The 115,343-nt window shown below is 63.3% G+C and carries 102 protein-coding genes and 1 riboswitch; of the genes, 42 read left to right on the forward strand and 60 right to left on the reverse strand.

The window, feature by feature from the left end; all coding sequences use genetic code 11:
• On the forward strand, nt 1-577 hold a 577-nt coding region (locus QQK95_RS01355), incomplete at its 5' end, for a hypothetical protein (RefSeq protein ID WP_284268063.1).
• A 544-nt stretch (nt 578-1,121) separates the two neighbouring features.
• Nucleotides 1,122-1,736, forward strand: coding sequence for a 3'-5' exonuclease (locus tag QQK95_RS01365; protein WP_284268065.1), 615 nt, complete (start codon nt 1,122-1,124; stop codon nt 1,734-1,736).
• A 25-nt stretch (nt 1,737-1,761) separates the two neighbouring features.
• On the opposite strand, the gene QQK95_RS01370 is transcribed toward QQK95_RS01365, so the two are convergent.
• The 4 genes from QQK95_RS01370 to QQK95_RS01385 are packed head-to-tail and all read right to left on the reverse strand — an operon-like array spanning nt 1,762 to nt 5,839.
• Entirely contained in the window at nt 1,762-2,412 is a 651-nt protein-coding gene (locus QQK95_RS01370; protein WP_202354234.1) for an ABC-type transport auxiliary lipoprotein family protein, read from the reverse strand.
• 37 nt (nt 2,413-2,449) lie between these two features.
• Nucleotides 2,450-3,823 carry an MlaD family protein gene (locus QQK95_RS01375; RefSeq protein WP_284268070.1) on the reverse strand — a complete coding sequence of 458 codons (1,374 nt, stop codon included), beginning with the start codon at nt 3,821-3,823 and terminating at the stop codon, nt 2,450-2,452.
• Between the two features lie 14 nt (nt 3,824-3,837).
• Entirely contained in the window at nt 3,838-4,647 is an 810-nt protein-coding gene (locus tag QQK95_RS01380; RefSeq protein ID WP_284268071.1) for an ABC transporter ATP-binding protein, read from the reverse strand.
• Between the two features lie 4 nt (nt 4,648-4,651).
• Nucleotides 4,652-5,839 carry an ABC transporter permease gene (locus tag QQK95_RS01385; protein WP_284268072.1) on the reverse strand — a complete coding sequence of 396 codons (1,188 nt, stop codon included), beginning with the start codon at nt 5,837-5,839 and terminating at the stop codon, nt 4,652-4,654.
• A 77-nt stretch (nt 5,840-5,916) separates the two neighbouring features.
• Here QQK95_RS01385 and dgcA point away from each other — a divergent pair, with 77 nt between their 5' ends.
• Complete coding sequence (gene dgcA / locus QQK95_RS01390) at nt 5,917-6,900, forward strand: N-acetyl-D-Glu racemase DgcA (RefSeq protein ID WP_284268073.1); 984 nt, start codon at nt 5,917-5,919, stop codon at nt 6,898-6,900.
• On the opposite strand, the gene QQK95_RS01395 is transcribed toward dgcA, so the two are convergent.
• Complete coding sequence (locus tag QQK95_RS01395; protein ID WP_284268074.1) at nt 6,820-8,085, reverse strand: MFS transporter; 1,266 nt, start codon at nt 8,083-8,085, stop codon at nt 6,820-6,822. The genes dgcA and QQK95_RS01395 overlap by 81 nt on opposite strands.
• A gap of 124 nt (nt 8,086-8,209) precedes the next feature.
• Nucleotides 8,210-9,025 (reverse strand): UDP-2,3-diacylglucosamine diphosphatase, encoded by an 816-nt coding sequence (locus QQK95_RS01400; RefSeq protein WP_284268075.1) that lies wholly within the window; start codon nt 9,023-9,025, stop codon nt 8,210-8,212.
• Nucleotides 9,026-9,145: 120 nt separating this feature from the next.
• Here QQK95_RS01400 and QQK95_RS01405 point away from each other — a divergent pair, with 120 nt between their 5' ends.
• The 4 genes from QQK95_RS01405 to QQK95_RS01420 all read left to right on the forward strand — a co-directional run bounded on the left by QQK95_RS01405 (nt 9,146) and on the right by QQK95_RS01420 (nt 14,655).
• Complete coding sequence (locus QQK95_RS01405; protein WP_284268077.1) at nt 9,146-9,925, forward strand: SDR family oxidoreductase; 780 nt, start codon at nt 9,146-9,148, stop codon at nt 9,923-9,925.
• A 176-nt stretch (nt 9,926-10,101) separates the two neighbouring features.
• Nucleotides 10,102-12,426, forward strand: a complete 2,325-nt coding sequence (locus tag QQK95_RS01410) for an NADP-dependent malic enzyme (RefSeq protein WP_284268079.1) — start codon at nt 10,102-10,104, stop codon at nt 12,424-12,426.
• A gap of 209 nt (nt 12,427-12,635) precedes the next feature.
• On the forward strand, nt 12,636-13,289 hold the full coding sequence (locus QQK95_RS01415; protein WP_284268081.1) for an outer membrane protein: 654 nt from the start codon (nt 12,636-12,638) through the stop codon (nt 13,287-13,289).
• 163 nt (nt 13,290-13,452) lie between these two features.
• Entirely contained in the window at nt 13,453-14,655 is a 1,203-nt protein-coding gene (locus QQK95_RS01420) for a DUF2865 domain-containing protein (protein ID WP_284268083.1), read from the forward strand.
• Here the strand turns inward: QQK95_RS01420 and gltX are convergent.
• From gltX to QQK95_RS01450, 6 genes are all read right to left on the reverse strand, one after another.
• Nucleotides 14,573-15,946, reverse strand: coding sequence for a glutamate--tRNA ligase (gene gltX, locus QQK95_RS01425; RefSeq protein WP_284268085.1), 1,374 nt, complete (start codon nt 15,944-15,946; stop codon nt 14,573-14,575). The two genes, QQK95_RS01420 and gltX, sit on opposite strands and share 83 nt — an antisense overlap.
• A gap of 148 nt (nt 15,947-16,094) precedes the next feature.
• Nucleotides 16,095-17,276: a hypothetical protein gene (locus QQK95_RS01430; protein ID WP_284268087.1), complete on the reverse strand. Its 1,182-nt coding sequence runs from the start codon at nt 17,274-17,276 to the stop codon at nt 16,095-16,097.
• A gap of 223 nt (nt 17,277-17,499) precedes the next feature.
• Nucleotides 17,500-19,305 (reverse strand): ABC transporter ATP-binding protein, encoded by a 1,806-nt coding sequence (locus QQK95_RS01435; RefSeq protein WP_284268089.1) that lies wholly within the window; start codon nt 19,303-19,305, stop codon nt 17,500-17,502.
• 391 nt (nt 19,306-19,696) lie between these two features.
• Nucleotides 19,697-20,107, reverse strand: coding sequence for a GNAT family N-acetyltransferase (locus QQK95_RS01440; RefSeq protein ID WP_284268091.1), 411 nt, complete (start codon nt 20,105-20,107; stop codon nt 19,697-19,699).
• 53 nt (nt 20,108-20,160) lie between these two features.
• Complete coding sequence (locus tag QQK95_RS01445) at nt 20,161-21,837, reverse strand: NAD+ synthase (protein ID WP_284268093.1); 1,677 nt, start codon at nt 21,835-21,837, stop codon at nt 20,161-20,163.
• 93 nt (nt 21,838-21,930) lie between these two features.
• Nucleotides 21,931-22,647, reverse strand: a complete 717-nt coding sequence (locus QQK95_RS01450; RefSeq protein WP_284268096.1) for a DNA-3-methyladenine glycosylase I — start codon at nt 22,645-22,647, stop codon at nt 21,931-21,933.
• A gap of 86 nt (nt 22,648-22,733) precedes the next feature.
• On the opposite strand from QQK95_RS01450, the gene QQK95_RS01455 reads away from it, so the two are divergent.
• Both QQK95_RS01455 and QQK95_RS01460 read left to right on the forward strand, forming a co-directional pair.
• Nucleotides 22,734-23,297, forward strand: coding sequence for a DUF1003 domain-containing protein (locus QQK95_RS01455; protein ID WP_284268098.1), 564 nt, complete (start codon nt 22,734-22,736; stop codon nt 23,295-23,297).
• On the forward strand, nt 23,294-23,881 hold the full coding sequence (locus tag QQK95_RS01460; RefSeq protein ID WP_284268100.1) for a DedA family protein: 588 nt from the start codon (nt 23,294-23,296) through the stop codon (nt 23,879-23,881). The genes QQK95_RS01455 and QQK95_RS01460 overlap by 4 nt, the downstream gene beginning before the upstream one ends.
• A 23-nt stretch (nt 23,882-23,904) precedes the next feature.
• Here the strand turns inward: QQK95_RS01460 and QQK95_RS01465 are convergent, their stop codons facing one another.
• The gene (locus tag QQK95_RS01465; RefSeq protein WP_010909685.1) at nt 23,905-24,264 is read right to left on the reverse strand and encodes a diacylglycerol kinase; all 360 of its coding nucleotides are present in this window, start codon (nt 24,262-24,264) and stop codon (nt 23,905-23,907) included.
• 78 nt (nt 24,265-24,342) lie between these two features.
• Nucleotides 24,343-24,759 (reverse strand): GFA family protein, encoded by a 417-nt coding sequence (locus QQK95_RS01470; protein WP_284268105.1) that lies wholly within the window; start codon nt 24,757-24,759, stop codon nt 24,343-24,345.
• 415 nt (nt 24,760-25,174) lie between these two features.
• Between QQK95_RS01470 and QQK95_RS01475 the strand changes: the two genes are divergently transcribed.
• Nucleotides 25,175-26,245 carry a diguanylate cyclase gene (locus QQK95_RS01475; RefSeq protein WP_284268107.1) on the forward strand — a complete coding sequence of 357 codons (1,071 nt, stop codon included), beginning with the start codon at nt 25,175-25,177 and terminating at the stop codon, nt 26,243-26,245.
• 88 nt (nt 26,246-26,333) lie between these two features.
• Here QQK95_RS01475 and QQK95_RS01480 read toward each other — a convergent pair whose 3' ends face one another.
• From QQK95_RS01480 to QQK95_RS01505, 6 genes are all read right to left on the reverse strand, one after another.
• On the reverse strand, nt 26,334-26,903 hold the full coding sequence (locus QQK95_RS01480) for a DUF4337 domain-containing protein (protein ID WP_284268109.1): 570 nt from the start codon (nt 26,901-26,903) through the stop codon (nt 26,334-26,336).
• 194 nt (nt 26,904-27,097) lie between these two features.
• Nucleotides 27,098-28,471: a class II 3-deoxy-7-phosphoheptulonate synthase gene (locus tag QQK95_RS01485; protein ID WP_284268112.1), complete on the reverse strand. Its 1,374-nt coding sequence runs from the start codon at nt 28,469-28,471 to the stop codon at nt 27,098-27,100.
• A gap of 108 nt (nt 28,472-28,579) precedes the next feature.
• Nucleotides 28,580-29,041 (reverse strand): DUF3995 domain-containing protein, encoded by a 462-nt coding sequence (locus tag QQK95_RS01490; RefSeq protein ID WP_284268114.1) that lies wholly within the window; start codon nt 29,039-29,041, stop codon nt 28,580-28,582.
• A 2-nt stretch (nt 29,042-29,043) separates the two neighbouring features.
• Entirely contained in the window at nt 29,044-29,376 is a 333-nt protein-coding gene (locus tag QQK95_RS01495) for an Mpo1-like protein (protein WP_284268116.1), read from the reverse strand.
• A 117-nt stretch (nt 29,377-29,493) separates the two neighbouring features.
• The gene (gene mfd, locus QQK95_RS01500) at nt 29,494-32,991 is read right to left on the reverse strand and encodes a transcription-repair coupling factor (RefSeq protein WP_284268118.1); all 3,498 of its coding nucleotides are present in this window, start codon (nt 32,989-32,991) and stop codon (nt 29,494-29,496) included.
• Between the two features lie 71 nt (nt 32,992-33,062).
• Nucleotides 33,063-33,350, reverse strand: coding sequence for a succinate dehydrogenase assembly factor 2 (locus QQK95_RS01505; RefSeq protein ID WP_202354211.1), 288 nt, complete (start codon nt 33,348-33,350; stop codon nt 33,063-33,065).
• Nucleotides 33,351-33,442: 92 nt separating this feature from the next.
• Between QQK95_RS01505 and recG the strand changes: the two genes are divergently transcribed.
• The gene (recG, locus tag QQK95_RS01510; RefSeq protein ID WP_284268121.1) at nt 33,443-35,551 is read left to right on the forward strand and encodes an ATP-dependent DNA helicase RecG; all 2,109 of its coding nucleotides are present in this window, start codon (nt 33,443-33,445) and stop codon (nt 35,549-35,551) included.
• Here recG and QQK95_RS01515 read toward each other — a convergent pair.
• From QQK95_RS01515 to QQK95_RS01535, 5 genes are all read right to left on the reverse strand, one after another.
• Nucleotides 35,503-36,255 carry a DUF502 domain-containing protein gene (locus QQK95_RS01515; protein ID WP_284268123.1) on the reverse strand — a complete coding sequence of 251 codons (753 nt, stop codon included), beginning with the start codon at nt 36,253-36,255 and terminating at the stop codon, nt 35,503-35,505. The two genes, recG and QQK95_RS01515, sit on opposite strands and share 49 nt — an antisense overlap.
• A 90-nt stretch (nt 36,256-36,345) precedes the next feature.
• Nucleotides 36,346-38,169 carry a glutamine--fructose-6-phosphate transaminase (isomerizing) gene (glmS, locus tag QQK95_RS01520; protein ID WP_284268125.1) on the reverse strand — a complete coding sequence of 608 codons (1,824 nt, stop codon included), beginning with the start codon at nt 38,167-38,169 and terminating at the stop codon, nt 36,346-36,348.
• 189 nt (nt 38,170-38,358) lie between these two features.
• Entirely contained in the window at nt 38,359-39,735 is a 1,377-nt protein-coding gene (glmU, locus tag QQK95_RS01525) for a bifunctional UDP-N-acetylglucosamine diphosphorylase/glucosamine-1-phosphate N-acetyltransferase GlmU (RefSeq protein ID WP_284268127.1), read from the reverse strand.
• Nucleotides 39,736-39,860: 125 nt separating this feature from the next.
• Nucleotides 39,861-40,325, reverse strand: a complete 465-nt coding sequence (locus QQK95_RS01530; RefSeq protein WP_284268129.1) for a nuclear transport factor 2 family protein — start codon at nt 40,323-40,325, stop codon at nt 39,861-39,863.
• 52 nt (nt 40,326-40,377) lie between these two features.
• Nucleotides 40,378-41,124 carry a cytochrome c biogenesis CcdA family protein gene (locus QQK95_RS01535; protein WP_284268131.1) on the reverse strand — a complete coding sequence of 249 codons (747 nt, stop codon included), beginning with the start codon at nt 41,122-41,124 and terminating at the stop codon, nt 40,378-40,380.
• Between the two features lie 178 nt (nt 41,125-41,302).
• Between QQK95_RS01535 and QQK95_RS01540 the strand changes: the two genes are divergently transcribed.
• The 8 genes from QQK95_RS01540 (at nt 41,303) to rpmG (ending at nt 50,387) form a co-directional block, all read left to right on the forward strand.
• Nucleotides 41,303-41,680, forward strand: a complete 378-nt coding sequence (locus QQK95_RS01540) for a COG4315 family predicted lipoprotein (protein ID WP_284268134.1) — start codon at nt 41,303-41,305, stop codon at nt 41,678-41,680.
• Nucleotides 41,681-42,037: 357 nt separating this feature from the next.
• Nucleotides 42,038-44,659 (forward strand): type I DNA topoisomerase, encoded by a 2,622-nt coding sequence (topA, locus tag QQK95_RS01545; RefSeq protein ID WP_284268136.1) that lies wholly within the window; start codon nt 42,038-42,040, stop codon nt 44,657-44,659.
• 6 nt (nt 44,660-44,665) lie between these two features.
• Nucleotides 44,666-46,969, forward strand: coding sequence for a ribonuclease R (gene rnr, locus QQK95_RS01550; RefSeq protein ID WP_284268138.1), 2,304 nt, complete (start codon nt 44,666-44,668; stop codon nt 46,967-46,969).
• 2 nt (nt 46,970-46,971) lie between these two features.
• Complete coding sequence (locus QQK95_RS01555) at nt 46,972-47,424, forward strand: DUF983 domain-containing protein (protein ID WP_284268140.1); 453 nt, start codon at nt 46,972-46,974, stop codon at nt 47,422-47,424.
• A 73-nt stretch (nt 47,425-47,497) separates the two neighbouring features.
• Nucleotides 47,498-48,238: an NUDIX hydrolase gene (locus tag QQK95_RS01560; RefSeq protein ID WP_284268142.1), complete on the forward strand. Its 741-nt coding sequence runs from the start codon at nt 47,498-47,500 to the stop codon at nt 48,236-48,238.
• Nucleotides 48,239-48,317: 79 nt separating this feature from the next.
• Nucleotides 48,318-49,496, forward strand: a complete 1,179-nt coding sequence (locus QQK95_RS01565) for an MFS transporter (protein WP_010909702.1) — start codon at nt 48,318-48,320, stop codon at nt 49,494-49,496.
• Nucleotides 49,497-49,607: 111 nt separating this feature from the next.
• Nucleotides 49,608-50,066: a YqfO family protein gene (locus QQK95_RS01570; protein WP_284268145.1), complete on the forward strand. Its 459-nt coding sequence runs from the start codon at nt 49,608-49,610 to the stop codon at nt 50,064-50,066.
• A gap of 153 nt (nt 50,067-50,219) precedes the next feature.
• Entirely contained in the window at nt 50,220-50,387 is a 168-nt protein-coding gene (gene rpmG, locus QQK95_RS01575) for a 50S ribosomal protein L33 (protein ID WP_006201775.1), read from the forward strand.
• A 99-nt stretch (nt 50,388-50,486) separates the two neighbouring features.
• On the opposite strand, the gene QQK95_RS01580 is transcribed toward rpmG, so the two are convergent.
• The 7 genes from QQK95_RS01580 to QQK95_RS01610 all read right to left on the reverse strand — a co-directional run bounded on the left by QQK95_RS01580 (nt 50,487) and on the right by QQK95_RS01610 (nt 57,572).
• Nucleotides 50,487-51,554, reverse strand: coding sequence for an ABC transporter ATP-binding protein (locus tag QQK95_RS01580; RefSeq protein ID WP_284268147.1), 1,068 nt, complete (start codon nt 51,552-51,554; stop codon nt 50,487-50,489).
• Between the two features lie 4 nt (nt 51,555-51,558).
• Entirely contained in the window at nt 51,559-52,407 is an 849-nt protein-coding gene (locus tag QQK95_RS01585) for a carbohydrate ABC transporter permease (protein WP_284268149.1), read from the reverse strand.
• The gene (locus QQK95_RS01590; protein WP_284268151.1) at nt 52,407-53,330 is read right to left on the reverse strand and encodes a carbohydrate ABC transporter permease; all 924 of its coding nucleotides are present in this window, start codon (nt 53,328-53,330) and stop codon (nt 52,407-52,409) included. Before QQK95_RS01590 ends, QQK95_RS01585 begins: the two co-directional genes overlap by 1 nt.
• A 187-nt stretch (nt 53,331-53,517) precedes the next feature.
• Nucleotides 53,518-54,795: an ABC transporter substrate-binding protein gene (locus QQK95_RS01595; protein ID WP_284268153.1), complete on the reverse strand. Its 1,278-nt coding sequence runs from the start codon at nt 54,793-54,795 to the stop codon at nt 53,518-53,520.
• Nucleotides 54,796-54,824: 29 nt separating this feature from the next.
• Nucleotides 54,825-56,012 carry a PLP-dependent transferase gene (locus tag QQK95_RS01600; protein ID WP_284268155.1) on the reverse strand — a complete coding sequence of 396 codons (1,188 nt, stop codon included), beginning with the start codon at nt 56,010-56,012 and terminating at the stop codon, nt 54,825-54,827.
• Nucleotides 56,009-56,743 (reverse strand): FadR/GntR family transcriptional regulator, encoded by a 735-nt coding sequence (locus tag QQK95_RS01605; RefSeq protein WP_199643474.1) that lies wholly within the window; start codon nt 56,741-56,743, stop codon nt 56,009-56,011. The genes QQK95_RS01600 and QQK95_RS01605 overlap by 4 nt, the downstream gene beginning before the upstream one ends.
• A gap of 133 nt (nt 56,744-56,876) precedes the next feature.
• Nucleotides 56,877-57,572 (reverse strand): DJ-1/PfpI family protein, encoded by a 696-nt coding sequence (locus QQK95_RS01610; RefSeq protein WP_284268160.1) that lies wholly within the window; start codon nt 57,570-57,572, stop codon nt 56,877-56,879.
• A gap of 88 nt (nt 57,573-57,660) precedes the next feature.
• On the opposite strand from QQK95_RS01610, the gene QQK95_RS01615 reads away from it, so the two are divergent.
• Nucleotides 57,661-58,608 (forward strand): GlxA family transcriptional regulator, encoded by a 948-nt coding sequence (locus tag QQK95_RS01615; protein ID WP_284268161.1) that lies wholly within the window; start codon nt 57,661-57,663, stop codon nt 58,606-58,608.
• A gap of 9 nt (nt 58,609-58,617) precedes the next feature.
• Here the strand turns inward: QQK95_RS01615 and QQK95_RS01620 are convergent, their stop codons facing one another.
• The 3 genes from QQK95_RS01620 to QQK95_RS01630 all read right to left on the reverse strand — a co-directional run bounded on the left by QQK95_RS01620 (nt 58,618) and on the right by QQK95_RS01630 (nt 62,377).
• Nucleotides 58,618-60,087, reverse strand: coding sequence for an FAD-dependent monooxygenase (locus QQK95_RS01620; RefSeq protein ID WP_284268162.1), 1,470 nt, complete (start codon nt 60,085-60,087; stop codon nt 58,618-58,620).
• A gap of 511 nt (nt 60,088-60,598) precedes the next feature.
• Entirely contained in the window at nt 60,599-61,972 is a 1,374-nt protein-coding gene (locus QQK95_RS01625) for a PleD family two-component system response regulator (RefSeq protein ID WP_284268163.1), read from the reverse strand.
• A 33-nt stretch (nt 61,973-62,005) separates the two neighbouring features.
• On the reverse strand, nt 62,006-62,377 hold the full coding sequence (locus tag QQK95_RS01630) for a response regulator (protein ID WP_006334976.1): 372 nt from the start codon (nt 62,375-62,377) through the stop codon (nt 62,006-62,008).
• A gap of 246 nt (nt 62,378-62,623) precedes the next feature.
• Between QQK95_RS01630 and QQK95_RS01635 the strand changes: the two genes are divergently transcribed.
• Together QQK95_RS01635 and QQK95_RS01640 are read left to right on the forward strand one after the other, a co-directional pair.
• Entirely contained in the window at nt 62,624-62,923 is a 300-nt protein-coding gene (locus QQK95_RS01635; RefSeq protein ID WP_027052046.1) for a DUF3572 domain-containing protein, read from the forward strand.
• A complete protein-coding gene (locus QQK95_RS01640; protein WP_284268179.1) occupies nt 62,920-63,573 on the forward strand; it encodes a hypothetical protein in 654 nt (217 codons plus the stop codon). The genes QQK95_RS01635 and QQK95_RS01640 overlap by 4 nt, the downstream gene beginning before the upstream one ends.
• Before the next feature lie 68 nt (nt 63,574-63,641).
• Here QQK95_RS01640 and QQK95_RS01645 read toward each other — a convergent pair whose 3' ends face one another.
• Both QQK95_RS01645 and QQK95_RS01650 read right to left on the reverse strand, forming a co-directional pair.
• On the reverse strand, nt 63,642-65,228 hold the full coding sequence (locus tag QQK95_RS01645) for a hypothetical protein (protein WP_284268321.1): 1,587 nt from the start codon (nt 65,226-65,228) through the stop codon (nt 63,642-63,644).
• Between the two features lie 92 nt (nt 65,229-65,320).
• On the reverse strand, nt 65,321-65,908 hold the full coding sequence (locus tag QQK95_RS01650; protein WP_284268181.1) for a GNAT family N-acetyltransferase: 588 nt from the start codon (nt 65,906-65,908) through the stop codon (nt 65,321-65,323).
• Nucleotides 65,909-65,974: 66 nt separating this feature from the next.
• On the opposite strand from QQK95_RS01650, the gene QQK95_RS01655 reads away from it, so the two are divergent.
• On the forward strand, nt 65,975-67,303 hold the full coding sequence (locus QQK95_RS01655; protein WP_284268183.1) for a DNA polymerase IV: 1,329 nt from the start codon (nt 65,975-65,977) through the stop codon (nt 67,301-67,303).
• Between the two features lie 59 nt (nt 67,304-67,362).
• On the opposite strand, the gene QQK95_RS01660 is transcribed toward QQK95_RS01655, so the two are convergent.
• On the reverse strand, nt 67,363-67,869 hold the full coding sequence (locus QQK95_RS01660) for a hypothetical protein (protein ID WP_284268185.1): 507 nt from the start codon (nt 67,867-67,869) through the stop codon (nt 67,363-67,365).
• Nucleotides 67,870-68,066: 197 nt separating this feature from the next.
• Between QQK95_RS01660 and QQK95_RS01665 the strand changes: the two genes are divergently transcribed.
• Complete coding sequence (locus tag QQK95_RS01665) at nt 68,067-68,948, forward strand: DMT family transporter (RefSeq protein WP_284268187.1); 882 nt, start codon at nt 68,067-68,069, stop codon at nt 68,946-68,948.
• A gap of 11 nt (nt 68,949-68,959) precedes the next feature.
• On the opposite strand, the gene QQK95_RS01670 is transcribed toward QQK95_RS01665, so the two are convergent.
• The 3 genes from QQK95_RS01670 to QQK95_RS01680 form a co-directional block, all read right to left on the reverse strand.
• On the reverse strand, nt 68,960-69,763 hold the full coding sequence (locus QQK95_RS01670) for an ion channel (protein ID WP_284268189.1): 804 nt from the start codon (nt 69,761-69,763) through the stop codon (nt 68,960-68,962).
• 52 nt (nt 69,764-69,815) lie between these two features.
• Entirely contained in the window at nt 69,816-73,343 is a 3,528-nt protein-coding gene (gene dnaE, locus QQK95_RS01675; protein WP_284268191.1) for a DNA polymerase III subunit alpha, read from the reverse strand.
• A 289-nt stretch (nt 73,344-73,632) separates the two neighbouring features.
• Entirely contained in the window at nt 73,633-75,645 is a 2,013-nt protein-coding gene (locus QQK95_RS01680) for an acetyl-CoA carboxylase biotin carboxylase subunit (RefSeq protein WP_284268193.1), read from the reverse strand.
• A gap of 199 nt (nt 75,646-75,844) precedes the next feature.
• Between QQK95_RS01680 and QQK95_RS01685 the strand changes: the two genes are divergently transcribed.
• The 8 genes from QQK95_RS01685 to QQK95_RS01720 all read left to right on the forward strand — a co-directional run bounded on the left by QQK95_RS01685 (nt 75,845) and on the right by QQK95_RS01720 (nt 81,346).
• Entirely contained in the window at nt 75,845-76,972 is a 1,128-nt protein-coding gene (locus QQK95_RS01685) for an S-(hydroxymethyl)glutathione dehydrogenase/class III alcohol dehydrogenase (protein WP_010909722.1), read from the forward strand.
• Between the two features lie 67 nt (nt 76,973-77,039).
• On the forward strand, nt 77,040-77,609 hold the full coding sequence (gene gfa / locus QQK95_RS01690; protein ID WP_284268196.1) for an S-(hydroxymethyl)glutathione synthase: 570 nt from the start codon (nt 77,040-77,042) through the stop codon (nt 77,607-77,609).
• A gap of 61 nt (nt 77,610-77,670) precedes the next feature.
• Nucleotides 77,671-77,943, forward strand: coding sequence for a hypothetical protein (locus QQK95_RS01695; RefSeq protein WP_284268198.1), 273 nt, complete (start codon nt 77,671-77,673; stop codon nt 77,941-77,943).
• Nucleotides 77,940-78,410, forward strand: a complete 471-nt coding sequence (locus QQK95_RS01700) for a YaiI/YqxD family protein (protein WP_284268200.1) — start codon at nt 77,940-77,942, stop codon at nt 78,408-78,410. The genes QQK95_RS01695 and QQK95_RS01700 overlap by 4 nt, the downstream gene beginning before the upstream one ends.
• A 31-nt stretch (nt 78,411-78,441) precedes the next feature.
• The gene (locus QQK95_RS01705) at nt 78,442-79,119 is read left to right on the forward strand and encodes a DUF1345 domain-containing protein (protein WP_284268202.1); all 678 of its coding nucleotides are present in this window, start codon (nt 78,442-78,444) and stop codon (nt 79,117-79,119) included.
• A 97-nt stretch (nt 79,120-79,216) separates the two neighbouring features.
• Nucleotides 79,217-80,098 carry a cytochrome b/b6 domain-containing protein gene (locus QQK95_RS01710; protein WP_284268204.1) on the forward strand — a complete coding sequence of 294 codons (882 nt, stop codon included), beginning with the start codon at nt 79,217-79,219 and terminating at the stop codon, nt 80,096-80,098.
• A gap of 1 nt (nt 80,099) precedes the next feature.
• The gene (locus QQK95_RS01715; protein ID WP_284268206.1) at nt 80,100-80,909 is read left to right on the forward strand and encodes a molybdopterin-binding protein; all 810 of its coding nucleotides are present in this window, start codon (nt 80,100-80,102) and stop codon (nt 80,907-80,909) included.
• Nucleotides 80,909-81,346 (forward strand): GNAT family N-acetyltransferase, encoded by a 438-nt coding sequence (locus QQK95_RS01720; RefSeq protein WP_284268208.1) that lies wholly within the window; start codon nt 80,909-80,911, stop codon nt 81,344-81,346. Before QQK95_RS01715 ends, QQK95_RS01720 begins: the two co-directional genes overlap by 1 nt.
• Here QQK95_RS01720 and QQK95_RS01725 read toward each other — a convergent pair.
• Complete coding sequence (locus QQK95_RS01725; RefSeq protein ID WP_284268210.1) at nt 81,343-82,344, reverse strand: hypothetical protein; 1,002 nt, start codon at nt 82,342-82,344, stop codon at nt 81,343-81,345. The two genes, QQK95_RS01720 and QQK95_RS01725, sit on opposite strands and share 4 nt — an antisense overlap.
• A gap of 230 nt (nt 82,345-82,574) precedes the next feature.
• Nucleotides 82,575-82,661: riboswitch (glycine riboswitch) on the forward strand.
• A gap of 149 nt (nt 82,662-82,810) precedes the next feature.
• Here QQK95_RS01725 and gcvT point away from each other — a divergent pair.
• The 3 genes from gcvT to gcvP are packed head-to-tail and all read left to right on the forward strand — an operon-like array spanning nt 82,811 to nt 87,113.
• Entirely contained in the window at nt 82,811-83,911 is a 1,101-nt protein-coding gene (gene gcvT / locus QQK95_RS01730; RefSeq protein ID WP_284268212.1) for a glycine cleavage system aminomethyltransferase GcvT, read from the forward strand.
• Nucleotides 83,912-83,916: 5 nt separating this feature from the next.
• The gene (gene gcvH, locus QQK95_RS01735) at nt 83,917-84,285 is read left to right on the forward strand and encodes a glycine cleavage system protein GcvH (RefSeq protein WP_284268213.1); all 369 of its coding nucleotides are present in this window, start codon (nt 83,917-83,919) and stop codon (nt 84,283-84,285) included.
• Nucleotides 84,286-84,299: 14 nt separating this feature from the next.
• On the forward strand, nt 84,300-87,113 hold the full coding sequence (gcvP, locus tag QQK95_RS01740) for an aminomethyl-transferring glycine dehydrogenase (protein ID WP_284268215.1): 2,814 nt from the start codon (nt 84,300-84,302) through the stop codon (nt 87,111-87,113).
• Between the two features lie 12 nt (nt 87,114-87,125).
• On the opposite strand, the gene QQK95_RS01745 is transcribed toward gcvP, so the two are convergent.
• The 10 genes from QQK95_RS01745 to cpaB form a co-directional block, all read right to left on the reverse strand.
• Nucleotides 87,126-88,301 carry a GGDEF domain-containing protein gene (locus QQK95_RS01745; protein WP_284268217.1) on the reverse strand — a complete coding sequence of 392 codons (1,176 nt, stop codon included), beginning with the start codon at nt 88,299-88,301 and terminating at the stop codon, nt 87,126-87,128.
• Nucleotides 88,302-88,474: 173 nt separating this feature from the next.
• The gene (locus QQK95_RS01750) at nt 88,475-88,948 is read right to left on the reverse strand and encodes a hypothetical protein (RefSeq protein ID WP_284268219.1); all 474 of its coding nucleotides are present in this window, start codon (nt 88,946-88,948) and stop codon (nt 88,475-88,477) included.
• A 157-nt stretch (nt 88,949-89,105) separates the two neighbouring features.
• Nucleotides 89,106-89,933 (reverse strand): PA3715 family protein, encoded by an 828-nt coding sequence (locus tag QQK95_RS01755; protein WP_284268220.1) that lies wholly within the window; start codon nt 89,931-89,933, stop codon nt 89,106-89,108.
• Between the two features lie 114 nt (nt 89,934-90,047).
• Nucleotides 90,048-91,013: a type II secretion system F family protein gene (locus tag QQK95_RS01760; RefSeq protein ID WP_284268223.1), complete on the reverse strand. Its 966-nt coding sequence runs from the start codon at nt 91,011-91,013 to the stop codon at nt 90,048-90,050.
• 1 nt (nt 91,014) lies between these two features.
• Nucleotides 91,015-91,980, reverse strand: coding sequence for a type II secretion system F family protein (locus QQK95_RS01765; protein WP_284268225.1), 966 nt, complete (start codon nt 91,978-91,980; stop codon nt 91,015-91,017).
• Between the two features lie 4 nt (nt 91,981-91,984).
• Complete coding sequence (locus tag QQK95_RS01770) at nt 91,985-93,406, reverse strand: CpaF family protein (RefSeq protein WP_284268227.1); 1,422 nt, start codon at nt 93,404-93,406, stop codon at nt 91,985-91,987.
• Nucleotides 93,403-94,617, reverse strand: a complete 1,215-nt coding sequence (locus tag QQK95_RS01775; RefSeq protein ID WP_284268229.1) for an AAA family ATPase — start codon at nt 94,615-94,617, stop codon at nt 93,403-93,405. Before QQK95_RS01775 ends, QQK95_RS01770 begins: the two co-directional genes overlap by 4 nt.
• Nucleotides 94,618-94,652: 35 nt before the next feature.
• Complete coding sequence (locus QQK95_RS01780) at nt 94,653-94,922, reverse strand: hypothetical protein (protein WP_284268231.1); 270 nt, start codon at nt 94,920-94,922, stop codon at nt 94,653-94,655.
• A 4-nt stretch (nt 94,923-94,926) separates the two neighbouring features.
• Entirely contained in the window at nt 94,927-96,372 is a 1,446-nt protein-coding gene (locus QQK95_RS01785) for a type II and III secretion system protein family protein (protein WP_409371644.1), read from the reverse strand.
• A 30-nt stretch (nt 96,373-96,402) separates the two neighbouring features.
• Nucleotides 96,403-97,329, reverse strand: a complete 927-nt coding sequence (gene cpaB, locus QQK95_RS01790; protein ID WP_284268232.1) for a Flp pilus assembly protein CpaB — start codon at nt 97,327-97,329, stop codon at nt 96,403-96,405.
• A 238-nt stretch (nt 97,330-97,567) separates the two neighbouring features.
• Here cpaB and parE point away from each other — a divergent pair, with 238 nt between their 5' ends.
• Complete coding sequence (gene parE, locus QQK95_RS01795; protein ID WP_284268234.1) at nt 97,568-99,625, forward strand: DNA topoisomerase IV subunit B; 2,058 nt, start codon at nt 97,568-97,570, stop codon at nt 99,623-99,625.
• Between the two features lie 44 nt (nt 99,626-99,669).
• Complete coding sequence (locus QQK95_RS01800) at nt 99,670-101,736, forward strand: FUSC family protein (RefSeq protein WP_284268236.1); 2,067 nt, start codon at nt 99,670-99,672, stop codon at nt 101,734-101,736.
• Here the strand turns inward: QQK95_RS01800 and QQK95_RS01805 are convergent.
• Nucleotides 101,733-102,857 carry a DUF2336 domain-containing protein gene (locus tag QQK95_RS01805; RefSeq protein WP_284268238.1) on the reverse strand — a complete coding sequence of 375 codons (1,125 nt, stop codon included), beginning with the start codon at nt 102,855-102,857 and terminating at the stop codon, nt 101,733-101,735. The genes QQK95_RS01800 and QQK95_RS01805 overlap by 4 nt on opposite strands.
• Nucleotides 102,858-103,011: 154 nt before the next feature.
• Here QQK95_RS01805 and QQK95_RS01810 point away from each other — a divergent pair, with 154 nt between their 5' ends.
• Nucleotides 103,012-103,464: a MaoC family dehydratase gene (locus QQK95_RS01810; RefSeq protein ID WP_183460092.1), complete on the forward strand. Its 453-nt coding sequence runs from the start codon at nt 103,012-103,014 to the stop codon at nt 103,462-103,464.
• Complete coding sequence (locus tag QQK95_RS01815; RefSeq protein ID WP_284268241.1) at nt 103,464-104,345, forward strand: HpcH/HpaI aldolase/citrate lyase family protein; 882 nt, start codon at nt 103,464-103,466, stop codon at nt 104,343-104,345. The genes QQK95_RS01810 and QQK95_RS01815 overlap by 1 nt, the downstream gene beginning before the upstream one ends.
• Nucleotides 104,346-104,465: 120 nt before the next feature.
• On the opposite strand, the gene QQK95_RS01820 is transcribed toward QQK95_RS01815, so the two are convergent.
• Together QQK95_RS01820 and QQK95_RS01825 are read right to left on the reverse strand one after the other, a co-directional pair.
• On the reverse strand, nt 104,466-106,367 hold the full coding sequence (locus QQK95_RS01820; RefSeq protein WP_284268243.1) for a CASTOR/POLLUX-related putative ion channel: 1,902 nt from the start codon (nt 106,365-106,367) through the stop codon (nt 104,466-104,468).
• Nucleotides 106,368-106,533: 166 nt separating this feature from the next.
• Entirely contained in the window at nt 106,534-107,208 is a 675-nt protein-coding gene (locus tag QQK95_RS01825; protein ID WP_284268245.1) for a methyltransferase family protein, read from the reverse strand.
• 142 nt (nt 107,209-107,350) lie between these two features.
• Between QQK95_RS01825 and QQK95_RS01830 the strand changes: the two genes are divergently transcribed.
• The gene (locus tag QQK95_RS01830; protein ID WP_284268247.1) at nt 107,351-108,061 is read left to right on the forward strand and encodes a TetR/AcrR family transcriptional regulator; all 711 of its coding nucleotides are present in this window, start codon (nt 107,351-107,353) and stop codon (nt 108,059-108,061) included.
• 17 nt (nt 108,062-108,078) lie between these two features.
• Here the strand turns inward: QQK95_RS01830 and QQK95_RS01835 are convergent, their stop codons facing one another.
• Together QQK95_RS01835 and QQK95_RS01840 are read right to left on the reverse strand one after the other, a co-directional pair.
• Nucleotides 108,079-108,687, reverse strand: a complete 609-nt coding sequence (locus QQK95_RS01835; protein WP_284268249.1) for a flavin reductase family protein — start codon at nt 108,685-108,687, stop codon at nt 108,079-108,081.
• Nucleotides 108,688-109,272, reverse strand: coding sequence for a nitroreductase family protein (locus tag QQK95_RS01840; RefSeq protein WP_284268251.1), 585 nt, complete (start codon nt 109,270-109,272; stop codon nt 108,688-108,690).
• A gap of 155 nt (nt 109,273-109,427) precedes the next feature.
• On the opposite strand from QQK95_RS01840, the gene QQK95_RS01845 reads away from it, so the two are divergent.
• A complete protein-coding gene (locus QQK95_RS01845; protein WP_284268253.1) occupies nt 109,428-110,390 on the forward strand; it encodes a hypothetical protein in 963 nt (320 codons plus the stop codon).
• A 24-nt stretch (nt 110,391-110,414) separates the two neighbouring features.
• Here the strand turns inward: QQK95_RS01845 and QQK95_RS01850 are convergent, their stop codons facing one another.
• Together QQK95_RS01850 and thrS are read right to left on the reverse strand one after the other, a co-directional pair.
• The gene (locus QQK95_RS01850) at nt 110,415-111,353 is read right to left on the reverse strand and encodes a lysophospholipid acyltransferase family protein (protein WP_284268255.1); all 939 of its coding nucleotides are present in this window, start codon (nt 111,351-111,353) and stop codon (nt 110,415-110,417) included.
• Between the two features lie 83 nt (nt 111,354-111,436).
• Nucleotides 111,437-113,413: a threonine--tRNA ligase gene (thrS, locus tag QQK95_RS01855; protein ID WP_284268257.1), complete on the reverse strand. Its 1,977-nt coding sequence runs from the start codon at nt 113,411-113,413 to the stop codon at nt 111,437-111,439.
• A 192-nt stretch (nt 113,414-113,605) separates the two neighbouring features.
• Here thrS and QQK95_RS01860 point away from each other — a divergent pair, with 192 nt between their 5' ends.
• Nucleotides 113,606-114,442 carry an SAM-dependent methyltransferase gene (locus QQK95_RS01860; RefSeq protein ID WP_284268259.1) on the forward strand — a complete coding sequence of 279 codons (837 nt, stop codon included), beginning with the start codon at nt 113,606-113,608 and terminating at the stop codon, nt 114,440-114,442.
• A gap of 6 nt (nt 114,443-114,448) precedes the next feature.
• Here QQK95_RS01860 and blaOXA read toward each other — a convergent pair whose 3' ends face one another.
• On the reverse strand, nt 114,449-115,276 hold the full coding sequence (blaOXA, locus tag QQK95_RS01865; protein ID WP_284268261.1) for a class D beta-lactamase: 828 nt from the start codon (nt 115,274-115,276) through the stop codon (nt 114,449-114,451).
• Between the last annotated feature and the right edge of the window lie 67 nt (nt 115,277-115,343).

A 115,343-nucleotide genomic window follows, 5' to 3' on the forward strand; every position in this document is an offset into this window, starting at 1 on the left:
TCGCACGCCTCAGGCGCCATTGGGCGGCACGGCGCTGCGCGGGACGCTCGATCTCGAGCGTCCGGCCGAGGCACCGCGCCAGCGTCCCGAAGCCGGCGCCCGCACGCCGCAGGGCGGCTGGGTGCGCGACCTCCTGACCGCGGCATCGAACGAAGCCGATCTCAGGCCGGCGGCAGCACCTTCGGCCCCTGCGGAAGCGCCGCGCGCGGCCCCTGCCCAGCGCTCGCCACTGCACGTCGTGGAATCGCTGAACTCGCTCTCCGTCGACATCGCGCGGGCCATCGACCACGATGCTTCGATCGAGCTGTGGAACCGCTATCGGCGCGGCGAACGGGACGTGTTCACCCGCCGGCTCTACACGCTGAAGGGCCAGCAGACATTCGATGAAATCCGCCGCAAATATCAAGGCGAGGCCGAATTCCGCGCCGCCGTCGACCGTTACTGCGACGACTTCGAGAAGCTGCTCAAGGATGTCTCGCGCAACGACCGCGACAACATCATGGCGCAGACCTACCTGACCTCGGACACCGGCAAGGTCTACACCATGCTGGCCCACGCCAGCGGGCGCCTGCACTAGGCAGCCGCCGAGACTCGCTTGCGGAGACCTCGGTGTTTCCGCAAGCGAGCCGCCAAAACGCCCGGTTCCCTGCCGGCCCCGACCTTCTTCAGACTGATCGATCCACAGGAAGTAACGGCGGGCCTACGGTGTGAAAGTCACATTCAAAGGGATCACTCAGCCATACGAAACCTTCGAAGAGTTCGGCCCAGTCCTTGGTCACTTCGACCTAGAGCAGCAGTTTGAACTATGGATTTCGGCCCCGGGTGGCCAATCCATCTCCATGCTGAGGAATGGCGACAACGCTTGGCTAATGTATTTGCGCTTCGATGGAGACACCGGCTCAGTGACACAGGGCGCCCAACCCACAGATGGGACCTGTGTTTACACGCTCGCAAACGGTCAGATGGACGAATATCCCCTGTCGTGGTGCATCCCGATCGAGCAATGCTACGAGGCGATAACATACTTCTTCCTCAACAACGGTGGCCAATACGAGTCGGTGGCATGGCAGGACATGTGAGCAACGCGGCCCAGCGAACCGCGGGATGAAAGGGTACCGATCGTGAAGACGGCAATCATATTCGACTGCGAGTTTCTCTGCCTGGAGGGGTCGCAACGTCGGTTTTGGTGCGCGGCCCACGATCCCGATCCGGTCATCGCGCAGATCGGTGCGGTCAGGCTTGGTCTCGATGGCGACTTTCCGCTGCTCGGCACGCACAAGGCCTATATCAGACCGATCGACCGGTTTGGCCGGAGATACGAACTCGACCCGTTCTTCACCAGGCTGACCGGCATCACCGAGGAAAACATCGAGACGGAGGGGGTCGCGCTGGGAGACGCGCTTGCCGGGGTCGATCGCTTTTCCGATGGAGCGCGGTTCTGGTCCTGGGGCAAGGACGAACTGAACATGATGGCCGTCAGCTGCTATGTCGCGGGCATTCAGCCTTCTATCCCCGCCACCCGGTTCGACAACGCCGTCAAGCTGCTGATCGCGGCCGGGATGCCGATCGAGGATCTGGCGCGGACGCCGAGCAACAAGCTCGCGGACTATTACGGCGTCGAACACCCGCCATTGCGGGGACATGACGCGCTCGACGACGCGCTGTCCGTCACCTACACCCTGCAGCACCTGATGAAGACCGGGAAGCTGCGGCCGGAAGCCTTCGACCGCCTGTAGCTCGAAGCGTCTGGCCGGATTGCGCTCAGATCACCGAATCCGTCCAGCGGACGATCTGCTTGGCGGCATCGCCGAAGGCATTGTCGAGCGCTTTGACGTAGGCAGGATTGCCGCTGCCCGAGACGGGAGCGGACGCGGTGAAGCTCTTGGAAGCACGCACCTCGCCGTTGCGATCGTTGAGCAGGCGCACGAACAGGTCGACTTCGGCATGTTCGCCGCCGTCGACGCTCACTTCGAAGGAACGGATCTCGACGATCACCTGGTAGTCGATTGCCAGGCCCTCGCCCGGCTTGCCGACGCCGGCAAAGCTGCCGGAGCGCTGGAAGGTCTCCGCCAGCCGCGCCTGCACGATCAGCGGCAGGCGGTCGGCCCATTGCGCGCCCTTCAGATACTGGATCGAGCGGTCGGAGGGTTTGATGACGATGTTCTGGCTGTCCAGCGCCTTCAGCGCGGACGGCTGCGCGATCAGGATTTGCTTGCGGCTGTGGCCTTGGGCGTCAACCGACGGCGCCGAAAGCTCGAATGTGTCGAGCGGCGCAGGCTTGCCGCCCAGTACCGCACAGCCGGCAAGCGACAGCGCAAGCAACGCCGCAGCCGGTGTCAATCCACCCGTTCTCACCCACACCGACTTCACGCGCGATCCCCGTTGTCCCCGGATCGTAAGATCAACCCGCATCCGCAGCTCATGTTCTTGGGGCGAGCAGACGCCGAAGTCAACGCCGCGCCCTGCCGTCGAATTGCCGAACCTCGCCCTCGCCGCCCGAAAGAATGCGCTGCGGATTGCGGCTGAGATCCGTGACCGCCTCCTCGATGCGGGTGATCGAGCGGCGGCTGTCCTGCACCAATGCCTCGACATTCGACAGGCCCTGGCCCGAGAAGCGCGCCAGATTGTCGGTGATGACGCCAAGCCGCGCATTCAGCGTATCGGCAACCTGCTTGAACGATTTCAGCGTATCCCTGGCGTCGGCCATCAGGCCGTCGGCCTGCCCCGAGCCGAGCAAGGTGTCGACTCTGGCGAGGATGCCGTCGACCCGCACCGAGGCATCGTTGAGCCGCTGCGCCAATTGCTTGGCATCCTTGATCGTCTGGTCGATATCGTCGGCGCGGTTGGCGAACTTGTCTGTCACCATTGCGATATCGGCGGCGGCCTTGTTGGCGTTTTCGCTGGCCTTCTGGATGTTGGCCAAAGCCTCACGCACCTGCGCCGGATCGACTCCGTCGAGCACGCCGTCGACCTTGGCCAGCGTGCCTTGCGTCTGCTTGGCGAAATCATTGACGGACCCGACCGCCGTGTCGACATTCTTGATCACTCCGTCGAGCTGCTGCGATGTCTGCTTGAGGTTCGCGGTCACCGTATCGACATTGGCGACGATGCTCTTGATCTTGTCCCTGTCGACGGCATTGAGCAGGCCCTCCGCCGCCTTTAGCGTCCCGTCGAGCTTGCCGGACACGCCCTTCAGTTCTTCGGACAGCGCGCTGACGCTGGACAGGAATTTGTCGATGCCGTCGGAATTCTTGGCCAGCGCATCGGAGAATGTCTGCACGTTCTGGACAGTCTGCGTCAGCGGCCCGCGAACATCCCTGGTGAAACCCTCGAGTTCGGACAGCACCTTGTCGGCACGGGTGAAGATGGTCTGCGCCGTCTGCAAAAGGTTGGTGACCGCCGACGGGTTGGCGACGATCTCCGCAACCTTGCCTTCCTTCTCGGCCTGGTCGAGGAGTTTTACTTCCTTGGGGTCGGCGCCCTTGAGTTCGATGTTGGCCTGGCCAGTGAGGCCGGCGAGGCCGATATCGGCCTGCGTTGACTTGGTGATCGGCGTTTGCCGGTCAACCTGGGTGTCGGCGATCGCGATGGTCGGATTGTCGACGTCGATATAGACGCGCTTGACCTCTCCGACCTTGACGCCGTTGAACAGCACGAAGCTGCCGCGGCCAAGGCCGGAAGCCGAACCCGGGATACGCACGCGCAGCAGCGTGGTCTCGCCCTTGTCGCCAATCGCCGCCGTCCAGTAGACGAAGCCGAACGCCGCCAGGATCGCAACCAGCGTAAAGATGCCGACAATGACGTAGTTGGCTCTGGTTTCCATTGCTTCACTTATGGCTATGCACGTGCGGCAAGATCAAGTTGGCGGGCGCGTTTTCCGCGGAAATAGGATTTTACCCACGGTTCCTCGCTCTTCAGCATGTCGTCGATGGTGCCTTCGACCAATACTTTCTTCTTGCCCAGCACCGCCACGTGATCGCAAGCGGTAAACAGCGTGTCGAGGTCGTGCGTGACCATATAGACGGTCAGATCCATGGTGTCTCGCAGCTTGACGACGAGTTCGTCGAACTCGGCAGCGCTGATCGGATCGAGGCCGGACGTCGGCTCGTCGAGAAAGACGATGTCCGGGTCGAGCGCCAGGGCGCGCGCCAGTGCTGCACGCTTGATCATGCCGCCGGAGAGTTCGGAAGGGAATTTCTGCGCCGCGTCCGGCGGCAACCCGACCAGTTCGATCTTGAGCAGCGCCAGCTCGTCCATCAGCTTCCTTGGCAGGTCGAGATATTCGCGCATCGGCACCTGCACGTTCTCCTGCACGGTCAGCGCCGAAAACAGCGCGCCATGCTGGAACAGCACGCCAAGGCGCATGTCGATGCGCAGGCGCTCGATATCGCTTGCCTTGTCGACGTCGACACCGAACAGCTTGATCGTTCCCGACTGCTTGGGCATCAGGCCCAGAATGGTGCGCAACAGAACGGACTTGCCGGCGCCCGAAGCGCCGACGAAACCCAGGATCTCGCCGCGCTTGATGTCGAGCGTTAGCTTGTCGAGGATCAGCTTGTCCTGGATGGCAACGGTGACGTCGCGCACCGAAAGGACGATCTCGTTCTCGTCCTTTTCCTCCATCTTGATGCCATTGCCCTTCGCCATTGTGTCAGAACTCGATCGCTGCATAGAACATGGCGAAAAGCCCATCGAGGATGATGACGACGAAGATCGACTTCACCACGGAGGCGGTCACGTGCTGGCCGAGCGATTCGGCGCTGCCGCCAACCTTCATGCCTTCGACCGAGGCGATCGTGCCGATGATCATGGCCATGAACGGCGCCTTGATCAGCCCGGCGAAAATCGTGCTGAGATCGATGGCGACACGCAAGCGGTCGATGAATGCGGCCGGTGGGATATCGGAGTAGAGCCAGGCCGCGACGATGCCGCCGCCGAGTGCCGCGAAATTGGCGATGATGGTCAGGCACGGCAAGGCGATCACCAGCGCGACCAGGCGCGGAAAAACCAGGACGCCGATCGGATTGAGTCCGATGACCTTCAGCGCGTCGACCTCCTCGCGCATCTTCATCGAGCCGATCTCGGCGGTGATCGCGCTGCCGGAACGGCCGGCGATCATGATTGCCGTCATCAGCACGCCGAGTTCGCGCAGGATCAGCACGCCGACGAGGTCGACGACGAAGATATCGGCGCCGAAATAGCTGAGCTGGTAGGCGCCTTGCTGGGCGACGATGGCGCCGACGATCGCCGACATCAGCACCACCACGGGAATGGCGCCGACGCCCATGCGGTCGATCTGGTTGAAGATCGCCGCCGGGTTGACGGCATGGCCACGGCCGAGCTTCATCTGCGCGCCGCGGATGGTGGCACCCAGAATATTCATCGAGGCGAAGAAATCGTCACGCATCTCGTAGACGCGCCGGCCAACCGCCTCCAGCGCCCGAATGACGATGTTGGGCGGCCGCGCCGGGCCGGATTCGGGTTCGCGCCGGACAGCCTCGCCGACCGCGTCGAGCAGGATGGCGGCGATCTCGCTTTGGCCTTGCAGCCGGACCTCGACATTCTTCTTCTCGAAGGCGCTGACCAGCCGGTCGATCAACCAGGCGCCAGCGGTATCGATCTTCTCAATCTTCGAAAGATCGAGCGCCAAAGTCTTGAAACCGCTTCGTTTCTCGATCTTGCGCATGTCGGCGTCGATCAGCGCCACGGTTCGTGTCGTCCAGATTCCGGAGAACGCGCAGCCGAGCACGCCACCCTCCTCGCCCACCGCCACGCGTGGTTGGTGGTCAGCCTCCGAGGCGGTGGTGCCGCTTGCGTCGCGCTTGCCGATGGTCAACATGGCGTCCTGTTTAGCCTGATGGGTCCGACCTTGTCGATTTGCCGACAACCCTTCTGGCACAGCCGGAGCAGAAAAATATGGCGCGTGTCATTTCGGTTGAGGCCGAGCGTTTTCCGATCGCCGGAACCTTCACCATTTCGCGCGGCTCCAAGACCGAGGCCGAGGTCATCACCTGCACGATCAGCCAGGATGGCCATAGCGGGCGCGGCGAGTGCGTTCCCTACAAGCGCTATGGCGAGACCATGGACGGTGTGCACGCTGCAATCGAGGCCATGCGCGGACGGATTGCCGGTGGCATCGACCGGACCGCTTTGCTCGACGCCATGCCGGCGGGAGCCGCCCGCAACGCCGTCGACTGCGCCCTGTGGGACCTTGAAGCCAAGATCAGCGGCAAGCCCGTGGCAAACGCAATCTGGCCGGCGCCGCCGCGCCCCCTGGAAACCGCCTACACGCTGTCGCTCGGCGAACCCGAAGCGATGGCGGCACAGGCCCGCGACAATGCCGGCCGGCCGCTGCTCAAGGTCAAGATCGGCGGCGACAACGACACGGCGAGGATTCGCGCTGTGACGGAAGCTGCGCCTCGGAGCAGAATCATCCTCGATGCCAATGAGGGCTGGACCGACGACAACATCGTCGCAAACCTCGCTTTTGCCGCGGAGCAAGGCATTGCGCTGGTCGAACAGCCCCTGCCCGCTGGCCGGGACGAGATCCTGCGCCATATCGCCCATCCTGTACCGATCTGCGCCGACGAAAGCGTGCATGAGGCGAAGAACCTGGAAACGCTGGTCGGCCTCTACGACGCCGTCAACATCAAGCTCGACAAGTCCGGTGGACTGACGGCGGCGCTCATGCTGCGCGACCGCGCCCGCGAGCTGGGTTTCGGCATCATGGTCGGCTGCATGGTCGGCACGTCGCTTGCCATGGCGCCGGCGGTGCTGCTCGCCCAGGACGCCGATTTCGTCGACCTTGACGGTCCGCTGCTACTTGCCCGCGACCGTGTGCCGGGCCTCGTCTACCAGGGATCGCTCGTCTCCCCCCCGGACCGGGCGCTTTGGGGCTGAGCGCGCGGCGAGCCCGATCAGCACCAGGCCGACGATCGCGATGGGGATCATCACCAGGAAGCCATCGACGCCAAGACGGTCATAGAGCGGACCGGAAGCCAGCGTAACGGCGGCCATGAAGAAGCCGTTGAAGAAATAGGCTATGCCTTGCGCCGCACCCGTGCGTTCTTCGGAGACGGTCTCGGCGATCATTCTCTGCAGGCCGATGAGCACCATGGCGACAGACACCGAATGCAGCGACTGCACGGCGAAGAAGCCGGCGATGCCCAGGCCGAGCGGCCATACCAGTGGAAAGATGATCCAGCGCACGATCGAGCCGATGCCGGCGATCACCATCACCTTGACGACCGACACGGAAGCGAAAATGCGATTGAAAAACAAAAACATGCAGACTTCGGACACCACGCCCCAGGCCCACAGCAGGCCGACGACGGAATCGCTGATGCCGATCGATTTCCAGTAGATGGAAACAAAGCCGTAGAGGAAGGCGTGGCTGGCGGTGATGATGCCGACCCCAAAGGTGAAGTAGAGGAAATAGGCGTTGAACAGGCTCGGCGCCGCGTGCTGGATTTCCGCGGCCGACAGCGGCGAGGCCTTGCGCGGTCGCCCCATGCGCGGCGCCAGCAGCCCGGCGACGAGCGCCGCGCCAAGGGCAAGGACTATGATCACCGGAACGGCCTGGGGTCCGGTGGCCGCCAGGATGAAGCCGCCCGCGACATTGGCGCAGAGATAACAGATCGATCCCCATTTGCGCATGCTTGCATAGTTGGAGCCGAAGCGGCGCACGCCCGAAAGCGCCAGCGAATCGGCGATCGGTGAATGCGGCGTCCAGACAATGGTCAGCGCCAGCGACACAGCCAGCACCATCGCGTAGGTCGGCGTGAGGAAATAACCCATCGAGAGCAACAGCGAGGCCGCCACCAGCGCGATATAGACATTGGCGCGGTCCCTCGCCCGGTCGGCGAGTGTCGTCAGCAGCGGCGTGGTCACCACGCGCAGGAACATGGGCGCTGCAAGGATGACGGCGATCTGCTCGGCGTGAAACCCCTTGGCCTGCAGCCAGAGCGGGAAATAGGGCAGATGCGTACCGAGCGATATGAACAGCGTTCCGAAGATCAGGCTCATGCGCAGTTCGAAATGGCGCGGCTTGACGAGCTGTTCTGGCGAAAGCGGCGGCAGGGACATGAATCGATCCAATTACGCCCGCTCGATCGGCTGGCGACGTGGATCGATCCCTTAACATGGGGGAAAACCGGGCGAAACCGGCTGGACCAATCGATTGACGCTTAAAGTCGTCGCGGCCCTCGTGTCAGGCCGCCTGCCCGACGCGATCCTCGATGAGCATCGGGATGAAAGGTTCGTCGAACGACTCCGGCAGCACCTGCGCCCAGGTCAGGATTTCCATCCGGCCATCGAAATGCTCGACCACGGCCGTGCAGCTTTCCACCCAGTCGCCCGTGTTGATGTAGCGCACGTCATCGAAATTCTCGATCGCGGCATGGTGAATATGGCCGCAGATCACCCCGTCGACATGCGAGCGGCGGGCTTCCTCGGTCAGCACGGTCTGGAACGAGCCGATGAAGTTGACGGCTTTCTTGACCTTGACCTTGGCCCAGGACGAGAACGACCAGTAAGGCAGGCCGAGCCATTGGCGCAGCCGCGTCACCACCCGGTTGACGATCATCGCCGCGTCATAGGCGTGATCGCCGAGATAGGCGAGCCAGCGCTGATTGTGGACGACGGTGTCGAACTGGTCGCCGTGGATGACGAGCAGGCGCTTGCCGTCGGCGGTCTCATGGATGGCACGGTCGGCGACGACGATGCCGCCGAAATGCACACCCTGGAACTGGCGGGCGAATTCGTCGTGATTGCCGGCGATATAGGTTATGTTGGCGCCCTTGCGCGCCTTGCGCAGCAATTTCTGCACCACGTCATTGTGGCTTTGCGGCCAGTGCCAGCTGCGCCGCAGCCGCCAGCCATCGACGATGTCACCGACCAGATAGATGATGTCGGCATCATGGTAGCGCAGGAAATCGATCAGGAACTCGGCCTTCGCCGCCTTCGAGCCCAGATGGACGTCGGAAATGAACATGCTGCGGAAAGTGCGGGGCTCTTGGCCTGACATCGCGATTTCACCCTTGCTTTCGCGCAGCCTATGCCCCGATTCATGCAACAACCGTATGACGGTTGCGATTGGTCCAGCCTAAGGACTAGCTTGCCGGCCAAATCACAGGGAGAAATCGTCATGGATCTTGGTATCCGCGGAAAGAAGGCCATCGTCTGCGCTTCGAGCAAGGGACTTGGAAAAGGCTGCGCCATGGCGTTGGCCGAGGCCGGTTGCGACATCGTCGTTAATGGCCGCAATGCCGAACTCGTGGCCAAGACCGCCGCGGAGCTGCGCGAGCGTTTTGGCGTGAGGGTGACGGAAGTCGTCGGCGACGTTTCGAAACCGGATGTGCAGAAGGCGCTGCTCGCCGCCTGCCCGGAACCCGACATCCTCGTCAACAACAATGGCGGCCCGCCGCTGCGCGATTTCCGCGAACTCGATCGCGCGAAAATCCTCGAAGGCGTCACCCAGAACATGGTGACGCCGATCGAACTGGTGCAGGCCGTTCTCGACGGCATGGCGAAGCGCGGCTTCGGCCGCATCGTCAACATCACCTCGCTGTCGGTCTATGTCCCCATTCCCGGCCTTGACCTGTCGTCGGGCGCGCGCGCCGGCCTGACCTCGTTCCTTGCAGGCGTGGCGCGGACGGTGATCGACCGCAACGTCACCATCAACAGCCTACTGCCGGGCAAGCTCGACACCGACCGCCTGCGCGGCCCGCACGAGGCCGGCACCGTCGAGGACCCCGCCGCGGCCGCCGCGCGCAAGACCCGCATCAGCGCCGATGTGCCGGCCAAGCGGCTCGGCACACCGGAGGAATTCGGCCAGATCTGCGCCTTCCTCTGCTCGGTCCATGCCGGCTATCTCACGGGCCAGAACATACCGGTCGACGGAGGTCTCTACGTCAGCGCTTTCTGATCGAGAAGTCAGCGAGGCGGCAGGACTCATCCGGTATGAAACAGCCGTAAGCATCTGACATCTCGTGATTTTCGACGCGCCGCCGCTTAAAGCTGCCGGCGCGTCAATTAGCGTCGCGAAAAATCTGGACCGCGTGCTAAAAGGACTCCCGACACAGGTTTCGAGGGAGCGGCCGCATGGAAGGCGAGAACAAGAAAACGGCACGTTCGGACCTCGACGAAGCCGCTCTCTACTTCCACAAGCACCCGACGCCGGGAAAGCTCGAGATCCAGGCAACCAAGCCGCTCGGCAACCAGCGCGACCTGGCGCTCGCCTATTCACCCGGCGTGGCGGCGCCCTGCCTGGAGATCCGCGACAATCCGGCAACCGCCGCCGATTACACGGCGCGCGCCAACCTCGTCGGCGTCGTCTCCAATGGCTCGGCCGTGCTCGGCCTCGGCAATATCGGCCCGCTGGCCTCCAAGCCGGTCATGGAAGGCAAGGCGGTTCTGTTCAAGAAGTTCGCCGGCATCGACGTCTTCGACATCGAGATCGACGCCCCCGAGATCGAGCGCATGGTGGAGACCGTCGCCGCTCTCGAACCCACTTTCGGCGGCATCAACCTCGAGGACATCAAGGCGCCGGAGTGTTTTGAAGTCGAGGAGCGGCTGAAAGCCCGCATGAGCATACCGGTATTCCACGACGACCAGCATGGCACCGCCATCATCGTCGCCGCCGCCGTGCTCAACGGACTGGAGTTCGCCGGCAAGACCATCTCGGACATCAAGGTCGTCACCTCCGGTGCGGGTGCCGCCGCCCTTGCCTGTCTGAATCTTCTGGTCTCGCTCGGCGTGCGCATCGAAAACATCTGGGTCACCGACCGTTTCGGCGTTGCCTACAAGGGCCGCACCGACGAGATGGACCGCTGGAAAGACCCCTATGTGAAGGACACCGAGGCGCGCACGCTGGCCGATGTCATCCCGGGCGCCGACGTTTTCCTGGGCCTTTCGGCCGCCGGCGTGCTGAAGCCGGAGCTGCTGCAGCACATGGCGCCAAAGCCTTTGATCCTGGCGCTCGCCAATCCCAACCCCGAGATCATGCCGGAAGAAGCACGCGCCGCCCGCCCTGATGCCATGATCTGCACCGGCCGATCCGATTTTCCCAATCAGGTCAACAATGTCCTGTGCTTCCCCTACATCTTCCGCGGCGCGCTCGACTGCGGCGCCAGCGCCATCAACGAGGAAATGAAGATGGCCGCGGTGCGGGCCATCGCCGCCCTTGCCCGCGAAGAACCTTCGGACGTCGCCGCACGCGCCTATTCGGGCGAGACGCCGATCTTCGGGCCCGATTTCCTGATCCCCTCGCCCTTCGATCCCAGGCTCATCCTGCGCATCGCGCCGGCCGTCGCCAAGGCGGCCTGCGACACCGGTGTGGCGACGCGGCCGATCACCGACTTCGCCGCCTATATCGACAAGCTCAACCGTTTCGTCTTCCGCTCCGGCCTGGTGATGAAGCCGGTGTTTTCGTCCGCCAAGGCATCGAGCGCCAAGCGCGTCATCTATGCCGACGGCGAGGACGAGCGCGTGCTGCGCGCTGCCCAGGTGGTGCTGGAGGAAGGCATCGCCGAGCCGATCCTGATCGGCCGCCCGCACGTCATCGAAGTCAGGCTCAAGCGCTACGGCTTGCGCATCAAGCCCGGCGTCGACTTCGGTCTGATCAACCCCGAAGACGATCCGCGCTATCGCCACTATGTCGATCTGTTGATCGAACTCGCCGGCCGGCGCGGCGTCACGACGGAGGCCGCGCGAACCATGGTGCGCACCGACAACACGGTGATCGCGGCATTGGCGCTGAAGCGCGGCGACGCCGATGCCATGGTCTGCGGCCTCGAAGGCCGCTTCGAGCGACACTTGCGCAACGTGACGCTCATCATTGGCCCTCGCGCGGGCATCAAGGACTACGACCTGTCGACGCTTTCGATGCTGATTTCGCAGCGCGGCATCATCTTCCTTACCGATACCCACGTCTCCGTCGACCCGACGGCCGAGGAGATCGCCGAGATGACCGTACTGGCGGCCGAGGAAATCCAGCGCTTCGGCATCGAGCCGAAAGCGGCCCTTCTGTCGCATTCGGATTTCGGCTCGCGCGATTCACCAAGCGCGATCAAGATGCGCCAGGCGGCGGCGATCCTTGCGCGCATAGCGCCGGAACTACAGTGCGACGGCGAAATGCATGCCGATTCCGCGCTGTCCGAGCATTTGCGCCAGCGCGTCTATCCGCATTCGCGGCTGAAGGGCGAAGCCAATCTGCTGGTGTTCCCGAACCTCGATTCGGCCAACATCACGCTGACGGCGCTGCGCGCCATGATGGATGCGCTGCATGTCGGCCCGATCCTGCTCGGCACCGACAAGCCGGCGCACATACTGACCCCCTCGGTCACGTCGCGCGGTGTGGTCAACATGACGGCCCTGGCCGTGGTCGAGGCCGCGCACAAGGCACAGGCCATCGCCAATCTGGATTAGGCCGGTTCCTGTGGGTTCGGTCTGGCCCACAGCACAGCCTGCGCCATGCCGGCTCGCTCCAAAACCGGAGTGTTGCGAACCGGCAACTTGCGATTGCAGAAATTCGCCGCTGGCCGGAAGCGGATTTCGCGGGGGAAGCCGACCTGATATGGTTGCGCATCTGATTTGACGGCGAGGACGTCATGAAGGGCCTGTTGCTCGCATCCGCATTGCTGTCGCTGATCGGCGGACAAGCTCTTGCCGCGGACGCCATCAGTGCCGAGCCCGCAACTGTCCATGACTGGTCCGGCGTCTATGTCGGCGGGCAGATTGGCTATGGTTTCGGCAGGACCGACGCAACCTACAATTTGCCGAACACCCCGACAATCCGGGGTTCGCAGGATTACGATACCGATGGTTTCCTGGGTGGCGTGCAGATCGGCTACAACTATCAGGTCAATTCCGCTGTTCTTGGGGTCGAGGCCGATGTTTCCGGAGCCGACATCAAGGGGCACTCCGACGAAATCACCTCCGGCCTGGGCGATGTTTACGACACCAAGGTCGACTGGCTTGGAACGCTGCGCGCCAGGGCTGGCTATGCATTCGATCGCACGCTGGTCTACGGAACCGGTGGCCTGGCGTTTGGAAGTGTCGAAAACCGGTATGTTGACGGTCCGCTTGACACCTTTTCCGAGAAGAACACCAAGGTTGGCTGGACCATCGGCGCCGGACTGGAGCAAGCGATCACGGACCACTGGTCGGCGAAGTTCGAATATCAATATGTGGATCTGCGGGACCAGACCATCGACTATGCCCCGAACTCCAACACCACGTTCGACAACACGTTCAACGCCGTCAAGATCGGTATGAATTACAAGTTCTGACGGTCGGTGGAGCGATCTGCCGTGCCCCGTCGCTTTCCGGCTGATTGAACCCGCCCGCTGCCGCGATCCGAGGCTTTCGGCCGACTACCGGACCGCATCCGAAATAGACGATTAACCGGCAACGGGGTAGCTTGGCGGGCACAGGCCAGCGGGATTGAGGCGGATGACAAGCGGAGGGTTGAAGCGGGCGCATGCTGCCATGCTGCTTGGCCTCCTGTTGTCTGGCGCCACCATCTCCGAGCCACAGGCCGCTTCGCGGGTCTGCCGTCAATTGGAAGCCGATCTTGCCGCGGCTTCGCGTAGCGGCGGCGGTGGTCCGGCGATGATCCGCAAATACGATGCCGCGATCGACCGGCAGCGCGAACAGATCTCCAAGGCACGTGACCAGGCGGACAATGCCGGTTGCGGGTTTTCGCTGTTTTCCCGCAACATCAATCGATGCGCCGGGCTCAACGCCACCATCGACCGCATGAACGCCAATCTCGACAGTCTCCAGGCCAAACGTGCCCAACTCGCCGGTGGCGGCGGCTCGCGTCGCGACCGTGGCCGCATCCTGGCCGCGCTCGACGCCAATGGCTGCCGCGACGACACGGTTGCGCCGCGCCGCGCGCCGCTGCAGGAAGCGGGCCGCGAGGAGGACGGCAACGCCAACCTGTTCGACCAACTTTTCGGCGACAATCAGCCCAGCGCCACGCTTGACCAGCCGGACGATCCCGGCGAGGAACGCAATGTCCGCCGCGTCCTGAACCTGCCCGACATTCCGGACTTTCCGGGCACCGGCGGCGAGTTCCACACCACCTGCGTGCGCACCTGCGACGGCTATTTCTTCCCGATGTCGAATGCCGCCTCGGTCGGCGATTTCGAGCGCGACCAGAAGAATTGCGAATCCAGCTGCCCCGGCACCGAAATGCAGGTCTTCTACTCGCGCGGCATGGATGACGATTCGGCCTCGATGACGTCCTCGGTCACCGGCAGGCCGTACAGCGAGCTGCCGACAGCCTATCTCTACAAGCAGCCCAATATGTCGCGGCCGCCGGCCTGCGGCTGCAATGCCGCGCAGAATTTCCAGATCATTGGCGGCAACCCGCCGCCTCCGCAACAGTCACAGCCTGAAACCGATGCCGCACCGTTGGTTCCCGTGCCGGCCTCCAAGCCCGATCCGGCCGCCGACCCCGAAACCCTGGCCAACAGGGAGGGCGGGCTCGATCGCGAAGCCATCAAGCGGCTTTCCGCCAAGCCGGTGACATCGCCCGTATCCGCACTGCCGCCGGAGCAGCGCAAGGTCAGGGTCGTCGGGCCAACGTTCCTTCCCGACCCATCAGCGGCAATAAATCTGCAAGCTCCGGCCCCGAAGGCAGTCCAGTAAGGGCAAGCCTCAGCGGCATGAACAGCCCCTTGCCCTTGCGTCCCGTCGCTTCCCTGATCTTGCCGGTCCAGTCCTTCCAGACCGTTCCATTCCAGGGCTCTTCGGGCAGGACCTCGAAGGCCTTTCCGAGGAAATCTCGATCATCGTCGGAGAACTCCGGTCTGTCCTGCGGCCCCTCGCGCAGGATGCGCCACCAGCCCACCGCATCGGCGAGCCGGTCGAGATTGCCGCGCACCGCCAGCCAGAACGGCTCGGCCTGTTCGCCGGAGATGCCCAGCACCATCAGCCTGTCGCGCGCCTCGTCGAACGACATGTGGTGCATCAGCACGCGGTTGAGCACGAACAGTTCGTCCGGATCGAACTTGGCCGATGATTTCGAGGTCGCGGCCGGGTCGAAATGGCCGGCGAGTTCGGTGAGGTCATGCGCGGCCGCGACATTCTCCGAGGTGCCGACCAGCACGGCGAGCGACGCGACGGCCATCGGCTCGATGCCATCCTCGCGCAGGCTTTCGATGGAGAGTGCGCCGGTACGCTTCGAAAGCCCCTCGCCCGAGACGGTGGTCAAGAGATTGTGGTGGCCGAAGACAGGCGGCTCGGCGCCCAGCGCCTTGAACAGGGCAATCTGCACGCCGGTGTTGGTGACATGGTCGTCACCCCTGATGACGTGGCTGACGCCCATCTCGATGTCGTCGACGACGGATGGCAGCGTATAGAGATAGGTGCCGTCCTCGCGCACCAGCACCGGATCCGAGAGCGAAGCGAGATCGACCGTTTCCTCGCCACGCACCAGATCATTCCAATGAACCTCGGTGCGTTCGGGCTGCAGCGGATCGCCAGTGAAATTGGGCAGCAGGAAGCGCCAGTGCGGCCGGCGCCCATCGGCCTGGTATTCGGCCACCTGCTCATGTGTCAGCGCCAGGGCCTCGCGGCCATAGACCGGCGGCAGGCCCCGCGTGCGGCGCACCTTGCGCCTGAGATCGAGTTCTTCCGGCGTTTCGTAGCAGGCGTAGAGAACGCCCGCCGCCTTCAGCCGTTCGACCGCCGCGTCATAGATCTCGAAGCGCCGTGACTGATATTCGGTGGCATCGGGAAAAATGCCCAGCCAATGCAGGTCGTAGAGGATGGCGTCGGCGAATTCCTGCTTCGAGCGGGCAATGTCGGTGTCGTCGAAGCGCTGGATGAAGCGACCCTTGTTGTTGAGCGCAAACAGCCAGTTGAACAGAGCGGTGCGCGCATTGCCGATATGGATGCGGCCGGTCGGTGACGGGGCGAAACGAACGGTAACTGTCATGAGCGGGGCGTACCGGATGCCTTTGTGATTGACAAGATGCGCCCCCGCACTGGTCGGCACACATAGAACATGATGCGCGCGATGAAAAGACCGAGGGCCATGCGAGGCGCATGGCCCTTATCCGATCAGAACAGCTGATTGAAAGCGATCAGCGGCCGAAATCATCGGAACTGAGGCGGGTCCAGCGGTCGCCCATCAACCCGCCTATGAAGATGTCGCCGGAGCGGACCGCTTGCGCGACCTCGGGGATGCGCGAGCGCACCATCGTTCCCCCGGCATAGCGAAAGAAGACATTCTTGTAGCTGAAGAGTTGCGGCATGAACCTGCTCTGCGTCTGCCCGATGATGCCTGCGCAGCCCATACTCCACGCTTCCTCCATAAGGCCATCCAGCGTCGCGCCCCAGTAAGGTCCAGAGGACTGGAGTTGCAACAGGTTCGCGATGCCGCCAGCCTGACCGTAGAAAGCGTAGCAACCGAGCATTTTGCCGGCTTCGTCGTAGGTCCCGCCGAAATGAAGGGGGCCGTCGGCCTGCTTCTCGGCCGCCAGCGCGAGCAGCCGTGGAAGCTCGCCATCCTGCCAGCGCGGCCGCAGCGCGTAATCGGAGACAAGGGTCGGCAGCCGCTGCGCAAATTGCGCGGCATCCATCGGCTCGCGATGGACCCGGTGTGACGAGGAATGCTGGATAGGCGGCTCGAACCTTTTTCTCGTAAAAGCGTCGAATGCTCGGGCGCAAGGATCGAGCACGAAGCGAGACAGGCTCGGCCATCTGCCGCGAACCATGGCGGAGGCCACCGCGGCCGGGCGGAAAATGCGGGTCCATCCCAGGCAATGCGTCGGCAGGAGCTGGTATTTCATCGGGCGCGCAAAGGCCAGGGATACCCGGTTGGCCGAGTCGGTCAGGTGTAGATCGAATTCGCCCTGATGCACGGCACGCAGCAATTGCGGTCCGGCCGAACCGTGATCGGTGCCGGTGTCGGCCATGAGCGGACCGATGATAGCGGCATTCAATGTCGCGCCGTTGAGCTCGTAGCGGGCTTTCAGGACACCGAGGAAGCCACCCAGATCGCCCTGCGGGTTGATCTGGACAAGAGCGTTGCCCGCGCCGGGCTGACCGGCAGGATCGAGATAGATCTTTCTCATATACTCGGCCGTCCCGGCGATGGCGCGATCGAGGAGATGACGTCGCCGGCGGCGAAACTTCGTCAGGAAGAGTGCGGCGACGCGCTCGAGATCTTCGGCGGCGAGTGGCCGAACCGTGCCGTGCTGAGTTGCCAGCACCGACGGCGCAGCTACCTTTTCCACACCGGTATCTTCGGAAGCAAGTTGCATCGTGAAACAGAAAACCAATCTGATCCCAGGGTACAGGCTTACGCTCCCTAGGTTGCTTTTGCGTAAATATACAACAACCAGTGGTAGAGAAGACGTGTCATGCCCCGGCATCGTAAAAAACGTCTAAACCGCGGGAATGCCGCAAGAGTATGCCGCGCAGGTTACTCCAGCGGACAACGCCTGATGGAGATGGCCTCCGGCCGATGCCGGAGGCCACCTCAGGTCAGATGACCAGTCCCTTGGTCAGTTCGAGCGCCTGACGCTCGAACAGGCGGCGGTAGATGCCGCCCTTCAACCGGATCAGCTCGTCATGCGAGCCTTCTTCGACAATGTTGCCGCGATCGAAGACCAGCAGCCTGTCGAGCGCTCGCACCGTCGACAGCCGGTGCGCGATGACCAGCGTGGTGCGGCCGACCATCAGCCGCTCCATCGCCTGCTGGATCAGCACTTCCGATTCCGAATCGAGGCTTGATGTCGCCTCGTCCAGGATCAGGATGCGCGCGTCGGCCAGGAAAGCGCGCGCGATCGCCACGCGCTGCCGCTCGCCACCCGACAGTTTCACGCCGCGCTCGCCGACCAGCGTGCCATAGCCCTTCGGCAGGCTGGTGATGAAGTCATGCGCGCTCGCCAACTTCGCGGCATGCTCGATCTCCTCCTGCGTCGCGTTCGGCCTGGCATAGGCGATGTTTTCTGCCAGCGAGCGATGGAACAGGATCGGTTCCTGCTGGACGATCGCGATCTGCCCGCGCAGCGACGCCTGCGCCACCTGCGAGATGTCCTGGCCGTCGATCAGGATCCTGCCCGCATTGACGTCATAGAGCCGCTGGATCAGCTTGACGAAGGTCGTCTTGCCGGAACCGGAGTGACCGACGAGCCCGACGCGTTCACCCGGCGCGATATCGACCGAAAAGTCGCGATAGAGCGGCGACCGGTGATTGCCGTAGTGAAAAGTGACCTCGTCGAAGCTTATCGACCCTCGCGTGATCCGGATCGGCCTGGCGCCGGGCCGGTCCTCGATGCCGAGCGGTTCAGACTGGAAATCGACCAGTTCCTCCATGTCGTTGATCGAACGCTGCAGATTGCGGATATGCGTGCCGATGTCCCTGAGATAGCCCTGCAGCACGAAGAACGAGGTCAGCACGAAGGCGACGTCGCCGGCGCTCGCCTGCCCCCACGACCACAAGAGCAGCGACAGGCCGATCACCGCGGCGCGCATGACCAGCAGCAGCGCCCCTTGCGCGGTGCCGTTGATGGTGCCGCGCACCCAGGTACGCCGCGTGCGCGCCCGCCATTTGGCGACAACCCTGGCGAGGCGGCGCTCTTCGCGCTCCTCGGCGCCAAAGCCCTTGACCACGGCGTTGCAGCTCACCGCGTCGGCGAGCGAACCGCCAAGGCGCGTGTCCCAGGTGTTGGCGAGCCTTGCAGCCGGCGCGACATAACCAAGCGACAGCAGCGCCGTCACCATGATGAACAGCACCGAGCCTGCGGCAACGACCACACCCATCAGCGGCCAGAACCAGCCGAGCAGCAGCGTCGAGCCGACGAGCATGACGACCGACGGCAAGAGCGCGATCAGGATCGTGTCGTTGAGCAGGTCGAGCGCCCACATGCCGCGCGTCACCTTGCGCACGGTCGAGCCGGCAAACGAGTTGGCGTGCCAGTCAGTGGAAAAGCGCTGGACGCGATGGAAGGCATCGGCGGCGATGTCGGCCATCATCTTCAGCGTCAGTTCGACAATGCCCATGAAGGCCAGGTTGCGCAGCACGACGCCGGTCAGGGCAAGCGCCATGAGGATGAAGAACGCCGTCATCGCGGCATTCCAGGCAATGGCGTCCGCGCCGGCGCTGCTGGCGACGGCGTCGACCAGCCGGCCGGAATAGAGCGGCGTCAGGACGTCGGCCAGCGTCGACAGCAGGAAACCACCCATGATCAGCGAAAGCCGCCAGGGCTGGCGCCGCCAATGGGTGAGCGTGAAACCAAGAACGCTACGAAAGGCGCTCGCGCGCAAATCGATCTTGAAACGAGCCATGATGTCATTCGGGCGCAAACGAGCCCGATCCCAGTAAGGTCGAAAATTGAAGAAGCCGCGCAAGGGGCTAACGATCGCCCAGAAGCGGAGTGGCATATTTTGGCGTCACGCCCGTAATCGGGCGGCGACCGGCATCTGCATAAGCCTGTGCTCGAACCGGCTCCGTTACGAAGGATGGACCTTCGCGGGGCGCCGGATGAGACCTAGGCTTCGCGGCCTCGCATTACCATATTAAACACTGCCATTCGGACCTCCCGCAAATGAATCGCGGAGTGGCCCTTATAGAGACGCTCTGATGCATCGCCAAGACGGGCCCTGCCCAAAAGCGTATCTGGTCCAACCACTGCGATTATTTTGCAACAACGGCGGCGGAGCTTTCACCGCGTTCCCGTCACTGGGGCGTGCGGTCCAAGCGCATGTATCGGCCGTCGGTCGATGCCTTGAAGCCCAGCTTTTCGTAGACCCCATGCGCATCACCGGTCGACAGGCTCCAGTGCGAGACCGTGCCGAGCTCGGGATGATCGATGAGTGCCTGCACCAGCCGCTGGCCGATGCCTTGCCCGCGGTACTCTGTCCAGATGATGATGTCGGCGAGATAGGCGAACACCGTGCGGTCGGTGATTGCCCTGCCGAAACCGACCTGCTTGCCATCGATGTAGGCGGCGGCGCAGAACGAATTGGCGAAGGCCCGGCGATGAAACTCATCGCTGCGTCCAGCCCCCCAATAGCTCGCCATCAGCAGGTCGGAGGTCGCGCGGAAGTCGATCCGCCCGAGGTCGAAGCTGATCTCACAATCCGGCATGCTGTACCCTCGCCCCGCGGCACCGCATATTTTCGCCCAGCGGACGAACGCGCCTACCCACGATCCCTGAAACGGTTGGTGATGGGGTAGCGGCGGTCGCGGCCAAAATTCTTCCGGGTGATCTTCACCCCCGGCGCCGCCTGCCGGCGCTTGTATTCGGCGATGTAGAGCAGATGCTCGACGCGCGTCACCGTCGCACGGTCATGGCCGCGCGCGACGATGTCGTCGACGCCCATCTCGTTCTCGACCAGGCATTCGAGGATGTCGTCCAGAACCGGATAGGGCGGCAGCGAATCCTGATCGGTCTGGTTCTCGCGCAATTCCGCCGACGGCGCCTTGTCGATGATGTTCTTCGGGATGACCTCGCCCGATGGCCCGAGCGCGCCCGGCGGCACATGGCTGTTGCGCCAGCGCGACAGTGCGTAGACCTGCATCTTGTAGAGGTCCTTGATCGGGTTGAAGCCGCCATTCATATCGCCATAGAGCGTGGCATAGCCGACCGACATCTCGCTCTTGTTGCCTGTCGTGACCACCATCGAGCCGAACTTGTTGGAGATCGCCATCAGGATGGTGCCGCGCGCACGGCTCTGCAAATTTTCCTCGGTGATGCCCTCCTTGGTGCCCTCGAAGAGCTGCGTCAGCGCATGCAGGAAACCTTCGACCGGCTCGAAGATCGGCACGATGTCATAGCGGCAGCCGAGCGCGCGGGCGCAATCCTCGGCGTCCTTGAGCGAATCCTTCGACGTGTAGCGGTAGGGCATCATCACCGCGCGCAGCCGCTCTTCGCCGAGCGCGTCGACGGCAAGGGCCGCGCAGATCGCCGAATCGATGCCGCCGGACAGGCCGAGCACCACATTCTTGAAGCCGTTCTTGTTGACGTAGTCGCGCAGGCCCAGCATGCAGGCGCGATAGTCGGCCTCCTCCCGCTCGGGGATCTTCGACATCGGCCCTTCCGCGCAGACCCAGCCGTCCTCCCCGCGCTTCCACGTGATGACGTCGACCGCTTCCTCGAACTGGCTCATCTGGAAAGCCAATGTCTTGTCGGCGCCGATGGCAAACGACGCGCCGTCGAAGATCAGCTCGTCCTGGCCGCCAAGCTGATTGGCATAGGTGATCGGCAGCCCGCATTCGATCACCTGGCGGATGACCACCTGGTGGCGGACATCGATCTTGGCGCGATAGTAAGGCGAGCCGTTCGGCACCAGCAGGATTTCCGCCCCGCTTTCCGCCAGCGATTCGCAGATGCCGACATCGCCCCAGATGTCCTCGCAAATCGGAATGCCGATGCGCACGCCACGGAAATTGACAGGTCCCTGAATCTCGGGTCCAGCCTGGAAGACGCGCTTCTCGTCGAACTCGCCATAGTTCGGCAGGTCGAGCTTGTAGCGTTCGGCGATGATCTTGCCGCCATCGGCGACGATGATCGAATTGTGCGTGCCGCTCTTGCGCTTCAGCGGCGTGCCGATGATCACGCCTGGGCCGCCATCGGATGTATCGGCTGCAAACTCCTGCGCCGCCTTTTCACAGACCTTCAGGAAAGCCGGCTTCAGCACCAGATCCTCCGGGGGGTAACCGGCAAGGAAAAGCTCGGTGTAGAGCACGAGATCGGCGCCCTGGCGCGCGGCATCCGCCCTCGCCTCGCGGGCCTTGGCGAGGTTGCCGGCGACATCGCCGACGGTCGGATTGAGCTGGGCGATCGCGATGCGCAGTATGTCGGGCTTCTTGGTCATGCCTGCTGACTTAGCGCGGCAAAATTCGCCTCGCAATGGCGTTCGCTTGGACCAACCCCGACCGAATGACAGACGTCATTCGTGCCCGACCGATCAGTCGTCGCCCATATATTCGCGCAACGATTGCGGAGAATGGTTCTCGCCGATCGACATGGCCAGGATACGCGAAATGTGCCGGCGCGGCAGGCCCGTGTCCGCCACCCATTGATTGATCTGCGCCTGGATCTTGTCGAGGTCCTTCTTCGAGGTCGGGCTTTCGGCGATGTCGAGGCCGGCGTCGCGAAGCGCTGCCGCCATGTCGGCCGAAATGACGAAAGCATCCCAGCCCAGCCAGCGCAGGAAATACTGGCCTGTATTGCCGCCCAGGCGGCTGCCATGCTTGCCGAGATAGGCCATCAGCCCGACCTGGTCGCCGGCGGGCCAGTTGGCGAGGAATTCACCGAAGCCGCCATGCTCCTTCGACACGCGTTCGACGAAGGCAGCGTTGTCGCGCACGGATTTGATTTTCTGCGGATTGCGCACAATGCGCTGGTCGGAAGCCAGATCGTGCCAGAAATCGTCAGGCTGGAACAACAGCCGCTTCGGCTCGAAGCGCAGAAACGCCTCCTCGAAGCCCGGCCACTTCTGTTCGATGACGCGCCAGACGAAACCGGCGGCAAAGATCCGCTCGGCCATGGTCGAGAGAATGCGATCGTCGGGGATGTCGGCGACCGCGGCATTGTCGGGCACAGGCCCGAGCAGCGTTGCAAGCTCCGCTTCGCCGCCCTTGCGTTTTGCCGCGCGCAGGCGAATTTTCTGGAAATCGGCCATGGGTCCCTCGCTGTTGGCCTGAATGTACCACTTCCCGCGAGAGGCGGCAGCCTCTACGTCTATCTCCACTGACGACGGAGACGGCCATGTACAAGACAATCGACGACCTGGCGAACCGCTGGCTCAAGCGACGATCGGACGGCCTCAGCCAGTTGGAGAGCCGCGTGCTGCAATCGACGCTCGAGCGCACCACGATCTCCAGGGACACCAACAAGGCCGTCGCTTTCCACCAGACCTTTGGCGACCGCCTTGCCGATACGATCGCCCGCATCGGCGGCTCCTGGTCCTTCATCCTGGGCTTCCTCGCTTTCCTGGTTGTCTGGACAGTTGGCAATGTCTGGCTTTTGACGCGCGATGCCTTCGACCCCTACCCGTTCATCTTCCTCAACCTGGTGCTGTCGATGGTCGCCGCCTTGCAGGCGCCGGTGATCATGATGGCGCAGAACCGCCAGACCGAACGCGACCGCATCGACGCCGCCCACGACTACGAGGTCAATCTCAAGGCCGAGATCGAGATCATGGCGCTGCACGAAAAGTTGGATGAACTGCGCCACAGCCAGATCATCGGCATGCGCGACGAGATCGTTCGGCTGGCGGAAGTGGTCAAGCGCATCGACGAGAGGCTGGCGCGGCAGCAGTCGGCCTCATGACCGAAGCGATCCATCATTTCATCGAACAATATGGGTTGCTTGCCGTCTTCCTCGGCTGTGTCGCCGAAGGCGAAAGTGCTGCCATCCTCGGCGGTTTCTTCGCCCACCAGAATGTTTTCGTGCTGTGGCATGCCATTGTCGCGGCGGCGCTCGGCGCCTTCGTCGGCGACACCTGCTTCTTCATCCTCGGCAGAAGTTTCGCCGACAACCGCCATGTCGTCAGGCTGCGCAGGCGGCCCGGCTTCCGCCGCGCCTACCGTCTGCTCAACACCCATCCCAACATTTTCGTGCTGTCGAACCGCTATGTCTACGGCATGCGCCTGGTCGGCGGCGTCGCGGCAGGCCTGTCGACCGTACCAGCACCCCGCTTCGTCATCCTCAACGCCATCTCATCGATAATCTGGGCGGTGCTGTTCAGCACGGTCGGCTATGTCTTCGGGCTGGGCGCCGAGCATTTCGTCGGCCAGGCGCTGATGCGCCACGAGCGGCTGTTCATCGGGCTCGGCATTGGCCTCGCCGTGGCCGTGCTGGCCTGGTTCGTCGCCCGCCACATCGCCAAGCGGGAGCGTCGCCGGGAGCAGTGATATGGTCGGCGTCGCCCGGAAGGTCAGATGGGAAAGCCGGTGATGCGCTCGATAAGCGCAATGCCCCAGACACCGGCGACGATGACCACCGAAATCAGCACCGCCAGCGAACCGCAATCCTTGGCCAGCTGGATGTCGACATTGAACTCGCGGCTGAAGGCATCGCAGGCCGCCTCGATGCCGGTGTTCAGCACCTCGACCATGATCAGCAACAGCACCGCCCCGATCAGCAGGGCATAACCACGCCAGGACACCGAAACGAACCACGCCGCGGGCAGAGCGAGCACCAGCAGCATCAGTTCCTGCTGGAAAGCCTTCTCGCTGGCGGCCAGCTTGCGAAACGCCCGCACCGAATTGAAAAAAGCGTCGATCAGCCGCTGCATGCCCAAACCTCTTTCCGAATTACCGGCACGAGATAAAGCAACGGCCCGATCAAGGGAATAAGGCGTGTCGCGCAAAATTCATTCAGCGACCGCTATCAAAGGCGTCGACTTTTCAAATTGCGGCAACCCGTCGTCGATCGAATAATAGTCGCCCTTGTCGCCAACGAAGATATGACAGTCGCCCTTGAGACCTGTCGGCTTGTCGAACGCTCCCGCCATGACCGAAATATAGTCTTGAGCCCTTGGCTTCCAGAAAAGCACGGACCCGCATGTCTTGCAGAAACCGCGCCCCGCGAAAGCGGACGCTTCATACCATGTGATGCTTTCGGTGCCCTCGATCACGATGTCGGCGTCGGCGACGTTGGTCGCGGCATAGAAATGCCCGCTCTGCTTCCTACATTGCGAGCAGTGACAGTAGACGACACCGCGCAAGGCTCCCCTTGTCCGGAAGCGGACCGCTCCGCACAGGCATGATCCCTGGTGACTATCGCTCATTTCGGCACTCCTTCTTGAAACCTCGCCCAGCATCGTTGCCAGGATTCCAGCTTTGCGGTGGTTGCGTGCAAGCAAATGCGACATCGATTGGGGTGACAGATTCGAAATTCAGTCTCATTTCCGTCAGCACAACACGCGGATTTCGAAGTCAAAGCCCTCAAAACCGGGCGCGGTCCCGCGATGGTGGTACAAAATTTATGCTTCTACAGCCACAGGTAGCGAAAAACCTGTGGAAGTCGTGCGGATTAAGGAAACTTTAGCGCCACTGCAATTATGGTCACGCCAAGCGAAGGTCGCGGGTGGGGACGCGCCTCTTCGCAAGATGTTCTGGACTATCAGGTCGCGCTCCCCAGGTCGGCGATCAATGGAACCCGCAAATTCCGCGTCGGGATCCGAGGGGAAGAGTGGATCAGACATGCAGCCGGCAGCCGCCACGACCGAACGAAGCACCGACATCGCAGCCACGGTTGTCGCGACCATGCGCCAGCTTGGCGTCCTCGGCCTGCCGCGCAACTACGAAATCTTCTACGAGGCATTGAGCGGCACCAACCGCGAGCTCAGTCTCGCCGTCGTGTCGCTGAGCAGCCGGCCGACGCAGGACGAGCTGGATAAGATCGGACGCGCCTTCTTTGCCCAGAACCACGGCCCCGGCATCGTCGAGCATGCGCGGGACGTCATAGCCCGGGAACTCGAGGAGGTCGCGGCACTGTTGCGGAGCGAACGCAGCCATATCGAAAAATACGGCAGGATCCTCGACGAGACATCGAACGGCCTGAGCGGCCGCAGCCTGCTCTCCCAGGATCTCCTGCAAAAAATCGCCAACGCCATGGCCGTCGCCACCAATTCGACGATCGATCACGGCAAGCAGATCGCTTCGACGCTCAGCGACAAGACGGCCGAACTCGAAAACGTCAAGTCTAAGCTCGAGGAATACAAGCGGCTGGCCGATACGGATCCGTTGACCCAGATCTGGAACCGCCGCGCCTTCGACAAGGAAATCACCCGGATCTACACCAGCAACAAGGGTATCCTGTTCAATGCCTTGATCCTTGCCGACATCGATCGGTTCAAGGACATCAACGACCGCTACGGCCACCCTATCGGCGACAAGATCATCCAGATCATCGCCGAGATTTTCCAGACCAGCATTCGCGGCGACATGTTCGTCGCCCGCACCGGCGGCGAGGAATTCGCGCTGATCATCGAGGGCGCCAGCGAAGACGCCACCTACGAGATCGCCGAGCGCATTCGCGCCCTGATCGAGCAGACGCCGTTCACCAGCAGCCAGACCGGCATGAATTACGGCACCGTGACCGTCTCGATGGGCATCTGCATGGCATCCGAGGCCGAAGGCCCGGAGGACCTCTACACCAAGGCCGACCGGGCGCTCTACCGTTCGAAAGTGAGCGGCCGCAACCGCGTCACCAAGCATTCGACGATGGCCGGCCGCGCCGGCAAGAGCTGGCTGCTCTACAAGAAGGACTGACGCCAGTCGCCGTCGACAGGCGATGCAGGCCTCTTTCCAATTGGATGGCGATGCCCGCCCCCTCAATCAGACATAGACGCAGGCCCAATCAGACATAGGCGAAGCCGGCCGCGATCACACCCAGGGCGCCCAGCGCCAGCGAGCCGATCCACGGCCAGCGCTTGCCATGGGTGATGATGGAGAGTGTCGCGACGGCGATCGAGATGTGCAGCAGCGTCACCGCGAATGTCAGGACATGGTGACGGTGTTCGCGCACGTCGCTATCGCGCAGCTTTTCATCGACCTGCTTTTCAAATTCGGTCGCCTTGGCCTGGATCTCCACGCCATCGGCTTCATTGCGCTTAGCAGCGGCCTGGAATTGGTCGGTTCCTGGGCCACCCATCGCCGTCGCGATCTCATAGCTGTTCTTCTTGATGCTCTTTGCCTGGAAGAAACTCCACTGATCGCTGGCCTTGTTCTGGAGATAGGCAGCCTCGCTCTTGTCGTTTATCGCCTCCGCGGTTTCGAGCGATTCGAAGCTGCCGACCGTCGCGGCGAGAACCGCCAGCACCGCTATGGTAACGGAGACCGTGGTCAGAAAGGGATTGCCTTCATGCGCGGCATGTTCGGCATGCTCGGCGTTCTCGAGGTGCTCTTGGGTAGCGTCTTCCATTGCCATGTCGTCGAATCCTGGCCAGAGATGATTGGGTCGATGGCGTACCTTCACCGCAATCTTGTTTTGCGGAGGTCGCGTCGGCATAAATTTTCGTAAGGTTTGACGCGGCGACCACGTGGCCAACATCGTCCCGGAACAGGAAAAGGCGCCGGATTTCTCCGGCGCCCTCGCATGTTGGTCGATTGGGATCGGCAGGATCAGCCGTTGACGGCCTGCTTGTGCTGCACCGGATGGCTTTTCTTCAGGAGATCCGACACCAGGAAGGCCAGTTCGATCGCCTGGTCGGCATTGAGGCGCGGGTCGCAATGCGTATGGTAGCGATCCTGCAATTCCTCGGCCGTGATGGCGCGCGCGCCGCCCGTGCATTCGGTGACGTTCTTGCCGGTCATCTCGACATGGATGCCGCCGGGATGCGTGCCTTCGGCGCGGTGCACCTCGAAGAAGGTCTGCACCTCCTTCAGGATGCGGTCGAACGGCCGCGTCTTGTAGCCGGCGGCCTCGATCGTGTTGCCGTGCATCGGGTCCGACGACCAGACCACGCTGCGGCCCTCCTTCTGCACCGCGCGCACCAGCTTCGGCAGATGGTCGGCGACCTTGTCGGAGCCAAAGCGGGCGATCAGCGTCAGCCGGCCGGGCTCGTTCTCAGGGTTGAGCAGGTCGATCAGTTCCAGCAAGCCGTCAGCGGTCAGCGACGGGCCGCATTTCAGGCCGAGCGGGTTCTTGATGCCGCGGCAATATTCGACATGGGCATGATCGGGCTGGCGCGTGCGGTCGCCGATCCAGATCATGTGTCCTGACGTGGCATACCAGTCGCCGGAGGTCGAATCGACGCGGGTCAGAGCTTCCTCGTAGCCAAGCAGCAGGGCCTCGTGGCTGGTGTAGAAATCGGTCTCGCGCAGCGCGTAATTGGTCTCCGAGGTGATGCCGACGGCCTTCATGAAGTCCATCGTCTCGGTGATGCGGTTGGCGAGCGATTCGTACTTCTCGCCCTGCGGGCTGTCGGCGACGAAGCCGAGCATCCAGCGATGCACGTTCTCCAGGCTGGCATAGCCGCCCTGGGCGAAGGCGCGCAGAAGATTGAGCGTCGCCGCCGACTGGCGGTACGCCATTTCCTGGCGGGCAGGATCGGGAATACGGGACTTGGCGTCGAATTCGATGCCATTGATGATGTCGCCGCGATAGCTCGGCAGCGTCACCTCGCCCTTGGTCTCGTTGTCGGACGAGCGCGGCTTGGCGAACTGGCCGGCGACGCGTCCGACCTTCACCACCGGCTGTGCACCGGCGAAGGTCAATACGACCGACATCTGCAGGAAGACGCGGAAGAAGTCGCGGATGTTGTCGGCGCCATGTTCGGCAAAGCTTTCGGCGCAATCGCCACCCTGGAGCAGGAACGCCTCACCGGCGGCGACCGCCGCGAGTTGCTTCTTCAGCTTGCGTGCCTCGCCGGCAAAGACCAGCGGCGGGTAGGTGGCGAGTTGGGCTTCCGTGTTCTTCAGCGCGGCAAGGTCCGGATAGGCAGGAACCTGCTTGATCGGCTTTGCTCTCCACGAATTCGGCGACCATTTCGTCATCGCTGCACCCAACGCTCTTTCCGGCAGGCACCCTCGCCCGCCTTTCCCGCCCCTATATGGGGTGGCGGCTCCATACACGAAGCCGATTTCCTATTCTAGACCGGAATTTCAGCGCTGGCGAATGGTGGCCGACGGCTCAATCCGCCGCCTGTGACAGAGCGAGATAGAAAAAGCCCAACCCAACAGTAAACAGGATGGGCTGTAGAACCAGGTATCATAGCGGGCAAAACGTGTGGCCCTGACCTGCTTGAACAGCCCGAAATATCTCGACCAACTCAACGCCCGCGCCATGAAAATGAATGTCCATACGACAATGCATGCATTCAGCAGCTGTTGCGGCACCGGCAGGCGGACTACACCGGCGAAGCCGAGAACCAGCAGCAGCACCAGCACCAGGATTAATCCCACCGCCATCGCACCGACAGCCGTCTCCTTGATGGCTGGGGTTCCATCCTCGCGCTGCGGCAGCGCGACACCGGCGCCAAGGCGACCACCGAAACCCCAATAGAGATGGAAGCCCGCTCCAAGCAACAGAATGGCGGAACAGAGAGCGACGACCGCCTTCGCCATGCCTAACGGACGCCCTCGTCCAATCGCCTGAGCTGGCGGCCAAGCCCACCCGTCAGATCGAGTACAAGCATGCGAAGCAAGGCGATGGCGCTCCACAGCGGCCGGTCCGCGAACGGCTTGTTGCTGTTGTGCTCAAGCAAAGGGTGGGTAAAGAGCGCCGCGAGGTAGAAGAACGGGATGATGATCAGGAAAGCCCACCAGACGACCAGAAAAGATGCCGCAATCCCGGCGAGCGGTGCGAAAAACAGGCCGATATAATGGATAAACCGCGTCGAAGGTTTTGAATGGCCGGCGAGATATCCGAGCCAGTATTCATCGAACGTCTGCGGGTTCATGGAATTCCCCGTTCAGCGATGAGTTGCGGCCCCATCTGATCCCTTGGGCCAAAATACTTCAATGGCTCCAATCGCCGCAGACCCGGAAGCGATCTTTGCTAAGCGAAAAATCCCGCACTAAGCCGCCTTCTCCACCAGCCTTGCCAACTGCGTCATGACCACTGCCGAGCCCGCCAGCCGCTTCTCCGGCGTCGGCCAGTCGCGGGTGAAAACGACGCTGTGGTCCGGGCGGATCTTGGCCAGCGAGCCCTGCTCGCCGATGAACTTGACCAGCCCGACCGGATTGGAGAACTCGCGCTTGCGGAAATGGATGACGACGCCCTTCGGCCCGGCGTCGAGTTTCTCGACATTGGCCTTGCGGCAAAGCGCCTTGATGAAGACGATTTTCAACAGATGCTTCACCTCGTCCGGCAGCGGGCCGAAACGGTCGATCAGCTCGGCGCCGAAAGCGTCGATCTCCTCGGTGTTTTCGAGGTCGCCGAGACGGCGGTAAAGCGCCAGCCTGAGCTGCAGGTCCGGCACATAGCTTTCCGGGATCATCACCGCCGTGCCGACCGCGATCTGCGGCGACCAGCCGCCATCCTGGACCTCGCCGGAATCCTTCACCTCGGCGACGGCCTCTTCTAGCATCTGCTGGTAAAGCTCGAAGCCGACTTCCTTGATATGGCCGGATTGTTCTTCGCCCAAGAGATTGCCGGCGCCTCGGATATCAAGATCGTGGCTGGCGAGCTGGAAGCCGGCGCCGAGCGTGTCGAGCGATTGCAGCACCTTCAGCCGGCGCTCGGCCGTATCGGTCAGCTTGCGGTTGGCCGGCAGCGTGAACAGCGCATAGGCGCGCACCTTGGAACGGCCGACGCGGCCGCGCAGCTGGTAGAGCTGCGACAGGCCGAACATGTCGGCGCGGTGGATGATCAGCGTGTTGGCGGTCGGGATGTCGAGGCCGGATTCGACGATGGTCGTCGACAAAAGCACATCGTACTGGCCGTCATAGAAGGCATTCATGATGTCGTCGAGTTCACCTGGCGGCATCTGGCCATGGGCCACCGCCACTTTCAACTCCGGGACAGATTCCTTCAGGAAATCATGGATTTCCGAGAGATCGCTGATGCGCGGAACGACATAGAAGGAGTGTCCGCCACGATAACGCTCGCGAAGCAGCGTCTCGCGGATGACCAGCGGGTCGAAGGGCGAGATGAAGGTGCGCACCGCCATGCGGTCGACCGGCGGCGTGGCGATCAGCGACAGCTCGCGCACGCCGGTCAGCGCCAGTTGAAGCGTGCGCGGGATCGGGGTCGCCGACAGGGTCAGCACATGGACGTCGGTTTTCAGGTCCTTCAGCCGTTCCTTGTGCTTGACGCCAAAGTGCTGCTCCTCGTCGATGATCAGCAAGCCGAGATTCTTGAACGAGATCGACGAACCGAGCAGCGCATGGGTGCCGACGACGATGTCGACCTGGCCCTCGGCCAAAGCCTTCTTCGTCTCGGCGAGTTCCTTGGCGCCGACCAGCCGCGAGGCCTGGGCGACGCGAATGGGCAGGCCTGAGAAACGCTGGGAAAATGTCTTGAAGTGCTGGCGCGACAACAGCGTCGTCGGCACCACCACGGCCACCTGGAACCCTTCCATCGCCGCGATGAAGGCGGCGCGCAGCGCCACTTCGGTCTTGCCGAAGCCGACATCGCCGCAGATCAGCCGGTCCATCGGCTTGCCGGCGCCGAGATCGTCCCTGACCGAGTCGATGGCCGTCTGCTGGTCGTCGGTCTCCTCATAGGGGAAACGCGCGGCGAATTCGTCATAGAGGCCCTCGGCCGGCACCAGCGCCGGTGCGGCGCGCATCTGCCGCTCGGCGGCGATCCGGATCAACTGGCCCGCCATGTCCAGCAGGCGCCGCTTCAGCTTGGCCTTGCGCGATTGCCAGGCGCCGCCGCCGAGCTTGTCCAGCGTCGCTTCGGCCGTGTCAGAACCGTAGCGCGACAGCAGCTCGATGTTTTCCACCGGCAGGAACAACCGGTCGTCGCCGGCATAGTGGATTTCCAGGCAGTCATGCGGCGCACCGACCGCCTCGATGGTGCGCAGGCCGATGAAGCGGCCAATGCCATGGTCGGCATGGACGACGATATCGCCGGCCGACAGCGCAGAGGCCTCGGCAATGAAGTCGGATGCGCGCTTCTTGCGCTTGGAACGCCGGATCAGCCGGTCGCCCAGAATGTCCTGTTCGGCAACGACGACAAGTTTTTCGGTCTCGAAGCCGGATTCGAGCGGCAGCACGGCAAGAGCCGCCTGCCCTGGCTCGAGCTGTTCGGCTTGCGCCAGCGTCTCGACCTGCTTGAGATTGCCGAGATGATGCTCGGTGAGTATCTGGCCAAGCCGGTCGAGCGAGCCTTCCGTCCAGCCGGCGATGACAATGCGCCGGCGCGCCGCGCGTTCGTCGGCGATATGCCTGACGACGACGTCGAAGACGTTGACGTTCGGATCGGCGCGCTCCTCGACAAAGCTGCGGCCATGGCGCGAGCCGGCGTGGTAGACCTTTTTCGCGCCGGCATCGGGCGCGTCGAAGGGCGTGAAGTCGATCGCTTCGCGCGGTCCTAGCGAGGCGATCAGGTTTTCCGGCGAGAGATAGAGCAGATCGGGCGCAACCGGCTTGTAGGGCACCGCATCCTTCAGCGCAGCGTCGGCCTGCTTCTTGCGCGCTTCATAATGGTCGAGGATCAACGTGTGGCGCTCGGCCAGTGCCTCATGCGCCAGATGGTCGAAAATGACGGGTGTGTCGGGCAGATAGTCGAACACCGTCTCCAGCCGCTCGTAGAAGAACGGCAGCCAGTGTTCCATGCCGGCGAACCGCCTGCCCTCGCTTACTGCCGCGTAGAGACCATCGTCGCGCTGCGGCGCGCCAAAGGCTTCGATATAGGAGCGGCGGAAACGGCTGATGGTTTCGGGCGTCAGCGCCACTTCGCTCATCGCCTGCAGCGCCATCGACTTGCGCTGGCCGGTGGTGCGCTGGGTGGCGGCATCGAAGACGCGGATCGATTCCAGCGTGTCGCCGAAGAAATCCAGCCGCAGCGCCTCGGTCCAGCCCGGAGCAAACAGGTCGAGAATGCCGCCGCGCACCGCGAATTCGCCGATACCGCGCACCGTCGGCACACGCTCGAAGCCGGACGTTTCCAGCCGCGACACCAGCGCGTTCATGTCGATCTGGTTGCCGGGCCTGGCATGAAAGGTCTGCGCCTCGACCAGGTCGGCCGGCGGAACGCGCTGCAGCAGAGCATTGGCGGTGGTGAGGATGACGGCGCGATGCGGCTTCTTCGCCAGCGCGATCATCGCGGTCAGCGCATCGAGGCGCTTGGCGGCAGCGTCGGAGCCGGGCGAGACCCGGTCGTAGGGCAGACAGTCCCAGGCCGGCAGTTCCAGCACCGGCAGGCCGGGTGCGGCGAAGGCCAGCGCCTCGATGATAGCAGGCAGGCGCTGGCCGTCGCGCGCCACGAACAGCACCGGCTTGTCGGGCGCGATTTCCAGGGCAGCCTGCACCAGCGCGAAGGCCTCGTAGCCATCGGCGACACCGTCGACTATGAACTGGCCGGCACGGCCTTTCGGCAGACCTATGGTGGGAATGAGGCTCATCAAATCACGGTCTTTGCTTGTCGCAATTCTCTGGGAAAACCGCTTCGCACTTTTCCTGGAATTGTTTTTGTTCAGAAAGTCATGGTCCGGCGGGACGCCAGGATCTTTTGCAGGACAGGACAATCGATATCCGCCGGGATCGGGCGTTCACCGGTGATCAGTGGCAGGAATTCGGTGTCGGAAATGTCGAGGAGCCTCTCATATTGGTCGATTTCCTCAGCCGTCAAGGCGCCGATCTCGGCGTCGGCGAAGGTGCCGAGGATAAGATCCATCTCCCGCATGCCGCGATGCCAGGAGCGGAACAACAGCTTGCGGCGATGAGCGTCCAGCCCCTCGCTTGATCGTTTCGTTCCGGTCATTGTGGCGCATCCTCACTTGCTGCGGCGCATATAGCGTGGATAGAAGGGGCTGTCAGCCTTGCGCTGTAGCCGTCGCGACATAAGCTGACATCATGCGTCCTTCCATCCTCGATCCGCTGTTTGTTCCGATCACTTCGCTTGCCGGCGTCGGGCCGAAGGTGGGCGCACTGATCGAGAAGGTCGTCACGGCTGATCTTGGTGATCGCGCGGCCCGCGCGGGCGACCTTCTGTTCGTGCTGCCGCACACCGTCATCGACCGCCGCAGCCGGCCGGGCATCGCGGGTTCCGCGGAAGGCCAGATCGTCACCCTCGACGTGCGCATCGACCGCCACCAGCCGCCGCCGCGCGGCAACCGGTCGGTGCCCTACAGGGTCTATGCCCATGACGATACCGGCGAAATCGGCCTGACTTTTTTCCACGCGCACGCCGCCTATCTTGAAAAGGCAATGCCCGTGGGCGAGCATGTCGTGGTCTCGGGCCGCATGGAATGGTTCAACGGCCGCCCGACCATGGTCCACCCCGACCACATCGCGCTGGCCAGCGAGGCGGAGAACCTTCCGCTGGTCGAGCCGGTCTATCCGCTCACCGCGGGCCTCTCCGGCAAGGTGCTGCGCCGCGCGATCGGCCAGGCGCTGGCGCGTCTCCCCGAATTTCCGGAGTGGCAGGACGGCGCCTTCATGCGCCGGCACACGTTTCCCAGCTTTGCCGACGCGCTCACCCGCATCCACAATCCGGCCGACCCGATCGACGTTTCCATCGACGGTGCCGCCTGGCGGCGTCTCGCCTATGACGAGTTGCTGGCTGGCCAGGTCTCGCTGGCGCTGGTGCGGGCAAAGATCCGCCGCCTTTCCGGACGCCCCCTGGTTGGCGACGGCCGCATCGTCGAGAAACTGCGTTCGGCCCTTCCCTATTCGCTGACCGCAAGCCAGGAATTCGCGCTGGCCGAAATCAATGCCGACCTTGCCGACCCCGAGCGCATGCTGCGGCTGCTGCAGGGCGATGTCGGCTCGGGCAAGACGGTGGTCGCGCTTCTTGCCATGGCGCGCGCCGTCGAGGCCGGCGGCCAGGCTGCACTGATGGCGCCGACCGAAATCCTGGCGCGCCAGCACCTGGCGACGATCGCGCCGCTGGCCGCCAAGGTCGGGCTGCGCATCGCCATCCTGACCGGCCGCGAAAAGGGCCGCGAACGCACCGAAACTCTGGCCGGCCTGGCAAGCGGCGACATCGACATCGTCGTCGGCACCCACGCGCTGTTCCAGGAGACGGTGACTTTCCATGATCTGGTGCTCGCCGTTATCGACGAGCAGCATCGTTTCGGCGTCCACCAGCGGCTTGCCATCACCGCCAAGGGCGACGCGCCCGACATGCTGGTGATGACGGCCACACCCATCCCGCGCACGCTGGTGCTGACCGCCTTCGGCGACATGGATGTGTCGAAGCTGACGGAAAAGCCGGCCGGCCGGCAGCCGATCCGCACCGTCACACTGCCGCTGGAGCGGCTCGACGAACTGGTCGGCCGCATGGAGGATGCCGTCGCCGGCGGCCAGAAAATCTACTGGATCTGCCCGCTGGTCGAGGAATCCGAAGAGATCAAGCTGATGTCGGCCGAGGATCGCTTTGCCTCGCTGAAGCCGCTGTTCGGCGACCGCATCGGCCTTGTCCACGGACGCATGAAGGGCGCCGAGAAGGACGAAGCGATGCGCGCCTTCAAGGAAGGCGAGACCCGCATCCTGATCGCCACCACGGTCATCGAGGTCGGCGTCGACGTGCCCGACGCCACCGTCATGGTCATCGAGCATGCCGAGCGTTTCGGCCTTGCGCAACTGCACCAGCTGCGTGGCCGGGTCGGGCGCGGCGACAAGCCATCCTCTTGCGTGCTGCTCTACAAGGACCCGCTCGGCGAGACCGCAAAACGCCGGCTCTCGGTGATGCGCGAGACCGAGGACGGGTTTTTGATCGCCGAGGAAGACCTGAAATTGCGCGGCGAAGGCGAGTTGTTGGGCACCCGCCAGTCCGGCACACCGGGTTTCCAGGTGGCGCGCATCGAGGCGCATGCCGATCTCCTGGAGGCTGCCCGCGACGACGCCAGGCTGATCCTGTCGCGCGACCCGGAATTGCAGTCCGACCGCGGCGAGGCGCTGCGCCTGCTGCTCTATTTGTTCGGCCGCGACGAGGCCGTGCGGCTCTTGCGCGCCGGATGAGGCCCAAGCGGCGGATTGGCAACCGTTCCGTTGATCGGCTCGCCATTCATAGTCACCAACTTGGTCTTCACCTCGGGCGCCACCAACCCGGCCGAGACGATCAGCTTGGCGCCGTCCTCGATCGTCATGTCGAGCAGCACGATGTCCGACTTCAGCACATACATCAGGAACCCTGTCGTCGGGTTCGGCGTGCAGGGCATGAACACGGCGATCAGCGGATCGCCTTCCTGGTCGAGCTTCTCGTTGATCTCGGTTTCCTTCTCGCTGGCGACGAACACCAGCGACCACACGCCCTTGCGCGGATATTCGACCAGTCCGACCTGGCGGAACATGTCGCCCTTGTTCGACAGCACGGTCTCGAAAATCTGCTTCAGCGAGCCATAGATGCCGCGCACCAGCGGCATGCGACCAAGCAGGCGCTCGCCGAAACCGACGATGGCGCGGCCGACAATGTTGGCGGTGAGGAAACCGATCAGCGTGATCAGGATCAGCGCGACGATCAGCCCGAACCCCGGGACCGGAAACGGCAGATAGGTGTCGGGGCTGTAACGCGCCGGAATATAGGGCTTTACCCAGGAATCGACCCAGCCGATGAACGACCAGGCGATATAGGCGGTGATCGCCAGCGGCGCGCAGACGACGAAGCCCGTGAGGAAATAGTTCCTCAGCCGGGTCATGCCGGAGGTCTTGGGAGCATCGGACATGGTTCACCGGGCGCGGGTTGCAGCGCAACATTAGTGAACCGGGACGCCGTTTGGAACTGCGAAGTTTTTAAAGAGCGCCCGTTAAGGCCCCTATTCCACCGTGACCGATTTTGCCAGATTGCGCGGCTGGTCGACATCGGTGCCCATGAACACGGCGGCGAAATAGGCCAGCATCTGGATCGGCAGCGCGTAGATGATCGGCGAGATGATTTCGGGCACGTCGGGCAGGATGATCGTCTCCATCGTCTTCACGCTCACCTGCGCCGCCCCTTTGCTGTCGGTGATCAGGATGATCTTGCCGCCGCGCGCCGCCACTTCCTGCATGTTCGACACGGTCTTCTCGAAAATGCGGTCATGCGGCGCAATGACGATGACCGGCATGTTCTCGTCGATCAGCGCGATCGGCCCGTGCTTCAACTCGCCCGCCGCATAACCCTCGGCGTGGATATAGGAGATTTCCTTGAGTTTCAGCGCGCCTTCCATGGCCAGCGGGAAATTGGTGTCGCGGCCGAGATAGAGCACGTCCTTGTAGCGTGACAGCTCGCGCGCGATCCGCTCGATCTGCTCCTCGAGCTTGAGCACCTGGTTGGCATAGCGCGGCGCTTCCGAAAGCGCCCGCACCAGGGTCTTTTCCTGCTCCTTCGAGATCGTGCCGCGCGCCACGCCGGCACGCACCGCAAGCGAAGCCAGCACCGAGAGTTGGCAGGTGAAAGCCTTGGTCGAGGCGACGCCGATCTCGGGGCCGGCCAGCGTCGGCAGCACGACGTCGGATTCGCGCGCCATGGTCGATTCCCGCACATTGACGACGGCGCCGATCTTCATGCCGGCCTTGCGGCAGTAGCGCAGCGAGGCCAGCGTGTCGGCGGTCTCGCCCGATTGCGAGATGAAGAAGGCGGCATCGTTGGCCGACAGCGGCATTTCGCGGTAGCGGAACTCCGAGGCGACATCGATGTCGACCGGCAGCCGCGCATAGCGCTCGAACCAGTATTTGCCGATCAGGCCGGCGAGATAGGCGGTGCCGCAAGCCGAGATCGCCAGCCGGCCGATCTTGGCGAAGTCGAACGGCAGGTCGAGCGGCTTCGAGACGCCGGAGACGAAATCGACGTAATGCGCCAGCGTGTGCGAGATCACCTCGGGCTGTTCATGGATTTCCTTTTCCATGAAGTGGCGGCGGTTGCCCTTGTCGACCATGAAGGAGGTCGACAGCGACTGCTGGCGCTTGCGCTCGACTTGTCTGCCGTCGATGTCGAAGATGGCGACGCTGTCGCGGCGCACCACCGCCCAGTCGCCGTCCTCGAGATAGGTGATCGAATTGGTGAACGGCGCCAGCGCGATGGCGTCGGAGCCCAGGAACATTTCGCCGTCGCCATGGCCGACGGCCAGCGGCGGGCCGTTGCGGGCGCCGACGATCAGGTCTTCGTCGCCCTTGAACATGATGGCCAGCGCAAAGGCGCCTTCCAGCCGCTTCAGCGCCGCATGCGCCGCCTCGACCGGCTTCAGCCCCTTGGCGAGTTCGCGCGCCACCAGATGAGCCACCACCTCGGTGTCGGTCTGCGAGGAGAAGGAATAGCCGTCGCGGACCAGTTCGTCGCGCAGCTCGGCGAAGTTCTCGATGATGCCGTTGTGGACGATGGCGACGCCGTCGGAAAAATGCGGATGCGCGTTGGTCTCGTTGGGCACGCCATGGGTGGCCCAGCGCGTGTGGCCGATGCCGATCGTGCCGTCGAGCGGCTCCTCCTTGAGCCGGCGTTCGAGGTTGATCAGCTTGCCTTCGGCGCGGCGGCGGGCAAGCTTGCCATGCTCGATGGTGGCTACACCGGCCGAGTCATAGCCGCGATATTCAAGCCGCTTCAGCGCATCGACGATGAGCGGCGCAACCTGCGAATGGCCGATGATTCCAACGATGCCGCACATGCAGATAACCCCCGATTCCCCATGGAAAACCAGCGATACTTAGGGATGGCCGGTCTGCCGTGAAAGTCACATTGCATTTCGCCCGGTGTAATGGACGCTTGCACACGCATGCACCATGCCAGACCGCACTTGCAATCCGGTTACTGCAATTGGTCGGTTTTTCGATTGCCTCGGCGGCAAGTAAACCCGCTAGTGATCGGCGCCCGCCGCCTTCTTCTTCGCCGCTGCGGCCGAAGCGAAACGCTCGCGCAATTCCTTGCCCTTGCCGGGAATCGTCTTCTGGCGGGCGCGGCCGAAGGCTAGCGCGTCGTCGGGCACGCTTTCGGTGATCACGCTGCCCGAGGCGATGTAGCCGCCCTTGCCGATCGAAACCGGGGCCACCAGCGAGGAGTTCGAGCCGACAAAGGCGCCCTCGCCGATATCGGTGAAGAATTTCGAATAGCCGTCATAATTGCAGGTGATGGTGCCGGCGCCGATATTGGCGCCTGCGCCGACGCGGGCATCGCCGATATAGGTCAGATGGTTGACCTTGGCGCCCTCCTCGACAACAGCCTGCTTGACCTCGCAGAAATTGCCGACCTTTGCCTTGTTCCGGAGATCGGCGCCCGGCCGCAGCCGCGCGAATGGCCCGACATCGCAATTCGATGCAATGGTTGCACCTTCAATATGGCTGAAGGCATGGATCTTGGCGCCGCCGGCGATCTTCACGCCCGGGCCGAACCAGACATTCGGCTCCACGACGGTGTCGGCGCCGATCTCGGTGTCATACGAGAAATACACGGTCTCCGGCGCGAGCAGCGTCACGCCCGACAGCATCGCCTCCTGGCGGCGGCGTGCCTGCCAGATGCCCTCGGCCTGCGCCAGTTCGGCGCGGTTGTTGATGCCGAGCGCATTCTCGAAACTGGCTTCCGTGGCGACGACATCGAGGCCTTGCGCGCCGGCGATCTCGACGATGTCGGTGAGATAATACTCGCCCTTGGCGTTCTTGTTGCCGACAGCGTCGAGCAGCTTCAGCGCATGGGCGCCGGCCACCGCCATCATGCCGGCATTACAGAAACCGATCTTCTTTTCCGCCTCGGAACAGTCCTTTTCCTCGCGGATGGCAATCAGCTTGCCGCCTTTTTCGACCAGCCGGCCATAGCCGTTTGGATTGGGCGTCCGGAAGCCGATCACCGCGACGGCCGCACCTTCGGCGAGTTTCAGCCGAGCCAGGTTCAGCGCGTCAGCATCGATCAGCGGCGTGTCGCCAAACATCACCAGGATGTCGTCATAACCCCTTGATATCGCTTCACGGGCGGCAAGAACGGCGTGCGCCGTACCCAGGCGCTCTTCCTGCACGAAGGTCTCGGCCTTGGGCGAGAACTTCGCCACCGCCTTGCGCATCTCTTCCGCGCCATGGCCGATGACGATCGCGTCGCTGGTCGCACCGGCGGCGTCGGCCGCCTTCACCACATGGGCGACCATCGGCAGGCCCGCGATCTGGTGCAGCACCTTCGGCAGCGCGCTCTTCATACGCGTGCCTTCGCCAGCGGCGAGGATGACGGACAGGCAGGATCTCTGGCTCATGGATGGCAACCGTATGAAAAAGAGTTGGGAATCAAATCATGCTAGCAGCGGCGCCATGCTGCACCAATGCGGTTAAATTCCGGTGAGATGGAGGAGCCGCTGACTCTTAATCAGCGGATTTGCATCTACATCAGGCCGTGCTTCCTGAATTCAGCCTGTTCATCACCGGCGATCCAGCCAAATACCTTCAGATCGCCGTCGCGCTTTTCGACCATATAGTTGATCGCAAAGTCGATGATCACGGGCTTGCCATCCTTGCGCTCATAGTCGCCGGACCACTTTACCTCTGCCACGCAGTGGTCCTGATCGATTGATGTCACCGAGACGCCGGTGCAGGTCATCTTTTTGCTGCCTATGGCACGATAGGCCTCAAAACCCTTTTTCATGATGTCTTTCAACTGCTGGCAATTCTCGCCGACCATGACCGCTGCCGGCGTCACCGAGACAAAGCCGGCTGAATACATCTTGCCGACATCGTCCATGTCAGCGTTTCCGGCTATCGCTTCATTGTAGATCTTCTCATAGGCCTTGAAGAATTTATGTACGTCCGCCTTGGCTACCATTTTCGTTTCGCCATAGCTGTTGAACATGGCCGACTAACGCTGCCCTTCAGGCATCGTTCCGCATTGAAGGTGGTGGAGGCTACCCCAGCCGACCCAACACCGGGAAATTCTCCAGCAGCCAGTAAGAAACCGTCTGCACGCCGCCGGTGAGGAAAAACACGCCGGCGACCACCAGCAGCGCGCCGATCGCCTTTTCGACGCGGCCGAGATGGACGCGGAATTTGCCGAGGAAGCGCATGAAGGCGCCGGAGAACAGCGCCGCGATCAGGAAGGGTATGCCAAGTCCGAGCGAATAGGCGGCGAGCAGCAGCGCGCCCTCGCCCACCGTCTCGCGCCCGCCGGCCAGCGTCAGGATCGGCCCCAGCACCGGGCCGATGCACGGCGTCCAGCCAAAGGCGAAGGCGAGCCCCATGACATAGGCAGCAAGTGCATTTGCCGGTTTGCCCTGCGACTGGAAACGCGCCTCGCGCGACAAAAGCGGAATACGCAATATGCCGAGGAAATTCAGTCCCATCAGGATGATCAGCACGCCAGCGCCCATCGCCAGCGGCTCCTGCCAGACGCGCAGCAGCCTGCCGATGGTTGAGGCGCCGGCGCCGAGCGCCACGAACACGGTCGAGAAGCCGAGCACGAAGGCGATGGAGGAATAGAGCAGCGCGCCCCGCGTACCTTCGCGGGCCGTGACGCCTGCATCGCCGCGAAAATCGTCGACCGAAACGCCTGCCATGTAGCAGAGATAGGGCGGCACCAGCGGCAACACGCAAGGCGACAGGAACGAGATGGCCCCCGCCCCGACCGCGCTGACATAGCCGATGTCCAATGCCATTCCAAAACTCCAACTGCTCCCGGGCGGATATAGCGACGCCCAGCCCTCTCTGCCAATCACCATTGTGTGGAGAGTCAGCGGCATACGGACATCGGGGACGAAAGCGCCGGCCTGGGACGTTGATGTCAAGGAGGCCGCGATTTCCCGCGCGTCTCCAATATCAGCCAGGGAGATTTCCATGAAAACCATAACCATAGGGCTGGCCGCGCTGCTTCTCAGCACCGCCGCAACCTTCGCCGCCGATGCGTGGAAGGAAGCAAAGGTCAACGGCACCAAGATCTACACCGACGCCAAGGGCATGACGCTCTATACCTATGACAAGGACGAGAAGGGCAAGTCGAACTGCTACGACAAATGCGCCGCCAACTGGCCGCCGCTGAAGGCCGAGGCCGGCGCGAAGGCTTCCGAAGGCTGGACGATCGTCGACCGTACCGACGGCACCAAGATGTGGGCCTATGACGGCAAGCCGCTCTACACCTTCATCAAGGACAAGAAGGCCGGCGATGTGGCTGGCGATGGCGTTGCGGGCGTCTGGCACATCGCCAAAGCCGATTGATCCTCGACACCATCGCCCGCCTGCCGGCGGGACAAGGCTGGTCGCCGTGCATGCCTCCATGCAGCCGGCGGCCAGCGCCAGGGCAACCTTTCCCGGCGTCGCACGCAGCCGGCTTTCCCCCGACTCGGCGGAAAAATGAATTGGGCCGTTTGCGTCGAGCAAGGGACGTCATCTCTCCCAGCAAAATCTGTGATTTTCTCCATACACTCTAAGAGTGTATTGCTGCGAACAGCTCCGCAATTTGGGCGCTTCCCCTTGACCGGATGCAAAAGCGCGGCCATGTGAGCGGCAAATAGAACGAGATTTCGTCGCGCGCAGCGGAATTCTTCTGCCGCATCACAGCTGATATGAGACCTCATGGACGTCGTCGTCGTCGAATCGCCGGCCAAGGCGAAGACAATCAACAAATACCTCGGCAAGAACTACAAGGTTCTGGCCTCGTTCGGCCATGTCCGCGATTTGCCGGCCAAGGACGGTTCGGTGCGCCCGGATGAAGACTTCGCCATGTCCTGGGCGGTCGACACCGCTTCGGGCAAGCGGCTCGCCGACATCGCCAAGGCGGTCAAGGATGCCGACGGCCTGATCCTTGCCACCGACCCGGATCGCGAGGGCGAGGCCATTTCCTGGCATGTGCTGGAAGTGCTGAAGCAGAAGCGTGCGCTCAAGGACAAGCCGGTCAGCCGCGTCGTCTTCAACGCCATCACCAAATCGTCGGTGCTGGAAGCCATGGCCAATCCTCGCCAGATCGACGGGCCGCTGGTCGATGCCTATCTCGCCCGCCGGGCGCTGGACTATCTTGTAGGCTTCACGCTGTCGCCGGTCCTGTGGCGCAAATTGCCTGGCGCCCGTTCGGCCGGCCGCGTCCAGTCGGTGGCGCTGCGCCTGGTCTGCGACCGCGAAGCCGAGATCGAACGCTTCATCCGCGAGGAATATTGGCAGATCGCCGCTATCCTCGGCACGCCGCGCAACGAGACTTTCGAAGCGCGGCTGACCGCCTTCGAGCGCAAGAAGCTGCAAAAGCTCGACATTGCCAACAAGGCGCAGGCCGACGACATCAAGGCGATGCTCGAAGGTGCGAGCTTCAAGGCGTTGTCGGTGGAAGCCAAGCCGACCAAGCGCAACCCCGGCCCGCCCTTCACCACCTCGACGCTGCAGCAGGCCGCCTCCTCGGGCCTCGGTTTTTCGGCCACCCGCACCATGCAGGTGGCGCAGCGGCTCTATGAAGGCATGGAGATCGGCGGCGAAACCACCGGCCTGATCACCTATATGCGAACCGACGGCGTCCAGATGGCGCCCGAGGCGATCGACGCTGCCCGTGACGCCATTGCCAAGGAATTCGGCCCGAAATACCTGCCGGAAAAGCCGCGTTTCTACACGACCAAGGCCAAGAATGCCCAGGAAGCGCATGAAGCAATCCGCCCGACGGATTTCATGCGCACCCCGGCATCGGTCCGGCAATATCTCGATTCAGACCAGATGCGGCTCTATGAGCTGATCTGGAAGCGCGCCATCGCCAGCCAGATGCAGCCGGCCGAGATCGAGCGCACCACGGTCGAGATCGAGGCGGTCAACGGCGCCCGCACCGCCGAACTTCGCGCCATCGGTTCGGTCGTTCGCTTCGACGGCTTCATCGCCGCCTACACCGATCAGAAGGACGATGACGCGGAGGACGAGGAAAACCGCCGTCTGCCGGAAATCCGCGCCGGCGAGCAGCTTGCCCGCCAGGCGATCAACGCCACCCAGCACACGACCGAGCCGCCGCCGCGCTATTCCGAGGCCTCGCTGATCAAGAAGCTGGAAGAGCTCGGCATCGGCCGCCCGTCGACCTACACGGCAATCCTGAAGACGCTCGAGGACCGCGACTATGTCACGATCGACAAGCGCCGGCTGGTGCCGCAGGCCAAGGGCCGCCTGTTGTCCGCCTTCCTCGAAAGCTTCTTCGAGCGATATGTCGAATATGACTTCACCGCATCGCTGGAGGAAAAGCTCGACGAGATCTCGGACGGCAAGCTTGCCTGGAAGGACGTGCTGCGCGATTTCTGGAAGGATTTTTCGGGCGCCGTCGCCGACATCAAGGAACTGCGCGTCACCGACGTGCTCGATGCGCTCAACGAGGAACTGGCGCCGCTTGTGTTCCCCGCGCGTGAAGACGGCTCCAACCCGCGCATCTGCCCGAAATGTGGCACCGGCAACCTGTCGCTGAAGCTCGGCAAGTTCGGCGCTTTCGTCGGCTGCTCGAACTATCCGGAATGCTCCTTCACCCGCCAGCTCGGCGACGCCGCCAATCCGAATGGCGAGAATGGCGGCGGCGAGGACGGCATCAAGGTGCTCGGCAAGGATCCCTATACGGCGGAGGAAATCACCCTGCGCTCGGGTCGCTTCGGTCCCTACCTCCAGCGCGGTGACGGCAAGGAAGCCAAGCGTTCGAGCCTGCCCAAGGGCTGGACGCCCGAATCCATCGACCATGAGAAAGCGTTGGCGTTGCTGGCGCTGCCACGCGATATCGGCAAGCATCCTGAAACGTCCAAGATGATCTCGGCCGGGCTCGGCCGCTACGGTCCGTTCGTGCTGCATGACGGCACCTATGCCAATCTCGACAGCATCGAGGATGTGTTCTCGATCGGCCTCAACCGCGCCGTCACGGTGATTGCCGAGAAGCAGTCGAAGGGCAAGGGCGGCCGCAATGGCGGCACGCCAGCGGCCCTGAAGGAGCTTGGCGACCATCCGGATGGCGGCGGCAAGATTGTCGTGCGCGACGGCAAATACGGGCCTTATGTCAATTTCGGCAAGGTCAATGCCACGCTGCCCAAGGGCAAGGATCCGCAATCGGTGACCATCGAGGATGCGCTGGCGCTGATTGCCGAGAAGGAAGCCAAGGGCGGCGGCGGCAAGAAGCCGTTCCGCAAGGCGGCGGCCGCCAAAGCGCCAGCGGCCAAGAAAACAGCCGCCAAGAAGCCGGCAGCGAAGAAAAAAGGGTAGGACGGCGTGGCGCGCAGGATCACCGGACGGAGCCACGGCGATCCGCGCACCGCCGACACCAGGGCCAAGGTCAAGGACGACTACAGGCCTTCGCGCGACGAAATCCTGCGCTATATCGCCGAAAATCCCGATCGTGCCGGAAAGCGCGACATCGCCAAGGCTTTCGCGCTGCGCGGCGATGACCGCATCTGGCTGAAAGACATTCTGCGCGACCTGCAGGACGAAGGCGTGCTCACCAAGGAGCGCAAGCGGCTGGCCCGCGTCGGCGCCCTGCCCCATGTCGCCGTGCTCGACATTTTTGGCCGCGACGGCGACGGCATCTTGCTGGCGCATCCGGCGGAGTCCGTCGGCACGGGCGAGCCGCCTGTCGTCTCGATCCGCGTATCGCGCAGCGGCAACGGTCCGGCGCCGGGCATTGGCGACCGCGTGCTGGCCAAGACCTTTCCGACCGATGATCCGTCGGGCCCCGCCTATACCGGTCGGGTGATGAAGATCTTCGAGAAGCGCACCGATGCCGTTCTCGGCGTCTTTCGCGTGCTGCAGGACGGCACTTTCCGCATCGAACCGGTCGAACGCCGCCAGCCCGAACTGATCGTCGACAAGGAATTCCAGAACGGCGCCAGGAACGGCGATCTGGTCGAGGTCGAGCCGGCGCGGGCTTCCCGCTACGGGCTGCCGAGAGCCAAGGTGCTCAACGTGCTGGGCTCATTGACCAGCGAAAAGGCGGTGTCGATGATCGCCATCCACGCGCACGACATTCCGCATATCTTCCCGGCCGACGTCATCGCCGAATCCGAAGCCGTCAAGCCGGCAACGCTTGACCACCGCGAGGACTGGCGCGACCTGCCGCTCGTCACCATCGACCCGGCCGACGCCAAGGACCATGACGACGCGGTCTTCGCCACGCCCGACCTCGACGAAAAGAATCCGGGCGGCGTGATCGCCACCGTGGCGATCGCCGACGTTGCCGCCTATGTCCGCTATGGCACGGCGCTGGACCGCGAAGCCTTGAAGCGTGGCAATTCGGTGTATTTCCCGGACCGCGTCGTGCCGATGCTGCCCGAGCGTATTTCCAATGATCTCTGCTCGTTGCGCGAAGGCCAGGATCGCCCGGCCCTCGCCGTGCGCATGACCTTCTCGGCCGATGGCCACAAGATCCGCCACTCCTTCCACCGCGTGATGATGAAATCGGCGGCGAAGCTCGCCTATCCGCAGGCGCAGGCGGCCATCGACGGCGTGCCCGACGACAAGACCGGCCCGATCCTCGATACCGTGCTGAAACCGCTCTGGGATGCCTATGCGATCCTCAAGCGCGGTCGCGCCGGCCGCCAGCCGCTCGAACTCGACCTGCCGGAGCGCAAGATCATGCTCAAGCCGGACGGCACGGTCGATCGCGTCGTCGTGCCGGAACGGCTCGATGCCCATAAGCTGATCGAAGAATTCATGATCCAGGCCAATGTCGCCGCCGCCGAGACGCTGGAGGCGAAGAAGCAGGCGCTGGTCTACCGCGTGCATGACGCGCCGTCGCTCGCCAAGCAGGAATCGCTGCGCGAATTCCTGCAGACGCTCGGCCTGTCGCTGGCGCGCGGCTCGCAGATGCGGCCCAGCCAGTTCAACGGCATTCTCGAGCGCGTGCGCGGCGCCGACAATGAGGCGCTGGTCAACGAGGTTGTGCTGCGCTCGCAGAGCCAGGCCGAATATTCGCCCGGGAATATAGGCCATTTCGGCCTCAACCTCAGGCGCTACGCCCATTTCACCTCGCCGATCCGCCGCTATGCCGATTTGATCGTGCATCGCGGGCTTATTGCCGCACTTGGCCTCGGTCCGGGAGGACTGACGCAGGACGAAGCAGCTCGGCTCGAAGATGTTGCGACCCTGATCTCCGGCACGGAACGGCGTGCCATGGCGGCCGAGCGCGACACGGTCGACCGGCTGATTGCCGCTTATCTCGCCGAGCGCATCGACGACCGGTTCGACGCCCGCATCTCCGGCGTCACCAAATCAGGACTATTTGTCCAATTGCCGCAATATGGCGCCGATGGCTTCATCCCCGTGTCAACTCTGGGCGGCGATTACTATATATACGACGAAACGGCTCGCTCGCTCTTCGGAGAACGCTCAGGCAAAGGCTACCAGCTCGCGGACCATGTCGAGGTCCGGCTCGTCGAGGTGGCGCCGATGGCCGGCGCGATGCGCTTCGAGATGCTGACCGACCCAAAGCCCCTGCCAGGCTCTACCAGGTCGTTTCACAAGGCTAAGGGCCGCGCCCGTGCGTCGCAAACGCGACCGGGTTCGCGCGGCAGGAGATGATGATGCCAAAAGAATTAGGGATACAAGAACAGGTTTTCGGCGGCGAACATCACACGGGCCGGGTTGCCCGGCCTTTGTGGACAGCGATGAAGCGCGGCCTCTTGGGCCGCTGCCCGAACTGCGGCGAAGGCAAGCTGTTTCGCGGCTTCACCAAGACCGTCGAGACCTGCAGCGTCTGTGGCGAGGAAATCCATCACCATCGCGCCGACGACCTGCCGGCCTATCTGGTCATCGTCATTGTCGGCCACATCGTTCTCGGCGCCTTCATGGGCGTCGAAGCGACATCGACGCTTTCCACCTGGCAGCACATCCTCATCTGGGTGCCGCTGACCATCATCTTGTCGGTTGCCCTGCTGCAGCCTGTCAAAGGCGCCGTCATCGGACTGCAATGGGCGTTCTATATGCACGGATTCGGTGGCGAAAAGGATGGGGCGGGCTCCCACCACGGCGCCTGATGCGCCGCTGGCGCAACACGCCAATCGCTAAGGCCACTTTCGCATGCAAGAAGTTTCCGCTAGGTCCCTGCGCATGGAAGCAATGACCAAGGCGGATGTCGACAAGCTCGACCAGGGTCTTGCCGCACATGGCGGCCGGCCCCTGCGTCCGCGTGACGCCGCGACACTGATCCTACTCGACCGCAAGGGCGATGAGGTGCTTGTGCTGATGGGGCGCCGTCACGCCGGCCACGCCTTCATGCCTGGAAAATTCGTGTTTCCCGGCGGCCGTACCGATCCGGCCGACAGCCGCGTCGCCACGGCCACCGCATTGCATCGCGACGAGGAAGCGAAATTGCTGGCAGGTCCCGGCCGCACCAGTGCCGCGCGGGCCCGCGCTGTCGCCTTGTCCGCAATCCGCGAAACCTATGAGGAAGCCGGACTGCTCATCGGCGAGAGGGCGGCCTTTGCCTCCGACAAGCGTGACTGGCAAGGTTTTGTTGAACACGGCGTAAGGCCTTCGCTCGAAACGCTGCGCTTCATCGCGCGCGCCATCACTCCGCCCAACCGGGTGCGCCGCTTCGACACGCGCTTCTTCAGCGCCTGGCGCAGCGACGTCGCCGTCGAACTGCCGGGCGGTGGTCCGACCAACGAACTCGAGGAACTGGTCTGGCTGCCGCTTGCCAAGGCCAGGGAAGCCGACATACCCGACATCACCCGAATGATCCTGGACGAGCTGGAAAAGCGCCTCGCCCATGATCCGCTGCTGCATCCGGGCGGTCCCGTGCCGTTCTACCGGCTTGTCCGCAACCGCTTCACCCGCGAACCTCTGTAGAGCAATTCCAGGAAAGGCGTGACGCGGGTTTTCCGTCCAGAATTGCGTAAGATCAACGAGACAGAGTATTCAGCATCCCATGACGGTCGATACCCAACCACAGGGCGACGAACGCGTACACTGGCTGCCGATGGTGGCGGCGATCTCGTCGATCAGCGTCGTCGGCATCGCCATCGGCCTCGGCATGCCGCTGCTCAGCGTCATCCTGGAAACGCGCGGCCACTCGGCTTCGATGATCGGCCTCAACACCGCCGTCGCCGGCCTGGCCTCGATCGCCGGTGCGCCGCTGGCGACACCGCTCGCCATGCGCTTCGGCGTCGCCTGGACCATGATTGCCATGATTGCCACCGGCGCGCTGGCCTTCGTCGGCTTCCATTTCGCGCCGAACTTCTGGATGTGGTTCCCGCTGCGCATCGTGTTGCATATCGCGTTGACGGTGCTGTTCATCCTGTCGGAATTCTGGATCAGCACATCGGCGCCACCGCACCGGCGCGGGCTCGTCCTTGGCATCTACGCCACCGTCCTGTCGCTCGGTTTTGCCGCCGGACCGTGGCTGTTCGCCCATCTCGGCAGCTCCGGCTTCAGGCCGTTCGGCGTCATCATCGCGCTGGTCACGCTGGCCGCGATACCGGTGCTGGCCGCGCGCAACGAAAGCCCCTCCATCGTCGCCGATGGCGAAACCAGCAATTTCCTGCGCTACATCTGGCTGGTGCCGACCGCGACTTTTGCCGTGCTGGTGTTCGGCGCGGTCGAGACCGGCGGCTTCGCGCTGTTCCCGGTCTATGGCAACCGCATCGGCTATTCCGAAGCTGACGCCGCGTTGCTGCTGACCATGATTGGCCTTGGCAATGTGCTCCTGCAGATCCCGATCGGCATGATCAGCGACCGTGTTTCGGACAGGCGCTATCTGCTGCTCGCCTGCGCCACGGTTGGCCTTGCCGGCACGCTGTTCATGCCCTTCTTTGCGGCGAACTGGCACCTCATGGCAGCGCTTCTGTTCGTCTGGGGCGGTGTCGTCGCGGCCATGTATACGATCGGCCTCGCCCATCTCGGTTCGCAGCTCTCCGGTCACGAACTGGCGTCGGCCAATGCGGCCTTCGTGCTGTGCTACGGCGTCGGCATGGTGCTTGGCCCACAGGCGATCGGCATCGGCATGGACAGTTTCGGGCCTTCCGGCTTCGGCTGGTCGCTCGGCCTGTTCTTCGGCGCCTACATCGCCCTGGTCTGCTTCAGGCTGGTGCGCAAGATCCTTCTGTAGTGCGTCCGGGATGGATTCTGTTCCCGCGCGCGGCAGGCTGCTGACAGAACCATGTCAGCAGCCACGCGGTAAAAGAGTGTCCCAAAAACATCGGAAGTTGAGGACACTCCCATGATCGACAGCGGCTTTGAAACCACATCCCTGCGAATGACGCTTCTGTTGCTTGTGACCTTCCAGGCTCCGGCGGCGGATGTCGACCGCATCATGGACGCGGTGGTTGCGATTGCCCCGCTGGCGATGGGCAAATACGACCGCAACGCCTACCAGTCGGCGCACGGCATCGAGCGCTACAGGCCTCTCGATGGAGCCGCGGCCGGCGCCGAAACCGAATTGCGCTGCCGCCCGGGCACCGTAGAGGTTTCCTTCGAATTGCCTGACGACCAGGCGCTGGCCAGCCGTGTCGTCGAGGCGATTTTCCAGGCCCATTCGTACCAGGAGCCGGTGATCCGCATCCAGCCGATCCTCGCCAGCCGCTCCAAGGGGCTGGACGACCGTGCCAATCCGAATCGCTGGTGGAACACCACCGGCGACTGGAAAAAGATTGCGGCGCCGGAGACGGAAAACGCATGATTTGCGGCCGTAAGGCGGTTCTGCTGGGGCGGAGAAGCGCGGCCGGGCTTGACTTTCCAGGCACGTTCTTTATGTGTCGCGCCAAGTTTCCCGCGTCCGGGTGTTTTCCCGTGCTCCAGCGGCCAAAACCCCACGAACAAACGGACTGATACAATGGCCAAAGCCGCAAACATCAAGATCAAGCTTCTGTCGACCGCCGACACCGGTTTCTTCTACGTGACCAGCAAGAACAGCCGTACCAAGACCGACAAGCTGTCGTTCCGCAAGTACGATCCGGTCGCCAAGAAGCACGTCGAATTCAAGGAAACCAAGATCAAGTAATCTGGGTTTTTCCTATGCAAGCAAAAACGCCGCCCACCGGGCGGCGTTTTTGTTTGCATACAGATGCTGCAGGCCGGGTCCCCCGGCCGCTGATTTCCTTCAGCCGACGCGGTCACCGCTTTTCGGATCGAACAGATGCAGTGACGCCGGATCGGCCGCCAGCCGCACGGTGTCTCCAGGCTTCACGCCGGCGCGCCCCATGGCAAAGACGCAGAGCTGCTGGTTGGCCAGTTTGACGTAGAACTGCGTCGAAAGCCCGAGCGGCTCCACCACCACCACCTCGCCCTGCAGCGCGCCGTCATCGGCCAGTCTTATATGTTCGGGCCGTAGACCGATGGTGATCGCGTCGCCGTCCTTGAGCGGCAGGCCATCCGGCAGCCGCAGCTTCTGGCCGTCGGAAAGCACCGCGTCCACCTTTCCGCCCTTCGCCACCGTTGCCGGCAAAAAGTTCATGCCTGGTGAGCCGATGAAGCCGGCGACGAACATGTTGGCCGGGCGGTCATAGAGATCGAGCGGCGCACCGACCTGCTGGATCAGCCCGTCATGCATGACGACGATCCGGTCGGCCATGGTCATCGCTTCGATCTGATCGTGGGTGACGTAGACCGAGGTGGTCTTCAGCTGCTGGTGCAGCGCCTTGATCTCGGCGCGCATGTGCACGCGCAGCTTGGCGTCGAGGTTGGACAACGGCTCGTCGAACAGAAACACCTTGGGGTCGCGCACGATGGCGCGGCCCATGGCGACGCGCTGGCGCTGGCCGCCCGACAATTGCCGCGGCAAGCGTTGCAGGAATGTGTCCAAGCCCAGCCGCTTGGCTGCGCCATCCACCCGCGCGTCGATGGTGGACTTCTGCGCCTTCTTCAGGAGCAGGCTGAAGCCCATGTTCTTCGACACGTCCATATGCGGATAGAGCGCGTAGGACTGGAACACCATGGCGATGTCGCGGTCCTTGGGCGCCACATCATTGACCAGCCGCTCGCCGATACGGATCTCGCCGCCGGAAGCCTCCTCCAGCCCGGCGATCATGCGCAAGAGCGTGGACTTGCCGCAGCCGGACGGCCCGACCAGGACCACGAACTCACCATCGGCGATTTCAAGATCGACCGCATGCAGGACGCGGACGGCGCCATAGTCCTTGCGGACCTTATCGAGTGTAACAGAAGCCATCGATCTATCCTTTGACGGCGCCGGCGGTCAGGCCGGTGACGAGATAGCGTTGCAGGAAGGCGAAGAAGATGCAGACCGGGATCAGCGCCAGGATGGACGCCGCCATCATCTGCCCCCAGTCGACGGCGAACTTGCCGATGAAGGTGAGCAGGCCGACGGCGAAGGTCTTCTGGTCTTCGCTGGAGATCAGCATCAGCGCGAACAGAAGCTCGCTCCAGGCGGCGGTGAAGACGAAGCCGAGCGTCGCGCCCATGCCGGGCAGCGTCAGCGGCACGATGACCTTGCGCATTGCCTGCGCACGCGTGCAGCCGTCGATCATCGCTGCCTCTTCCAGGTCCTTCGGGATGCCGTCGAAGAAGGACTGCATCAGGAAGGTGGCAAAGGCGGTGTTGAAGGCGGTGTAGATGATGATCAACCCGGTCAGGCTGTTGATCAGGCCGATCTGACCCATGACGCGGTAGATCGGCGGAATGACCATGACCAGCGGGAAAGTCTGGGTCAAAAGCAGCATCAGCGCCAGCGCCGCCTTGCCGCGAAAAGTGAAGCGCGACATGGCGTAGCCGGCAAGCGTGGCGATGATCGTCACCAAGGCCGCCGTCGACACCGAGACGATGACGCTGTTGAGGAAATAGCGCGGGAAATCGGTGGCTTCGAGCACGGTGACGAAATTCTGCAACGTCATGTGCGATGGCCAGAAGGTGATGCCTTCGGAATAGAGAAGGCGCTCCGGCGTGACCGAAATCTTCAGTGTCCAGTAGATCGGGAACAAAGCGAAGACCACATAGGCCGCGATTGCCGCGTAGAGGCCAACGCCGCCGAAGAACCGTTGTGAGGTTGAGCGACCCGCGATCATCAGACGTGCCTCACCAGGGAGCGGCGGATGGCGATCAGCGCGATGGCATAGGCAATGAGCAGGACGAGCAACAGCACCGCCACCGCCGAGGCATAGCCCTTGTCCAGCGACTTGAAGGCGCTGACATAGATGTAGACCGGCACCGTGTTGGTCGAGCCGGCCGGTCCGCCTTCCGTCATGACGAAGATCAGGTCGGCGAAGGTGGCGATCCAGATGGTGCGCAGCATCACGGTGATGGCGATGGTCGGCGCCAGGAACGGCAGCGTCACCTTGGTGAAGCGTTGCCAGGGCGAAGCGCCGTCGATCGCCGCCGCCTCATGCAGTTCCGATGGAATGGATTTCAGCGCCGCCAAAAGCGTGATGGCGAAGAACGGAATGCCGAACCAGACATTGGCGACGATCGGCCCCCACATGGCGGTCGAAGGATCGGAGAGCACATTGGTCGGTTCAGCCTTCAGCCCCAGCGCGAACAACCAGTGCGGCAGCGGCCCGATGATCGGGTTGAACAGCCAGGCCCAGGTCAGGCCCGACAGGAAGGACGGCACCGCCCAGGGCAGGAACACCAGCGCCTGCACCAGCTTGCGACCCCGGAACGGCTTGTCGAGCAGCAGCGCCAGGCCAAGGCCGAGGAAGAACTGGAAGAACAGGCTGGCGACCGTCCACCAAAGCGTGTTGACCAGTGCCTGGCCCAGCACATGGTCCGACAGCATCGCCTGGTATTGGCCGAGCCCGACATATTCGGACTTGAAGGCCGAGAATTTGCGGAAGGAGTAGCTGATGCCGATGACCAGCGGCACCAGCAGCACCACGACCAGCAGGATGATCGCCGGGCTGAGATAGAGCCAGGGCTCGATGGCGGCGTGTGACAGCCGCTTTCGTCGCGGCTTGCCGGCGGATCGGATTTCGGACACGGCGTAGGTCATTGGCTGAGGAACGGCTCCCTGGAGCGGCGTCGGGGACAGCTTCCTTCTCCCGTAGCACTACGGGGAGAAGATGCGGCAGGCAGATGAGGGGCAGCGCGAAGCTATAGAGGCGTGGCGTCGCCCCTCATCCGTCCCTTCGGGACACCTTCTCCCCGTGTCACGGGGAGAAGGGAAAGGGGCGCTGCGCTTACTTCTTGTTCTTGGCCAGCCAGTCCTGTTGCTCTTTGGTCAGGAACGTGGCCCATGCGTCGGCCGCTTCCTTGGCGGTCTTCTGGCCAAGCAGCACTTCCTGGAAGTTCTTGATCGCCACCTGGTCGACGAAGTTGCCGAGGTTTTCCAGATGCGTCGGCGGCGTCACCATTTCATATTTGGAGGTGTCGCTGAGCTCCGTGAACCAGCCCTTGAACTGCTCGGTCTTGAAATGGGCATCCTGGTCGGCGCCTTTGTGAATCGGGACGACGCCGACTTCCTTGGCCCATTCCAGATTGTCCTTCGGTGACAGCAGCGTCGCCATCAACTTCCAAGCGTCGTCCTTGTGCTGCGAGTTGGCAAACATCGCCCAGCCGGCATAGCCCAACGTCGGATAGGACTTGCCGCTCGGCCCGACCGGCATCGGCGCCACCGCGAAGTCGTCGGCGCTCATCTTGTCGGCGATGCCGAGCAGCGCGTCCGGATCCTGGTTGAGCATGGCGCAGGTGCCGGAATAGAAGCCGGTGACGGTTTCGTTGAAGCCCCAGCTCACCGCATCTTTCGGCGCCAGCCCGTTCTTGTACATGTCGGCCAGCATCTGCAGGCCCTTGACCGAGCCCTCCTCGTTGATGGTCGAGGTGCCGTCCTCGTTGAAGTAACCGCCCTTGCCGGCCGCGATGTTCATGAACATGTGCATGCCGTTGAATGCACCGGGGCCGCCGCGCAGGCAGTAGCCGTATTTGCCCGGAATGGCGGAGATCTTCTTGGAATCGGCGACGAATTCGTCGAGCGTGGCCGGCGGGCCGTCGAGGCCGGCTTGCTTGAACAGCTTCTTGTTCCAGAACAGCGCATTCACATAGTAGCCGTAGGGGATCATGAACTGGGTGTTGTTGACCGTCGAGCCGAACTGCTTGGCGCGCTCGCCGAGCGTCTTGGCGTCATCCCATTTGGCCATGTAGGGACCGAGGTCCTCGAGCTGGGCGTTGTTGGCGTAGAGGCCCATCCAGCGTTCCGGCATCTCGACCACGTCGGGCGTGTCGCCGGCCTGCACCATGGTCAGGAACTTTTCGAAGGCCTGGCCCCAGGGCAGCGAGACCAGCTCGACCTTGACGCCGGGATTGGCCGCCTCGAATTCGGCGATCTGCTTTTTCAGGAATTCGGTGCGCGGCGGGCTGGTGATGACTTCGACCATCTTCAGGGTCGAATCGGCCAGCGCGCTCCCGGCTGAAATCGCCAGCCCCGCAACGGTGGCAAGCATGACGGTCAGTTTTTTCATGTTCAAGACTCCCATTTTGAACCCGCTTGTTATTTTCTGGCTTTTTCGAAGGCCTGGGCGATGTCGGCCCAGAGGTCTTCGACACTTTCCAATCCGACATTGAAGCGGATGGTTCGGGGGCTGACGCCGAAGCGCGCCATCGAATTCAGTCCCGGCGTCTGCTCCAGCGACGCCTTGGCCGGCACGACCAGGCTTTCATGCCCGCCCCAGCTGACGCCGATGCGGAAATATTTCAGCGCGTCGACGAAAACCGGGATGTCGATATCGTCCGTCACCTCGAAGGAGAACAGACCGGCATAGCCAGCCAGCGTCGCCTTGCCGGGGTGGTTCGAATAAACGGGATGGTTGACCCGCTCGACATTGGCATGCGCCTTCAGCCGTTCGGCAATGGTCAGGCCGCTCTTCATGTGGTGCGGCAGGCGCAGCGGCAGCGTGCGCAGGCCGCGCAGCAGCAGCCAGGCCTCGAACGGCGACAGCTTGCCGCCGAGATAGGAATAGGTCTGCTCGTTGATGTGCTTGATGTGCGCGGCCGAGCCCGCCACGACGCCCGCAACCGTATCGCTGTGGCCGCCGAGATATTTCGAGGCCGAGTGCAGCACCAGGTCGACACCATGCGAGATCGGCTTCTGGAACACCGGTGAGGCCCAGGAATTGTCGATCGTCGTGACGATACCCTGCTCTTTCGCCAGCCGCGCCAGATGCGCGATGTCCTGGAGCTCGAACATCATCGAGGTCGGGCTTTCCAGGTAGAGCAGCTTGGCGCCGGGAAGTGCCGCTGCCACCGCATCCGGATCGGAGCCGTCGACATAGTCGACCTTGATGTTGAGCCGCGGCAAAAGCCGCTCGAACAGCCGGTAGGCATCACCATAGCAATTGCGCACCGCCACGATGCGCTCGCCGGCGCCGACGAAGGCAAGCACGGTCGCGCTGATGGCGGCCATACCGCTGGAAAAGCCGCGCGCGGCCTCCGCACCCTCGAGTGCGGCGACGCGCGCCTCGAACTCCATAACCGTAGGATTGTCACCGCGCGAATAGATCGGCTGCTTTCGTTTGCCGGCAAATGTGTCGGCCATTTCGGCATAGTTGGCGAAGGTGAACAGCGAGGTCTGGTAGATCGGCGGCACGACCGCGCCGCCGGGGAACGGTTCGTCATGCGCCAGGAGCGTTGCCGCCTCGGCGAGATAATCGTGATCGAAACCGGTCGGATGCTCGTTCATGTCTGGCTCGAAAGTTTGAGTTTGGCCGCACCGCGCTTCAGATCGTCCTCGACGGTGGCGATCAGCTTGAGCGCCTCGGCGCGGGCGCCTTGCGGGTCGCGCGCGGCAATGCATTCGTAGATGGTGCGGTGATAGGGAAAGCTGGCGTGGCCGAAATCGCGCACACCGAGCGGATGCTCCCAGAAGCGATGGAACAGTTCGTGCATGGCGGCGATGATCTGCTCGAACAGCGGATTGCCGGAGACCCTGTAGATCGCCTGGTGGAACTCCCAGTCTTCTTCCGACGACATGCCGTCACGGGTACGGAAGGCCTGCTCCATGATGTCGAGCTTGCGCTTGATCTCGGCAATGTCCGCCGGGCTGGCGCGCTCGGCGCAAAGGGCCGCCGCCTCCGCTTCCAGGGCGCGGCGAATTTCAAGCGTATGCATCAGGCTGGTGAAGTCGTTGCCGCCTGCCAGCGTCAGCGGCATATGCAGCATGTCGGGTGAGACGGCCGCCTTGAGATAGGTACCGCTGCCTTGCCGGCGCTCGACCAGGCCAAGCCCTTCCCACCGCGTCAGCGCCTCGCGCACCGTGTTGCGGCTGACCTTCAGCCGCTCGGCCAGGATGCGTTCGGTCGGAAGCCGCTCGCCGGGCTGCAAGGCCTCGGCGCGAACAAAGCCCACCAACGCCTTCAGCACGGCGTCATCGCGCGCCGTCGTCTGAATGGGTGGCAGGCTGTTCTGGTCCACAAATCCTCCCCGATGCAAGTGGTCCAATGGTCCAACCAATTCTGCACGAGCGGAGAGACATGTCAACAGCCGAAACGAGGATGGGCCGAACGACACACCGTGGCGCCGTTCGGCCGTCAGTTCAGGCGGGGCTTCACGCCGGCGTGGCGGCCGCGCGCGTGGCGCTCCAGCGCGCGAACATCTCCTCGCGAATCCGCCTCGAACCCGCGAGCCGCTTCTTTGCTTCCGCCAGCACGGAAGGCAAAGCCTGTGCGGGCGTGCCCGATTGGAACGGAGGAGCCGGGGCATATTCGAGCGAGAGCTGCACCGTTTCGGCCTCGGACTGACCGAGAAGCCTGGCGACCAGCAAGAGGCCGAAATCGATCCCTGAAGTGACGCCGCCCGCGGTTATCAGGTTTCCGTCCTCGACAATTCGCTCGTCGACTGGAATGGCGTCGAACTCGGCGAGGAAATCATGCGCATACCAATGCGTCGTCGCCCGCTTGCCTTTGAGCAGACCCGCGGCACCGAGCACCAAGGCGCCGCTGCACACCGAGGTGATATAGCGCGCCTGAGCCGCGCGCTCCCGCACGAAATCGAGCACTGCCTCATCCTCCAGCAGCGGATTGACGCCGCCTCCACCCGGAATGCACAGCACATCGAGAGGCGGACAGTCATCGATGGTCACCGTTGGCTTGAGCGACAACCGTGTCGACGACATCACCGGATTGCGGTCCTTCCAGATCAATTCCACCTCGGCGCCCTTTGCCGATGCCAGGACCTCATAAGGGCCGGTGAGGTCGAGCTGCTGGACATTGGGGAAGACGAGGATGCCGAAACGAAGGGTCATGGAACTCTCCATAGGTTGACTTCAGCCAATCTAAGGCATCATGCTTTGGCACGATCGCCAATCATCCCTCGTTTCAAGCCAGATCGCCATGCGCCGTATCGAAATCCTTGCCTATCCCGACATCCAGCTCCTCGATGTCAGCGGGCCGCTTCAGGTTTTCTCCAGCGCCAACGACTTCAGGATGCAGGCCGGCGAACCGGCTCCCTACGATGTCGCGGTCGTCGCCGCCTCGCCGCGGATCAGGACATCGGCCGGTCTCGTGCTGGAGGCAGCGGCGCTGCCGGTGTTCGGTCTGGAGATCGACACGCTGATCGTGCCTGGCGGTTGGGGCGTCAACGCGGCGTGTGAGGATCCCGAACTCGTCCAATGGATAATCGGCCGCTCGCAGGACGCCACGCGAACGGCTTCCGTGTGCAGTGGCGCGATGCTTCTGGCGACGGCAGGGCTGCTCGACGGCCGGCGTGCGGTTACCCATTGGGGACGCTGTGCCGAGTTCGCGCGGCGCTTTCCGGAGGTCCGCCTCGAACCCGACCCGATCTTCATCCGTGACGGCAATGTCTGGACCTCCGCAGGTGTGACGGCCGGCATAGATCTCGCCCTTTCCTTCGTCGAGGCCGACCTTGGCCGGCGGGTGGCGCTTGCGGTGGCGCGCGAGCTGGTGGTGTTCCTGAAACGACCCGGTGGCCAGGCGCAGTTCAGCCAGACGCTCAAGCTGCAGCAGGGCGATGAACGCTTCGACCGGCTGCACGGCTGGATCCAGGACAATCTGGACGGCGACCTTTCGCTGCCGAACCTGGCGGAGCGCGCCAATATGAGCCCGCGCAGTTTCTCCAGGCACTATCGCGAGGCGACGGGCCGCACACCTGCGCGCGCGATCGAGGAGATCCGGATCGAGGCGGCGCGACGGATGCTGGAACGCGGGCAGGCCGTCAACCAGACGGCCCGCCGCTGCGGCTTCGGATCGGAAGAGACGATGCGGCGCGGCTTTCTACGCGTCCTCGGCACAAACCCGCGCGATTATCGCGAACGCTTCTAAAGCGTGGCGCTAACGCGCGGCAGGCGGCCCGAACCAGGTGGTCAGCGCCTCGGTCAGCCCCTGTTGGGTTCCGACCCCAACCCAGGCCACATAGCCATCGGGCCGGATCAGCACGGCGGCGGGCGCGGCGACCGTCCCGAGGACCGGCAACTCCCAGGCGCCGTCATATCCAGCTACGATCTGGCGGACCCGATCCGCCCAGGGCGCGATGTCCAGTCCGCCTGGTTCAGCAAGGTTGAGAAGCACGGGCCGGGCGTCATGCAGCAAGCTGAAGACCCGCGCTGGACCGCTGGCCGTGGCCAGGTCGAGGTCGGGCATTCGTCGCCCAAGCAGTGGATGTCCCACGCCGAGATCGTAATAGATGTCCAGACCGGACATCTCCGCGGCGATCCGTTTGCGCGGCTCATCCATGCCGAGCAGCTCGGTAAAGGTGTCGTTCAATGCCTTGGTGCTGGCATCCATGCGGCGAAGCGCAACCTGTGCCTTCGCGTTGCGCAGGACGCGAGCGGCGATCGGATGACGCTCGGCGTGATAACTGTCGAGAAGGCTCTCCGGTGAGGTTCCCTTGACCACCTGGGAGAGCTTCCACCCCAGATTGACCGCGTCCTGCACGCCGATATTAAGCCCCTGCCCGCCCATCGGCGGATGGACATGCGCGGCGTCACCGGCCAGCAGGACACGTCTGTCGCGGTAGGCGGCGGCTTGCCGTGTCAAGTCGGTGAAGCGGGAGATCCAGGTCGGACTGTGGACCCCGTAGTCGGTGCCATAGACGGCGACAAGCGCCTCGCTGAGATCGGCTAGCGTCGGTTCGCCGCCGACGGTCAATTGCCTCTCGGTCAGCACGATACCCACCCGGCCGCTTTCCTCGATCTTGCCTATCGCGTGAATTCCGTAGGCATCGCTGCGAAAGCCCAATGCCGGCTCCCCCGACATTTCGACCTCGGCGATCATCCAGCTCATCGTCGGATCCCATCCAGGAAACTCAATGCCCGCCGCCTTGCGGATCGTGCTGCGCCCGCCATCGCAGCCGACGAGGTATTGCGCCCGCAACCGTTGGCCTCCGGACAACTGCAGATGGACGCCGCCATCATCCTGCGTGAAACCGGTGACTTCCTGTCCGCGATGGATCGGCACCCCCAACTCGTTGATCCAGTCGGCCAATATCCGCTCGATGTGGTTTTGCCGCAGCGCCAGCAGATAGTTGTGCCGGCTGGGAAAATCGCTGATATCCAAACGGATCATGTGGAAGCCGACGGTCGGGAAGCTCTGGCCCTGCGAGACGAACCGGTCGGCAATTCCGCGCTGATCGAGGACCTCGATGGTGCGCGCGTGCAAGCCACCCGCGCGCAAGCCGATCAGCTGCTGGTCCGGGCGCCGCTCGACAATGGCAACATCGATGCCCGCCAAAGCGAGTTCCCCTGCCAGCATCAATCCTGTCGGACCGCCGCCGGCGATCACCACCGCATGCTCTGAAATCATCAATCGTCACTCCCGTTTTCGCGCCTGATCCGCGTGGTTTTTACGGGAGGAGCCGGGTCTTGCCGCAAGCCCCTTGTGCGCCATATGTATGAAATGGAAGGGGTACCTCCCGCGCGGATCGCTTTGGCCGGCCGAAAGCCGTGGATCGAAGACGGGAGCCCGGATTGCTCACAGGCAAAAAATCAGAGTCCTTCGTGCCTTGGCACGAAGTTCTGATGTTCTGTTTGGAGGAAGGGGGCCGGTCGGCGTTTGGCAGCGGTACGAGGAGGCCACTATGTGCCAGCGCCGGCCGGCCGACCCCACGGACCCAGGAGATGCGGCGGACCTGAGCATCATGGGGTATTCTAGGGATGGAGCCGGTTATCTACCCTCGTGCCGGCTTCGTCTTGGCCTGCACATTTGCTCAAGAGCTTATGAAAATCAACAGTTTCTTAACCAAGGCTCGCGAATCGCTTGGATTAAGGTAAATAGCTAACCTTGTTGGATTGACCGTGGAATCGGTCGCAGACGCTTACGCCGCCTTGGCTACGACGCGGTTGCGGCCGCCGCTCTTGGCTTCATAAAGCGCGAGATCGGCGCGCTTCATCAGCGCCGCCACCGTATCCACGCCCTTCAGCACCGACGACACGCCGACACTGACAGTGACCTCGATCGTCTTGCCGTCGGCACCAATGGCGAAAGGCTTCTGGGCGATTTCGGCGCGGATGCGTTCGGCCACTTTCTCGGCCACGGCGCCGTCGGTGTCCGGCATGACCACGACGAACTCCTCTCCGCCGAACCGGCAGGCAAGGTCGATACCCCTGACATTCTTGCGCAGCCGCCGGGCGAATTCCCGCAGCACCTCGTCGCCGCCATCATGGCCGTGCGCGTCATTGATCGACTTGAAGCGGTCGAGATCGGTGATCATCACCGACAGCGGCCGGCGCCGCGCCACGGCGCGGTCGAACAGCGTCTGCAGATGGCTGTCGAGGTAGCGGCGGTTGTGCAGCCCGGTCAGGCCGTCGGTCACCGCCATCTCGATGGTCTGGGTGACACTGGCGCGCAATTGGTCGTTGTAGCGCTTGCGGCGCACCTGGGTGCGCAGCCGCGCCGTCAGCTCTTGCTGGTCGATCGGCCGCATCAGATAGTCGTTGATGCCGAGTTCGAGGCCGCGGATGATGCGCTCCTCCTCGCCCTCGTCGGCCAAAAGGATGATCGGCACGAAACGGGTGCGGTCGAGCGAACGCAATTGCGAGCAGAGCCGAAGCGGATCGAAATCGGCGAAGGCCGTCGAGATCATCACGCATTCATAAGACGTCTCGGCGGCCTGGAAGAAGCCGGCATGCGGATCCCCGCTGACATCGAGGTCGGCGCGGTCGCGCAGCATCTTCTGGATGCGCTCGACAGACGATTTGCGCTCGTCGATCAACAGCACTTTCGGCGCCGTGTCCTCGGACGCGAAATTGCGGCTGAGCAGCTCTTCGATGCCGATGTTGCGCGTCGTCGAGGCACGCAGCCTGAGTTCGTCGGTGAGAGACTTCAACCGGACCAGGCTCTTGACGCGCGTCATCAGCTGCAGGTCGTTGACCGGCTTGGTCAGGAAATCGTCGGCGCCGGCCTCGAGCCCGCGCACGCGGTCGGAAACCTGGTCGAGCGCGGTGATCATCACCACCGGGATGTGCGATGTCGCAGGGTCGCTCTTCAGCCGGCGGCAGACCTCGAAGCCGTCCATGTCGGGCATCATTACGTCGAGCAGCACGACGTCGACCTTGCCGTTCTCGCAGGTCTCGATGGCATCGGGCCCGTTGGTGGCGGTCAGCACCTCGAAATATTCGGCCAGCAGCCGGACCTCCAGCAACCTCACATTGGCAGGGATGTCGTCGACGACGAGGATCCGCGCAGTCATTTCACAAGGCTCCGGCTCGGCTGGAAAGGTACATCAGGCATCGCCCAGGTAGGATTTGATGGTTTCAATGAAACGCGGCACCGAGATCGGCTTCGAAATATAGGCCTCGCAGCCGCCCTGGCGGATGCGTTCCTCGTCGCCTTTCATGGCGAAGGCGGTCACGGCGATGACCGGAATGACGTGCAGATCGTCATCTTCCTTCAGCCATTTGGTCACTTCCAGCCCCGACACTTCAGGCAGCTGGATGTCCATCAGGATAAGATCAGGCCGGTGTTGACGTGCCAAGTCCAGCGCCTCCAGACCATTGCGGGTGCGCACTGTCTCGTAACCGCTCGCTTCGATGAGGTCCCGAAAGAGCTTCATGTTGAGCTCATTGTCCTCGACGATCATGACCTTCTTAGGCATCGACATCCCGTCCCGGCCGCCCTTCCGCTCGAAGGTGGCCGTCATGCGCCCTGGTTGAACGCACCAAACCCTGCTTCACTATACGGCAATATGATTGACGAAACGGAAACCTCCGGGCCGCAAAGCAGCGCGAATTCCACCTCGCCTCCCTGCGCGTCCAAACGGCGCGCGGCGCTGTAAAGGCTTGCCGCAAGCAACTCTTGCCATTACTGCGGAAGAGACTCATTCCACGTACCGAAGGTAGTGATGGCAAACGCGGCGTCAATGCGCGAAGAGGCGGAAACCATTGCCGTGAAGGCGCTGGGCTTCGTCGCCTCCGATCCGGAGCTGTTGCCGCGCTTTCTGGCGATCACCGGAATAGAGGCGCATTCGATCCGCAAGGCCGCCGGCGAGCCGGGCTTTTTGGCCGGCGTCCTGCAGTTCATCCTTGCCCATGAGCCGACGCTGATGCGCTTTGCCGAGGAAACCGGCACGCCACCGGCCGCCGTCGGCAAGGCGTTGCGCGCGCTGCCGCTCGGCGACGACAACCATGAGCATTCGATATGAGCGATGATCCCGAGACCGCGCGCCAGATCGAGGAACTGGCCGCCGATACCCGGCCGCTGCTGGTGCTCGACGTCGACGACGTCGTGCTCGAATTCATCCGCCCCTTCCCGCATTTCCTCAAGTCGCGCGGCTATGGCCTGACATTGGCGTCCTTCCGGCTGACCGGCAACATTGCCGAAACGGCCAGTGGCCGCCTGATCGAACAGCCGGAAGTCACCGCACTTCTGGGCGATTTCTTCGACGCCCAGGCCGATTGGCAAAGCATCACCGACGGCGCGGCGGAAACCCTGGCAAGGCTTGACGACCGCGCGGAGATCATATTGCTGACAGCCATGCCGCACCGGCATCGCGCCGTGCGCCGCGCGCATCTGGATGCCTTGGGTCTAAACTATCCGCTGCTGACCACGGAAATGGCCAAGGGACCGGCAGTGGCCAGGCTGCGCGGCAAGACCGGCCGGCCGGTGGTCTTCGTCGACGATCAGCCGCACAATCTGGCCTCGGTGCGGGAATCGGTCGCCAACGCCAATCTTTTCCACCTGATGGCCGACAATTCGCTGCGTGCGTTCCTGCCGCCGGTCCCGGACGATGTCATTGTCGTCCAGGACTGGCACGAAGCCGGGCCGAAAATCGTCGGTGCGCTGGGGCTCTAAACGTTAAACGCAATTCCCGCGGGAAAAGCGCCATGCGCTTTACCCGGAATTGCTGGAAAGCCGAACCCTCAAGGATTCAGTTTCGCACCGGCCCCGCCATTGTCACCACCATCGCCACTATTGGCGTCGCCGCCGCCACTATTGGCACCGCCGCCATTGTCGCCGCCGCTGCTGTCGTCCGCGCCGTCACCGTCGTGGACGCTATCGTCCACCGCCGGATCGGCGGGTTTCAGCATGACGCCGTTGACAGTGACCGAGCCGTCGGCCTTCGTGCTGACAGCCCATTCCAGCCGGCCGTCCGGCAGTGTCTTGGCAAACCCCTTCACCATCAGGACGACAGGCACGTACTGGCCCAGCTCCGGCTCTGCCTTTGCCGCTTCCTGCAGATGCGCCATGATCTTGTCGAAGCCGGCGACATCGACGGTGAGATTTGCGTCGGGTTTCTGGCCGAAGCTCGTCATCTCGCCTTCCAGCGCGATCTCCATGTCCTTGTTCTTCACAACGCTGTGGCCGATCACGACCTTCGGCGCCTTGGCGAGGAAGTCGGCTTTGAGCTGGTCGCCGAACTCGGCCGACAGCGGCGGATCCTGATTGAGATCAAAGGCTTCGATCGCCTTCTTCGCCATGCTGTCGAGATCGATATTGGCGCCGCCGAAGTTCAGGTCGATATCGGTGGGCAGCAACGCCACGCTCCAGCTCGGCAAAAGCTGCTGCGGCACGGTCAGCCCCGATGCCTTGATGCCGTAGGTGACCTTGCCGCTCTGAGAAACGCCGTCGCTGCCGAACGCGGTGCTGAGCTGGGTTGCCCCGAAAGTGCCTATCGGGCTGTCGACCGCGAAATCCTTGAAGCCATAGGTGCCGTCGATACGCTCCCACACCGGCAGCGCCGCGCGCAGAAGCGACTTGAGCTGCGCCTGGTTTGCCTTCAGCGTCTTCTCGTCCTCATTGGCCACGGCAAATGCCAGGAGGTCGAGCAGCGGCCTCGTCTGCACGCCCTTGCCGGTGGCTTCCACCGACAGTTCCGGCGACTTGATGATGACCGGAAAATTCAGCCCGGCCTCGGGATCGTCAAGCTTGATCGCCTCGGCGAAATTCGAAATCTTTTGCGACATCGTGAAATCGACGCCGCCATTGGCAGCCTTGGTGGCGGCGATGGTCGCGGTGCCGGCACCCGTGCTGGCTTCCATCTGCTGCTTGGCATCCTTCGACGCCATCGTCATACCGGCCAGCGAACTGGCGCCGCTGATGAAGGCCGCCAGATTGGGATCATAGACGCCGGAACCTTTGCCGTCCTTGATCGAGAACTGCGTGCTTTGCAGCCCCTCTGGCCCGGTGAACTCGAAGGATCCGCTCTGCGAAAAATCCATCGAGACATCCCAGGTCCCGTCGCTGCGCGGCTTCACCAGCACGGCGTAGGGCGCGAAGTCGAGTTTTACCTTTCCCTGCTCGGGAAACGTCGCGGCAAGCGCCTTGAGATCGAACGTGACCTTGTAGGCGCTGCCTTCGACCGAAACCTTCAGGATGCCCTTGTCGAGCGCCTGTTTGCCGACGTAGCGGGACAGGTCATCGGACAATTGCTTCGCGCCCTTGCTGTCGACGGTCTGGCCGAAGGCGGGCGCGCTGAGGAGAAGCGCGGTAAAGGCAATTGGCAACATGCGGTTCACGGGAAGTCTCCGTTTGATCGAAAGGCAAAAATCGTTCGTGCTTCTGGTAGGGAAATACCATCACAACTGCAAGATGATGACAGTCAGGCAATCGGCTTCAGCACAAGCCGCATCAGCGGCCGGCCAGCCTTGCGCTCCACCAGCCTCTCGAACCCGGCTTTCTCGAACACCCCCGATGAGCCCACGAACAGGCCGATCGAGCGCGAGTCGCGCGACAGGTCGATCGGGCAGGCCTCGACGAGCCGTGCCCCGTTGCTGCGGGCGAAATCGATGCCGCCTTCGACGAGGCGATGCGTGATGCCCCGGCCCCGCGCCTTGGCTCGGATGAAGAAGCAGGAGATCGCCCAGACGGCCGGATCGGAAGCGTCGGCGGGGTCGATCGGCGCCGAGCCCCTGCCCTTGTTGTTCCATTCGGGCACGTCGGCGCGAGGCCCGATCTGCATCCAGCCGACCGCCTTACCATCCTCGAAGGCCAGCAGGCCGGGCGGCGGGCCTGCTTCGATGCGCGCCTTGATATGGTCCTTGTTGCGTTCGCGGCTGCTCTCGCGCCGCGCCGCCGGCGCCAACCGGAAATGCGTGCACCAGCAGCCGTAGCAGGCGCCTTGTTTGCCGAAGAGGTCCTCGAAATCTGGCCAGAACTCAGGCGCCAGCGGTACTATGGTCGTGCTCATATGGTTCTCCCCAGGCCAAGCTTGTCGCTGGCCCTGCACTGTCGTACCATTACCTCTGTTCTCTTTATGTTCGCAGTGATGGCGGCCCCTGTCAACAATCCCGATCACGGTTTTTGCCGTGACTGCCTGACGTTTCAGCGCGGTGAAACGCGCCGCTGCGAGCGCTGCGGCAGCCCTCGCCTTGCCCGCCATCCCGAGCTTTACCGGCTGCATCTGGCGCATATCGATTGCGACGCCTTCTACGCGGCGATCGAAAAGCGCGACAACCCGGCGCTCAAGGACAAGCCGCTGATCATTGGCGGCGGCAAGCGCGGCGTCGTGTCCACCGCGTGCTACATCGCCCGCATCCGGGGCGTGCGCTCCGCCATGCCGATGTTCAAGGCGCTCGAGGCCTGCCCCGAGGCGGTCGTGATCCCGCCCAACATGGAAAAATATGTGCGTGTCGGCCGTGAGGTGCGCGCCATGATGCAGGCGCTGACGCCGCTGGTCGAGCCGCTGTCGATCGACGAGGCGTTTCTCGACCTCGCCGGCACCGAACGGCTGCACGGCCTGCCGCCGGCCGTGGTGCTGGCGCGCTTCGCGCTGGCCGTCGAGAAGGAGATCGGCATCACCGTCTCGGCCGGTCTTTCCTACTGCAAGTTCCTCGCCAAGATCGCGTCGGACTTCCGCAAGCCGCGCGGCTTTTCGGTCATCGGCGAGGCCGAGGCGGTCGGCTTTCTGGCGACGCAGCCGGTGACCATGATCTGGGGCGTCGGCAAGGCGTTCAATGCCACGCTGGAACGCGATGGTATCCGCACCATCGGCCAGCTGCAGACGATGGAGCGTGGCGACCTGATGCGTCGCTACGGCGTGATGGGCGACCGGCTCTACCGGCTTTCGCGCGGTGAGGATGTCCGCCGAGTCGAGCCCGACCAGGACGCCAAGAGCGTATCGGCCGAAACCACCTTCGACACCGACATCGCGTCGCTGGACGAGCTGGTCTCGGTGTTGCGAGGGCTTTCGGAAAAGGTCTCGGCGCGGCTGAAGAAGTCAGGCATTGCCGGACGCACCGTGGTGCTGAAGCTGAAGACCCAGGATTTCAAGCTCCGCACGCGCAACCGCCAGCTCGGCGACCCGACAAGGCTCGCGGACCGTATCTTTCAGACCGGGGTAGAACTTCTTCGCAAGGAAACGGACGGAACGAAGTTTCGATTGCTCGGCATCGGCGTCAGCGACCTCTCCGACGACGACAAGGCCGACCCGCCCGATCTGGTCGACGTCCAGTCACGCAAACGCGCCATGGCCGAGGGCGCCATCGATGCGCTGCGCGACAAGTTCGGCCGCAAGGCGGTGGAGACCGGCTATACGTTCGGCAAGGGCCGCGACGCCCATCCGCCGGAACCGCTGGAAGACTGAGCTTGAATACCGGAAACCATCATTCGCGGGACGGCCTCACCTGAATATCGACACATCCGTCAGGTGCGCGTCAGATCGATCCGGCTCGTCACCACGTTCTTGCCGGTTTTCGGATCGGTATCGGTCACCGTCAGCCGGATGCCGTTCTCGCCTCGCTTCTCGACCGTCATCCGCGCCTTGCGATCGCCATTGACCTCCTGAGCCCAGCGGATGCCAAGATTGATCGCGTTGCCCGAACGGCTGCCGTTCAGCTGGGCCGGCCCGGTGCGGGACCCGACATAGACGCCGCTGTATTTCGCACCCGCGACGTTCAACTTGGCGCTGATGGCCCGCGTCACCAGAACCAGACCGCGGCAACTCCCATCCAGCGAGAGCGAGGTCGAGGTCGCGTTCGACTTGAAGCTGCAGGAAACACTGACGTTCGGCACATCCGTCGTCACCTGGACAGTGCCCTTGCCGGCAAAATCACCCTTGAACGACTGGAGAAATTTGGTCTCGTCGGCATGGGCCGTGCCTGCAGCGACCAAGAGACAGCCTGCAAGCGCAAATTGCGCGAATGGTCTCATCGAAGTTCTCCTTGTCGATGCTGAAGGCAAGATGCCCCCGCGCGAAGCTCGGCTGAATATCGGAACTCAACGTCCACCGCCCTGTCAGGTTCCGTTCGCGACATGACCGTTTTGCAACATCGCGTCATTGCAACTGGCCCAGAAGAATGGAGCGACTAGCGATTGCGGCAAACGCCCCGGCCTGCGAGATAGCTGCCATGGCACCCACCCCCTCGATCCCCAAGGCCGCGTTCTGGATGGCGCTGTCGATCAGCTCTTTCCTGGCGATGTCGGTCGCCGGCCGCGCCACCACAGCCGAACTCAACGTCTTCCAGGTGCTGGAACTGCGCTCGGTGATCGGCTTTTTCATCCTCTTGCCGCTGGTGCTGGCGAGCGGCGGCTTCGCGGCGATGCGGACGCAGCGTCCCCTCGCCCATATCGCCCGCAACGTCGTCCACTATAGCGGCCAGGCGGCTTGGCTCTACGCCTTGACGTTGATCCCGCTGGCGGTGCTGATCTCGATCGAATTCACCACGCCGATCTGGACGGCGATCCTTGCGGTGACTTTTCTCGGCGAAAGGCTGAGCCGGCCCAAACTGGCGGCAGTCGTGCTCGGCCTGATCGGCGTGGTGGTGATCGTCCGTCCAGGCGTCGACGCGGTCGATCCTGGACATCTGGTCGTGCTGGGCGCAGCGGTCTGTTTCGGCGTATCGCTGGTGCTGGTGAAATCGCTGACGCGCACCGACAGCGTCGTGCGCATCATTTTCTGGATGCTGATCATCCAGTCGGCGCTCGGCCTCGTCCCCGCCCTCTACGTGTGGCGCACCCCGTCGCTTGAGCTCTGGCCCTGGATCCTGCTGATCGCCTTCACCGGCATGTCGTCGCATTTCTGCATGGCCCGCGCGCTCACCTATGCCGACGCCACCGTCATTTCGCCTATGGATTTCCTGCGGGTGCCCTTGTCGGCGCTGGTCGGCTGGCTGCTCTATCACGAGCAGATCGACGCTTTCACCGCCGGTGGCGCGCTGCTGATCCTGATGGGCAATCTGCTCAACCTGCAGCGTAAGCCGGTGCCGCCGGCTGAAGTGGCGGCATCGTAGCGGTCAGCCGGTCAGTCGCCTTCGTTCGGTATGTTGAGGACATGCCCGCAGGCCTTGCAATGCACGGCATCCGGTTCATGCCGCTGCAGTCCGCATTGCGGACAGGGGAAAAACACCTTGGCCGGCCGGAAGATCGCCTGCGCCAGCCTGACAAACAGCGATATGCCGATGATCATGGTGACGATCGCCGTCAGCTTGCCGGCCATTCCCGGCAGCACGATGTCGCCAAAGCCGGTCGTCGTCACCGTGGCGACAGTGAAATAAAGCGCGTCGATGTAGTTTTCCAGGCCGGCGCCGTTGCGGAAAAAGAAGGTGTAGACGAAGCCGGTGATGACGAACAGAAACGTCAACAGGTTGATGACCGCATGGCTTGCCTCGCGCCAGGGCCTCAGGCCGCGCATTTCGAAATGCCGCCAGATCGATCCACTGCGCGACAGCGACCACAGCCGCAGGATGCGCAGAAAACCGAGATTGGCGAGCGCCGTCGGCATCAGCAGCGTCAAAAGGATGAAGACATCCACCCAGGAGGTCGGCTGCTTCATCAGGCGCAGCATGTCGTTGGAGGCCAGCAGCCTGGCGATCAGATCGGCGCCGACGAGCGCCGCCACCGCATAATCCAGCCACAGGAACGAGGCCGATTGCTGGATGACGGGTGTCGCGATGAAGAAGCCGATGATGGCCAGATCGATGACGATTGCCGCGACCTGAAACCGGAAGGCAGCCGGCGTGCGCCCATGATAGAGCCTGCGCAGCGTGTCGCGCAGCTTCGTTATCGCGCAACGATCCCGTGATGCGCGCTTGTCCGCGGCCTTCATGCCGATCGCGATGACATGGGCGGCATGCGCCGACGCCTGCCAAGGGCGGGGATCACACCAATTCCACTTCGACCACGCCGGGCACGGCGCGCATGGCCGAGGCGATCTGCGGCGAGACACGGTAGCCGCCCTGCAAGGCGATCTCGACCTCGCCCTGCGCCTCTTCCTTGATGACGATGATGCTCACCTGGCTTTCACCGCGCTGGGTGAGCTGCGATTGGATTATCGAGGCAGGTCCATCGTTCCTGACGAAAATGCGCAGCGCCTTCTGGATGCGGCTTGCCTCCTCCTCCAGCGATTGCACGGAGTTGATACGCAAATTGACGCCTTCGGGCCTGTCCTCGGCCGCGACGGTGATGACGACGGAGCGACCGGCTTCCAGGAGGTCACGGTACTGCGCCAGCGCTTCTGAAAACAGCACGGCCTCGTACTGGCCAGAAGTGTCGGAAAACGCCACCACGCCCATCTTGTTGCCGGTGCGCGTCTTGCGCTCCTGTTTGCTGGTCACCGTGCCGGCCAGGCGGCCGGCGGAAGCGCCGCGTTTGACGGCGGCGGAAAACTCCGCCCAGTTCTGCACCCGCATCTTCTGCAACGCCGCCTTGTATTCGTCGAGTGGATGGGCCGAGAGATAGAAGCCGACTACCTGGAATTCGCGGTGCAGCCGGTCGGCGGCGAGCCACGGATCCGTTGCCGGCAGGTTGAGCGCCTGCGACTGTGCGCCCAGCGAGGCGCCGAAAATATCGGCCTGGCCGGAAACGGCGTTCTGCTGGGCAAGCGACGCCAACCCCATCATCCGTTCGACGCCAGCCATCATCTGGGCGCGGTCGTGGCCGAAACAGTCGAGCGCGCCGGCCATGATCAGGCTTTCGAAGACGCGCTTGCCGACGATCTTGGGATCGACCCGCTCGCAGAAATCGGCCAGATTCTTGAATGGCTTTTCGCCGCGCACCGCAACGATGTGCTCGACCGCCGCGTCGCCAACGCCCTTGAGCGCGGCCATCGAATAATAGATGCGGTTCTCGCCGACCTCGAAAGGCCGAAAACTCGTCATCACCGACGGCGCCAGAACCTCGATGCCGAGGCGTAGCGCGTCCTGGCGGAAGTCGGCGAGCTTGTCGGTATTGCCCATGTCGAGCGTCATCGACGCTGCCAGGAACTCGACCGGATAATGCGCCTTGAGATAGGCGGTCTGGTACGAGACCACGGCGTAGGCGGCGGCGTGCGATTTGTTGAAACCATAGTCGGCGAACTTGGCCAGCAGGTCGAAAATGAAGTCGGCTTGCGGCTTGCTGACGCCGCGCTCGACCGCACCCGAGACGAAGCGCTCGCGCTGCTTGTCCATCTCGGCGCGGATCTTCTTGCCCATGGCGCGGCGCAGAAGATCGGCTTCGCCGAGCGAATAGCCGGACAGCTCCTGCGCGATCTGCATGACCTGTTCCTGGTAGACGATAACGCCTTGCGTCTCCTTCACCAGATGGTCGATCTTGGGATGGATCGAGGCCATCTCCTCCTCGCCATGCTTTCTGGCGTTGTAGGTCGGGATGTTCTCCATCGGGCCCGGCCGGTAGAGGGCAACGAGCGCGATGATGTCCTCGATGCAGTCGGGCCGCATGCCGATCAGCGCCTTGCGCATGCCGGCACTTTCCACCTGGAACACGCCGACCACTTCGCCACGCGACAGCATGGCGTAGGTCTCGGGATCGTCGAGCGGGATCGTCGCCAGGTCGATGTCGATGCCGCGCCGGCGGATCAGTTTCACCGCTGTCTCCAGCACGGTCAGCGTCTTCAGGCCGAGGAAGTCGAACTTCACCAGTCCGGCCTGCTCGACATATTTCATGTTGAACTGGGTGACCGGCATGTCCGAGCGCGGATCGCGGTACATCGGCACCAGTTCCGACAGGGGCCGGTCGCCGATGACAATGCCGGCGGCGTGCGTCGAGGCGTGGCGGTAGAGGCCTTCCAGCTTCTGTGCCATGTCGAGCAACGTCTGGACGATCGGCTCCTTCTCGGCCTCTTCGGCAAAGCGCGGTTCGTTGGCGATGGCGTCGGCCAGCTTGACCGGATTGGCCGGGTTCTGCGGCACCATCTTGGACAGCTTGTCGACCTGGCCATAGGGCATCTGCAGCACACGGCCGACGTCACGCAGCACGGCGCGGGCCTGCAGCGTACCGAAGGTGATGATCTGTCCGACCTGGTCGCGGCCGTATTTCTGCTGGACGTAGCGGATCACCTCTTCGCGGCGATCCTGGCAGAAGTCGATGTCGAAGTCGGGCATCGACACGCGGTCCGGGTTGAGAAAGCGCTCGAACAGCAGCGAGAAGCGCAGCGGATCGATATCGGTAATGGTCGTCGAATAGGCGACCAGCGATCCGGCGCCCGAACCACGGCCCGGTCCGACCGGAATGCCTTGCGCCTTGGCCCATTTGATGAAGTCGGCAACGATCAGGAAGTAGCCCGGAAATTTCATCTTCTCGATGATGCCGAGCTCGAATTCCAGCCGCTCGCGATATTGCTCGACCGTGTAGCCCGGGGTCGGCCCGTGCAGGGCAAGCCGCGCGTCGAGCCCCTCGCGCGCCTGGCGGGCGAGTTCGGCGGCCTCGGCCTTTTCGGCCGCGTCTTTGTCTGAAGCATCGCCGCCGGTGAAGCGCGGCAGGATCGGGCTGCGGGTTTTTGGATAGTAGGAACAGCGCAGTGCGATCTCGACCGTGTTGTCGATCGCTTCCGGCAGGTCGGCGAACAATCGCGCCATTTCGGCCTGGCTGCGCAGGAAATTGTCCGGCGACAGCCGGCGGCGAGTGTCGACGGCGACGACGGAGCCTTCGGCGATGGCAATCAACGCGTCATGCGCCTCATAATCGTCGCGCGACGAGAAGAAGGCTTCGTTGGTGGCGACAAGCGGAAGTTCGTGCGTATAGGCGAGATCGATCGTCTGATGTTCGATGACCCGGTCGTAGCCCGCGACCCGGTCCAGTTCGACATAGAGCCGGTCGCCGAACAGCGTTTTCAGCGTCAAAAGCCGCACCTCGGCCAGATCGCGGCGATCCTCCTTCAAGGCGTTGCCGATCGGGCCGCGCGGCCCGCCGCTGAGGCAGATCAGCCCGTCGGCCTTTCCTTCCAGCATCTCGGTTGTCAGATGCACCGCCTCGCCGGGCGGTGTCTCCAGATAGACGCGGCTGACCAGCCTGACCAGGTTGGAATAGCCGGCTTCGGTCGCGGCGAGCAAAACAACCGGCCGCATCTCCGGGCCTTGCCGGCGCCGATCGCGCTGCCCGTCGCTGTTCTCGCCGGAAAAGGCGAGCGCGATCTGGCAGCCAATGATCGGCTGGATGCCGTCCTTCACCGCTTTCTGCGCGAATTCGAGCGCGCCGAACAGATTGTTGGTGTCGGTGACGGCGATCGCCGGCGACTCGTCCTTCACCGCATGGCCGACGATCTTGCCGAGCTGGAGCGCGCCCTCGAGCAGCGAATAGGCCGAATGCACGCGCAGATGCACGAACGGCCGCGCCGGCGCCTCAGGACGCGCCGCCGCGATCGCGGCTTCGCGCTTCAGGGGGTCGCGTGGAAGTTTGTCGTCCGCCATGGTTTCTCGCGCTGTCGAAGGCCTTGAGTCGATGGAGATGTATTGTCCGGGACCCGGCGATGCCAGTCCAGCACAAACGATCGCCAATCACAGGCTTCCAGCCTGCACGGCGCCTCACCTTAGAGATTGTTTCGAAATTCGCTCCGGCGAGTCATATGGAGGTGGTTTCGAGAACCGGAGCGCAGCGTACTTTTGGGTACGTGAGCTCAGTTCTACTGCGACGCAGTAGAACGGGGAAGCGCAGAAAACGCCTTCAGATGGCCGCCGGAGTAGAATTTCCAAACAATCTCTAGGCGAATTCCATGATCACCGCGTCCACGGCCAGACTGTCGCCGGGCTTGGCGTTGAGTTTCGACACGACGAGATCGCGTTCGGCGCGCAGCACGTTTTCCATCTTCATCGCCTCGACCACGGCCAAAGTCTCGCCGGCCTTGACCTCCTGGCCCTCGGCAACGGCGATCGACACGACAAGCCCGGGCATCGGGCAGAGCAGCAATTTCGACGTATCCGGCGCCACTTTCTCCGGCATCAGCCGCTCCAGTTCGGCGATGCGCGGCAGCATGGCGCGCGCGGTCACCGACATGCCTTTCCAGGCGATGCGAAGACCGTTTGCCACGGGCCGAACCTGGGCCACGACGGAGCGCTTGCCGACCGTGCCGCGCCAGATCAGGTCGCCCGGCCGCCAGTCGGATGAAACGGTCAGCGCCTTGCTGCCGTCGATCGACAGGTCGATCTCCATCGGAATGGAAATCATGCCTTCGAGGATGGACGCCTGGAGGTAGTCGTCGCCGAGCTTCACCACCCAGTCGCGTTTGAGCACTCCCGAATGCGGCGCCAGCCGCCCGCCCAGCCGGTCGAGCCGGTCGCGGCGCAACAGTTCCACCGCGGTCACGATCGAGGCCAGCACGGCCTTTTCTTCGCTGTTCGGCACGACGGGCGCAAAACCGTCGGGATATTCCTCCGCTATGAAGCCGGTCGATATCGTCCCTTCCCGCCAGCGCGGATGCTGCATCAGCGCCGCCAGGAACGGAATGTTGTGCTCGATGCCGTCGACCACAAAACTGTCGAGAGCTTCCGACATGGCATCGATCGCCTCGATGCGCGTCGGCGCCCAGGTGCACAGTTTGGCGAGCATCGGGTCGTAGAACATCGAAATCTCGGAGCCTTCGGTGACGCCGGTGTCGTTGCGGATGACGACATCGCCGAACTGCCCCTCCTCTGGCGGCCGGTAGCGCGTCAGCCGGCCGATCGACGGCAGGAAATTGCGATAGGGATCCTCGGCATAGAGCCGGCTTTCCACCGCCCAGCCGTTCAGCTTGATGTCGCTTTGCTTCAGGCCAAGCTTCTCGCCGGCCGCGACGCGGATCATCTGCTCGACCAGATCGATGCCGGTGACGAGCTCCGTCACCGGGTGTTCGACCTGCAATCGTGTATTCATTTCAAGGAAATAGAAGTTTTTGTCCTTGTCGACGATGAACTCGACCGTACCGGCGCTCTGGTAGTCGACGGCCCTGGCCAGCGCCACCGACTGCTCGCCCATGGCCTTGCGCGTCTTGGCGTCGAGGAACGGCGACGGCGCCTCTTCCGCCACCTTCTGGTTGCGACGCTGGATCGAGCATTCGCGCTCGCCGAGATAGAGCGCATTGCCATGCGCGTCGGCCAGCACCTGGATCTCGATATGGCGCGGATCGACGACGAATTTTTCGATGAACACGCGGTCGTCGCCAAACGAGCTCTTGGCCTCCGAGCGCGCCCGGTCGAAACCGTCGCGCACCTCAGACTGGTTCCAGGCGATGCGCATGCCCTTGCCGCCGCCGCCGGCCGAGGCCTTGATCATCACGGGATAGCCGATCTCGCCAGCGATCTTCTCCGCATGGTCGGCATTCTCGATGACGCCAAGCCAGCCCGGAACCGTCGAAACCTTGGCGGCGTTGGCGAATTTCTTCGATTCGATCTTGTCGCCCATCGCCTTGATCGCCTTGGGCTTGGGGCCGATGAAGACGATGCCTTCCTTTTCCAGCGCTTCGCAGAAGGCGGCGCGCTCGGACAGGAAGCCATAACCGGGATGCACGGCCTGGGCGCCGGTTTCCTTGCAGGCGGCGATGATCTTGTCGGGGACAAGATAACTCTGCGCGGCGGGCGAAGGCCCGATATGCACCGCCTCGTCGGCCATCTCGACATGCACGGCATCGCGATCGGCATCGGAATAGACGGCGACCGTGGCAATTCCCATCTTGCGCGCCGTCTTGATAACGCGGCAGGCGATCTCGCCACGGTTGGCGATCAGGATTTTCGTGAACATGCTGAGGTCATTCCCCTCCGGTCGGTCGTTCCTTTTATGACCTGTGCTTGCGGGGTCAAGCCGACCATGCAAATCACTGCCTTTCAATCGATTTGCGATTCCAATTCATCGCTGTGGCCCGGTCCAGGCACCAGCTTCCAGTTGATCGTGTCGATAAAACCTGAAACCTTGGAAAAAAATTCGCATTGGAGGACGCCTGATGAAAACCCGCGCCGCTGTCGCTGTCGCCGCCGGAAAGCCGCTGGAGATCATGGAGGTCGACCTCGACGGTCCGCGCGAAGGCGAGGTGCTGGTCGAGATAAAGGCGACCGGCATCTGCCACACAGACGAGTTCACCTTGTCGGGCGCCGATCCGGAGGGGCTGTTCCCAGCCATCCTCGGCCATGAGGGCGCCGGCGTGGTGGTCGATGTCGGCAAGGGCGTCACCTCGGTCAAGAAGGGTGATCATGTCATCCCGCTCTATACGCCGGAGTGCCGGCAGTGCCCGTCCTGCCTGTCGAGAAAGACCAATCTGTGCACGGCGATCCGCGCCACACAGGGCCAGGGCCTGATGCCCGACGGCTCGTCACGCTTCTCGATCGGCAAGGACAAGATCTTCCACTATATGGGCTGCTCGACCTTCTCGAACTTCACCGTATTGCCTGAGATCGCGCTGGCCAAGGTCAATCCCGACGCGCCTTTCGACAAGATCTGCTACATCGGCTGCGGCGTGACGACCGGCATCGGCGCCGTCATCAACACCGCCAAGGTCGAGCAAGGCGCGACCGCGGTGGTCTTCGGCCTCGGCGGCATCGGCCTGAATGTCATCCAGGGACTGAAGCTTGCCGGCGCCGACATGATCATCGGCGTCGACCTCAACAACGACAAGAAGGCTTGGGGCGAACGGTTCGGCATGACGCATTTCGTCAATCCGAAGGAGATCGACGGCGACATCGTCCCTCACCTCGTCAACATGACCAAGCGCGGTGCCGACCAGATCGGCGGCGCCGACTACACCTTCGACTGCACCGGCAACACCAAGGTGATGCGCCAGGCGCTGGAAGCCTCGCATCGCGGCTGGGGCAAGTCGGTCGTCATCGGTGTCGCCGGCGCCGGCCAGGAAATCTCGACGCGGCCGTTCCAGCTGGTCACCGGCCGCACCTGGATGGGCACCGCCTTCGGTGGCGCGCGCGGCCGCACCGACGTGCCGCGCATCGTCGACTGGTACATGGACGGCAAGATCCAGATCGATCCGATGATCACCCACTTGCTGAAGCTCGAAGACATCAACAAGGGGTTCGACCTCATGCATGAGGGCAAGTCGATCCGTAGCGTCGTCGTTTACTGAAGCAAGCCACACGCCGCCGACCGACCGGCCAGCGACCTCTGTGGTTCACAACTGGGAGGAGAAAAGAATGGCGGAGAAACTGCATCCGAAAATCGACAATGGCCTGCCCAAGGAGAGCGCGAGCTTTGCCGGCGGCACGCTGGTCTGCGCCTGCACAAGCAAACCGGTCAAGGTGAAGGTCAAGGGGCAGATCGCCCACAACCACGCCTGCGGCTGCACCAAATGCTGGAAGCCGGAAGGCGCCATATTCTCGGTGGTTGCCGTTGCCGGCACCAGCGACGTCACCGTCAGCGAGAATGGCGACAAGTTGAAAGTGGTCGACTCCTCCGCCCTGATCCAGCGCCATGCCTGCACCGGCTGCGGCGTTCATATGCACGGCCCGGTCGAGCGCGATCATGCTTTCAAGGGACTGACCTTCATCCATCCCGAGCGCTTCGTCGAGGATGGTTGGTCGCCGCCGGGGTTCGCCGCCTTCGTTTCGTCGATCATCGAATCGGGCGTCGACCCGAAGCGGATGGACGGCATTCGGGCACGGCTGAAGACAATCGGGCTGGAGCCCTATGACTGCCTCAACCCCGGCCTGATGGACTATATGGCCACCTGGACGGCGAAGAAGTCCGGCGTCTTGCCGGCCTGAACGGTCGCGGGCCGATTCTTCGGGATTCGGCCCGCACCAGTCGCGCGAAGGCTGTAGCCTCATGGTCACGATCCGCATCAAATTTCGCGACTGGAAAACCTCAGATATCCACCGTATTCGCAATTTCGGCGAAGACCTCTGGCGAAGATTTCGTCACAACAAACGCATCAGCATCGATATCGACGAAATCGATAGATGCGTCGACGAAATCACATTCAGCGCCAGAAGCCCTTATGTGAAAAGTGCGATAAGGGAGGCCGAGGTGGTTATGCGTGAACATATGGTCGACAAGGAAGCCGAAATCGTCGTCGACGACGGTATCACGCAAGCATGAGCGGGCACCCTGCCATTTATGTCGACGCCGACGCTTGCCCGGTCAAAGCCGAGGTCGAAAAGGTCGCCGAGCGCCTTGGCGTCGTCGTCACCTATGTCTCCAACGGTGGCTTGCGGCCGTCGCGCGATCCGATGATCCGCAATGTCGTGGTCTCCAAGGGCGCCGACGCCGCCGATGACTGGATCGTCGAGAATGCCAAATCCAACGACATCGTGATCACGGCGGATATTCCGCTTGCCGCCCGAGCGGTGGCGCTCGGCGCACATGTGCTTGGACCCACAGGGCGGCCGTTTACGCCGGAAACGATCGGCATGGCGGTAGCCATGCGCGACCTCAAGCAGCATTTGCGCGAAACGGGCGAGAGCAAGGGCTACAATGCCTCCTTCGCTCCGCAGGACCGTTCGCGGTTCCTTGGTGAACTCGACCGCATCTTGCGGCGCGCGCTGAAATCCGTCACACCCGGCTAGAAACCGAGCGCCATCCAGGGTGGAGACCGCCATGGCCGCCGAAACCCCGATCCAGAAACCCATGCGGCGCCATATGCTGTTCGCAATGTCGGCGTGTTTCGGGGCGTTGGCGCTGCTTGTGGCGTTGCTGCTGCACGCCCCGCTCGCCTATTCGATCGGCGCCAACGCCTTTTTCGCCGCCTACGTCATCCTTGTCGTCAGCCAGATGCCCAAATTCACCGGCAAATATCTGAGCAAGAACGCGCGCGCCACCGACCAGCCTGTGCTGGTCATCTTCGCGGTGACGCTTGTCGTCGTTGTCGTCGCCGTTGTCTCGTTGTTCCTGCTTATCAATCAGAAAGACAGAGGCAATTCCGTCGAGCTCGGTTTCGCGCTGCTGTCTATCCCGCTCGGCTGGTTCACCATTCATGCCATGGCCGCGCTTCACTACGCGCATGTCTACTGGATGGACGGCGATGCGGTCGACGCCGAAACCAAGAAGAAAATCCCGGTCGGCGGATTGCTGTTCCCGGGCGACAAGCGCCCGGAAGGCTGGGATTTCCTCTACTTCTCGGCGGTCATCGGCATGACGGCGCAGACCGCGGACACCAACATCTCGACGACGCATATGCGCTGTGTCGTCCTTGTCCACTCGGTCCTGTCGTTCTTCTTCAACACCGTCATCGTCGCCGCGGCCGTCAATCTCGCCGTCAGTCTGGGCGGCCCGTAATAAATCCGTGATCGGGTGAAACATCGGTTTGGATCGCGACGTATCAGGAGGACAATGAACGCGCAGGCCACGCCGTGAGGCCGGGAGACGAGACAAGATGGAATCCGTTGCCAGAAGCCAATCCGCCACCGGACCGGACGCTCCCGTGTCGAGCGACAGCACGCTGATCTATCGGCAGTCGCGCTGGACGAGGCTGACGCACTGGATCTGGGCCATCTCGCTGTTCTTCATGCTGCTTTCCGGCCTGCAGATCTTCAACGCCCGGCCGCAGCTCTACATCGGCAAGCAATCCGGCTTCGGCTACAACAACACCATCTTCGAAATCGGTGCCGAAAACACGAGCGCCGGGCCGCGCGGCTACACCGAAATCTTCGGACACCGCTTCGACACGACGGGCGTGCTCGGCTGGTCGGGTCCGCCAGGCAACGAGACGGCGCGCGGTTTCCCGTCCTGGGCCACCATTCCGTCCTACTATGACCTCGGCACCGCCCGCGTCGTGCATTTCTTTTTCGCCTGGATCTTGACGACGACCTTGATCGTCTGGCTGGTCGCCAGCCTGGTGAACGGCCATATCAGGCGCGATCTCGCCCCGCGCCTTGACGACCTCAAGCGCCTGCCGCGGGACATCGTCGATCACGCCAAGCTGAAATTCCATCACACGCGCGAATATAACACGCTGCAGAAGATGGCCTATGGTGGGGTGCTGTTCGTGCTGTTGCCGCTGATGATCATCACCGGCCTTGCCATGTCGCCCAGCATGAATTCGGTGCTGCCCTTCCTCAACGAGGTGCTCGGCGGCCGGCAGACGGCGCGCACCATCCATTTCACCGCCATGCTTCTGCTGGTCGGCTTCTTCATCATCCACATTCTGATGATCCTTGCCGCCGGCCCGATCAACGAACTACGCTCGATCATCACCGGCTGGTACCGCACCGACCCTCCCGCGCATGACGACAAGACGACCGAGAGGAGTGCCTGACATGGCGAAATTCCAGATCAGCCCCAATTTTCAGATCAGTCGAAGGAAGTTCCTGACCGCCGCCAGCCTTGGCGCCTCCGGCATCATGCTGTCGGGCTGCGACGCCTTCGACAGCCAGTTGAGTATTGGCAGCGGCCTGCGCAGTTTCCTCGAAAACTCCAATGGCCTGACTTATCGCGCCCAGCGCCTGCTCGCAGGTCGCGACAAACTGGCGCCCGAATTCACCGAAGCCGACATCCGCCAGCCGCAGCGGCCAAACGGCGTCACCGCGCCTGATGATGACACCTACAAGGGCCTGCTCTCCAACAATTTCGCAGACTGGCGACTGGAAGTCTCGGGCTTGGTCGAAAAACCGCTATCGCTCAGCCGCGAGCAAGTTCAGAATATGCCGAGCCGCACCCAGATCACCCGTCACGACTGCGTCGAGGGCTGGAGCTGCATCGCCAAATGGACCGGCACGCCGCTGTCGCTGGTGCTCGACCAGGCGGTGGTCAAGCCGCAGGCGCGCTACGTCATGTTCCATTGCCTCGATACGATCGATCGCAGCTTGTCCGGCGACATCAAATATTACGGCACGATCGACCTGATCGACGCTCGCCACCCGCAGACGATCCTCGCCTATGGCCTGAACGGCAAACCGCTCCCGGTCGAAAACGGCGCCCCGCTGCGTGTCCGCGTCGAGCGCCAGCTCGGCTACAAGATGCCGAAATACCTCTACAAGATCGAGCTGGTCGACGGCTTCGCCAATGTCGGCGGCGGTCGCGGCGGCTATTGGGAAGACAATGGCTACGACTGGTATGGCGGGATTTGATGATCGCGAGCATACAGGCCGAGCACGATTTGTCGCCGATAGAGTTGGGTTCGCTCGAGGAACGTCTCCAAAGCGACAACCGGCGCGCGACTGGCTGCGCCGATGACCGGGGGCTGGCTTTCGTTATTCGCGACGGTGCAGGACATGCGATCGGCATTGCCGCCGGCTACTCTTGGGCGAACACGTCCGAGCTGACATTGATGTGGATTGACGGGGCCTATCGCGGCCGAGGCTATGCAAGGCAGTTGCTCAGCGCTTTTGTCGCTGAGGCAACCGATCGAGGCGTCAGGAGAATTTGGGTCTCCAGCCACGACTTCCAGGCGCCGGGCCTCTACGAGAAGGCTGGCTTCCGGCGCATCGCCGAACTCGCGGAATGGCCCGAAGGTCACTCCAACATCATCCTTTGTAAAACGATAGAAGCAGACAGTGCACTTTAAGCAACCTTGTCGAGCAGCGGCCTCAATGCCGGATGGATCTCCGGCGAGGCATGTTTGATCAGGGTCAGCAGCGCCCGCTCATTCTCGTATAAGGGCCGGTTCCCCCCAATATGCTCGACCAGCCATTTGGCTTCGCCGGCATCGACCGTCTCGGCGCGGCGGGCCAGGGCCTCGGTCGCCCTATTCTTGGCCTCCCACTCGGCCTCGATGTCATCGGGGGAGCGGTAGGCCTCGATGATGCCGGCGAGGCCGCCTGAAACCATGCGGCTGAAGAAGCCGCCGATCTGCGGATCGGCGTGTTCGAGGAAGCTTTCCTGGCGCAGCGCCACATCGCGGGTCGGTGCCTCATAGCCGGCCGAGCACATGACGAAATTGGCGATCGCCTTGACGAAGAGGTCATTCCAGGACGGATCGTTCTTGGCCTGGGCTGTCTGTTCGTTGATTCTGAACAGCACCTCGGCCTCGCCGCGGGTGACGGCGATGTTGCCGTCGCCGCCATGGGCATGCAGGATGCGACGCAGCAATTCGACTTCCGCCTTGGCGATCAGTCCAGGCACCAGCGCGCCGCCCAGCATCAGGGGTCCCTTGCCGTCGATGACGGCATGCGCAACCTGCTCCAGCGCATAGACGCAAAGCTTGCTCGGCGTGGATCTCGCCTTTTCCAGCACATGGACCAGCAATTCGAGTTCGGTGCGGCTGTCGACCATCCCGTCGCGCGAAATGGTGCGGACCAGCCAATCGGCGTTGTCCTGCGAGATATAGCCGGACGGCTTTTCCTGATGGACGATGTAGTCGGTGACCGCCTCGACGAAGAACGGTGCCCACTCCGCGCATTTGTCCTTGGCCGTCTGGTCGAGAGCGAACAGCGCCTCGGCCTCGCCCCGGGTCACCACGCCATCGGCGAACACGTCGCGGCGCAGCATCAGCACGTCCTCCGGAGCAATGCGATTCTTCGAGGTCAGCCCAGCCACCGGCGCGCTCATGATCAATTCGCCCATTGTCGTCCCCGTCCGCCCCAAAGCGCTACATCGGCCTGCTATATCAGGAGTGTCTTGAAAAACCGGCAAACGGCGTGGTTAGCGAAGACTTGTCGACATGCGTCAAATCAAAGAGCCAAAGCGCATCGCCTCGATCCGTTTCAGCGACGCGCTTTAAATGTCGCTGGGAGGTGACAAGGTGTCGCCGACGGGCTATGGATGGCGCGTCGAGGGCTCGGGATACTGAGTCCTACCTGTTTGCGGGAGAGAGCAGCGAGAGCTGCCGCCGAAGGGGAAATCGCCCGAAATCTCTCAGGCAAAAGAACCGTAGACGGGAAAGACACTCTGGAAAGTCGGGGCTTGCCCCCGCGCCGAAGGTGTAAGCGCCGCTGACAGAGTTCCGGCTGCGCGAGTCTCTCAGGCTTCAGACAGAGGGGCACGGACTGGTCGCCATTCGCGGCCGATTGCGTGCGACTCTGGAGACGACATGACGGGCGACGATAGCAAACACCTTCCCCTCGAAGACATCCATACAGCCGCCGGTGCGCGTTTCGGCGCCTTTGCCGGCTGGTCGATGCCGCTGACCTATCCGGCCGGCGTCATGAAGGAGCATCTGCACACCCGCGAGCATGCCGGTCTCTTCGATATCTCGCACATGAAACTGTTCAAGGTCAGCGGACCGCAAGCGGTTGCGCTGCTCGACCGCGCTTGCCCCCTGGATGCCGGCGCGCTCGAAATCTCGCAGTCGAAACTGTCCTTCTTCCTCAATGAGGCCGGCGGCATCCTGGACGACCTGATCGTCACCCGGCTCGGCGATACCAGGTTCATGGTTGTCGCCAATGCCGGCAACGCCGTCGCCGACGAAAAGCATCTGCGTGAGCTGGCCACGACTTTTGACGTGACGGTCGAGCCGCTCGACCGCGTCTTCCTGGCCATCCAGGGACCCGAGGCCTGGGCCGTGCTGTCTCGCGCCGGCATCGAGACCGGCTCGCTGCTGTTCATGCACGGGGTCGAGCCGCGGAAAGACTGGTTCATGAGCCGGTCGGGTTATACCGGCGAGGACGGTTTCGAGATCGGCCTGCCGGAGGCCGCCGCACGGGATTTGGTTACGAAGCTGCTCGAAGACGAGCGCGTTCTGTGGATCGGCCTTGCCGCGCGCGACAGCCTGCGGCTCGAGGCCGGGCTTTGCCTGCATGGCCAGGACATCACGCCGGAGACCGACCCGGCCGCGGCCGCGCTGATGTGGGCGATCCCCAAGGACATCAGAGCTTCCGGCGCCTTTATCGGCGCCGACGCCTTACGTGCCGCCGTCGAACGCGGCCCGCCGCAAAAGCGCGTCGGGCTGAAGCCGGAGGGCCGCCAGCCGGTGCGCGCCGGTGCCGCCCTGTTCGACGCCGACGGCAATCCCGCCGGCCATGTCACATCGGGTGGCTTCGGCCCCTCGGCCGGCCATCCGGTCGCCATGGGCTATGTCGCCGCATCGCTGGCAAAGCCGGGCACACGGGTGTTCGCCGAGGTACGCGGCACGAAGATCCCCGTCGATATCAGTTCCCTTCCCTTCACCCCTCATCGCTACCGCAAAGGATGAACTCCATGGCAAAGACGTATTTCACATCAGATCACGAATGGCTTCGCGTCGAAAGCGGCATCGCCACCGTCGGCATTACCGACTACGCGCAGGAGCAGCTCGGCGACCTCGTCTTCGTCGAACTGCCGGAAACCGGAAAGAAGCTGACCAAGGGCGACACCGCCGTCGTGGTCGAATCCGTCAAGGCGGCCTCCGACGTTTACGCGCCGGTCGACGGCGAGATCACCGAGGCCAACGGCACGCTGTCTTCCGACCCGTCGCTGGTCAACTCGGCGGCAACCGGCGCCGGCTGGCTGTGGAAGATGAAGCTCGCCGACGAAAGCCAGCTCGCCGGCCTCATGGACGAGGCCGCCTACAAAGCCCATATCGCCTGAAATCAGGACTAGAGATGATGACCACAGCACTCACCCCCTTCTCGGCCCGCCATATCGGTCCGAGCGTCAACGATGTCAGGGCCATGCTTGCCGTGATCGGCGTCCCCTCCGTCGAGACGCTGATCAGCCAGGCCGTGCCGCAGTCGATTCGCCTCGACCTGCCGCTGACCTTGCCCGGGCCGGCCAGCGAGGCCGAAGCGCTGGCCGAATTGTCGGCCATCATGGCGAAGAACACGGTGCTGAAGAGCTTCATCGGCGCCGGCTATCACGGCGTCCACGTGCCGCCGGTCATCCAGCGCAATCTGTTCGAGAATCCGGCCTGGTACACGGCCTACACGCCTTATCAGGCTGAGATCAGCCAGGGCCGGCTCGAAATGCTGTTCAATTTCCAGACCTTGGTCGCCGAATTGACCGGCTTGCCGGTGGCGTCCGCCTCGCTGCTCGATGAGGCAACCGCCGTCGCCGAAGCGGTCGGCATTGCGCTACGCCACCACCGCGACAAGCGCACCAAGGTGGCGTTCGCCGGCACGCCGCATCCGCAGACGCTGGATGTCGTGCGCACCCGCGCCGAACCGCTCGGCATCGAGATCGATGGCGAGACGATCGACGACAACACGGCTGCCCTGCTCGTCTCCTGGCCCGACACTTTCGGCGTCTATGGCGACCATAAGGCGGCAATCGACAAAGCACGCGCCACCGGCGCCATCGTCGTCTTCATCGCCGATCCGCTTGGCCTGACGCTGACCGATGCGCCGGCGAAACTCGGCGCCGACATTGCCGTCGGCCCGATGCAGCGCTTTGGCGTGCCGATGGGCTTTGGCGGCCCGCACGCCGCTTACTGCGCCGTCTCCGACAAACTGACGCGCCTGATGCCCGGCCGCCTCGTCGGCCAGTCGACCGACAGCAAGGGCCGGCCTGGCTACCGCCTGGCCTTGCAGACGCGCGAACAGCATATCCGCCGCGACAAGGCGACCTCCAACATCTGCACCGCGCAGGCGCTGCTCGCCAACATGGCGACGGCCTATGCCATCTGGCACGGCCCCGCCGGGCTGCAGGCGATTGCCGGGCGCATCCACGCGCTGGCCAACCGTCTGGCAAGCGGCCTCAAGGCGGCGGGCGTGTCGGTGCTCGGCGCGAACCGCTTCGACACGGTAACGGTCGAGGCGAAGGGCAAGGCCGCTGAGTTCGCCGAAGCCGCCGAAAAGACCGGCCGGCTGCTGCGCGTCCTCGACGCCGACCATGTGGGGATCAGCTTCGACGAAACCTCGACCGACGCCGACCTCGAAGCGATCGCTTCCCTGTTCGGCGCCAAAGCTGCTCCCTCGGCCGAGAGCAGCGTTCCCGGCAAGCCGCGTGGAAAGGAGTTTCTGACCCAGCCGGTCTTCAACGAGAACAAGTCGGAAACCGACATGATGCGCCTGCTGCGCCGGTTGGCCGACAAGGATCTGGCGCTCGACCGCTCCATGATCCCGCTCGGATCCTGCACCATGAAGCTCAACGCGGCGGCCGAGATGATGCCGGTGAGCTGGCCAAGCATCGCCAATCTGCATCCCTTCGCGCCGGCCAGCCATTCGGCCGGCTATCGCGCCATGATCGGCGAGCTGGAAGGCTGGCTATCCGAAATCAGCGGCTTCGACGCGGTCAGCCTGCAGCCCAATGCCGGCAGCCAGGGCGAATATGCCGGCCTGCTCGCCATCCGCGCCTATCACCGCTCGCGCGGCGAAGGCCATCGCACGGTCTGCCTGATCCCCTCCTCCGCGCATGGCACCAATCCGGCGAGTGCGGCGATGGCCGGCATGAGCGTCGTCGTCGTGCGCTGCCTGGAAGACGGCAATATCGACATGGACGATATGCGGGCCAAGGCCAACGAGCATTCCAGGAATCTCGCCGCGCTGATGTTCACCTATCCTTCGACGCATGGCGTCTACGAAGAAGGCGCCCGCCACCTCTGCGCCCTCATCCACGAGCATGGCGGCCAGGTCTATTTCGACGGCGCCAACCTCAACGCACTGGTCGCGCTCGCCCGGCCCGCCGATATCGGCGCCGATGTCTGCCATATGAACCTCCACAAGACCTTCTGCATCCCGCACGGCGGCGGCGGCCCCGGCATCGGTCCGATCGGCGTCAAGGCACATCTGAAGCCTTATCTGCCGGGCCATGTCACCGAAGGCTCGGCGCATGGCGTGTCGGCGGCTCCCTTCGGCAGCGCTTCCATCTTGCCGATCACCTGGATGTATATCCGCATGATGGGCGCCACCGGACTGAAGCAGGCAACGGAGACCGCCATCATCTCGGCCAACTACGTGGCGACACGGCTCGCGCCGCACTTCCCGCTGCTCTACAAGGGCCGCCACGATCGCATCGCGCATGAATGCATCCTCGACACCCGCGTGCTCAAGGAGAGCGCCGGCATCAGCGTCGACGACATCGCCAAGCGCCTGATCGACTACGGCTTCCACGCACCGACCATGTCGTTTCCGGTCGCCGGCACGCTGATGGTCGAGCCGACGGAATCCGAGCCGAAGCGCGAGCTCGACCGCTTCTGCGAGGCGATGATCGCCATTGCTGGCGAAGCCGCGAAAGTCGCCAGAGGTGACTGGCCCTTGGCCGACAACCCGCTGGTCAACGCGCCACACACCGCCGCCGAGACGTTGGCCGGACAGTGGACCCACCCCTACTCGCGCCTGGAAGCGGCCTATCCCGCCGGCGACGCCGATACCGCAGCCAAGTACTGGCCGCCGGTGTCGCGCATCGACAATGTCGCCGGCGACCGCAATCTGGTCTGCTCCTGCCCGCCGCTGTCGGACTATCTGGGAGCGGCGGAGTAGCAGCCTCTCGGCCTACGCGGAGCGCAAGGCCGGCTTGACCGGTTCGGCCTTGCCCATTCTTTTGCGGCTGATCACGCAGTTTCGGCCGGCGCGCTTGGCCGCGTAGAGCGCGGCGTCCGCCTCGGCCAGCACCTCGTCCAGGCTGCTGCCGTCGACGCCGCCAAAGCCGATGCCGCCGCTGACCGTGCTGCGCAACGGACCGAGCGGGGTAGGAACGATTTCGGTGCCGAAGGCCACGCCGATCTTGCTGGCGAGATCATGGGCCCGCTCTTCCGTCATCCGCGACATGACGATGGCGAATTCCTCGCCGCCCAGGCGAAAGGCGTCGACGCCGGTCCTGGCATATTTCCGGATGACGGCGGCGAAGCGGCACAGGACCTGGTCCCCGACCGGGTGACCGTAGATGTCGTTCGTCCTCTTGAAGTGGTCGAGGTCGAACATGACGACCGCCATGAAGGGACCGAAGGGCCGCTCAGCGTGGAGGGACATCAACCCGCGACGGTTCATCAGCCCGGTCAATGGATCGGTCATCGTCTCGGCCTTCAACTCGATCTGCGCCTGCAGATGATGAAGGGAGAGCGTCAAGGCGCCGAGGCCGGTCATGCAGGCCACTGCCACGACGGAATTCAAACGCTCGGCCCAGTTGTCGGGCGCCGCCCCGAGCGTCCATTGTCCCTTGGCCATCAGAACCACGCCGCAAAGGGCAAACGACACCGCGCAGGTGCCGCTCAGGAACGAAACCACCAGCAGGATCCGGCGATCGTGGCTGCCATTGACCCAGAACATGGCTCCGATCGTCGACAGCAGCACGGTCACCGTCGCGTAGGTGACGATGAAGCCGACACCGTCAAGGCCCAGGAAGGTGAAGGCGGCGCAGACTGCCATGGCGGCAAGCGTCGGCACGATCGCACGCCTGTGATCCGGCACGCCGAGATACTGCATGGCCGAAAGGCAGATGATCAGGAAGCCCAGGCTGAGCAGCGCCAGCGCGATCTGGCAAAGCAGCGGATCGGGCTCCTTGGTGTAGCGCCAGAACAGGATCACATGCGCGACAAGCACGATAATGCCGCACGCCACCGTCAGCACGAAACGCGCCCGCGGTGCGGTGAGCCAGATGGCAAACATGGTGACGGCCAGGCATGTGCCCGACAGCGCGGCCGCGAGCAGGAGCGAACTGAAATCCAGCATATCGGGCGGCGGCCTCTCCAGCGTCGGCGATTATGCCGCATTCTAGGTCAGCGGCAGCCCTCGAACATGGCTTTCAGCCGATCTTTCAACCCAAGCTGCGGTTAGGGTTTACAAAGCGTCGACAGTGCCTGTCCGGAAATCGCACCTTGGCCGGCGCGAGGATCAAACGCGCATCAGCCCTTGTTCAGCAAGGCGAGATTGGCGTTGACGACCGTCGGGTCGGCCATGCCGGCCTTCGCCTCGAGCAGCAGCGCCCTGGCCTTCTTCTTGTTGCCGCGCAGCAGTTGCGAATAGCCCATATTGTTGACGATCTGCGGTTTGCGGCCGGCGACCTTCAAGAGCTGGCCATAGGCGCGGTCGGCGAAGTCGAAGCGGCCGAGCTCGTCATAGGAAGCGGCGAGCCCCATCCAGGCCTCCGCATTGTCGGCCTTCAGTTCGACGGCCTTGCGGAAATGCTGTTCGGCGAGACCATAATTGGCGTCGCGAAACTGCGCCTTGCCCTGCGCCAGGTCGGATGTGTCGACATCCTTCGCCGCCGGCTGGATCGCGGTCGTCTTGGTCGCGTCGACGTTGTTGTTCGTCGTGCACCCGGTGATCATCAGGACGGCCGCCATCGTGGCCACCGCCGCAAATTGTGTCTGACGCATGCCCTGCCCCGTCGCCCGATTTGCCGGGTCGTTCTTCAGGTAAAGACATTAGAGCAAAGCGATTAAACTTCGGTGCCGACATGCAGCAAAGATTTGGTTTCCGCAATACCGGCCGTTAACCATTGGACCGCAACGCCTCAAGCCGACGCGGGGGGTCTCACGGCGGGTCGATGGCCTTGAGCGCGGCCGGAACCGGATAGCGGCTGCCGTCATAGCGCAGCCGGTAGGTCCGGCTCACCGACTTGCCGGGGTGGGACTGGCACTCGCCATCCTTGTCGGGGAGCGGCTCGTCGGTATCCTGCCGCTCGACCGCGATGATGTCATGGTAGCCGCGATGGATCGTCGGGCTTATCGCCAGGCTGACCTGGCTGGAATGAAAGGATCCCGCGCAATTGGTGTCGCCTTCGCCGCCATGGCCGGCCACGGCGAGCCCGTCGAGCACCGCGCGCAGCGTGTTGCCTGATATAGCGTAGAGCCGCAGGTCGGTTTCGTTGAAGGGATTGGGCTGTGAATGATTGGCCATGTCGATGCGCAGGCCGAAGGCGGTGACACCGGGCGCCAGCCCATAGCGCGCGGTATCGAATTCGATGCCACGGATCGCGACGGCATCGTCGTTCATCAGCCTGGGTTGGAGCAGGCGCTGGCGCACCTGCAGGGTCTTCCTGTCGACGACCAGAAGCTCGATATCGCCAACATGCTGGCCGTAGGCGGATTGGACGCTGTCGATCAGCGGCACCGCGACCAGCAACAGATCGTCATGGGCAGGCCAGACCTTGCAGACCAGGCCAGGCATACCGTCCTGCGGGACCGCGAGCGGGATGCTGGTATGCGGTTCGAGCGTGAACGAGCGGCCGTCGGCGCTTTTCTGGATCTTGGGATAAGCCTGCCGCAACAGCGCGGCGGCATCGCCGCAATCATCGGCCGCAGCCAGGGCGGGCCACAGGCTGGCCGCAACGAGAGCGGCGGCACACAACACTATTCGCATGGGATCCTCATGTCGAAGGCCGAGTTCGGGCAGCAGTAGCAGCCTGTCGCCCCTGCTTGGCATTAAGCTCGACAAGCCGCCATGTGCAGGCTGGCCACCGAACATCAATGCAGCCTAATGGTTGCCCGTCATTTTGACGATGATCGGGATGATCGCGATCATCAGCACCACCGGCAGGATGCACACCGTCACCGGTATCGACATCTTGGCCGGCAAGGCATGAGCCTTCTCCTCGGCCAGCGACATGCGCTTGTGGCGCATTTCGTCGGAGAACACGCGCAGCGCGCCTGACAGGCTGGTGCCGAGTTCCTTCGACTGCTGCAGCAGCGTGGCGAACGAGCGAACCTCGTCCAGGCTGAGGCGGTCGGCGAGCGCCTTCAGCGCATCGTCGAGGCTGCGCCCGGCCCTCAGTTCCAGGGACACCAGTTGCAGGTTCTGGCTGAGCGCCGGATAGGTCTTGGCAAGCTCCTTGGAGACGCGCTCGATGCCTGCCTCCATGCTCATGCCGGCGTCCGAGCAGACGATCATCAGATCCATGAAGTCGGGAAAGCCGTTGCGGTACTCGCGCATCTTTTCCCGCACCTGCTGGGTCAGCACCAGGCCGGGCAGGAAATAGCCGGCCACGCCCGACAGGATGACGAACGCCCAGCGGCTGGTCATCGTCGCTTCGGCGCTGGCCAGCCACTGGTTGAGGACAAAGGCGCCGATCGCGCCGCCAACCAGCGCGGAAAAGCGTATGATGAAGAACGTGCCGACGGCGCGCGGCTCCATATAGCCGGCCTGGATCAGCTTCATGCGCAGCCGGGCGACATTTTCCGGATCGCTCTTGGCGTAGAATTCCTGCGCCCGCTTCACCGCCTTTTCGCGCACGACATTGGCGTTCTTCTTCTGCAGAGGCTCGGGCTTCGCGGCCACGGCGCCATGGTCGACCTTGAGCCGACGCTTCAAGTCGTTGCGGTCGCCCTTCGCCGCCACCATCGGCCATGCGACCGCGACGCTGCCCAGGGCCAAAAGCAGGATCGCCACCGGGATCAGGGAGGTCGGTGCGAGCGAGGCGAGGAATTCGATGAAACCCTGCATGTCAGAACCTGAAATTCGACATCTTGAACATCATCAAATTGCCCAGCATCAGCCAGGTCACCGACCCGCCGATCAGGTACCAGGTTTTCGGCTCGTCCCAGACATCGCGGTAGAAACCCGGCATCAGCGCCATGATGGCGGCAAACAGCAGCGCCGGTATCGCCGTCAGTATGTAGGCCGACATGCGGCCCTCGGTCGAGATGGCGCGCACCTTGCGGCGCAACTTGCCGCGCTCGCGGATCGTCAGCGCCAGGCCGTCGAGGATTTCGCGCAGATTGCCGCCCGAACTGGACTGGATGGAAACGGCGGTGATGAACAGCGGCAGATCCTCATGGCCGACCCTGTCGAACAGCGAATTCAACGCCGAGACCAGGTCCGAACCATAGGTCACCTCATCGGCGATGACACCGAACTCGGTGCCGATCGGATCGGGCATTTCGCGCGACACCATGGCGATGGCCACCGGCACAGGGTGACCGGCCTTGAGGCCGCGCGTGATCAGTTCCAGCGCCTCGGGCAGTTGCATGCCGAAGCGCTTGAGCCGACGCTTGCGCATGGAGCGCATCACCATCACCGGCACCAGCGGCAGCAGTGCGACGAACAGGAGAAGCCCCATCAGCAGCGGCAAGCCATACCAGATGGCGACCAGGGTCATGGCCATCGCCACGCCGGAGGTGATCATCAGGAATTTCGACAGCGGCATGATCATGCCCGACTGCGTGCGCAGCGCACGGAACCGGTCCGGCGAAAACAGCGACGTGCCGGCGTCGAGGCCTCGCTCCTTGCGCAGCTGGATCAGCACCTGCTCCTGGCTGATCTTGCTTTCCTGCAGCTTCATGCGCCGGTTGATGGCGGTGCGCTTGTCGCTGCGGCCGGCATAGAGCAGATAGCAGGCCTCGGCGATCATGATGCCGGTAAGTGCTGCCCCGGCATAGACGACATAGATTGCGCTCAGCCCGTCGAACACCCAGCTACTCCTGCGGCCGGCCGGGTTCGAAGTAGCGTCCGGGGAACTCGATGCCCATGGCACGCAGATCCTCGAGGAAGCGCGGCCGGATGCCGGTCGCCTCGAAATAGCCGAGAATGCCGCCATCGGCATCCATGCCGGTGCGCACGAAGCGGAAGATCTCCTGCATCTGGATGACGTCGCCTTCCATGCCGGTCACCTCGGCGACGCTCGTCACCTTGCGCTTGCCGTCGGAAAGCCGGGTCAGCTGCACGATGATGTCGATGGCGCTGGCGATCTGGCTGCGGATCGACTGCACCGTCATCGGCATGCCGGTCATGCCCAGCATCTGTTCGAGGCGCGAAATGGCATCGCGCGGCGTGTTGGCGTGGATGGTCGCCATCGACCCTTCATGGCCGGTGTTCATCGCCTGCAGCATGTCGAAAGCCTCCTCGCCGCGGCACTCGCCGAGGATGACCCGGTCGGGGCGCATGCGCAGCGCGTTCTTGACGAGATCGCGCTGCTTGAGTTCGCCATGGCCCTCGATATTGGCGGGCCGCGTCTCCATGCGCGCGACATGCGGCTGCTGCAGCTGAAGTTCGGCCGCGTCCTCGATGGTGATCAAGCGCTCGTCTTCAGGAATGAAGGCCGACAGTGCGTTGAGCATCGTCGTCTTGCCGGTGCCGGTGCCGCCCGAGATGATCGTCGTCTTGCGGGCGTGGACGGCCGCCGCCAGCACTTCGGCCATGTTCTGGGTGATGGCGCCGAATTCGACCAGCTTGTGCAGGCCGAGCTTGTTCTTGGAGAATTTGCGGATCGATACCAGCGGCCCGTCGACGCCAACCGGGCGGATGGCGGCGTTGAAGCGCGAGCCGTCCAGCATGCGGGCATCGACCATCGGCTGCGATTCGTCGACCCGACGGCCAACCGCGGCGACGATTTTGTTAATGATTCTAAGTAGATGCGCCTCATCCTTGAACGGGATATGGACCTGCTGCAGCTTGCCCTTCTTTTCGATGAAGCAGTTCTGGTGGCCGTTGATCAGGATGTCGTTGATGTCGGGATCCTTGAGCAAGGGCTCAAGCGGGCCAAGACCCACCATCTCGTCGACGATATCGTCGACCAACGCTTCGAGTTCGGCGGTGTTGATCGCCATCCGCTCCTGGCGGGTCTTTTCCGAAACGAAATCATGCACCTGCCGGCGCATCTCCTCCTTGGGCAAACGCTCCAGCGCCACCAGGTTGATTTCCTCGAGCAGCATGCGGTGTATGCGCACGCGCGCGTCGAGCACCTTGTTGGCGTTCTTTGCCGGCGCGACGTCAGGCTTTGCCGGCGAAGCCTTCCGGCTGGTCGGGATGACGACCGCATGATGCGCGACCGGCGTTGTATCAGCCGGGCGCTGCGGACGCGCGTCGCGGTTCTGCAGGGTGGAAAAACGGCTGGTCATCCGGCCTTCCTCTTCAAGAAGCCCTTGCCGAGACTAAACAGCGACTTCGATTTGGCTCCGGTCGCGACCGCCTCTTCCGGCAGGATGATCTTCTTCAGATCGTTGACGACATTGGCGTTGGGATCGATCTCGTGCAGCGGCACGCCGCGGTCGACCGCCTCGCGCACCAGCCGGTAGTTGTTGGCGATGCCGCCGACGAAATGCTCGCCAAGGATCTCCTGGACATCCGCCTGCTTGATGCCGTTGTCGAACATCTTCTGCTCGAAACGGTTGACGATGACGTTCGGCTTCACTTCCTTGCCGGCCGTCTCGTAGACCGCCTGGATCAGCCTTTGCGTGTGGCGCAGGCACGGCACCGTCATCTCGGCGACGATATAGAGCTTGTTGGAGCCAAGCAGCACGGTCTCCGTCCAGGGAAACCAGGTGCGCGGCATGTCGATGACGACATTGTCGAAATAGGCCGAGACGAGGTCCAGCATGCGCACCACGACATCGGTCTTGAACGAGCGCATCTCCGACGGATGCGTCGGCGCCGCCAGCACGCAAAGCCCGCTGGCATGCTTGGACAGCATCACGTCGAGCAATTGCCGGTCGAGGCGCTCGGGCTGGTTCTCGATCTCGGTGATGTCGAAACGCGGCTCGAGGTCGAGATATTCGGCACAGGCGCCCTGCTGGAAGTTGAGGTCGACCACGCAGGTCGAGGCGCCGCGCGTCACCGAGTGATGCAGCTGGAACGCGGTCTGCAGCGCCAGCGTCGTGGTGCCGACGCCGCCGGCGGCCGGCATGAAGGTGTAGATCTGCGACTCGGTGTTTTCCTCACGCCCCGGCCCCTGCAGGGCCCGCACCACCGAGCGCACCAGATCGGCCGTGGTGATCGGCTTGACCAGGAAGTCCGCGACCTTGAGCTGCACCAGGATGCGCACGGCGGCGGCGTTGAACTCCTGGGTGACCACGACCACCGGCGCCTTGCCCTCCAGACGGCGCATGATGCGCTGCAGCGACTCGACCTCCTCCAGTCTCGCCGCGTCCATGTCGACGATGATGGCGCCGAAGTCCGCTTCCTGGACCTCGCCGCGCAGTTCGGTGACATTCTTTTCCACCGTCGAGAGCTGGATGATCTCGGAGGCGGCGAATGCGGTCCGCGTGTCCTGCACGAAGGTCCTGTCCGTCGATACGAGCAGGATCTTCTTGGTCTTGATGCCGTTTGCCATTTTTATCAGCCTGTGAGCGCGATCGCCCTTTGGGGTCAGTTGGCCGTGGTCGTCTGCGATGCCTTCGGAGCGGCGGCCTGATCCGGCGTGACCGGAACGGTATCGCCACGCTTGGCGGGCACGAGAAGCCTTGTGTTCTGGACGCCGTATTTCCAGGGATCGACCATCTGCATTACGGTGTTGGCGGCCTGGGCCTCGCCGGAGCCTGGCGTCACCCCTTCGCTGCGTATGTAATCGTCGCTGGTGCAGCCGCCGGCCAAACCGGCAAGAAGCAAGGCGACACTCGATCTCAGGACCAGACGCATGGCTTCAGTCCTTCGGCAGGTCGAGGAAGTGCCCGACCGTGGTGGCGGGAGCGGTCCGTGCGGCGCTGCCATCGGCCAGCGCCAGCGCGCGGCCGGTGTCCGACGCCTTCACTTCCTCGGTGTTGTTGAGGAAATAGTCGACATTGCTGGCCGGTTGCGTACCGTCGGTCGGTTCGACCATTTTCTTCGACGGATCGACCGGCTTGACCAGATAGGGCGTGACGATGATGACCAGATCGGTCTCGCGCCGCTGGTAGGATTTCGACGAGAACAGCGATCCGAGCACCGGCATCTTGCCAAGGCCGGGAATGCGCGACGTGGTGATGTCGTTTTGCGACTGCAGCAGTCCCGCGATCATGAAGCTCTGGCCGTTCTTGAGGTCGACCGACGTCTTGGCGCGGCGTACGATGAAGCCCGGCACCGAAATGCTGCCGATATTGTAGGACGCCGACGCATCGATAGAGGAGACTTCCGGCGCGATGTCGAGGCTGACCAGACCGTCCTTGAGCACGGTCGGGGTAAAATCCAGGCTGACGCCGTATTTCTTGTAGCTGACGGAGATCTTGCCGTTGTCTTCGGAGACCGGGATCGGGAATTCGCCGCCGGCGAGGAAGCTCGCCGTTTCGCCGGAACGGGCAATGAGATTCGGTTCCGCCAGCCGGCGGGCAAGACCACGCTCTTCCAGTGCCTTGATGGCGATATCGATCGACACGCCGTTCGACAGCAGTCGGCCGATGATTTCACCGGTTCCCGCCGCCGGCACCGTGCCGGGGTCGAGCGAAACATCGCGCCCGCCGAAACCGTAGGCGAAATTGGCAGCGTATTTGGCGCCCAGATCCTGCCCCGCCTGACGGTTGATCTCGACGAAGCGGACGTTGAGCTGAACCTGTTGCGACGACGAGATGTTGACCGAGTTGATCACTTCCTCGGTGCCGGAAAAACGGGTGGCGATCTTGTTCGCCTTTTCGGCGGCGACCGCATCATCCGCCTCGCCCGACAGCACGACACGGCCATTGGCCGAGCCGACCTTGATCTTGGCATCCGGCACGCTGGCGCGGATGGTGCTGGCCAGCTGATCCGTGTCGAGCGTCACCTCGATGTCGACGGTACCGACGAGCTGCTTCTTCTCGTCGAACAGCGCAATGCCGGTGGTGCCGAGATTGTTGCCGAGCACATAAAAGGATTTGTCGGTCAGTGGATTGACGTTGGCGATCTCGGGATCGCCGATGACGATCTGGTAGAAGGCGGCACTCGTCACGATCGTCTTGGGCTTGCCCTTGGCGACCTTGATCGACGCATTCTTGGTCGCCGAGACATAGACGATGTCATTGTCCGCCTTGGCCACGCCGGGCAAGGCGAGCATTGCGCTCGCAACCAGCGCGGCAGCCATCGCCAGAGCACGCGCAAAGCGCGATCGATCCATCATTCGATATAGGGTACGCATCAACATTGCCCTGTCCCGTCCGGTCCCCACCGGCCTTTACTTCTGGTCCCGCTCAGGAACCTGATATTCCTCGGCCTTCGTGCCGCGCGTCACGATGACCGTCTTGAATTTCGGCTTCTCCGGCTCCTTGGTCATCGCATCGAACAGCGAGCCGGCCGCGGCCTGGGCCTTCGCCGCCACCGATCCGCCAAAGGACGAGATGGTGGTGACGCCGTTCTTGCCGTCGCCGCCTTCGCTGGCGGAGCGCAGCGACAGCGACAGCGTGCCGACGGTGCGGGCGAGCGCCACTTTCTGCGCGCCTTCGGTCGTCACTTCGATAGTCACCGAATTCGTGATCTGCGGCGTCGTCTGGCGCTCGTCGGCACCCTGGCCGACGCTCAGCACCTTGGCGTCGGCAACGACGATTTCCGAGGTGATGGTCGAACCGGCCGCGCCTTGCGCGTTCTTGGCGACCTCCTGGATTTCGCCGGCATCGCGCGTCAGCACGACATCGACGCGGTCGCCCGGCGTGACGAAGCCGCCGACACCGGCGATCTCGTCGGTACGGATGGTCACCGCCCGCATTCCGGGCGTCAGCATGTTGGAGAGCGTCGCGCGGCCGTTCGGCCCCGACAGCTTGGTCAGCAGCACCGGTTCGTTGACCTCGATCGGCGACAGCACGATGCGATTGCCCTCGCCGAGCAATCCATCGATGGTGGCAAAGGCGCCTTGCGGCAGGGAATCCTGCGGCCACGGGATTTCGATCAGCTTGGCGCGGTCGAGTTCCTGGCCGTAGCGCAACGGCGCGTTCGCCACCACGATGGTCTTGAACTCGATCCTGGGCGGTGCCGGAGCGGCGATCGAAGCCGTCTTCTCCTCGGCAGCGGGCTTGGCCTGGCTCTTGACCCAGAAATCCGCGGCAAAGATCGAGATCGCACCGAAAACGGCGGCGATGCCGATCATCGTTATGGCCTTGCCCCTCACGCCGAAAACCCCTGATGCCCGTCGTTTCTTTTTATGTTGGGCTCACGCTAGGCCGCTTTGTTAAAGAATCAGGAATGTAGAACGGTGGTATTGGACCTATTTCCGCCCGCTTGGTTATCGAATGGTTTTAGGATAAGACGGGTCAAATCCCCGAACGTAACAGGAACCTCCGTCGCTTGGCGCTGAAAAGCGTGGCAGTATCGACGGGTGATTCGCAGCATCGGACCCTATGGCAGGCATGGACGACAACAACGATCTCTTCGGCAATATGGACAAGCAGCCGCAGCCCGTTCGCACACCGGCGCGCCCGGCGGACCCGCTTGTGCAGGCAGCGGCCAAGCGTCCGGCCGCGACCAAGGATGGCAGCGAGGGCTATAGCGCCGCCGACATCGAGGTGCTCGAGGGCCTGGAGCCGGTGCGCCGCCGGCCAGGCATGTATATTGGCGGCACCGACGACAAGGCGATGCACCATCTGTTCGCCGAGGTCATCGACAATTCGATGGACGAGGCGGTTGCCGGCCATGCCACCTTCATCGATGTCGAGCTTTCGGCCGATGGGTTCCTGACCGTTACCGACAATGGCCGCGGCATCCCGGTCGATCCGCATCCGAAATTCAAGAAGCCGGCGCTCGAAGTCATCATGACGACGCTGCATTCGGGCGGCAAATTCGACTCCAAGGTCTACGAGACCTCCGGCGGCCTGCACGGCGTCGGCGTTTCCGTGGTCAACGCGCTGTCGGATCATCTCGAGGTCGAGGTTGCGCGTGGCCGCCAGCTCTACCGCCAGCGCTTTTCGCGCGGCATTCCGGTAAGCGGCCTGGAGCAGCTTGGCGAGGTCCACAACCGGCGCGGAACGAAAATCCGCTTCCATCCCGACGAGCAGATCTTCGGCAAGGGCGCGGCCTTCGAACCGGCGCGCCTCTACCGCATGACGCGCTCGAAAGCCTATCTGTTCGGCGGCGTGGAAATCCGCTGGACCTGCGATCCTTCGCTGATCAAGGAAAAGGACCAGACGCCGGCCAAGGCGGAGTTTCATTTCCCTGGCGGCCTGAAGGACTATCTCAAGGCGTCGCTCGGCGACGACTTTCAGGTCACCCGCGAAATCTTTGCGGGGAAAAGCGAAAAGCAAGGCGGCCATGGCTCGCTCGAATGGGCGGTGACGTGGTTCGGCGGCGACGGCTTCATCAATTCCTACTGCAACACAATCCCGACCGGCGAAGGCGGCACCCACGAGGCCGGCTTCCGCAACGTGCTGACCAGGGGCTTGCGCGCTTATGCCGATCTCGTCGGCAACAAGCGCGCCTCGATCGTCACCTCGGAAGATGTCATGATCTCGGCGGCCGGCATGCTGTCCGTGTTCATCCGCGAGCCCGAATTCGTCGGCCAGACCAAGGACAGGCTGGCGACGATCGAGGCAATCCGCATTGTCGAGACGGCGATCCGCGATCCGTTCGACCATTGGCTGGCGGACAATCCGCAGGAAGCCTCGAAGCTGCTGGAGTGGGTGATCGCGCGCGCCGACGAGCGGGTGCGCCGGCGCCAGGAAAAAGAAGTGTCGCGCAAGAGCGCGGTGCGCAAATTGCGCCTGCCGGGCAAGCTTGCCGATTGCACGCAGAATGCCGCTGCCGGTGCCGAACTGTTCATCGTCGAAGGTGACTCCGCCGGCGGTTCGGCCAAGCAGGCGCGCGACCGCGCCAGCCAGGCAGTGCTGCCATTGCGCGGAAAAATCCTCAACGTCGCCAGCGCCGGCAATGACAAGCTGGCCGCCAACCAGCAGATATCGGACTTGATCCAGGCGCTCGGCTGCGGCACGCGATCAAAGTACCGCGACGAGGATTTGCGCTATGACCGCGTGATCATCATGACCGACGCCGACGTCGACGGCGCCCATATCGCCTCGCTGCTGATCACCTTCTTCTACCAGGAGATGCCGGCGCTGGTGCGCGGCGGCCATCTCTATCTGGCGGTGCCGCCGCTTTACTCGATCCGGCAAGGCGGCAAGGTTGCGTACGCCCGCGACGATGCGCACAAGGACGAGCTCTTGCGCACCGAATTCACCGGACGCGGCAAGGTCGAGCTTGGCCGCTTCAAGGGCCTGGGCGAGATGATGGCCTCCCAGCTCAAGGAGACCACGATGGACCCGAGAAAGCGCACGCTTCTGCGGGTCGACGTGATCGACGCCGAGGCAGCGACCAAGGACGCGGTCGACGCGCTGATGGGCACCAAGCCGGAAGCCCGCTTCCGCTTCATCCAGGAACGTGCCGAATTCGCCGAGACGGAAGTGCTGGATATCTAGCCGCTGGCCAGTTTAGCTTGCGCTTCCGAGAAGGAGACCGGCACGTGACCTGGGCACGGCTGAAAGCCTATTTCGAGACGAGCCTGGCCGGGTTGACGCAGCCGACGCGCTCGGACTGGATTTTCGCCCTGCGCACCGTTTCGGCCGGCCTGATCGCGCTGCTCGCCGCCTACGCCCTCAAGCTCGATCACCCGCAATGGGCGATGATGACGGTGTTCATCGTCGCCCAGCCGGTCGCGGGCATGGTGCTGGCGAAAGGCTTCTACCGCTTGCTCGGCACGCTGGCCGGCGGGCTGGCGGCGATCGGCATCACCACGGTCTTCGGCACCAACCCATGGGTTCTGGTGACGGTGCTCGCCGTCTGGATCGGCATCTGCACCTTCGTTTCCTCGCTGCTGCGCAATCCCGAAGCCTATGGTGCGGCACTTGCCGGCTACACGGCGATGATCATCGGCCTGCCTGCCTTCGGACAGCCGCATCTGGTCGTCGATCTCGCTGTCGCCCGTTGCGCGGAAATCGTGCTTGGCATCGTCTGCGCCGGCGTGACCAGCCGGCTGATTCTGCCGAAACTGGCCAGCGATGCCATCATCTCGCGGCTGAAACGCTGCATTCTCGACCTTGCCACCTATGCCGCGGGTGCCTTCTCGGGCGGTGATACAGCGACACTTTCCGCACTGCATCGCAAACTCGTCGCGGACACCCAGACACTCGGCGAAATGCGTGCCTATGCCAGGCTGGAAGCGCCGAGCTTCGCGCCGCGTGCCCACCCGGTGCGGCGCACCATCGGACAATTGCTCTCGGCCCTGTCGGCGGCACGCGCGCTGCATTCGCACGCCGCTCCGAAGAACGCCGCCCTCATCCCGGTGCGATCGGAATTGCAGGCCCTTGTCGGCGAATTGGCGGCTAAGCCCGGCGCACTGGACGATACGACCCCTTGGGTGGAACAGCTCGACGCGATCTCGGCCAAGGCCCGGCAACTGCCCGATGCCTCAGTCGACCAGGGTGACGACAGGGTCGGCACCATCACCCGCCTTACCATCGCAGCCGATTTCGCCGAGGCGCTGAAGCAGGTGCTGCGCGGGCTCGATGCCTTGCGCGCGCCGGTCACACGCACCGGCCGCGCCAGCAGGCAGCCTGCGCTGGTGGTGCACCGCGACTACCCCGGCGCATCGCGCAATGCCGTGCGTGCTGCCCTTGCCACCTTGCTGGTCGCGGCCTTCTGGCTGACGACGAAATGGTCCGAGGCGGCTGGCACGGTCATACTCGTTGCCGTCGTATCCAGCCTTTTCGCAGCTCGTCCCGATCCCGTGCAGGTATCCTGGGGATTCTTCAAGGGAACGCTGCTGGCCTTGCCCTTTGCCTTCCTCGTCGGCCAGATCGCATTGCCTGCCCTGCCCGGCTTCGGCTGGTTCGTCCTGTTTGTCGTGCCGATCCTGGTGCCGACGGCGCTGGGCATGGCCAATCCGCGCTATGTCGGCATAGCCACGGCCTTCGCCATCAACTTCCTCGCGTTCCTCAGCCCGCATCAGGCGATGACCTACGATCCTGGCCCGTTCTTCGCCGGCTCGGCGTCCGTGCTGGTTGGCATCCTGCTGGCGATCGGCGTCTTCATTGTCGTGCTGCCCGCCGATCCCTGGCTCGCGGCGAACCGGATCGTGCGGGCCATGCGCGAGGATTTGGCACGGCTTTGCCTGCACGAGCGCGTGCCGAGGCGTTCGGCCTTCGAAAGCCTCGCCTATGACCGCATCAACCAGTTGATGCCGCTGGTGCAGAACTCCGGCAGGAAGGGCGAGGCGGTGTTGGGCGGCGGCGTCGCCGCCGTCACGGTGGGCCTGGAGATCCTGCGGCTGCGCGGCGCGAGCCAAAACCACGCCATCCCGTCCGAAACCACGGCTTCGATCGCCAATTTCCTGAGAGGGCTGGCGCGCGAACTGCTGTTCCGCGCCCCCGGCGATCCGCGGACAGCGACCGTCGCTGTCGCCCGACAGTATGCGGCTGGTATCGCCCAGCGGAATGTCACCGGCGACATGCTGCAGATCGCGGCATCCCTGCGCATCATTGCCGCCGCGATGGAGGATTTTCCGGACTTCTTCGCAAAAGACCCAGGCTAGGCCGCCGCGATCGCCAGCGCATGGCCGCGTGCGTTTTCGCGCAGCGCGTCGAGATGGATCGACTTGACTAGGGCCGCGAGATCGCCTTCCGCGGATTGCCCGCCCAACTCCTTGAGCATCAGCCAGCTGACTTCCTGCACGCCGGCGACGCGCTTGCCATTGGCGACCTCCCGCCAGATTTTCAAGGCACGCAGGATGATCGCATGCGTTGCCACGGCCAGGCCCGCGCTGCGGAACAATGCCTGCAGGGCCACGTCGTGGCCGCCGGCCAGCAGCGCCCTCACCCGCGGCTCGGATTGCTGGCCGAGTGCCACCAGCGTGGAGCCGAAGAAATCGACCTTGCCATGCGCGATGGTGCGGATGAGGAAGCTCGCGGTGAGATCGCCGCGCAGCCTGAGATGTTCGATCAGCGCGGCATGTTCTTCCTGGCGCGTGCCCTCGATCAGTGTCACCGATGCCTTGACGCAGGCGTCCCGCAGGACGCGATCGGCCCTCGCGGCGCCCATCAATGCCATCACCAGCGGCGATGTCTTCAATGTCTCGCCGAGCTTGATCAGCAGCATGTGCCGGCAGTCGGCCGGAAGCCTGACATCTGATATCAGCGCCTCGCGCACCTGCGGCAGATGCCCATGGCGTTCGGCCATGCGGCGGAAGCTCAGCGAAGCGATGTCGGCGCCGCTATTGGCAAGCAGCACCGCGCAGGCTTCCGCCTCGCCGATCTCGGCGATCGCCGCCGACAGCGCCATCGAAACGACAGGACGGTCGGCGATCAGCTTCTGCGTCGCCTTCTGGCTCGCCGCCACGCGATTGATCAGATCGGCGTCGGTGAGCAGCGGCGAACGCGCCAGCACCACGCCGGCGACTTCCGGCTGGTCGGACGCCAGCGCACTGATGATCTGCAGCGGCGCGTGGTGGCTCATCGAGAGCGCCTCGGCCATCGCCAGCCGCACCTTCGACGAGGCATCGTCGAGCAGCAGCGTCAGCGCCGCTTCCGCCGCGCAGCGATCCTCGAACGGCAATTCGGAATTGACATAGGCCCGGGCCAGCGCATTGGCCGCGGCGGCGCGCTCGGACACTCTTGCCGTGTAGATCCATTTCAGGAAATGCGAAACAACAACCATGCCCGTCTGCTTACGCCCCATGCCGGAAGGTTTCCGGCCCCGCTGGAGACGGTAGGCAGAAATGGTTTACGAACGGTTCACCATGTTCATTAACTGGCTTGCGAGCCCTGGATGCAGCGCTTATCAACCGTCAATCAGCGCAGGAGACTGAAAAATGGCCGGCTTATACCTTGAGGAGTTCGTCGTCGGCCACGTCTTCCAGCACACGCTTCGCAAGACCGTCACCGAGAGCGACAACATGCTGTTTTCGGTGATGACGCTGAACCCGCAGCCGCTGCATATCGATTTCGATTTCGCCGCCAGGAGCGAATGGGGCAAGCCGCTGGTCAACTCGCTCTTCACGCTCGGCCTGATGATCGGCATTTCGGTCAACGACATCACGGTCGGCACGACGGTCGCCAATCTCGGCATGAAGGAAACCACCTTTCCGCATCCGGTCTTCCACGGCGACACCATCCGCGTCGAGACCACTGTCATCTCGGTGCGGGAATCGAAATCCAAGCCGGATCGCGGCATCGTCGAATTCGAACACCGCGCCTACAACCAGCATGGCGACCTGGTCGCCAAGTGCACCAGGCAAGCGATGATGCTGAAGAAGGCCGCCTGATGCGCTCGCTGCTGTTCGTCCCCGGCGATTCCGAGCGCAAGCTGGAAAAGGGATTCGGCGCCGGCGCCGACGTGGTGATCGTCGACCTCGAGGATTCCGTGGCGCCGCAGAACAAGGCAGCCGCGCGAGACATTGCGGCACGCTTTATTGCCGAACACAGAGGGCAAACCAGCTCGGCGATCTACATCAGGGTCAACGACCTCTCGACCGGTTTGACGGATGACGATCTTGCAGCGCTCGTTCCGGCAAAGCCGGACGGCATCATGCTGCCGAAGTCCAACAGCGGGCAGGATGTGCAGCAACTCTCGGCAAAACTCAGGGTCGGGGAGGCCGAGAACGGCCTGCCCGACGGCTCGATCAAAATTCTGCCGATCATCACCGAAACCCCCGCGGGTCTGCTCGCCGCCGCGACCTATGCCGGCGCGAGCGCGCGGCTCGCCGGTCTCACCTGGGGCGCGGAAGATCTTTCGGCGGTGATCGGCGCGCGCGCGGCCCGCGACGAGCACGGCCGCTATACCGACGTGTTCCGCCACGCGCGCCTGACGACCATCCTGGCTGCCGGAGCCGCGGAGGTCGCGGCGATCGACACCGTGTTCCCGAACTTTCGCGACATGGCCGCCTTCGCGGTGGAATGCGCGGAGGCCGAGCGCGACGGCTTCACCGGCAAGATGGCGATCCACCCCGATCAGGTGCCCGTCATCAACGCCGCCTTCACGCCCTCGGCCGAGGCGGTGAAACAGTCGGCGGCGATCGTCGCGGCGTTCGAGGCGGCGGGAAATCCCGGCGTCGTCGGCATTGACGGCAAGATGTTCGACCGCCCGCATCTGCGGCTGGCGGAACGGCTGCTGGCGCGCGCCAAGGCAGCCGGGATCTCCGCCTAGAGCGTTTCACCGTTTCATGGAAACGGCGAACCGCTCTAACTCTTTGTTTTGACGCAATTCCTGACGGAAAACCGCTCACACTTTTCCTGGAATTGCTCTAGTCTGGCGAGCCTTTGCTCTTCAGTCCCGCGCCAGAACGATGATCCGGTCCTCCGGCAGATAGGCCAGCGCTTCCGACCTCAGCGGATTGACGGTGACGCCGCCCAGCGCCCGCTGGTCGGCATCTCCGGCGCGGATGCGCCGGTAGCCTATGGCGATCTCGCCGCGCAGCCGCGCCGATTCGGCGATCGTCCAGAAGGTCAAGGGCCGGTCGATGGCGACATAGTCGGCGACCGGCCGCATGTAGATTTCGGAGCCCTGCTCGTCGAGCAGATCATCGAAGATCGCGGCGAGATACTGGTTCTCGAACGCCTGCGCCAGCATCAGGCTGACCAGCCGGTTGCTGACGACGAAATCATCGGCCTTGGTCACCGCCGCGAGCTCGCGGTTGCGTACGTCGATCATCTCGCTGACGATCGAGATGTGCCGGCCGGCCTCGTCGGCGATCTTGCGAAGATGCAGCAGCGTCACAAGCGTGCGCGTGTCGGCCGGCTGCGCCGCCATGGTTTCGCTGTAGCCGAGGACCAGCACGTGGTCGTAGGAAGGCACGTCCAGGCTCGAAAGCGCCTTGCTGCTCGACGTGTCGGTGATGCGGCAGGAAACCGACAGATTGTCGCCCTCGACCGGCAGTCCGGCAACTTCCTGCTCGAGGCCAGGCGTATCGGCGGCGATGGTCAGGATCGAACCAGGCGCGACGTAGCGCGACAGTTCATAGGTGATGATCGGGCCGCGCCGATTCCAGCCGAGGATCAGTGTGCGCTCCGGCTTCACCTCGACGGACCGCGGGCCGCGGATCGCCGCCGTATCGATCTTGATACCGGCGCTTCCGAGCCTGATCGCGGCATCGTCCTCGGCGATGATGATGGCGCGCATGTCCTTGCCGACCACCGTATCTGACGGCGGGTTGAGATTGACGCGCCCCTTTTGGTCGCAAAGCCCGATCAGCGCGCAATGCTCATAGGCCATCACCGCCTCGCCGAAGGTCTTGCCGGTGAGCTCCGGCTGAGCGGTCGTGTAGATTTCGCAGCCGTCGAAATCGAGCAACTCCGAATAGACGCCGCTGAGGCCCGACTGCCGGCTCGAATGCACGACGATGCGCGAGATCAGCTGGTCGGCGAGCACGAGTTGCACCTCGGCGCCGCCGACGACGCGGGCGACCTCGGCATTCTTGCCGTCGCGGATTTCGGCGGCGATGTTGTAGGGATCGGGGCGCCGGCTCGGGTCGTTGACCAGCGCCAGGACCGTCTTGATGACCTGCGAATCCGGGTCATCGCCGTCCGGCGACAGCACGATGACCGACCGCGAGGTCTGCGGATTGACGATGGCGAGATCATAGAGATCGGTCGGATCGCCGCTGCGGCAGATGATGCGCGTATTGCCCAGTTTGCCGACCTTGGCCGCAATCTCGTCCTCCATCGCGACCTTGTCCATATTGGCCATCACGACGATGCGCGGACGGCGGCGGCTGGCATTGGCGATGACCAGTTCGGAGATCACGTCGAAGATCGACGGCGACCAGTTGAGGATGACGGTGTGATCGGCCTCCAGCACGCGCGAACGGCCCTTGCGCAATTCGTCGAGCTTGCCGTCGACTCCGGCGCTTAGCACGCCGATGAGGGCCGACACGACGAAGATGCCGGCAAGCGTGACGACCAGCATGACGAGGCGGAAGGCCCAGCCGGTGTCGCCGCCCATCGTACCGGAATCGAGCGTGCGCATCAGCGATTCCCAGAACGCTTCGAAGAAATTCAGCGGCTCGCCGCCCTCCGGCGCGATGCGGGTCACGGCAAGGAAAGCCGCGGCAGCAATGATGATCAGCAGGGAAACGACGGCAAGCCAGCCGATCAGCGCGATCGGGCCGGCGGCCATGCTCTTGTCGAAGCCGTAGCGCAGCCGGGTTCCCAGCGAGTCGCGTTTCTTCATGCCAGTGGTGCCCCCGCACTATCCCCAAGGTCGATGCGCCAACCCAGCGCATCGCCGAAGCCGCTCTCTTAGCCTGTGTTCAGAAGGAGGGGAATCGCTTTTCGCATGGTCACGGCTAAGGAAACCGCAGTATGGCGAAAACTGAACTGCCGGCCTGGTGCGGCTGCTACCAGACCATCGGGATCAGGCGATAGCGGACCCGGGTGACGTAATCGTCATAGCCGCGCAGGCCGGTGCGCAGGGTTTTCTCCTCGATGAAGGTGCGGATGGCCAGGAGAACGACGAACACGGGCACCAAGGCCAGTCCCCACCAGGAGCCAAGCAGGAGTGCCGTGCCGGCGAAGAAGAGGATGGCGCCGGCATACATCGGGTGGCGAACGTAGCTGTAAGGCCCTGTGGTGATCACGTGCTGTCCGCGCTCATCCTGGATCTTCACCACGGGTGCCGCGAAACTGTTCTCCAGCATGGTCAGGTAGCAGATCCAGATGCCGACCAGCAGGACCAGCGCGCCGACCACCTTCACCCAGACGGGAACCGCCGACCAGCCGAAACGGAAGTCGAACCCCATGAAGACCTGCCAGCCAAAGATGCCAATGAGAAGTATGGAGAGCAGGACCTTGTCGGCCGCGGTCTGGCTCTTCTGGATCGGAGACCGCAGCCGCTCGTTCATCAGGCCGGGATCGCGCCGCGCAAGTGTCACGCCCAAAGTGAAGCTGAGCCCGACCATCACCACCAGATAGACCCAGGCCCCTGGCCAGGCGAAGGTGCCTGCCGACAGGAAGAACAAGGCGCCCATGACGCCGAACCAGATGAATGTCTGAAGCACCAACTTCGCGATCATGATCAACCTTCCACGCTATGCCTGCCCGTATTGGCTGCAACAGACCAATGGTCTATCATACCGACCAGTGGTCTATTTTTCAAGCGAACTATCCGATATCCGTGCTGGACGGGAACGGCCATCGCGTGCAGAAGGTTTCGTCATGCCCCGTGTCATCAAGCATCCAGAGATCAGGCGTGAAGACATCCTGGACCATGCCCAGGCCCTGTTCCTGACGCAGGGCTACGACAGAGCGAGCCTCAACGACGTGATTGCCTCCGCCGGCATCTCGAAGGGCGCCTTCTATCACTACTTCCCTTCCAAGGAGGCTCTTCTGGAGGCCTTGGCAGACCGTTTCGCGCGGCAGGCGCTGGCAGGCGTCCAGGGTATACTCGATGATCCCGGCCTCGACCCGCTTGGCCGGCTGAACAGCCTGCTCAGCCAATCGCGACAGGCCAAGATCGAGACCGCGGCCGAGGCCTGGGCTCTTTTCGAAACGATGTTTCGGCCGGAGAATCTGGTGCTTTTCCACCGCATCAACCTGGCGGCCAACGCGTCGTTTTCGCCCCTGCTGGTCAGGATCATCCGGCAAGGTGTCGAAGACGGCACCTTCAGGACCTTCGATCCCGAGGGTGTCGCCGACATCGTCATGCAGTTCGGCCTTGCCACGCATGACGTCGTCGCCAAGGCGATCGCCGGCGGCAGCGACGCCGATATGGAGGTCGCGATCGAAGTCCTGGAAAAACGCGTCAGGCTCTACGAAATCGCTCTCGACCGCATCCTCGGCCTTCCCGACGGCAGCATCCGGATTGGAGAGCCCGGCTATATCAGAGCCGTCATGACAGCCAGACGGAAAGCCGACAAGGCAGGGTGACTTGCCGGGCCTGAAACCTACTCCTTGCCCCAGCGTGGCCGGCGCATCGAAAAGACTTCGTCGACGCTGGCGTAGTCCATGTAGCCGAGACGAGCCACATTGCCGGCCTTGGTGATGTCGAACAGGCCGTCTTTCAGGAAGGCGTCGTCAATGTGCACGCCGACCACCTCACCGGCGACGACGACGGCACTCGTCGGCGTTCCGTCCAGCGCCTTCGGGCGAAACACCTCCGTCACCCGGCATTCCAGCGCGGCGGGCGCGGCCGCCACGCGTGGCGGCTTCACGAGACGCGAAGGCGCCATTGCGAGATCTGCATAGACGAACTCGTTGACGCCGCGCGGCGCGTTGACGGACGTATAATTCATTTTCTCCGCAAGATCGCGGCTGACCAGATTGGCGACGAACTCGCCGGTCTCCCGGGCAAAGGAAGCGCTGTCCTTCTCGCCCTCGGAGGAGAACCAGACGATGAAGGGCCGCGTCGAAAGGGCGTTGAAGAAGGAGTATGGCGCCAGATTGATCTCGCCCGCTCCGTTCAGCGTCGATATCCAGCCGATCGGCCGCGGCGCTACGATCGCCTTCGACGGATCATGCGGCAGCCCGTGCCCCTTGGACGGCTCGTAGAACATTCAGCCCGCCCAAGGTCCTGAGTAATCGGCATAGAGCCTTGCCGGGTCGGGCCGTGGCCGCTCCGGCGCCGGGCCGGCATAGGAGCCGATATGGATGAAACCGACGACGCGCTCCTGCGGCGCCAGTCCAAGGACCGCCCTGCCCTCCGGCACGTCGGAATACCAGTTGCTGATCATGTTGGTGCCATAGCCCAGCGCATTGGCTGCGATCATCAGGTTCATCGCCGCCATGCCGCCGGACAGGAACATCTCCCATTGCGGGATCTTGGGGTTCTCCTTCGGCACCGACACCACACCGATCACCAGCGGCGCGCGCGAAAAGCGTGCCAGTTCCTGGTTGCGGCGGCCCTCTGGCAGCGGCCCTTCCCGCTGTTCGGCAAGCGCCGCCAGCTTCCTGCCGATCTCGATGCGGGTATCGCCGCGATAGAGGATGAAGCGCCAGGGTTCGAGCCGGCCATGGTCGGGCACGCGCGTGGCGGCGGCGATCATCGTTGCGATCTCGGCGTCGCTGGGCGCCGGCTCCTTGAGATCCGGAATCGGTGCTGAATTTCGGGTCAGCAGGAAGTCGATGATCGGCGACGCCATGGGCGCAAGTCTCCTGAACACTCTGTTTTGAGCTGAAGCGCACCATCGGGAATTCGGGCGGCTCGGGCAAAGGCGCGCAAGCGCCGGGCTGAAGAGTCCATGGATCGGACTCTTAAGCCTTGAAATTGCCATCGCCATGGGCTTCAACGCAAGGCATGTTTGAGGGGCGACTGCGTCTTTTCCTGGTCTGGCTCTGCGCCGCGCTGTTCCTGCTGCCGGTCTCCCTGGCCGCTGCGCAGGAAAAGGATGGCGTGGGCGACCTGAAACTCCCCGGCATTTCGAGCTATGCGACGCCCAAGAGCGAGGCCCCGCTGGCGCTTGGCGGCGGCGGTGCCATCACTTTGTCGGCGCAGCTGACGGACAAGGGCACCGGCATCACCCGTGGCCTCGTCTGGCGTGTCTTCAAGCCCGAACCCGTCAACGGCAAATTGCCGATGGTCGCCTCCGCGCATGGCGGCAGCGCCGTCTTCCAGCTCGAGCCCGGCAGCTATCTGGTCCATGCCTCTTACGGCAGGGCGGGCGCCACCAAGCGCATCACTGTCGGCAAGGAAGCCAAGCGGGAAAGCCTCGTGCTCGATGCCGGTGGGCTGAAGCTCGACGCGGTCTTGTCCGGCGGCGTGCGCATTCCGCCGAAAAAACTGCGCTTTTCGATCTATGAGGGCACCGCCGAGGCCAATGGCGACCGAGCGCTGATCATTCCCGATGTTGAGCCCAACAGCGTCGTGCGGCTCAATGCCGGCATCTACCATGTCGTCTCGACCTACGGCGCGGTCAATGCGGTGATCCGCTCCGACATCCGCGTCGAGGCGGGCAAGCTGACCGAGGCCACCGTCGAGCATCACGCCGCCGAGATCACGATGAAGCTGGTGCGCGAAGCCGGTGGCGAAGCCATTGCCGACACGTCCTGGTCGCTGCTCAACGAATCCGGCGATCCGATCAAGGAAACCGTCGGCGCCTTCGCCTCGATGGTGCTTGCCGAGGGCGACTACACCATCATCGCCAAGAACCGCGACCGCATCTACCAGAAGGATTTCACGGTCGTGGCCGGGCAGAACCAGGAGATCGAGGTTCTGGCGACAGAAGCCGCGGCCATGGACCCCGAAGAAGGCGCGGATTAGCCTCCGCTGCGAATTCTCCAGCTTTCAAGCGGCTAGTTTCGCCCGCGCCGGCAGGAACGGAATCCGGCGGCGCGGCACCTGCGGCGCCAAATCGAACACACCGCGGTATAGCCGGTCGAGCAATGCCTTGCGGTCGCGCAGCGGCTCCAGTTCGCTCCAGCTCAGCACATCGCCGACGCGCACGTCGATCGCCTTGCCGGACAGCCTCGCGAATTCGTGGATGAGCATCGAAAGGCGCAGTGTCAGCGAGGCCTTGCCGACGAATTTGGCCACGCGGCCATCGCGCTCGGCCATGTTCATCGGCCCGCTGACCAGATGGAACAGCCGGCCGTTCTGCCCGGAAAAATGCATCGGAATGACGGACGCCTTGGCATCCTGCACCAGGCGTGCCGGGAACATCTTCCATGGCAGGTCGCGCGCTCGGCCAAAGCCTTTCGGCGCGGTGGCGACGCCACCGGCGGGGAACACCACGATGGTGACGCCCTCCTTCAGCAGCCGCACCGCCTCGTGACGCACGGCCATGTTGTTCTTCAGCGCTTCCTTGGTCTCGGAAAAGTCGATCGGCAGCGAATAGGGCTCCATCTCGCGTATCTTGAGCAGATCCTTGTGGATCATCACCCGGAACGGCCGCCCCAACTGCTCCGCCAGCGACAGCACGGCAATGCCGTCGCCGATGCCGAACGGATGGTTGGCCACGATAACCAGCGGTGTGTCCGGCAATGGCGCGGGCGGCCACTGGTCGGCGGTCCGTATCCGCACATCGATCAGGTCGAGCATGCGGCTGAACACGCGCTCGCCCGATGGCACCACCTGGCGGCGCCAGAAATCATAGAGCGCGGCATAGCGGTCGCGCCCCGACAGGCCTTCAATGGAATGGATGACCCAGCGCGTCAGCGCCGGCTGTCGCGGATTGGCATAGGAAAGCTCGGGAAACGGTTTTTCGCGCGTCTTCAGCTTGAGCATGCGGGCTCGTTACAAGGTTGGCGTGACAGGGATATGAAAATGGCGGTGGATCGCTCCACCGCCATTCCTGGGGCCTATGCGGATCAGGCAGCGCGTTTGCGCCTGCGGTCCGGCGTAATGGCCTCTTCGGTCAGTTGCGCGATCGCTTCGGTAAGGCCAAGCGATTCCTGGTCGCGCGAGCCGAGCCGGCGGATATTGACCGTCTGTTCCTCCGCCTCGCGTTTGCCGCAGACCAGGATGACCGGCACCTTGGCCAGGCTGTGCTCACGGACCTTGTAGTTGATCTTCTCGTTGCGCAGATCGGCTTCCGCCAGCAGCCCGGCGGCCTTCAGCTTTGCCACCACCTCGGTCGCGTAGCCGTCCGCCTCGGAGGTGATCGTCGCCACCACCACCTGCAGCGGCGCGAACCACAGCGGGAAATGACCGGAATAATTCTCGATCAGGATGCCGAGGAAACGCTCCATCGAACCGCAGATGGCGCGGTGCACCATGACCGGCTGCTTCTTCTCCGAATCCGAGCCGATATAGAAGGCGCCAAAGCGTTCCGGCAGGTTGAAGTCGACCTGCGTGGTGCCGCACTGCCATTCGCGGCCGATGGCGTCCTTCAGCACATATTCGAACTTCGGCCCGTAGAAGGCGCCCTCGCCCGGATTGATCGAGGTCTTGATCCGGTTGCCGGACCGCGTCCTGATCGTCTCCAGCACGCTGCCCATGATCGCCTCGGCATGGTCCCAGGCCTCATCGGTGCCGACACGCTTGTCCGGCCGCGTCGACAGCTTGACGCTGATTTCGTCGAAACCGAAATCGGCATAGGTCGACAGGATCAAATCGTTGATGCGCAGGCATTCCGACGCCAATTGCTCCTCGGTGCAGAAGATATGGGCATCATCCTGCGTGAAGCCGCGCACGCGCATCAGACCGTGCAGCGCGCCCGACGGTTCGTAGCGATGCACATTGCCGAATTCCGCAAGTTTTACGGGCAGATCGCGATAAGACTTCAACCCATGCTTGAAAATCTGCACGTGACCCGGGCAGTTCATCGGCTTCAGCGCGAAGACACGGTCGTCGTCGGTGTCGTCGCCGGCGACCGTTACCTTGAACATGGCGTCGCGATACCAGCCCCAATGGCCTGACGTCTCCCACAGGCTCTTGTCGAGCACCTGCGGTGCGTTGACCTCCTGGTAGCCCTGCTCGTCAAGGCGGCGGCGCATGTAATTGACCAGGTTCTGGAACATCTTCCAGCCCTTGGCGTGCCAAAAGACGACGCCCGGCCCCTCTTCCTGGAAATGGAAGAGGTCCATCTCGCGGCCAAGCTTGCGATGGTCGCGCTTCTCGGCCTCCTCCAGCATCGTCTGGTAGGCCTCGAGTTGCGCCTGGTCGGCCCAGGCCGTGCCGTAAATGCGCGTCAGCATCGGGTTGTTCGAATCGCCGCGCCAATAGGCACCGGCCACCTTCATCAGCTTGAAGGCACTGCCGATCTGACCGGTCGAGGCCATGTGCGGGCCACGGCAGAGATCGAACCAGTCGCCCTGGGCATAGATCTTGAGGTCCTGGTCCTCGGGAATGGCGTCGATCAGTTCCAGCTTGTAGCGCTCGCCCTTGTCGGCGAAGACCTTTTTCGCCTTGTCGCGCGACCAGACTTCCTTGGTGAACGGCTTGTTGCGCGCGATGATCTCGCGCATCTTCTTCTCGATCACCGGGAAATCATCCGGCGTGAACGGCTCGTTGCGGGCAAAGTCGTAGTAGAATCCGTTCTCGATCACCGGCCCGATGGTCACCTGCGTTCCCGGCCACAACTCCTGAACGGCCTCCGCCAAAACGTGCGCGGTGTCGTGACGGATAAGCTCGAGCGCGCGCGCATCGTCGCGGGTGATGATCTCGACCTTGCCGGACTTGCCGAGCGGGTCGGAGAGGTCGCGCACGGTGCCGTCAATGGCATAGGCGACAGCCTTCTTGGCCAGCGACTTCGAGATCGATTCGGCAAGGCCCGCACCGGTCATCGCCGCGTCGTAGTCGCGGACGGAGCCATCGGGAAATGTCAGGGAAACGGAATTCAGCATTTTTATCTCCTATCCAGTCCCGCAAACGAGCGCGGGTGGTCGTGGGTAAGCCGGATGCACCCGGCAGCGGGCGGGTTTTAGAGGCAGCGTTGCGTCAGGTAAAGAGCTGCAATTGGCGCAGCCGTCAGGAAATGTCGCCACAGATGTCGCAGACACTTGCGAAAATGCACGACATCAACTGGAATCATCAGCATGGAAGACGCAACACCCAGCCGAACCGCCCTTGGCGTCGCCCGCATGCGGGCTTTGCATCAGTTCTCACCGCAGGCAGGGTTGTTTCGCGATCCCTACGCGATCGCGATTCTGGGTGAAGCCGCTCCCACGGCGCAGGAGCTTGAACAGGAAGACGAGCGCCGCCGGCGCATGCGCCTGTTCGTGGCGGCGCGCGCCCGCTTCGCCGAGGACTGGCTGGCGGCTGCGGTGCATCGCGGTGTCCGCCAACTTGTCGTACTTGGCGCCGGCCTCGATACGTTTTCGCTGCGCAATCCGTATCCGGACCTCAGCGTGTTCGAAGTCGATCACCCGGCCACGCAAGCCTGGAAACGCAAATGCATCGCCGATAGCGGTCTTGCCGAGCCAGCCGCCACAAGGTTCGTGCCGGTCGATTTCGAGCGGCAAAGCCTGTCCGCGGAACTGGCCGCGGCCGGTTTGCAGTCGACCACGCCGAGCTTCTTCATCTGGCTGGGAGTCGTGCCCTACCTGACGAAGGAAGCGATCTTCAAAACCTTGTCCTGGATAGCCGGTATCCCCGGCTCGGAGGTCGTGTTCGACTATAGCGAACCGGCTGAGAACCGCGATTCGGCGGCACAGGCCGCGCTGGCCTTCCATGCGGCGCGCGTCGCGTCTGTCGGGGAGCCATGGATCAGCTTCTTCGTTCCGACCGAGCTGGCGAAATCCCTGGGGGAGCTTGGCTTCGACGAGATCGAGGATATCGAGAGCGGCGATATAGCCGCACGCTTTTCCAAGGCACCGAAGGGAATGACGAACACTTCCGGCGGCCATCTCATTCGCGCGCGCCGAACCGCCTGACCGGAATTACTTCACCAGCAACGGCAGATCTTTCAGGAACGCCGCCCGCGTCTTGAGGCCTTTTGGCATATCGGTGCGGGTGGCATCGACGACCAGGCGGGCAAAGACGATCTGCTGGCCGTCCTTTTTCGCCCAGCCGACGAACCAGCCGAGCGAACGCTTGTCCCTGATCTTGTCGGCATCGTTGGCCAGCCTTGTGCTGCCGGTCTTGCCTTGCACCGTCCAGCCCCCGGCCTGGAACGTCGGGATGATGGCTGACGTCATATCATAGGCCTTGGCCGAGACCGGCAACTTGCGCGCCAGCAGCTTACGCAGGAAATCGACCTGCTCGACCGGCGTGATCTTGAGCGAGGAGTTCACCCAGGAATGGGTCAGCCCGTCATTCTTGCCGGTATTGCCGGAAACGTCCTTGTTGCCATAGTCGAGTTTCGAGACATAGCCGGCAAAATTCTCCGCTCCAAGCTTGCGGGTGATTTCACGCGAGTACCAGAGGATCGAATCCTTTTCCCATATCGTCGGGTCGACTGTCTTCTGGTCCCGCTTCACGGCATTGAATTCGGGTTTGTAGTCCCAGCTCGGCGTGTGCTCATCGCTCAGGATCCCGGCGTCATAGCCAATTAGCGAAAGCGGCACCTTGAACGTCGAGGCTGGGCTGAACCGCTGATCGCAGGTGCCATCCTGATAAAGCACCTTGCCGCTCGCCGCATCGGCGATGAGCGTGCACTGTACATCCCCAAGCGGCGCCGATTGCGCGCGCATCGGGAACCCCAGCAGCCAGGCGAGCAGGAAGAGGACTCCAGCCAGGATAAAGGGAAGACGGTCGATGTTACGCATTGATGCTCGCTCCAGTGGGGTGTTCGCCAGCGGGCTTAGCGAGGTCTCTTGTCTCGATTTTGTCTCA

Origin of the sequence: Mesorhizobium huakuii, assembly GCF_030160235.1 — a bacterium.
Classification (GTDB): Bacteria; Pseudomonadota; Alphaproteobacteria; order Rhizobiales; family Rhizobiaceae; genus Mesorhizobium; species Mesorhizobium huakuii.

Coding starts and splice junctions, on each gene's coding strand:
- QQK95_RS01370 (WP_202354234.1), bottom strand. CDS start 2,412: ATGCGGGTTGATCTTACGATCCGGGGACAACGGGGATCGCGCGTGAAG.
- QQK95_RS01375 (WP_284268070.1), bottom strand. CDS start 3,823: ATGGAAACCAGAGCCAACTACGTCATTGTCGGCATCTTTACGCTGGTT.
- QQK95_RS01380 (WP_284268071.1), bottom strand. CDS start 4,647: ATGGCGAAGGGCAATGGCATCAAGATGGAGGAAAAGGACGAGAACGAG.
- QQK95_RS01385 (WP_284268072.1), bottom strand. CDS start 5,839: ATGTTGACCATCGGCAAGCGCGACGCAAGCGGCACCACCGCCTCGGAG.
- dgcA (WP_284268073.1), top strand. CDS start 5,917: ATGGCGCGTGTCATTTCGGTTGAGGCCGAGCGTTTTCCGATCGCCGGA.
- QQK95_RS01395 (WP_284268074.1), bottom strand. CDS start 8,085: ATGTCCCTGCCGCCGCTTTCGCCAGAACAGCTCGTCAAGCCGCGCCAT.
- QQK95_RS01400 (WP_284268075.1), bottom strand. CDS start 9,025: ATGTCAGGCCAAGAGCCCCGCACTTTCCGCAGCATGTTCATTTCCGAC.
- QQK95_RS01405 (WP_284268077.1), top strand. CDS start 9,146: ATGGATCTTGGTATCCGCGGAAAGAAGGCCATCGTCTGCGCTTCGAGC.
- QQK95_RS01410 (WP_284268079.1), top strand. CDS start 10,102: ATGGAAGGCGAGAACAAGAAAACGGCACGTTCGGACCTCGACGAAGCC.
- QQK95_RS01420 (WP_284268083.1), top strand. CDS start 13,453: ATGACAAGCGGAGGGTTGAAGCGGGCGCATGCTGCCATGCTGCTTGGC.
- gltX (WP_284268085.1), bottom strand. CDS start 15,946: ATGACAGTTACCGTTCGTTTCGCCCCGTCACCGACCGGCCGCATCCAT.
- QQK95_RS01430 (WP_284268087.1), bottom strand. CDS start 17,276: ATGCAACTTGCTTCCGAAGATACCGGTGTGGAAAAGGTAGCTGCGCCG.
- QQK95_RS01435 (WP_284268089.1), bottom strand. CDS start 19,305: ATGGCTCGTTTCAAGATCGATTTGCGCGCGAGCGCCTTTCGTAGCGTT.
- QQK95_RS01440 (WP_284268091.1), bottom strand. CDS start 20,107: ATGCCGGATTGTGAGATCAGCTTCGACCTCGGGCGGATCGACTTCCGC.
- QQK95_RS01445 (WP_284268093.1), bottom strand. CDS start 21,837: ATGACCAAGAAGCCCGACATACTGCGCATCGCGATCGCCCAGCTCAAT.
- QQK95_RS01450 (WP_284268096.1), bottom strand. CDS start 22,647: ATGGCCGATTTCCAGAAAATTCGCCTGCGCGCGGCAAAACGCAAGGGC.
- QQK95_RS01455 (WP_284268098.1), top strand. CDS start 22,734: ATGTACAAGACAATCGACGACCTGGCGAACCGCTGGCTCAAGCGACGA.
- QQK95_RS01460 (WP_284268100.1), top strand. CDS start 23,294: ATGACCGAAGCGATCCATCATTTCATCGAACAATATGGGTTGCTTGCC.
- QQK95_RS01465 (WP_010909685.1), bottom strand. CDS start 24,264: ATGCAGCGGCTGATCGACGCTTTTTTCAATTCGGTGCGGGCGTTTCGC.
- QQK95_RS01470 (WP_284268105.1), bottom strand. CDS start 24,759: ATGAGCGATAGTCACCAGGGATCATGCCTGTGCGGAGCGGTCCGCTTC.
- QQK95_RS01475 (WP_284268107.1), top strand. CDS start 25,175: ATGCAGCCGGCAGCCGCCACGACCGAACGAAGCACCGACATCGCAGCC.
- QQK95_RS01480 (WP_284268109.1), bottom strand. CDS start 26,903: ATGGCAATGGAAGACGCTACCCAAGAGCACCTCGAGAACGCCGAGCAT.
- QQK95_RS01485 (WP_284268112.1), bottom strand. CDS start 28,471: ATGACGAAATGGTCGCCGAATTCGTGGAGAGCAAAGCCGATCAAGCAG.
- QQK95_RS01490 (WP_284268114.1), bottom strand. CDS start 29,041: ATGGCGAAGGCGGTCGTCGCTCTCTGTTCCGCCATTCTGTTGCTTGGA.
- QQK95_RS01495 (WP_284268116.1), bottom strand. CDS start 29,376: ATGAACCCGCAGACGTTCGATGAATACTGGCTCGGATATCTCGCCGGC.
- mfd (WP_284268118.1), bottom strand. CDS start 32,991: ATGAGCCTCATTCCCACCATAGGTCTGCCGAAAGGCCGTGCCGGCCAG.
- QQK95_RS01505 (WP_202354211.1), bottom strand. CDS start 33,350: ATGACCGGAACGAAACGATCAAGCGAGGGGCTGGACGCTCATCGCCGC.
- recG (WP_284268121.1), top strand. CDS start 33,443: ATGCGTCCTTCCATCCTCGATCCGCTGTTTGTTCCGATCACTTCGCTT.
- QQK95_RS01515 (WP_284268123.1), bottom strand. CDS start 36,255: ATGTCCGATGCTCCCAAGACCTCCGGCATGACCCGGCTGAGGAACTAT.
- glmS (WP_284268125.1), bottom strand. CDS start 38,169: ATGTGCGGCATCGTTGGAATCATCGGCCATTCGCAGGTTGCGCCGCTC.
- glmU (WP_284268127.1), bottom strand. CDS start 39,735: ATGAGCCAGAGATCCTGCCTGTCCGTCATCCTCGCCGCTGGCGAAGGC.
- QQK95_RS01530 (WP_284268129.1), bottom strand. CDS start 40,325: ATGTTCAACAGCTATGGCGAAACGAAAATGGTAGCCAAGGCGGACGTA.
- QQK95_RS01535 (WP_284268131.1), bottom strand. CDS start 41,124: ATGGCATTGGACATCGGCTATGTCAGCGCGGTCGGGGCGGGGGCCATC.
- QQK95_RS01540 (WP_284268134.1), top strand. CDS start 41,303: ATGAAAACCATAACCATAGGGCTGGCCGCGCTGCTTCTCAGCACCGCC.
- topA (WP_284268136.1), top strand. CDS start 42,038: ATGGACGTCGTCGTCGTCGAATCGCCGGCCAAGGCGAAGACAATCAAC.
- QQK95_RS01555 (WP_284268140.1), top strand. CDS start 46,972: ATGCCAAAAGAATTAGGGATACAAGAACAGGTTTTCGGCGGCGAACAT.
- QQK95_RS01560 (WP_284268142.1), top strand. CDS start 47,498: ATGGAAGCAATGACCAAGGCGGATGTCGACAAGCTCGACCAGGGTCTT.
- QQK95_RS01565 (WP_010909702.1), top strand. CDS start 48,318: ATGACGGTCGATACCCAACCACAGGGCGACGAACGCGTACACTGGCTG.
- QQK95_RS01570 (WP_284268145.1), top strand. CDS start 49,608: ATGATCGACAGCGGCTTTGAAACCACATCCCTGCGAATGACGCTTCTG.
- rpmG (WP_006201775.1), top strand. CDS start 50,220: ATGGCCAAAGCCGCAAACATCAAGATCAAGCTTCTGTCGACCGCCGAC.
- QQK95_RS01580 (WP_284268147.1), bottom strand. CDS start 51,554: ATGGCTTCTGTTACACTCGATAAGGTCCGCAAGGACTATGGCGCCGTC.
- QQK95_RS01585 (WP_284268149.1), bottom strand. CDS start 52,407: ATGATCGCGGGTCGCTCAACCTCACAACGGTTCTTCGGCGGCGTTGGC.
- QQK95_RS01590 (WP_284268151.1), bottom strand. CDS start 53,330: ATGACCTACGCCGTGTCCGAAATCCGATCCGCCGGCAAGCCGCGACGA.
- QQK95_RS01595 (WP_284268153.1), bottom strand. CDS start 54,795: ATGAAAAAACTGACCGTCATGCTTGCCACCGTTGCGGGGCTGGCGATT.
- QQK95_RS01600 (WP_284268155.1), bottom strand. CDS start 56,012: ATGAACGAGCATCCGACCGGTTTCGATCACGATTATCTCGCCGAGGCG.
- QQK95_RS01610 (WP_284268160.1), bottom strand. CDS start 57,572: ATGACCCTTCGTTTCGGCATCCTCGTCTTCCCCAATGTCCAGCAGCTC.
- QQK95_RS01615 (WP_284268161.1), top strand. CDS start 57,661: ATGCGCCGTATCGAAATCCTTGCCTATCCCGACATCCAGCTCCTCGAT.
- QQK95_RS01620 (WP_284268162.1), bottom strand. CDS start 60,087: ATGATTTCAGAGCATGCGGTGGTGATCGCCGGCGGCGGTCCGACAGGA.
- QQK95_RS01625 (WP_284268163.1), bottom strand. CDS start 61,972: ATGACTGCGCGGATCCTCGTCGTCGACGACATCCCTGCCAATGTGAGG.
- QQK95_RS01630 (WP_006334976.1), bottom strand. CDS start 62,377: ATGCCTAAGAAGGTCATGATCGTCGAGGACAATGAGCTCAACATGAAG.
- QQK95_RS01635 (WP_027052046.1), top strand. CDS start 62,624: ATGGCAAACGCGGCGTCAATGCGCGAAGAGGCGGAAACCATTGCCGTG.
- QQK95_RS01640 (WP_284268179.1), top strand. CDS start 62,920: ATGAGCGATGATCCCGAGACCGCGCGCCAGATCGAGGAACTGGCCGCC.
- QQK95_RS01645 (WP_284268321.1), bottom strand. CDS start 65,228: ATGTTGCCAATTGCCTTTACCGCGCTTCTCCTCAGCGCGCCCGCCTTC.
- QQK95_RS01650 (WP_284268181.1), bottom strand. CDS start 65,908: ATGAGCACGACCATAGTACCGCTGGCGCCTGAGTTCTGGCCAGATTTC.
- QQK95_RS01655 (WP_284268183.1), top strand. CDS start 65,975: ATGTTCGCAGTGATGGCGGCCCCTGTCAACAATCCCGATCACGGTTTT.
- QQK95_RS01660 (WP_284268185.1), bottom strand. CDS start 67,869: ATGAGACCATTCGCGCAATTTGCGCTTGCAGGCTGTCTCTTGGTCGCT.
- QQK95_RS01665 (WP_284268187.1), top strand. CDS start 68,067: ATGGCACCCACCCCCTCGATCCCCAAGGCCGCGTTCTGGATGGCGCTG.
- QQK95_RS01670 (WP_284268189.1), bottom strand. CDS start 69,763: ATGAAGGCCGCGGACAAGCGCGCATCACGGGATCGTTGCGCGATAACG.
- dnaE (WP_284268191.1), bottom strand. CDS start 73,343: ATGGCGGACGACAAACTTCCACGCGACCCCCTGAAGCGCGAAGCCGCG.
- QQK95_RS01680 (WP_284268193.1), bottom strand. CDS start 75,645: ATGTTCACGAAAATCCTGATCGCCAACCGTGGCGAGATCGCCTGCCGC.
- QQK95_RS01685 (WP_010909722.1), top strand. CDS start 75,845: ATGAAAACCCGCGCCGCTGTCGCTGTCGCCGCCGGAAAGCCGCTGGAG.
- gfa (WP_284268196.1), top strand. CDS start 77,040: ATGGCGGAGAAACTGCATCCGAAAATCGACAATGGCCTGCCCAAGGAG.
- QQK95_RS01695 (WP_284268198.1), top strand. CDS start 77,671: ATGGTCACGATCCGCATCAAATTTCGCGACTGGAAAACCTCAGATATC.
- QQK95_RS01700 (WP_284268200.1), top strand. CDS start 77,940: ATGAGCGGGCACCCTGCCATTTATGTCGACGCCGACGCTTGCCCGGTC.
- QQK95_RS01705 (WP_284268202.1), top strand. CDS start 78,442: ATGGCCGCCGAAACCCCGATCCAGAAACCCATGCGGCGCCATATGCTG.
- QQK95_RS01710 (WP_284268204.1), top strand. CDS start 79,217: ATGGAATCCGTTGCCAGAAGCCAATCCGCCACCGGACCGGACGCTCCC.
- QQK95_RS01715 (WP_284268206.1), top strand. CDS start 80,100: ATGGCGAAATTCCAGATCAGCCCCAATTTTCAGATCAGTCGAAGGAAG.
- QQK95_RS01720 (WP_284268208.1), top strand. CDS start 80,909: ATGATCGCGAGCATACAGGCCGAGCACGATTTGTCGCCGATAGAGTTG.
- QQK95_RS01725 (WP_284268210.1), bottom strand. CDS start 82,344: ATGGGCGAATTGATCATGAGCGCGCCGGTGGCTGGGCTGACCTCGAAG.
- gcvT (WP_284268212.1), top strand. CDS start 82,811: ATGACGGGCGACGATAGCAAACACCTTCCCCTCGAAGACATCCATACA.
- gcvH (WP_284268213.1), top strand. CDS start 83,917: ATGGCAAAGACGTATTTCACATCAGATCACGAATGGCTTCGCGTCGAA.
- gcvP (WP_284268215.1), top strand. CDS start 84,300: ATGATGACCACAGCACTCACCCCCTTCTCGGCCCGCCATATCGGTCCG.
- QQK95_RS01745 (WP_284268217.1), bottom strand. CDS start 88,301: ATGCTGGATTTCAGTTCGCTCCTGCTCGCGGCCGCGCTGTCGGGCACA.
- QQK95_RS01750 (WP_284268219.1), bottom strand. CDS start 88,948: ATGCGTCAGACACAATTTGCGGCGGTGGCCACGATGGCGGCCGTCCTG.
- QQK95_RS01755 (WP_284268220.1), bottom strand. CDS start 89,933: ATGCGAATAGTGTTGTGTGCCGCCGCTCTCGTTGCGGCCAGCCTGTGG.
- QQK95_RS01760 (WP_284268223.1), bottom strand. CDS start 91,013: ATGCAGGGTTTCATCGAATTCCTCGCCTCGCTCGCACCGACCTCCCTG.
- QQK95_RS01770 (WP_284268227.1), bottom strand. CDS start 93,406: ATGACCAGCCGTTTTTCCACCCTGCAGAACCGCGACGCGCGTCCGCAG.
- QQK95_RS01775 (WP_284268229.1), bottom strand. CDS start 94,617: ATGGCAAACGGCATCAAGACCAAGAAGATCCTGCTCGTATCGACGGAC.
- QQK95_RS01780 (WP_284268231.1), bottom strand. CDS start 94,922: ATGCGTCTGGTCCTGAGATCGAGTGTCGCCTTGCTTCTTGCCGGTTTG.
- QQK95_RS01785 (WP_409371644.1), bottom strand. CDS start 96,372: ATGTTGATGCGTACCCTATATCGAATGATGGATCGATCGCGCTTTGCG.
- parE (WP_284268234.1), top strand. CDS start 97,568: ATGGACGACAACAACGATCTCTTCGGCAATATGGACAAGCAGCCGCAG.
- QQK95_RS01805 (WP_284268238.1), bottom strand. CDS start 102,857: ATGGTTGTTGTTTCGCATTTCCTGAAATGGATCTACACGGCAAGAGTG.
- QQK95_RS01810 (WP_183460092.1), top strand. CDS start 103,012: ATGGCCGGCTTATACCTTGAGGAGTTCGTCGTCGGCCACGTCTTCCAG.
- QQK95_RS01815 (WP_284268241.1), top strand. CDS start 103,464: ATGCGCTCGCTGCTGTTCGTCCCCGGCGATTCCGAGCGCAAGCTGGAA.
- QQK95_RS01820 (WP_284268243.1), bottom strand. CDS start 106,367: ATGAAGAAACGCGACTCGCTGGGAACCCGGCTGCGCTACGGCTTCGAC.
- QQK95_RS01825 (WP_284268245.1), bottom strand. CDS start 107,208: ATGATCGCGAAGTTGGTGCTTCAGACATTCATCTGGTTCGGCGTCATG.
- QQK95_RS01830 (WP_284268247.1), top strand. CDS start 107,351: ATGCCCCGTGTCATCAAGCATCCAGAGATCAGGCGTGAAGACATCCTG.
- QQK95_RS01835 (WP_284268249.1), bottom strand. CDS start 108,687: ATGTTCTACGAGCCGTCCAAGGGGCACGGGCTGCCGCATGATCCGTCG.
- QQK95_RS01840 (WP_284268251.1), bottom strand. CDS start 109,272: ATGGCGTCGCCGATCATCGACTTCCTGCTGACCCGAAATTCAGCACCG.
- QQK95_RS01845 (WP_284268253.1), top strand. CDS start 109,428: ATGTTTGAGGGGCGACTGCGTCTTTTCCTGGTCTGGCTCTGCGCCGCG.
- QQK95_RS01850 (WP_284268255.1), bottom strand. CDS start 111,353: ATGCTCAAGCTGAAGACGCGCGAAAAACCGTTTCCCGAGCTTTCCTAT.
- thrS (WP_284268257.1), bottom strand. CDS start 113,413: ATGCTGAATTCCGTTTCCCTGACATTTCCCGATGGCTCCGTCCGCGAC.
- QQK95_RS01860 (WP_284268259.1), top strand. CDS start 113,606: ATGGAAGACGCAACACCCAGCCGAACCGCCCTTGGCGTCGCCCGCATG.
- blaOXA (WP_284268261.1), bottom strand. CDS start 115,276: ATGCGTAACATCGACCGTCTTCCCTTTATCCTGGCTGGAGTCCTCTTC.